Raw genomic sequence first — 114,742 nt, forward strand, 5'->3', positions numbered from 1 at the left:
GTCTTGCTGGAAGCCACCGGTGGCTATGAACGGGCCGTATTCAAAGCCTTGCGACTGGAGGGTTTGAACGTCGTCAGGGTCAACCCCAGGCGCTGTCGGGACTATGCGAGTGCCATGGGCAAAATTGCCAAGACTGACAAGATCGACGCCCAGATGCTGGCGCGGTTTGCCAGGGACTTCGAGGACTTGCCGCAGATAGAGCCTAATCAAGATCGGGATGAACTGGGAGAGCTCATCAAACTCCGTGGCAATCTTGTCCAGCATCGGGATGATGACAAGCGTCGGATGAAACAAACCACTTCAGCTACGGCCATTACCGTTTATACCGAGCATGTCGCTTACCTGAATGATCAGATTAAGGCCTTGGACAAGGCGATTGAGCGTGCCTCGAACGTGCTGGATCGCACGACAGCCATGCGGCTAAGGTCTGTGAAAGGGATTGGCGTCATCAGTTGTGGCACCTTCATGGCCTACCTACCTGAGCTGGGAAGCGTGACGGGGCGCGAAATTGCAGCCTTGGCTGGGTTAGCGCCGTACAACAAAGACAGCGGCAAGAAGAGTGGCCCCAGGAAGATCGAAGGCGGGCGTTACAGAGTCCGCAAGGCGGCCTACATGTCGATCTGGTCAATGATCCAGCATGTCCCAGAAGTTAGAACCCGCTATGAAGCCCTGATAGCCCGAGGCAAGCGCGCAAAAGTTGCCGCAGTGGCGTGCATGCGCGTGTTGCTGGTGCGCCTGAACGCAATGCTGCGTGACGGAACGGAGTGGAAAGAGCTCAAGCCTCAGGTACCCGCACCCTGATCACGAACGAGGATCGATTTTCTACAAATGCGGGCTTCGCCAGCGACACCGCTACGCGGTATCGAGCGAAGCCCTGCCCGAATGGCACGCTTGAAAATAAATTTCTAAAGACAGTTGCTCCCACAGGCACTGCACCGCCTTCGCAACCTGTGGAGTGCCCTGTGGGAGCTGGCTTGCCGGCGATAGGGCCAGTACAGGCAGTCCAAGAAGTTGCCCCAAAAAAGCAGATCAGTGCTTCAACGCCAATACCGCGAATCATCCACCACCCTGGCATGCCCCTCGAACAGCGCCGGCAACTGCTCCTTGAGGTAGTCGATCCAGGTGCGCACCTTGGCATCCAGATAATGCCGTGACGGGTAGATCGCATACAGCGCGCTCTCGCGCAGGCGATACGGCGCCAGCAAGCGGCACAACCGCCCCTGCTCGATCGCCTGGCTGGCGGTGTAGAACGGCAGCAGGCCAATGCCCATGCCCAGCTCGCTGGCCACCAGCATGGCGTCGGCGACGTTGGTGGAAAAACTGTCGTTCGGTGCGATCACGCACTGGTCCACCCCTTGCGGGAACACCCAGTCACCTTCGTACATCGGATACGCCATGCGCAGGCAACGGTGCTGGTGCAGGTCTTCCGGGCGCTCTGGCACGCCGTGGGCCAACAGGTAGCTCGGCGCCGCGCAGGGGATGCTGAAAATGTTGCCCAGCGGCACAGCGATCAGCTGCGAATCCGGTAACGCACCGTCCACGGTAATCACCACGTCATGCCCTTCGGCCAGCGGGTCGGGGTTGCGCTGGGACAGGGTCAGTTCGATCACCACCTCCGGGCACAATGCGTTGTAGCCGGCCACCAGCGGCATCAGCAACAGGCCCATCCCGTGCGGGCAATGCAAGCGCAGGCGACCGCGGGGCGTGAGGTGCGCGCCACGGGCTTCACCCACCGCCTCTTCGGTCAGCAACATGATCTGCCGCGCGCGCTCAAGAAACCGCTCGCCCGCCTCGCTCATGCGCAAACGCCGCGTGGTGCGGTGCAGCAGGCGGGTCTGCAGCTGGTTTTCCAGCTCGGCAACGATACGCGAAACCTGCGCCGCGGAAATATCCAGGGCATTGGCGGCCGCAGCGAAGCTGCCGCATTCCACCACACGGGCGAAGGTACGCATGGCATGCAGCATGTCCATGAAGGTGCTCCTTGTTCGGTCTTATTCTTGCGTTACAGGCAGGAATCTATCACGGGTTAGCCCATTTATTGTGGATGGCCAATGAATGGATCATTAGTCATACATTGAAAAAGGAGCCTGCCATGAAACGTTCGATCGCTGTCCTTGCCGTTGCCGCTACTCTCGCCTCGTTCGGTGCCCTTGCCGACACCGGCAGCAACCAGCCGGTCAGCAGCAGCAACTACGAATACGGCATGCCGCTGGACGTGGCCAAGGTCATCTCCATCACCCCGCCCAGCAACGCCGCCGACTGCCAGGTTGGTACCGCGCACATGGTTTATGTCGACCACCAGGGCCAGAAGCGCGAAATCGACTACCGGGAAATGGGCAACTGCTCGCAGCAGTGAGTCAGGCCAGTACCTCGGTGATCCAGCCGACCTGTTGCTTGAAGTCGTCGATTTTCGCCTGAGGCACCGCACCGCGGGCCCGCTCGAAGTTGGCCAGGGTCTGCTGCTTCTGCCGCAGCATGCGCCGCCACTTGACCAGAAACGCCTCGCTTTTCTCCTGCACCAGCACCGGGCCGAAGTACAGCTGTTCAGCGGTGTACCCCGCCCCGCCCGGCTCGGCGACGATGATCTCGTAGTCGAAGCGGTTCTCCCGCAGCAGTTCTTCGCTGACGATCCGGTAACCATTGCCCATCAGCCACTGGCGCAGTTCGCGCTCGGCGCCATTGGGCTGCAGCACCAGGCGCGTGACGCCAGCCAGGCGCTGCTTGCCGGCCTCGAGGATCTCGCACATGGTGTCGCCACCCATGCCGCAGATGCTGATCACCGAAATGCGATCTTCCGGCTCGACCGCTGCCAGGCCATCGGCCAGGCGCACGCAGACCCGCCCTTCCAGGCCGTTCCTGCGCACGTTGCGCTGGGCCGAGGCGAACGGCGTCTGCGCCACCTCGCCCGCTACCGCCGCGTCCAGTATGCCGCGCAGCATCAAGGCCACCGGCAGGTAGCCATGGTCCGAGCCGATGTCAGCCAGGCGCGCGCCTTGCGGTACTTGTGCAGCCACGCGCTCCAGGCGCCTGGACAATGTCTGTTCGTTCAACGTAAACCCCTGCTTTGCAATCGGCCGCGATTCTGACGGCGAACGCCACGCATTTCAAACACCGGGGCGCCCTCGACCGGGCCGGCGCGCTCGCGTAGGCTTGCCGCTTTCCTTCCGTAGCAAGGCAAAACACACCATGGCACAAGCAGACATCATCTACACCCCGGACCCGGACGCCGAGTCGATTTCTTCCGACGTTGCCGAATACAACGGCGTGCTGGTCACCACGCAGATCCCGACCCACGCCGATGGCAGCCTGGAACTGGGCGGCATCGTCGAGCAGAGCGAGTGCACCCTGCAGGCGCTGAAGGTGGCGCTGGAGAAGGCCGGCAGCGGCATGGACCGCGTGCTGCACCTGACCATCTACCTCACCGACATGGCCGACCGCGCGGCATTCAACGAGGTGTACCAGCGCTTCTTCAGCAAGCCCTGGCCGGTACGCGCCGCCGTGGGTGTGGCTGCACTGGCGTTCGAAGGCATGCGCGTGGAAGTGACCGCAATGGCTGCCAAGCGCTGATTCATCCAGTCAGGAACGGCCTGTGGGAGCGGCCTTGTGTCGCGAAAGGGCCGCAAAGCGGCCCCAGTGATCTTGCAGTGGATCCAAGCCTCTGGGGGCGCTACGCACCCCTTTCGCGACGCAAGGCCGCTCCCACAGTTGCCCGAGCCCCACAATATTCCTGCATCCTGCACCTCTCGGCACCCCGATGATGCCGCCAGCCCGTTTCGCCGCTACAATGCCCGCCTAAACCGTGACAGCCCGAACCTATAACGACATGTCCCTTCCAAAGAATCACCTGGAACTGCTCAGCCCTGCCCGTGACGTGGCCATCGCCCGCGAAGCGATCCTGCACGGCGCAGACGCCATCTACATCGGTGGCCCGAGCTTCGGCGCGCGCCATAACGCCTGCAACGAAGTCAGCGATATCGCCGAACTGGTCGAGTTCGCCCATCGCTACCATGCACGCGTGTTCACCACCATCAACACCATCCTCCACGACAACGAGCTGGAGCCCGCGCGCAAGCTGATCCACCAGCTGTACGACGCTGGTGTCGACGCACTGATCGTGCAGGACCTGGGGGTGATGGAGCTGGACATCCCGCCGATCGAGCTGCACGCCAGCACCCAGACCGACATCCGCACCCTGGAACGGGCCAGGTTCCTCGACCAGGCCGGCTTCTCCCAGCTGGTGCTGGCGCGTGAGCTGAACCTGCAGCAGATCCGCGCCATCGCCGCCGAAACCGACGCCGCCATCGAATTCTTCATCCACGGTGCGCTGTGCGTGGCCTTCTCCGGCCAGTGCAACATCTCCCATGCGCAGACCGGCCGCAGCGCCAACCGTGGCGACTGCTCGCAAGCCTGCCGCCTGCCCTACACCCTGAAGGATGACCAGGGCCGCGTGGTCGCGTTCGAGAAGCACCTGCTGTCGATGAAGGACAACAACCAGACCGCCAACCTGGCTGACCTGGTCGACGCCGGCGTGCGCTCGTTCAAGATCGAAGGCCGCTACAAGGACGTGGCCTATGTGAAGAACATCACCGCCCACTACCGCAAGGAACTCGACGCCATCCTCGAAGGCCGCCCGGAGCTGGCCCGTGCCTCCAGCGGCCGCACCCAGCACTTCTTCGTGCCCGACCCGGACAAGACCTTCCACCGCGGCAGCACCGACTACTTCGTCACCGACCGCAAGGTCGACATCGGCGCCTTCGACTCGCCAACCTTCACCGGCCTGCCGGTGGGCGTGGTGGAAAAGGTCGGCAAGCGTGACATGCAGGTGGTCACCGAGGTGCCGCTGACCAACGGCGACGGTCTCAATGTGCTGCTGAAGCGTGAGGTGGTGGGCTTCCGTGCCAACATCGCCGAACCGCGTGGCGAATTCGAGGAAGACGGCGAGAAGCGCTACCGCTACCGCGTCGAGCCCAACGAAATGCCTGAAGGCCTGCACAAGCTGCGGCCCAACCACCCGCTGTCGCGCAACCTCGACCACAACTGGCAGCAGGCCCTGCAACGCACTTCGGCCGAGCGCCGCGTCGGCGTGCAATGGCACGCGGTACTGCGCGAGCAACGCCTGGTGCTGACCGTCACCAGCGAGGAAGGCGTGGGCACGCAAGTGGCACTGGAAGGCCCGTTCGGCCCGGCCAACAAGCCGCAGCAGGCGCTGGACCAACTGCACGACCTGCTCGGCCAGCTGGGCACCACCATGTACCACGCCGACAGCATCGAGCTGGACGCCCCGCAGGCTTACTTCATCCCCAACTCGCAGCTCAAGGCCCTGCGCCGCGAAGCCATCGAGGCGCTGACGGCAGCACGGGTGCAGGCGCACCCGCGTGGCGGGCGCAAGGCCGAGACCACGCCACCGCCGGTTTACCCGGAGTCGCACCTGTCGTTCCTGGCCAACGTGTACAACCAGAAGGCCCGCGACTTCTACCACCGCCACGGCGTGCAGCTGATCGACGCGGCCTACGAGGCCCATGAAGAGCACGGCGAAGTGCCGGTGATGATCACCAAGCACTGCCTGCGCTTCTCTTTCAACCTGTGCCCCAAGCAGGCCAAGGGCGTGACCGGCGTGCGCACCAAGGTGGCGCCGATGCAGCTGATCCAGGGTGATGAAGTGCTGACCCTGAAGTTCGACTGCAAGCCGTGCGAAATGCACGTGATCGGCAAGATGAAAAGCCACATCATCGACCTGCCGACCCCGGGCAGCGCGGTGGCCCAGGTGGTTGGGCACATCAGCCCGGAAGACCTGCTGAAGACCATTCCGCGCGGGCCGCATTGATCGGTGGCCTGCAAGGGCCCTTTTGCGGCTGAAGCCGCCTGCATGGTGATACTCGAAGGGATGGTGGGACGACTTGGGAAGACCCGACAATGCTCGCCTGCAAAAAACCGTTTGCCCCCGCGCAAACCTGCGCCCGCCAAGCCCTTCTTGTACACTCCTCGCATTAGCCCCCACCTGCACATTTTTTGGTGAACGCATGATCGAGGTAACCGAGGTTTCCATTGCCGAGCTGCGCGATGCGCTCGAGTCGGGCCGCACGACGGCGGTCGAGCTGGTCCAGGCCTACCTGGCGCGCATCGACGCCTACGATGGCGCCGACACCGCCACCGCCCTGAACGCCGTTGTGGTACGCAACCCCGAGGCGCTGAATGAGGCCGCAGCCTCCGACGCCCGTCGCGCCAAAGGCCAGGTCCTGAGCCCGCTGGACGGCATCCCCTACACCGCCAAGGACAGCTACCTGGTCAAAGGCCTGACCGCTGCCTCCGGCAGCCCTGCCTTCAAGGACCTGGTGGCCCAGCGCGACGCCTTCACCATCGAACGCCTGCGCGCCGCCGGCGCCGTGTGCCTGGGCAAGACCAACATGCCGCCCATGGCCAACGGCGGCATGCAGCGCGGCGTGTATGGCCGCGCCGAAAGCCCGTACAACGCCAACTACCTGACTGCACCGTTCGCCTCGGGCTCGTCCAACGGTGCCGGCACCGCCACTGCCGCCAGTTTCAGTGCCTTCGGCCTGGCCGAAGAAACCTGGTCCAGCGGCCGTGGCCCGGCCTCCAACAATGGCCTGTGCGCCTATACCCCGTCGCGTGGGGTGATTTCGGTGCGTGGCAACTGGCCGCTCACACCGACCATGGACGTGGTGGTTCCCTATGCCCGTACCATGGCCGACCTGCTGGAAATCCTCGACGTAGTCGTAGCCGACGACGCCGACAAGCGCGGCGACCTGTGGCGCCTGCAACCCTGGGTGCCAATCCCGGCGGCTTCGACGGTGCGCCCGGCTTCGTATCTGGACCTGGCCGTGGATGCCAGCGCGCTCAAGGGCAAGCGCTTTGGCGTGCCACGCATGTACATCAATGCCGATGCCGAAGCAGGTACTTCCGAGAAGCCAGGCATCGGCGGCCCGACTGGCCAGCGCATCCACACCCGCGCCACGGTGATCGACCTGTGGCAGCAGGCCCGCCAGGCACTGGAGGCGGCTGGTGCCGAAGTACTGGAAGTGGACTTCCCGCTGGTATCCAACTGCGAAGGCGACCGCCCTGGCGCACCGACCGTGTACAACCGCGGCATCGTCAGCAAGGAATTCCTGCATGACGAGCTGTGGGAGCTGTCGGGCTGGGCCTTCGACGACTTCCTGCGCGCCAACGATGACCCCAGGCTCAACCGCCTGGCCGATGTCGACGGGCCGCAGATCTTCCCCCACGACCCGGGCACCCTGCCCAACCGTGAGGACGACCTGGCCGCTGGCATGGACGAGTACGTCAACATGGCCAAGCGTGGCCTGAAGACCTGGGACCAGATCGAGACCCTGCCCGACGGCCTGCGCGGCCTGGAGCAGACCCGCAAGATGGACCTGGAAGACTGGATGGACCAGCTGGGCCTGGACGCGGTGCTGTTCCCCACCGTGGCCGACGTGGGCCCGGCCGATGCCGACGTCAACCCGGCGTCGGCGGACATCGCCTGGAGCAACGGTATCTGGGTGGCCAACGGCAACCTGGCAATCCGTCACCTGGGCGTGCCTACCGTGACCGTGCCGATGGGCGTGATGGCCGATATCGGCATGCCGGTGGGGCTGACCTTTGCTGGCCGGGCTTACAGCGACAATGCGCTGCTCAGCTTTGGTGCAGCCTTCGAGGCGACCGGGTCGCGTCGAATGATCCCGCCGCGTACCCCGCCCCTGGGCTGAGGGTTAAAGGGGCCGCTTTGCGGCCCATTCGCGGGTAAACCCGCTCCCACAGGGACCCCACAGGTATTGAATACCGTGGGGTCCCTGTGGGAGCGGGTTTACCCGCGAATGGGCCTGGAAAAGCAAATCGCCTAATTCAACTTTATGTGTAAAAATACACAAAACGTTGATTTTGCGATCTGCCATGCCTATCACCCCAAGCGAAGAACGCCAGCTCACCCTCACCGTCCTCAAGGCCGCCATCCAGGCCCTGGGCAGCGTTGCCGCGCGCAACATGGAAATCCTCCTGCACGACCTCGACCACCCGGAACACTCCGTGGTGGCGATCGTCAACGGCCATCTTTCCGGGCGCAGCGTCGGTAGCCCGATCCTCGCCGCCCCGGAACAGGACCAGGGTTTCAAGGCACTGATGCAGGCCTCGGCCGATCAGCACGGCTGCGAGCCGGTGGTGCTGCCCGACTACCCCACCACGCTGAAGGGCCGCACACTGCGCAGCGCCACGGCCATCTTCCGTGACAGCAGCGGCCACCCCTTCGCCAGCCTCTGCGTCAACACCGACGTCACCGGCCTGGATGCAGCCATGAATTTTCTCCGACAGTTCCAACCAACAGGGGCCGCAACTGCCGTCAGTGAACCCGCCGACATGGAACTGCTGATGAGCGAGATAATCCAGGCATCCCTGCAGCGCAGCGGCCAAGGGCGGATGAACAAGCAGGCCAAGGTCGAGGCAGTGCGCGTGATGCAGGAGCGTGGCCTGTTCATCGTCAAGGGCGGCGTGGAAAAGGCCGCCAGCGCCCTGGGTGTGACCCGCTACACCGTTTACAACTATCTCGAGCAACTGCGCGGAGCCAGCCAATGACCTTGCATATCCATACCCCCCTGATCGAGTCCCGCCCGCTGTCGCTGGCCGCGGACAGCAACGTCTGGCTCAAGCTCGATGCCCTGCAGCCCTGCGGCTCGTTCAAGCTGCGCGGCGTGGGCCATGCCTGCGAGGTGCACCATGCCCGTGGCGCTCGGCATTTCGTGTCTTCCTCGGGCGGCAACGCCGGCCTGGCTGTAGCTTATGCCGGGCGCAAGCTGGGCGTGCCAGTGACCGTGGTGGTACCCGAGACCACCACCGAGCGGGCCAAGGACCTGCTGCGCCTGGAGGGCGCCGAGGTGGTGGTGCATGGCAGCTCCTGGCAGGAGGCCAACGCCCTGGCGCAGAGCTTGGTCGGCCCGGATGACGCCTTCATCCACCCATTCGATGACCCGCTGCTGTGGGCCGGGCATGCCAGCCTGGTGGATGAAGTCGCCGAGGCCGGCGTGAGGCCGGACGCCGTGGTGTTGTCGGTGGGCGGTGGCGGTTTGCTCAGTGGCGTGGTCGAGGGGCTACAGCGCAACGGCTGGGGCGATGTGCCGGTGCTGGCGGTGGAAACCGAGGGCGCGGCATCGCTGCATGCGGCCATGCGGGCGGGGCATTCGGTGGAGCTGGAACGTATTGCCTCGGTGGCGACGTCGCTGGGGGCCAAGCGTGTGGCTGACCAGGCGCTGGTGTGCGTGAAGGAGCATCCGGTGCACAGCCATCTGGTCACTGACCGCGCTGCGCTGGAAGCGTGCGAGCGATTCCTGCTGGACCATCGCGTGCTGGTGGAGCCAGCTTGTGGAGCAGCCTTGGCGTTGGCCTATGCACCGGGCGCCCTGGCGCAGTACCAGAATGTGCTGGTAGTGGTTTGTGGCGGGGCTACCGCCACGCTGAAGCAGATCCAGGCGTGGTTGCAGCAGGTTGATTGAGGTTACCTGTACCGGCCTCTTCGCGGGTAAACCCGCTCCCACAGATTGGACTGCGCAAGGTCTGAAGCAAGCGCATTCCCTGTGGGAGCGGGTTCACCCGCGAACACCGGCGGAGCCGGTGCCATCCAATAAACACTCATCGGATTCTCCTTGCGGCACCCGGTTGCTGATTACGATAGTCACATGCCGCTGTTCTACTAAGCCCGCCGCAACCGGAAAATTCCCGTCGCAACGGCGTCGACCACGACGAAATGCGTAACCCACCCTTTCGGTCTGCGGCAAGTGAAGGCACAATGCGTGTCCTTTTTTTGGCCGGCCTGGCCGGGGGCCTTTAAATGATCAAGACGCCGTACTACCTCATCGATAAAACCAAACTGCTGGGCAACATGGAGAAGATCGCCTACGTGCGCGAACACTCCGGCGCCAAGGCACTGCTCGCCCTCAAGTGCTTTGCCACCTGGTCAGTCTTCGACCTGATGCAACAGTACATGGACGGCACCACCTCTTCGTCGCTGTACGAGCTCAAGCTCGGCCGCCAGAAGTTCGCCGGCGAAACCCACGCCTACAGCGTGGCCTGGGCCGACGACGAGGTCGAGGAAATGCTCGAGAACTGCGACAAGATCATCTTCAACTCGATCGGCCAGCTGCAGCGCTTCGCCGAACAGTCCGAAGGCAAGGTCCGTGGCCTGCGCGTCAACCCGCAGGTCAGCAGCTCCGACTACCTGCTGGCAGACCCTGCCCGCCCGTTCAGCCGCCTGGGCGAATGGGACCCGGCCAAGGTCGAACAGGTGATCGAGCAGATCTCCGGCTTCATGTTCCACAACAACTGCGAGAACGGCGACTTCGGCCTGTTCGACAAGATGCTCACGCACATCGAAGAGCGCTTCGGCCACCTGCTGCACAAGGTCGAGTGGGTCAGCCTCGGTGGCGGCATCCATTTCACCGGTGAAGACTACGCGCTGGACGCCTTCTGCGCGCGCCTGAAAGCCTTCTCGGAAAAGTACGGCGTGCAGGTGTACCTGGAGCCGGGCGAAGCGGCCATCACCAACAGCGCCTCGCTGGAAGTGACCGTGCTCGACACCCTGTACAACGGCAAGCACCTGGCCGTGGTCGACAGCTCGATCGAAGCGCACATGCTCGACCTGCTGATCTACCGCCTCAACGCCAAGATGGCCCCCAACGACGGCGCGCACACCTACATGGTCTGCGGCAAGTCGTGCCTGGCCGGTGACATCTTCGGCGAATACCAATTCGATCGTCCGCTGGCCATCGGTGATCGCCTGTCGTTCGTCGACGCGGCGGGTTACACCATGGTCAAGAAAAACTGGTTCAACGGTCTGAAAATGCCATCCATCGTGGTCAAGCAACTCGACGGCAGCGTCGAAGTGGTGCGCGAGTTCGGTTTCGAAGACTACGTTTCCAGCCTGTCGTAAGACCGGCTTTCAGTAAGGAGCAAGGGATAAATTGAAGAAGAACGTTCTTATCATTGGTGCAGGAGGTGTCGCCAAGGTGGTGGCCCACAAGTGCGCGCAGCATAACGACGAACTGGGTCGTATCGCTATCGCGTCACGGAACATCTCCAAATGCCAGGCCATCATCGACAGCGTCAAGGCCAAGGGTAGCCTCAAGGTACCCGCCGACATCCAGGCCTTCTCGCTCAATGCCCTCGATGTCGAGGCTACCAAGGCGCTGATCCGCGAGACCGAATCGCAGATCGTGATCAACGTTGGTTCCGCCTTCCTCAACATGTCGGTGCTGCGTGCCTGCATCGATACCGGTGTCGCCTACCTGGACACCGCCATCCACGAAGAGCCGGGCAAGATCTGCGAGACCCCGCCGTGGTACGGCAACTACGAGTGGAAACACCTCGAAGAGTGCCAGGCAAAGAACATTACCGCCATTCTCGGCGTCGGCTTCGACCCGGGTGTGGTGAACAGCTACGCCAAGCTGGCGCAGCAACAGTATTTCGACAGCATTGACTCGATCGACATCCTCGACGTCAATGCCGGTTCGCATGGCAAATACTTCGCCACCAACTTCGACCCGGAAATCAACTTCCGTGAGTTCACCGGGCAAGTGTGGAGCTGGCAGAACAGCCAGTGGACCAGCAACACCATGTTCGAGGTCAAGCGTACGGACGACCTGCCGGTGGTGGGTTCGCAGAACCTGTACCTGACCGGCCACGATGAGGTTCACTCGATTTCGAAGAACCTCAACGTGCCGAACGTGCGTTTCTGGATGAGCTTCGGCGAGCACTACATCAACGTGTTCACCGTGCTGAAGAACCTGGGCCTGCTCTCCGAGCAACCGGTGAAAACCGCCGAAGGCCTGGAAGTGGTACCGCTGAAAGTGGTCAAGGCCGTGCTGCCGGACCCAGCCTCTCTGGCCCCGGGCTACACCGGCAAGACCTGCATCGGTGACCTGGTCAAGGGCACCAAGGATGGCCAGCCGCGCGAAGTGTTCATCTACAACGTGGCCGACCACGAAGAAGCCTACGCCGAGACCGACAGCCAGGGTATTTCCTACACCGCCGGTGTACCGCCAGTGGCTGCCGCCCTGCTGGTCGCCCGTGGCGAGTGGGATGCCAAGCGCATGGTCAACGTCGAGGAGCTGCCAGCCGAGCCGTTCCTCAAGGCACTGGACGTCATGGGCCTGCCGACCCGCGTCAAGGATGAAAAAGGCGATCGTCCTTGGGACGCTGAAGCCTAAGCAGCAAAGCAGAGGGGGCGCCATCAAGGCGCGCCCTCTGCTTTTGCAGGCCACGTGTAAGTCTAGATGCCCTGGCCAGAGGGCTTTGCCTGCTCAGCCAGCTTTTCCAGCAATACCTTGGCCAGCGCCTTGTCCGAGAACGGGTTCTGCCCGGTGATGAGTTCGCGGTCCACCACCACATTGGGTTGCCAGGCCTTGGCGTAGCCCATGTCGCCCCCTGCCATTGCCATGGCGTTGGCCGGGTAGAACAGCAGCCGCTGGTCCTTGAGCGAACCTTCGAATACCTGCTCCTCCGGGTCGGAGAAAATGGTCATCTTGTAACCCTTGTACAACCAGTCGGTGGCTGCCGGCTTTTCACCACGCGCCAGCGCCGACTGGTAGCTGGCCGGGTCCTGCTGGGCCGAGAGCAAGGCGATGGGGCCGTGGCAGATCGCGGCTGTAGGCTTGCCGGCTTGATGGAAATGCCGCAGCAAGGCGCCCACGTCCGGGTTGTTGGCCAGGTCGATCAACGGCGCATGGCCGCCGGGGATGAACAGCCCGGCATAGCGCCCTAGGTCACCTGCCAGTACTTCTTTCACCGACAGGGTATCGTCAATGCCCGGCAGGCCTTGCACGACCTTCTCGATCCGGCGCATCTCCACCGCATCGCCGGCAAAGTAGCTCGGGTCGATCGAACGCTGGTCGACACTCGGGGCATTACCCTTGGGGGTAACCAGCACCAGCTTGTAGCCAGCCTTGAGCAACTGGTCGGCAGGCACGCCGAATTCGTTCAGGTAGTAGCCGGTGGCGTAGCGCTTGCCGTCCTGCAGGGGCAGCTGGTGCTCGCTGGACAACAGCACCAGCACCTCTCCCTTGGGCGCAGCGTGGGCGCCGGTGGCAAGCAGGGTGCTGGCAACAGCCAGGGCAAGCCGGGACATCTTGGTCATGCAACAATCTCCTGATCAGGCAAATAGAGCTGTCCGCTCATGTTGGCGGGGATGCGTTCATGCTAACGGCGAGGCTATGATTCGATAATTCGAAAGCTCTCATGCCTGTGATCCAGAAAATGAATATCTCCAGCAAGGACTTCAACCTGCTGTACCTGTTTCATGTGCTGTACCAGGAACGCAACGCCACCCTCGCCGCCCAGCGCATGGCGCTGAGCCAGCCCGCGCTCAGCCACAAGCTCAACAAGCTGCGCCATCAGTTTGGCGACCCGCTGTTCGTGCGCGCGCCCAGGGGCCTGACCCCGACGCCACGCGCCCACGAACTGGCGCCTGAGGTAGAACGCCTGGTAGTGGGCCTGGAAGGTTTTTATGAGCGCTGCGAAGGGCAGGACTTCCTCGCCCGCCCTGCCCGACTGCACCTGTACAGCACCGATTATGTGGAGCAGACCCTGTTGCCCAGGCTGCTGCCGATCCTGCGTAGCCAGGCACCGAACCTGACGCTGGTCACCTGCAACACCCGCGGTCTGCTGCCTCGCGAAGAACTGGAGAAAGGCACCTGTGACCTGGCCGTTGCCGGGTTCTACACCGACCTGCCGGAAACCTTCCACCAACAGCGCCTGCTCAGTGAACACTTGGTAGTGCTGGCCTCGCGCAGCCATCCAGGCCTGGAAAACGGCCTGGACCTCGATTCCTTCCTCGCCAGCGACCACCTGCTTACCACCCTCACCGGCGACCTCGATGGCCTGGTCGACCGCGCCCTGCGCAGCCAGGGCATGCAACGGCGGGTCGTGGCTGGCCTGTCGAGTTTCCTGGCCCCCATGCGCCTGCTGCGCGGCACCGATCTGCTGCTCACCTGCCTGCGCTCGCTGGCCACCGAAGCCGTCGAACGTGACGACGACCTGCTCATGTACCCGCTGCCGCTGACATTGCCAGCGATCGAGGTGATGCAGATCTGGCACGAACGCACCCACGCCGACCCCTTGCGCCGCTGGTTTCGCCAACAGCTGTGGAATGTCGCCCAAGAGGCAGCTGCCTGCGCGAGTAACAATTTCTAAACAACGATGTGACATTTTTTTTCAGCTTTCTCGCCAAGGAGCTGTCAGATGAAGGTCACGGTTTTCGGTACCGGCTATGTCGGCCTCACCCAGGCAGTGTGCCTGGCCCAGGTGGGCCATTCGGTGTTGTGCATGGATGTCGACGCCGAGCGGGTCGCCAGCCTCAATGCAGGCCATTGCCCGATCTTCGAGCCCGGCCTTGCGCCGATGCTGGAGAAGAACCTGGCCTGCGGTCGCCTTCGCTTCACCACCGACGCCAGCGAAGCGGCCAACTACGCAAAGGTGCAGTTCATTGCCGTCGGCACCCCGCCTCAGGCCGATGGCAGCGCCGACCTGAAGCACGTCTTCGCCGTGGTCGACAGCATCCTCGAACATGCCGATGGCCCCAAGCTGATCGTCAACAAATCCACCGCGCCGGTTGGTACGGTGCACCGCATCAAGGCGCGCATCGCCCAGGCCGTGGCCGATACCAGCCGCTTGCGCGTCGTCAGCAACCCCGAGTTCCTCAAGGAAGGCTCGGCGGTCGATGACTGCATGCGCCCGGAGCGCATCATCATCGGTGGCGCGGAGCCCGCCGAAGTAGAGCTGCTGCGCGAGCTGTACCTGCCGTTCAGCCGCAACCGCGAAAAACTGATGGTGATGGACGCGCGCAGCGCCGAACTGACCAAGTACGCGGCCAACTGCATGCTGGCGACCAAGATCTCGTTCATCAACGAAATCGCCAACCTGGCCGAGCATCTGGGCGCCGACATCGAACTGGTGCGCCGCGGCATCGGCTCGGACCCGCGCATCGGCTACGACTTCATCTATGCCGGCTGCGGCTTTGGCGGCTCATGCTTCCCCAAGGACCTGCAAGCCCTGCGCCGCAGCGCCGAGGCCGAGGGCTTCGAACCACAGTTGCTGCGTGCGGTGGAATCGGTCAACGAGCAGCAAAAGAACCGGCTGTTCGGCAAGATCCAACGCCACTACCCACGCGGCCTGCGAGGCAAGGTCTTCGCCGTGTGGGGGTTGTCGTTCAAGCCCAATACCAACGACATCCGCGAGGCCTCCAGCCGAGTCCTGCTGGAAGCGCTGTGGGCCGCCGGCGCGCGGGTGCAGGCCCATGACCCGCAGGCCATGGAGGAAATCCAGCGGCACTATGGCGCCCGCGCCGACCTGCAACTGGTACCGTGCAAGGACGACGCGCTGCGCGGCGCCGATGCCCTGGTGATCGTCACCGAATGGCAGGAATACCGCGTGCTCAACCTGGACAAGGTGCCGCAACAACTGGCCGACCGGGTGGTGTTCGACGGGCGCAACCTGTTCGAACCCGAGCACATGGCCGCCGCCGGCCTGACTTACTACGGCATCGGCCGCGGCCAGGTGCAGCCAGCATGCCCATACTGATTACCGGCGTGGCCGGCTTCATCGGCGACCACATTGCACGGCGCCTGTGGGAAGCAGGCATCGAGGTGGTCGCCGCATGGTACTTTGCTACGGCGTAACGGCGCCCTCGGGAGGATTCAGTTGCAACACCTCGTTGGTGTATGCCCACTCCTTCTGCACCTGGTCCGGGTGGTCGTTAAGGCGGATGCCGTAGGACGGGATGATCTGCCTGATCTTCGCCTGCCACTGCGGCGATGCCATCTTGTCCTTGAACACCTTGCTCAGCACATCGAGCATGATCGGCGGCGCGGTCGAGGCGCCAGGCGAGGCACCCAGCAATCCTGCAATGCTGCCATCCTTGGACGTCACCACTTCAGTGCCGAGCTTGAGCACACCACCCAATGCTTCGTCCTTCTTGATGATCTGCACCCGCTGGCCCGCCTGCCACAGCCGCCAGTCCTCTTTCTTCGCCTCGGGGAAGTAGGTGCGCAACGCTTCGAAACGGTCATCGTCAGATTGCAGCACCTGGCCGATCAGGTACTGCACCAGGTCGAACTCGCGCACCCCGACTCTTACCATCGGCCAGGCATTGTGCACACTGGCGCTGGCGAACAGGTCAAGCAGCGAGCCCTGCTTGAGGAACTTGGTCGAGAAGGTGGCGAACGGCCCGAACAGGATCATGCGCTTGCCATCGAGCACACGGGTGTCCAGGTGCGGCACCGACATCGGTGGTGCGCCCGTGGCGGCGATACCGTAGGCCTTGGCCATGTGACGCTGGGCGATGGCCGGGTTGTCGGTGACCAGGAACGAACCACCGACCGGGAAACCGGCATAGTCCTTGGCCTCCTCGATACCCGACTTCTGCAGCAGTGGCAGCGCTGCACCACCTGCGCCGATGAACAGGAACCTGGCGTCGGTGGCCGCGTTGCTGCCGTCCTTGAGGTTTTTGTATTCGACATGCCAGGAGCCGTCGTCGTTGCGGGTGATCGCCTGCACTTCGGTCGACAGCTTGAGGTCGAAGTTCGGCCGGGTCTGCAGATAGCCCACGTATTGCCGGGTGATCTCGCCAAAGTTGACGTCGGTGCCGATCGGCGTCCAGGTCACGGCCAGTTTCTGGTTGGGGTCGCGGCCCTCCATCATCAACGGTACCCACTTGCGAATCTGCTCGTGGTCCTCGGAGTACTGCATGGGCTTGAACAACGGGCTGGCCTGCAGCGCCTCGTAGCGCTTCTTCAGGAAGCGAATGTTGTCGTCGCCCCAGACGAAGCTCATGTGCGGAGTAGTGTTGATGAATGAATGCGGGTTCTTCAGCACGCCCTGTTTGACCTGCCAGGCGAGGAACTGACGGGTGACCTGGAACGACTCGTTGATCTCCACCGCCTTGCTGATATCGACCTTGCCGTCCTTCTCCGGGGTGTAGTTCAGTTCGGCCAGGGCCGAGTGGCCGGTACCAGCGTTGTTCCAGCCGTTGGAGCTTTCTTCGGCGACCTTGTCCAGGCGCTCGACCATTTCCATCGACCAACCCGGCTCCAGCTCATTGAGCCAGACGGCCAGGGTTGAACTCATGATGCCGCCGCCCACCAGCATGACATCGACTCTTCTGGTTTCCGCGGCCTGGGCATCGAGCATGCCGAATGCCAAGGCCAGCCCGGTCAGCGCCAGTACCGGCTTGATGGTGATTCTCATAACCGCCCCCTTGCCTCGTTGCTATCCCTAAGTCAGCCACAAGCTTAGATGACGGATTTGGTCGGGCGTGGCTGGTGCACAATCACTTGCAATCCGTCACGTCTCAAAATACTGTATGAATATTCAGTATCACAGGTCAGCCCCATGCAACTCATCGCCAAACTCGGCATCCTTGCCGATGCTGCCAAGTACGACGCATCCTGCGCCAGCAGCGGCGCGCCCAAACGCAACTCGCGCGGGGCTGATGGGCTGGGTGCTACCAATGGCATGGGCATCTGTCACAGCTACACCCCTGATGGGCGCTGCGTATCGCTGCTCAAGGTGCTGCTGACCAACTTTTGCCTCTACGACTGCCAGTACTGCGTCAACCGCCGATCCAGCAACGTGCCACGCGCACGCTTCAGCCCCGAGGAAGTGGTCCGGCTGACCCTGGACTTCTACCGGCGCAACTGCATAAGCGGCCTGTTCCTCAGCTCCGGCATCATCCGTTCGGCGGACTACACCATGGAGCAGCTGGTCCGTGTGGCGCGGCTGTTGCGCGAAGAGCACGACTTCCGTGGCTACATCCACCTCAAGACCATCCCCGATGCCGACCCGTTGCTGATCGAGGAGGCCGGGCGCCTGGCAGACCGGCTCAGCGTCAACATCGAGCTGCCGACCGACGCCAGCCTGAAACGCCTGGCACCGGAAAAACAGGCGCACACGATTCGACAGGCCATGGGCGTGATCCACCAGGGCCAGCAAGCTGTGGCCCACGAACCCAAGGCGCCGCGCTTTACCCCGGCCGGGCAAAGCACCCAGGTGATCGTCGGGGCCGACAGCACCGACGACAGCACACTGCTGCGCAATGCCGAATCGCTGTACCAAGGCTACGGCCTCAAGCGTGTGTACTACTCCGCCTTCAGCCCCATCCCTGACAGCCCCGGCAGCGTCCCCCTGGCCGCACCACCGCTGCTGCGCGAGCACCGTCTGTACCAGGCTGACTTCCTGTTGCGTGGCTATGGCTACAAGGCCGGCGAGCTGCTGGGCCAGAGCGGCAATCTGGCGCTGGACATCGACCCCAAGCTGGCCTGGGCGCTGGCCAACCGCGACGTGTTCCCGCTGGATGTGAACCGTGCCGAGCCGGCGCTACTGGCGCGCATCCCCGGCATCGGCCTGCGCAGCGTGCAGCGCCTGGTAGCCCTGCGACGCGAACGGCGCATTCGCTACGATGACCTGATCCAGTTGCGCTGCGTGCTGGACAAGGCGCGGCCATTCATTGTCACCAGCGACTACCGCCCGCCCCAGGCCGAACTGCGCAGCGGCCTGCTGAGGGCGCGCTTGCGTGAGCCGCAGGCCCCGGTGCAGATGGGCTTGTGGGGATGATCGCGCTCGATTGCGACGGCCTGTTCGCCATCTGGCGTGACCAGGCCCGGGTGTTGTTGGGGCATGGCATCGACCCGTCGGAGGTCACCTGGGCGCAAGGGCCGGTGGCTGATTTGCTGGCCGTACCGACAGCGCTGCCGGAAGGCTCCGGTCCCTTTCGCGCCAAAGTGCCTGCGGCGCTGCTCGGCCAGCTGGAACAGGCGGCCCGCTACCGTGGCGAGCACCGCTGGAACCTGCTTTACGAGGTACTTTGGCGGGTGGCCCATGGCGACCGCACTGCAATGCTGCCGGGTGACCGATTGGGCAGTGAGCTGCATAGACGGATCAAGCAGGTCAATCGCGAAGCACACCACCTGCATGCGTTTGTACGCTTCGTGCCACTACCCGAAGTATTGGCTGAACAGCTGCAACTCGACCTGGTGGCCTATCACGAGCCGGCGCATGACATTCTGGAAAGCGCCAGTGGGCATTTCGCCGACCGCCTGGGGCGTTTGCGCTGGATGATTGCCACGGCCCACGACGGCATACGCTTCGATGGCCAGGCATTCGACTACCAGCAACAGTGCCCCGAACCCTGGCGCCAATGGGCCCGCAACGCCGAAGACCCTGGTGCCGAATTATGGCGCACCTACTATCGTCATACCTTCAACCCCGCCCGCCTCAACCCCGACGCCTTGCGCTTGCACATGCCCGGGCGGTTCTGGCGTCATTTGCCGGAGGGCATGCTGATTCCGCAGCTCGAAGGCCTGGCTCGGCAAGGCAAGCAACGGGACGGCCAAGCACTGGAGGTTGCCTCTCAGGCTGGCAAACAAATCAGCAAGCCCATACGGTAGTTGCGTATTCGCAAACCTTGATCAGTGGGAGTTTCTTCGCGGGCATGCCCGCTCCCACAGGTATTGCACAGTTCTCGAAGTGTGTAGAGATCCGGTGGGAGCGGGCGCGCCCGCGAAACAGCCAAAAGCAATCTCAAGCCGAACGATCAGCCGCCACAGCCGTCATAACCTGAGCCGCTGCCGACACGCAAAGAGGACGCGAAATGACCCAACCCGACCCGTCATACGTCAAATGGCTCGAAGACCGCGCCATGCTCAAGGCCTCCCAGCAACGCACCCACCTGTACTCGGGCCAGTCGCGCCTGTGGCAACAGCCCTACGCCGAAGCGCAGCCCCGCCGCGCCACTGAAATCGCTTCGGTCTGGCTGACCGTCTACCCCGATGCCATCATCGCCCCCGAAGGTTGTTCGGTGCTTGGCGCCTTGGGCCACGAGGCGCTGTGGAAGCGTTTGTCGGAGATCGGCATTCAGGGCCTGCACACCGGCCCGATCAAGTTGTCCGGCGGCATTCGTGGCCGTGAACTCACCCCCAGCGTGGACGGCAACTTCGACCGCATCAGTTTCGACATCGATCCGCAGTACGGCAGCGAGCAGGAGCTGATCCAGATGAGCCGCATGGCCGCCGCGCACAACGCCGTGACCATCGACGACCTGATCCCCTCGCACACGGGCAAGGGCGCCGACTTTCGCCTGGCCGAGCTGGCCTACGGTCCCTATCCGGGGCTGTACCACATGGTCGAAATCCGCGAGGAAGACTGGCCGCTGCTGCCCGAAGTGCCTGCCGGGCGCGACGCGGTCAATCTGCTGCCGGCCCAGTGCGACGAGCTCAAGGCCCGCCATTACATCGTCGGCCAGCTGCAACGGGTTATCTTCTTCGAACCAGGTGTGAAGGAAACCGACTGGAGCGCCACGCCGCCGGTGACCGGTGTAGATGGCAAGACCCGGCGCTGGGTGTACCTGCACTACTTCAAGGAAGGCCAGCCATCGCTGAACTGGCTGGACCCGACCTTCGCCGCCCAGCAGATGATCATTGGCGATGCCCTGCACGCCCTGGACTGCCTGGGTGCACGTGGCCTGCGCCTGGATGCCAACGGTTTTCTCGGTGTGGAGACCCGCGCCAGCGGCACTGCCTGGTCGGAAAGCCACCCGCTGTCGATCGTCGGCAACCAACTGATCGGCGGCATGATCCGCAAGGCCGGCGGTTTCAGCTTCCAGGAGCTGAACCTGACCCTCGACGACATCGCGCAGATGTCCAGGGGTGGTGCCGACCTGTCCTACGATTTCATTACCCGGCCGGCCTACCAGCATGCGCTGCTGACCGGCGACACCGAGTTCCTGCGCCTGATGCTCAAGGAGATGCATGCCTTCGGCATCGACCCGGCCTCGCTGATCCATGCCCTGCAGAACCATGACGAGCTGACCGTGGAGCTGGTGCATTTCTGGACCCTGCATGCCCATGACATGTACCTGTACAAAGGCCAGACCTTGCCCGGCGGCATCCTGCGCGAGCACATCCGCGAAGAGATCTACGAACGGCTGTCGGGCGAGCATGCGCCGTACAACCTGCGCTTCGTCACCAATGGCATAGCCTGCACCACGGCCAGTCTGATCGCTGCCGCACTGGGCATCCGCGACCTCGGGCAGATCGGGGTGGCAGAAATCGAGCTGATCCAGAAGGTGCACCTGCTGCTGGTCATGTACAACGCCATGCAGCCGGGGGTGGTGGCGCTGTCCGGCTGGGACCTGGTGGGCGCCCTGCCCTTGCCCGCCGAAGCGGTCGCGCAGCGGATGCTGGATGGCGATACCCGCTGGATTCACCGCGGCGGCTACGACCTGGCCGGGCTGGAGCCACAGGCCCAGACGTCTGTGCGTGGCATGCCCCGAGCCCGGGCGCTGTATGGCAGCCTGGACAGCCAGCTGGAGAACGGCGATTCGTTTGCCTGCAAGGTGAAGAAGCTGCTGGCGGTGCGCCAGGCCTATGGCATTGCCACCAGCCGCCAGGTGCTGGTGCCCGAAGTCAGCAGCCCCGGCTTGCTGGTGATGGTGCATGAGCTGCCGGCCGGGCGTGGCATCCAGATCAGTGCGCTGAACTTCGGCCAGGAAGTGATTGCCGAGGAGCTGCAACTGACCGGGTTCACGCCGGGGCCGGTGGTGGACATGATCAATGAAACGGTCGAAGGGGATTTGACCGAGGATGGGCGGCTGATGGTGAACCTGGACCCGTATGAGGCGCTGTGCCTGCGGATCGTCAACAGCAGCGGCCATGTCTGAATTGTATTTGCCCCATTGCCTTCGCCGGTGAAGCTCTGAACGGCAGCCACGCGATTCCTGTGGGAGCGGGTTCACCCGCGAACACCGGCGCAGCCGGTGCCATCCACCGCGTCGCCTGCTTCGCGGGTGAACCCGCTCCCACAGGGACCCCACCAGCTGAAGAAATGCTCCATACCTGTGGGAGCGGGCGCGCCCGCGAACACCGGCGCAGCCGGTGCCATCCACCGCATCGCCTGCTTCGCGGGTGAACCCGCTCCCACAGGGACCCCACCAGCTGAAGGAATGCGCCATACCTGTGGGAGCGGGCGCGCCCGCGAACACCGGCGCAGCCGGTGCCATCCACCGCATCGCCTGCTTCGCGGGTGAACCCGCTCCCACAGGGACCCCACCAGCTGAAGGAATGCGCCATACCTGTGGGAGCGGGCGCGCCCGCGAACACCGGCCCAGCCGGTGCCATCCACCGCATCGCCTGCTTCGCGGGTGAACCCGCTCCCACAGGGGCCCCACCAGCTGAAGGAATGCGCCATACCTGTGGGAGCGGGCGCGCCCGCGAACACCGGCCCAGCCGGTGCCATCCACCGCATCGCCTGCTTCGCGGGTGAACCCGCTCCCACAGGGACCCCACCAGCTGAAGGAATGCGCCATACCTGTGGAAGCGGGCGCGCCCGCGAACACCGGCCCAGCCGGTGCCATCCACCGCGTCGCCTGCTTCGCGGGCATGCCCGCTCCCACAGGGGCCCCACCACCTGAAGGAATGCGCCATACCTGTGGGAGCGGGTTTACCCGCGAACACCGGCGCAGCCGGTGCCATCCACCGCGTCGCCTGCTTCGCGGGTGAACCCGCTCCCACAGGGGCCCCACCACCTGAAGGAATGCGCCATACCTGTGGGAGCGGGTTTACCCGCGAACACCGGCGCAGCCGGTGCCATCCACCGCGTCGCCTGCTTCGCGGGTGAACCCGCTCCCACAGGGACCCCACCAGCTGAAGGAATGCACCATACCTGTGGGAGCGGGTTCACCCGCGAACACCGGCGCAGCCGGTGCCATCCACCGCATCGCCTGCTTCGCGGGCATGCCCGCTCCCACAGGGGCCCCACCACCTGAAGGAATGCGCCATACCTGTAGGAGCGGGTTTACCCGCGAACACCGGCGCAGCCGGTGCCATCCACCGCGTCGCCTGCTTCGCGGGTGAACCCACTCCCACAGGGTCACCTCCAGGTGACAAAGTGCGCCGTGCCTGTGGGTTTCCAGTGTCCAGACCAATGGCTGGCTTGCTTTTACCGCTCCACGGGCATAGCGTTCGGAGGTTTTCTTTTCCGTGCCCAGGAGCAACTCCATGTACACCGGCATCGTCCAGGCCGTCCGCCCTCTGCTTGATGTGACCACCTACCCGGGCCACAACCAGTTCACCATCGACCTCACCCCCGAACTGCTCGACGAGCTGAAGATCGGCGCCAGCGTCAGTGTCGAAGGCACCTGTCTGTCGGTCACCGAGATCAACGGCACCCAGGTCAGGTTCGACGCCATGACCGCCACCCTCGAGCGCACCAACCTGCGCAACTTCAAGGCCGGCCAGGGCGTCAACATCGAACGCTCGGCGAAGATGAACGCCGAAGTCGGCGGCCACCTGATGGCCGGCCACATCGCCACCACCGCCGAAATCGTCGAGCTGTCGATCAAGGAAACCGGCGCCTTCATCAAGTTCCGCATGCCAGCGGAATGGGGCAAGTACGTATTCCCGCGCGGTTTTATCGGGGTCAACGGCTGCAGCCTGACCGTAGCCGATGTCGAGAACAACGTGATCACCATCAACCTGATCCCGGAAACCCTGCGCCAGACCACCTTTGCCAGCTACAAGGCCGGCGAACTGCTCAACATCGAAGTGGACCACCAGACAATGGTGCTGGTCGATGTAGTGGAGCGCACGATCAAGAGCACCCTGGCCCGCGAAATGCCTCGCTGAGTTCCCGAGGATGCTGCCCAACACCCTCCCCGCGCGCACTGCCAAGCGGCTGCGCCTGCAGATTCTGCGTGGTCGTGTCGGCCTCGGCCTGGTCGCCGGCCTGTCCGTACTGGCCGGCATGACCGATGCCATCGGCCTGCTGGCGCTGGGCGACTTCGTGTCATTCATGAGTGGCAACACCACGCGTCTGGCCGTCGCCATCAGCGATGCGGACCTGGCCCTGGTGCTGCGCCTGAGTGCTGCAGTGCTGAGCTTCGTCATCGGCAACGCCCTGGGCGTGCTGCTGGCGCGCGCGTTCCGCCGTCGGGCCTGGCCGGTGCTGCTGGTGGTCGCCGCCCTGCTGGGCTTTGCAGCCGCATGGCCCTTGGCAGCGACCTTGCCCGCGCTGCTCGCCGCCACACTGGCCATGGGCATGATCAACGCCGTGGTCGAACAGGTGAACGGCCTGCCCATCGGCCTGACCTACGTCACCGGTGCCCTGTCACGCTTCGGTCGTGGGCTGGGGCGCTGGCTGCTGGGCGAGCGGCGCAATGGCTGGCGGGTGCAACTGGTGCCTTGGGCCGGCATGCTGCTGGGCGCCGCGCTGGGTGCCTGGCTGCAGCACCACCTGGGCCTGCAGGCGCTAGCCGGCAGCTGCTCGCTGGCCTGCGTGCTGGCCCTGGTGTCGCGGTTCATTCCACGAACATGGCAGCGTGGCTACATGCCACACTGATCACTCGATGCGCGGGTGCTGCTGCACCAGCAACTTGCGCTTGGCCTCCAGTTCGGCAATCTGCGCATCGATGTCCTCTATCCTTTGCTCGATGTTGTCGTGGTGCTCCTGCAGCAGCTCACGCGCTTCCTCGATATCCGATGCTGCCGGTGCCGCGCCGCGCAGCGGCTTGTTGGCGGTTTCCTTCATGGTCAGGCCGGTGACCAGCCCCACGGCGGCGATCACCATCAGGTAATAGGCCGGCATGTACAGGTTGCCAGTACTTTCTACCAGCCAGGCGGCGATGGTCGGGGTGAGGCCGGCGATCAGCACCGAGATGTTGAAGGCGCTGGCGAGGGCGCTGTAGCGGATATGCGTGGGGAACATTGCCGGTAGCGTCGAGGCCATCACGCCGATGAAGAAGTTCAGCAGCACGGCAATGATCAGCAGCCCGGCAAAGATCACCCCCAGTACGCCGCTGTTGATGAGCATGAATGCCGGAATGGCCAGCACAAACAGGCCGACGCTGCCGACGATGATGAACGGTCGGCGGCCGAACTTGTCGCTGAGCAGCCCGATCATCGGTTGCACGAACAGCATGCCGACCATGATCGCGATGATGATCAGCACGCCATGGTCTTCGCTGTAGTGCAGGTTGTGCGACAGGTAGCTGGGCATGTAGGTGAGCAGCATGTAGTAGGTGACGTTGGTGGCGATCACTACACCGATACAGGTCACCAGGCTGCGCCAGTGTTGGGTGGCGACCTCCTTGAAGGACACCTTGGGCCCGGACGCCAGGCCTTCGCGGTCGCCCTGCTCCAGCTTGTCGACATGCTGCTGGAAAGCCGGCGTTTCCTCCAGAGCATGGCGCAGGTACAGGCCAATGATGCCCAGCGGCAAGGCGAGGAAGAACGGCAGGCGCCAACCCCATTCGAGGAACTTGTCCTCACCCAGCACCGTAGAGATCAACACCACCACACCGGCACCCAGCACGAACCCGGCAATCGAGCCGAAGTCCAGCCAACTGCCGAGAAACCCCCGTTTTCGGTCCGGGGCATATTCGGCGACGAAGATCGACGCGCCGGTGTACTCGCCCCCCACCGAGAAGCCCTGGGCCATCTTGGCCAGCAGCAACAGGATCGGCGCCCAGATACCGATGCTGGCATAGGACGGTATCAGGCCGATGGCAAAGGTGCTGAGCGACATGATCACGATGGTCGCAGCGAGGATTTTCTGCCGCCCGAACCGGTCGCCCAAGGCACCGAAGAACAGCCCGCCCAGAGGCCTGATCAGAAACGGCACCGAGAACGTGGCCAACGCCGCGATCATCTGCACGCTTGGGTCGGCATTGGGGAAGAAAACCTTGCCCAGGGCGTAGGCGACGAAGCCGTAGACGCCGAAGTCGAACCACTCCATGGCATTGCCCAGTGCCGCCGCGGTGATTGCCTTGCGCATCTTGCCGTCGTCGACGATGGTGATGTCCTTCAGGCCGATTGGCTGGATGCTTTTCTTGCGAGGTTTCATGTCCGTATCCCTGTCGATGAATGCTCTAAGGGATGAGATACGACGGGACACTAAATAATTCAGCGCTTACGGGTTTTTTGTGTTTTTCCTCACCGGTTGCTGCACAGGCAAAGAAAAGCCGCTGCGATGGCAGCGGCTTGCATGGGCAACGGCTCGCGGTCAGATGCCTTCGCGGGCCAGGTCCATGGCGAAGTAGGTGAGGATCAGGTCGGCACCGGCACGCTTGATCGCGCCAATGCTTTCACGCACCACCCGGCCTTCATCGATGGCGCCAGCCAGGCCACCGAACTTGATCATCGCGTACTCGCCGCTCACCTGGTACGCCGCCAGCGGCAGGCGCGAGGCGGCACGGATATCGGCGATCACGTCGAGGTAGGCACCGGCCGGCTTGACCATCAGTACATCGGCGCCTTCCTGCTCGTCGAGCAGCGACTCGCGCACGGCTTCGCGGCGGTTCATCGGGTTCATCTGGTAGCTCTTGCGATCGCCCTTCAGCGCGGTACCACCGGCTTCACGGAACGGGCCATACAGCGACGAGGCGAACTTGGTGGAATAGGCCATGATCGCGGTGTCGTGGAAGCCGGCACCATCCAGCGCGCTGCGGATGGCCTGGACCTGGCCGTCCATCGCCGCCGACGGGGCAATGAAATCGGCACCTGCAGCAGCGGCGATGACCGCCTGCTTGCCCAGGTTGGCCAGGGTGGCGTCGTTGTCCACACCGTGGTCGTGCAGTACGCCGCAGTGGCCGTGGCTGGTGTATTCGCAGAAGCAGGTGTCGGACATCACCACCATTTCCGGCACGGTGTCCTTGCAGATGCGTGACATGCGCGCGACCAGGCCGTTTTCGTTCCAGGTGTCGCTGCCGACGGCGTCCAGGTTGTGCGAAACGCCAAAGGTCATCACCGACTTGATACCAGCGCGGGCATAGCGCTCGATTTCCTGGGCCAGCAGCTTCTCGGGGATGCGGTTGACGCCCGGCATGCTGGTGATCGGCACGAAGTCATCGATACCCTCTTCGACGAAGATCGGCAGGATCAGGTCTTCAAGGCGGAACTCGGTTTCCTGGAAGATCGTGCGCAGGGACTCGTTCTGGCGCAGGCGGCGTGGACGAACGGACGGGAATTGGTTGGACATGACAGCTCCAGGGAATTTGAACGGCGTATACCTTATGCCTGTCGCGCGCCAGTGAAAAGGCCGGATGACGAGATATTGTCTTGCGTCAAAGGCAATGGCTGCATTTTTCCTGTGCCGGCCTCTTCGCGGGTAAACCCGCTCCCACGGGATTCGCGCTGTACTTGTGGGAGCGGGTTTACCCGCGAAGAGGCCAGTGCAGGCAACCTATTACTGCAGCCAGGGCGGCGCAGGCTCCTCTGCCCTGGCCACACCGGCCTCAGCCTCGGCCCGCGCGGCTCGCCGGCGCGCATCATCCAGCCGGGCCGCATCGATCTCGCGCATCACCCCGGCCACGTCAGCCGCATGCTCGTCATCCTCGAACAACCCCGTCAGTGGGCTGTCCGGGCGCAGTTCGCCCGCCTCGTACAAGGCCCACATTTCCTGCGCATACCGGGTACTTTTCAGCTCCGGCGCAAAGCGCCCGAAATAATGGGCCATGTTGGCCACATCGCGCTGCAGCATGCTGAAGGCATGGTTGTTGGCCGCTGCATCCACCGCTTGCGGCAAGTCGATGATCACCGGCCCGTCCGGGCCAAGCAGCACGTTGAACTCCGACAGGTCGCCGTGCACCAGCCCGGCACACAGCATCAGCACGATCTGGCGAATGACGAAGGCATGGTACGCCCGGGCTTCCTCGGCTTCGAGGTGTACGTCGTTCAGGCGCGGGGCCGCGTCACCGTCGGCATCGGTCACCAGCTCCATCAACAGCACGCCGTCCTGAAAATCGTAGGGCCTGGGAACCCTCACGCCAGCGCCGGCCAGGCGGAACAGCGCCGCCACTTCGGCGTTCTGCCAGGCGTCTTCGGCTTCCTTGCGGCCGTACTTGCTGCCCTTGGCCATGGCCCGGGCCTGACGGCTGTTGCGAACCTTGCGGCCCTCCTGGTACTCGGCAGCCTGGCGGAAACTGCGCTTGTTGGCTTCTTTATAAACCTTGGCGCAGCGCACCTGGCTGCCACAGCGCACCACATACACGGCGGCTTCCTTGCCACTCATCAACGGCCGCAGTACTTCGTCGACCAGGCCGTCTTCGATCAGGGGTTCGATTCTTTTGGGTGTCTTCATCAGGCTGCGTTCGGGGTCCTGGCTGTGATGGCGGACATCCTCTCACAGCCTGATGCGACTTGCTCGTCTGTCTTCAGGCCGAGCGACTCAAGCGCCCTGCCCTACGCTGCCAACCACCGCCTCGCGCGCCCGGCGCCGTGTGACCAGAAGGCCCGAACACACCACCAGTACCGCCAGCACCATGGTCGATACTACTTCCAGACGGTGATCCGGGCGGAACAGCATCAGTACCAGCACGCCGCTGATGAACAGGATCACGCCCCAGGTTAGCCATGGGAACAGCCACATGCGGTAGCCCAACGTCTTGCCCTGTGCAGTCAGGCGCTGACGCAGGCGCAGCTGGGAAACGGCGATCACCAGATACACCAGCAGGGCAATGGCGCCGGAGCTTGCCATGAGGAAGCCGAACACCTTGGCCGGGACCAGGTAATTGGCAATCACCGCCAGGAAAGCTGCGCCTGTGGACAGCAGCACAGCCACCACAGGGGTGCCGCTGCGGCTGGTCACCTGGGCACAGGCCGGCGCATCACCGCGGCGGCTCAGCGAGTAGACCATGCGCGAAGCGGTATACAGCGACGAGTTGAGGCAACTGGTCACCGACGTCAGCACCACGAAGTCGATGATGGCCTTGGCATTCGGCACGCCCAGGGTGTCCAGCACCGTGACATAGGACCCTTCGGTGGCCAGGCGCGGGTCAGTCCACGGCACCAGCGCGATGACGATGAAGATCGACAGGATATAGAACAGCGTGATCCGCCAGATCACCGAGTTGGTGGCCTTGGAAATATGCTTGCCCGCTTCATCCGATTCGGCTGCGGCAATGGTCACCACTTCGGCGCCGAGGAACGAGAACATGGTAATCAGCATGGCGCTCAGCACCGCACCAAAACCGTTGGGCATGAAGCCGCCACTGTCCCACAGGCGGGACACGCCGCTGACACCGGAGCCTGGCAGCAGGCCGAAGATGGCGCATACCCCCAGCGCGATGAAGCCGACAATGGCCACCACCTTGACCAACGCCAGCCAGAACTCGAACTCACCGTAGTTCTTCACGCTGAACAGGTTGGTGGCGGTCAGCAACAGGGTAATCACCAACGACAAGACCCAGATCTCCAGCTGCGGGACCCAGGAGTTGATGATGGTGGCGGCGATATTGGCCTCGATGGGGATGATCAGTACCCAGAACCACCAATACAGCCAGCCGATGGTGTAGCCGGCCCACTTGCCGATGGCGAGGTCGGCATAGGTAGAGAACGAACCGGTGTCCGGTGAAGCAACGGCCATTTCGGCCAGCATGCGCATCACCAGCACCACCAGCGCGCCGGCCAGGATATAGGCCAGGATGGTGGCGGGCCCTGCCTCGGCAATCGCACGGCCGGAGCCGACGAACAGGCCGGCACCGATCACGCCGGCAATGGACAGCATGGTGACATGCCGGGATTTCAATCCATGACTCAAATTGTTCTTGTGGGTTTGCATGGCGCTACCTTGTTGTTTTTGTCATGCCCACGCTGGGGCCGCCGGCTTGCACGTCACCGACGCAGGCGCGAAAAAGCCCGCCCTGCCCCAGATGGTGAGTAGGGCAGTACGGGTTGAGGAAAACGAAACCGCAGGGCGTATTACGGGTAGGTCAGCCGGCAGCCCGCTGACGAGGCGCCAGGTCGGCCTTGGGGAAACTGCCGCCCTGGCGACCGACCTGCTCGCATACCTTGTCGACGATGTATGCGCCGATCGGGATGGCGGAGGTGGCGGCCGGCGACGGTGCGTTGCACACGTTGACGCTGCGAGCGGTGTTGACGAACAGGAAGTCGTCGATCAGCTTGCCGTCACGCGATACGGCCTGGGCACGCACACCGGCCGGATAAGGCGTGAGGTCGGCCTTGGTGATGCTCGGGCAGTATTTCTGGACCTGCTTGAGGTAGCCACCCTTGAACAGCGAGTTCTTCATCTCGATCAGGCCTGGGCGGAAGTTCTTCGCCAGCACCTTGAGGATGCCGGGGGTGGTCAGGGTCTGGAACAGGTCGGCCGGGCTGACATCGCGCTTGCGGTAGCCCTCGCGCTTCATTGCCAGCACGGCGTTGGGGCCAACGGTCACGGTGCCGTCGATCATGCGAGTCAGGTGCACCCCCAGGAACGGCATGGACGGGTCGGGAATCGGGTAGATCAGGTGGTTGACGATCTGGTTGTGCTGCTTGGGCAGCAGGTAGTACTCGCCACGGAACGGGCAGATGACGAACTCGGTCCGCAGGCCCAGCATGCTCACCACGCGGTCGGCCATCAGGCCCGAGCAGGTCACCAGGAAACGGCTGCGCAACTCATCGTCATGATGGTCGCCACGCGTGCGCACGACCACTTCGCTGGCCAACTCCTGCAGGCCGACCACCTCGGCGCCATAGCGGATCTCACCGCCGGCGCGCTGGAACTCGGCGCCCATGGCCGCAGTCACTTCGGCGTAATTGACGATACCGCTGGAGGGCACGAAGATGCCGCCCATGCCAACGATATTGGGCTCGCGCTCGCGCAGTTCGGCCGCCGACAGCCAGTAGCGCTCCAGGCCATTGGCCGCGGTGCGCTCCCACAGCGCCTTCATGCGCTGCATTTCCAGGTCGTTGGTAGCCACCAGCAGCTTGCCGCATTCATCGAAGCGAATACCGTGCTGGGTGCAGAAAGCCTTGGTGGCCTTGTTGCCTTCCAGGCAGAAGCGCGCCTTGAGGCTGCCGGGGGTGTAATACACGCCGGCGTGGATCACGCCGCTGTTGTGGCCGGTCTGGTGGCGGGCCGGGCCGGACTCTTTCTCCAGCAGGAGAATCTTCGCATCCGGGTAGACCTTGATCAGGTGCATGGCCGTGGACATGCCCACAATGCCACCGCCAATGATGATGAAATCGTACACAGCCTTACCTCACACGCAGGCATTGCCTGACTGGCTCACCAAGGCCCGCGCGGGCCCTGGTGGCATCGTTTTGTGCAAAGACGCGTGGGCGGGCGCCCGCCCCGCGCCCTGTCATTATTGCCCGCGCTGGTACAGCGGTTTGGGGAAGGCCACGTAACCGCGCTGGCGCATCAGCTCGCGGCGCAGGCCTTCGTGCGGCGTGAAGCGGTCGCGGCCATGCAGCCAGAACAGGTTGTTGATCAGCAGGAAGCTACCCACACCGACCGGTACCGAAAGCTTCTTCTCGCTGCCTTCCAGCGATTCGGACAAGGCGTTCAGCCAGATGCCCTCCTCGTAGTTTTCCGGCTGCACGAACTGGTCGATGTAGCGCATGGTCGGGCGGCCTTCGGCATCGGTGTCGAATACCGAGTGGAACACATCTTCGGACACCTTCTTGCTCGGCGGTGCGGTCCAGCGCATTTCGCGACGGGCCAGCGGGTGGCGGAAGAATTCGTCGCACTGCTCCCAGTCGTCCAGGTGCAGCAGCAGCGAGTTGCCGCCTTCCATGTTCTTTTCGTCGATCTTCAGCATCAGCACGTAGTCGGTGATCTGGTTGACGAAGGTGCCGTCGTTGTGCAGCTCCATGACCCGGTGCGGCTGGCGCAGGTAGCTGTCGGAGTTGTCGGTGTTGACCACCACGAAGCGGGCATAGAACTGGCCGCTCATGGCGTCGTAGTTGGAGCGGCCGATCAGGTGTGCGCAGGCGGTGGTGAACTTGACCATGTCCTCGGCCTGGCTCACGTCATCCAGGCCGACCGGGGTGATCAGCATGCCGCCGCTGGCGCGGTTGAGGATGGTATTGAGCAGCACCGGCCGCAGGGTGCCCTGGCACAGCTCGTCGAGGATCTCGCCAACCCGGAAGCGCAGGAACGACTTGTACTCCAGCGCCTGCACCGGCCACTGGGCAACAGCCTGGACGAACGCTTCGACCGTTTCGCGGGCAAAGGTGAGCTCAAGCAGGCGCGGCGACTGTTTCGAAGGGGCGATGGTGTAACCACGCGGCTCGAGCGGCAGTGGCATCACAAGTTCGTCGATCTGCGTAAAAGCGTTCATGGCAGTGTCCTGGCAGAAAAAATGAGTAGCGCCGTCCGGGCATGACCTGGATCAGTGCGGGCGAGCTAAAATTATCGCCATAAACGCAAAATGTCTACATTTTTATTTTTCAAAGACAGAATGTGTTTTTGTCCATTGTTTTTCGCCGGCGAACGCTTTCGGTATGATCGACAAAACCGTTTGAGGAACAGGACCTTGGAAGCGCTCGCCCCCCGACAAAACTCAGCATTCAGCGGGTATGAGAGGCTCAAGAAGGACATCATCCGCGGCGTGTTCAAACCCGGCGAAAAGCTGCTGATGAGCACCCTGAAGGAGCGCTACGACCTGGGCGTGGGCCCGCTGCGCGAAGCACTGTCGCAGTTGGTGGCCGAGCACCTGGTCAACGCGATCAGCCAGAAGGGCTACCGTGTGGCGCCCATGTCGCTGGACGAGATGAACGACATCTACGATGCCCGCGCCAACCTGGAGGCGATGATCATCACCCTGGCCATCGAGCGTGGCGACGACGCCTGGGAGGCGTCGGTACTGGCCCACTCGCATACCCTGGCCAAGGTGGTGGAAGTGAAGACCCGCGAACAGCGCCTGGATGTGTGGGACGAACGGCACAAGGCATTCCACACGGCCATTGCCTCGGGCTGCGGCTCCAAGCACCTGCTGCAGGCGCGCACTTACCTGTTCGACCAGGCCGAGCGCTACCGGCACCTGTGGCTGACCCAGACGGTGTTTTCCGAACAGGCCCTGGAACTCAAGCGCCAGGAGCATGCGGCCCTGGTGGAAGTGATTCTGGCCCGGGACGCCAAGCGCGCCAGCGCCATGATGCGCTCGCACCTGATGACTCCGGTGCCGATCATTGCGCAGATCATGCATGCCGAGGGTATCGGCGCACGTTGAAAGACCGCGGCGCCTGCTTCGCGGGTAAACCCGCTCCCACAGGGATGTCACCGCCCTTGGGGGTGACGCTGCACCTGTGGGAGCGGGTTTACCCGCGAAGAGGCCAGTGCAGGCAAAACACGCCAGATGAATTTTTCTTAAATCGCCGTTTGGCTATTCTTTGGCACAATCAAGTCTCCATTAGATGCCCGGGAACCAGCATGCCTCGCGTACTGACCATCGAAGACGACGCCGTCACCGGCCAGGAAATCGTCGCCGAACTTACCAGCCACGGCCTTGAGGTGGATTGGGCCGACAATGGCCGTGAAGGCCTGGCCAAGGCCATTGCCGGCGGCTACGACCTGATCACTCTGGACCGCATGCTGCCCGAGGTCGATGGCCTGACCATCGTCACCACGCTGCGCAACCTCAAGATTGCCACGCCGATCCTGATGATCAGCGCCCTCTCCGACGTCGACGAGCGGGTGCGCGGCCTGCGTGCCGGGGGTGACGACTACCTGACCAAACCGTTCGCCTCCGACGAGATGGCCGCGCGGGTCGAAGTGCTGCTGCGCCGCAACAGCGTGCCCATGACCCAGACCCGCCTGCAGGTCGCCGACCTGCAACTGGACCTGATCAGCCACGAAGCCCGCCGTGGCGAACAGACCCTCAACCTGCTGCCCACCGAATACAAGCTGCTGGAGTACCTGATGCGCCATAGCGGCCAGGTGATCACGCGGATGATGATTTTCGAGGAAGTCTGGGGCTACCACTTCGACCCGGGCACCAACCTGATCGACGTACACATCGGTCGCCTGCGCAAGAAAATCGACTCGCCCGGCCAGTCGCCGCTGATCCGTACGGTACGGGGCTCCGGCTATGCCATTGCTGAACCCGTCTAAGGGCTGGAGCTCCTCGACCAGCCGCCTGCTGGCGCTGTACAGCTTTCTGTTCGTGGCCTGGAGCAGCATCCTCATGGGGGTGCTGTACTTCGAGGTGTCCAGCTACCTGAACAAACTCACCCGCCATTCGATGCTGCAGCGCCAGCACCTGTTCGCGCACATGAGCGGCAAACAGCTGGACGACGCCCTGGTCGCCAGCCAGGCCTTCGAGGAACGCAGCTTCGACGCCTACGGCCTGTTCGACAACCAGCTCAACCCGATCGGCGGGCGCATTCGCGCCATCCCGCCAGAGCTGGGGCTGGACGGCAAGGTTCACGAACTCAAGCGCTGCCTGGACGCCGACGACCCGCACATGCCGCGTGACAGCTGCGACGCGGTGGCGATCAAGGTGCAGGATGGCCGCTGGCTGGTGCTGGTGCGCGACAACGGCTCGCTGTTCGTGGTCACCCGGATCATCCTGCATGCCCTGCTTTGGGGGATCTCGCTGACCCTGATCCCGGGCTTTGCCGGCTGGTACCTGCTGAGGCGCCGCCCACTCAAGCGCATCCGCGCGATCCAGGCCCAGGCCGAACTGATCGTCGCCGGTGACCTTACCCACCGCCTGCCGCTGTCGGCCCGGCGCGACGAGCTGGACATGCTGGCGGCCATCGTCAACGCCATGCTCGACCGCATCGAGCGGCTGATGCATGAGGTCAAGGGCGTGTGTGACAACATCGCCCACGACCTGCGCACCCCGCTCACGCGCCTGCGCGCCCAGCTGTACCGCATTCGCCAGCAAAGTGACGCTGACTCCACCCAGGCCGAGGCACTGGACCAGGCCATTAGCGAAACCGACACCCTGATGGCGCGTTTTCGCGGGTTGTTGCGCATCAGCGAACTGGAAGACCGCCAGCGGCGGGCCGGTTTCGTCCAGCTTGACCCGCACGAGTTGCTGGTCGAGCTGCACGACTTCTACCTGCCGTTGGCAGAAGATGGTGGCATCCGCCTGGAACTGCAGCAGCCGGCCGAACTGTCGGCATTGCATGGTGACCGCGAACTGCTGTTCGAGGCACTGGCCAACCTGGTGGGCAACGGCATCAAGTTCACGCCCGAGGGTGGGCTGGTGCGGATAACGGCGACGCAGGACGACAAGGGCCTGCACCTGGCCATCGAGGACAGCGGGCCGGGTATTCCGGAAGAGGAACGGGCGGCAGTGCTGAAGCGCTTCTACCGTAGCGATGAAGGCCACCGCCATGCGGGGTTCGGGCTGGGTTTGTCGATCGTTGCGGCGATCGTCGACCTGCATGGGTTCGGACTGGAGGTGGGGGAAAGCGAGCTGGGTGGGGCCAGGTTGGTGTTGCACTGCCCGCTTGTGGGCCTGGCCAAATAGAAACGGGGCCGCTTTGCGGCCCATCGCGACACAAGGCCGCTCCTACAGGGATTACGCAAGCATTGAATGCGGCGCTATTCCTGTAGGAGCGGCCTTGTGTCGCGATGGGCTGCAGCGCAGCCCCCTTTAAACCGATCAGTCGGCCAGACGCCAGGTAGTCCCACCCTTGCCGTCTTCCAGCACCACACCCATGGCGGTCAGCTGGTCGCGAATGCGGTCGGACTCGGCCCAGTTCTTGTCCGCACGCGCCTGCAGGCGAGCCAGGATCAAGCCCTCGACCTCAGCGGCATCCACCTTGCCTTCGGCACCGGCACGCAGGAAGTCATCGGCTTCCAGCTGCAGCACACCCAGCACATCACCCAGCTCGCGCAGGCGACCGGCCAGGCCGGCAGCAGCCTCGACGTCGCTTTCGCGCAGGCGGTTGATCTCGCGCACCAGGTCGAACAGCACGGCGCAGGCTTCGGGGGTACCGAAGTCGTCGTTCATGGCCACGCTGAAGCGCTCGACAAACTCTTCACCACCCTTGGCCGCTACCCGTGGCAAGCCACGCAGGGCGTGGTAGAAGCGCTCCAGCGCGCCCTTGGCATCGCGCAGGCTGTCTTCCGAGTAGTTGATCGCGCTGCGGTAGTGGCTGGCCACCAGCAGGTAGCGCACCACTTCCGGGTGATACTTCTCGAGCACGTCGCGAATGGTGAAGAAGTTGTTCAACGACTTGGACATCTTCTCGCCATTGATACGAATCATGCCGCAGTGCATCCAGGCGTTGGCGTACTGCTTGCCGGTGGCCGCCTCGCTCTGGGCAATCTCGTTCTCGTGGTGCGGGAACTCCAGGTCGCTACCGCCGCCGTGGATGTCGAAGCTTTCACCCAGGCAGCAGGTGGACATCACCGAGCACTCGATGTGCCAGCCCGGACGCCCCGGGCCCCATGGCGACTCCCAGCTCGGCTCGCCCGGCTTGACGCCCTTCCACAGCACGAAGTCCAGCGGGTCCTGCTTGGCTTCGTCGACCTCGATACGGGCACCGATGCGCAGGTCTTCGATCTTCTTGCGCGACAGCTTGCCGTAGCCGACGAACTTGCCGACGCGGTAGTACACGTCACCATTGCCCGGGGCATAGGCATAACCCTTGTCGATCAGGGTCTGGATCATCGCGTGCATGCCGGCGATATGGTCGGTGGCACGCGGCTCCTGGTCCGGCGGCAGGATGTTCAGGCGGCGCTCGTCTTCGTGCATCGCGTCGATCATGCGGGCGGTCAGGGCGTCGAAGCTTTCGCCGTTCTCGTTGGCCCGGTTGATGATCTTGTCATCGATGTCGGTGATGTTGCGCACGTAGGTCAGCTCGTAGCCGCTTTTGCGCAGCCAGCGGGTGACCAGGTCGAAGGCCACCATGCTGCGGCCATGGCCCAGGTGGCAGTAGTCGTACACGGTCATGCCGCACACGTACATGCGCACCTTGTTGCCATCCAGCGGCTTGAAGGTTTCCTTCGTTTTGCTCAGCGTGTTGTAGATGGTAAGCACGGCGGTTCCTCAGCTGCCCCAGGAGTCACGCAGGGTGACAGTGCGGTTGAACACCGGGCGGCCCGGCTGGCTGTCCTTCAGGTCGGCGCAGAAGTAGCCTTCGCGTTCGAACTGGAAACGGTCCTCGGGCTGCGCCTGGGCCAGCGACGGCTCAGCGCGGCAGCCGCTGAGCACTTGCAGCGAGCCTGGGTTGATGTTGTCCAGGAAGCTGCCGCCCTCCTCGGTCTTTTCCGGGTTCGGCGAGCGGAACAGGCGGTCGTACAGGCGCACTTCGCACTCAACGCTGCCCTCGGCCGGCACCCAGTGGATCACGCCCTTGACCTTGCGGCCTTCCGGGTTCTTGCCCAGGGTGTCCGGGTCGTACGAGCAGCGCAGCTCGACGATGTTGCCGTCGGCATCCTTGATCGCCTCGTCGGCGCGAATCACGTAGCTGCCGCGCAGGCGCACTTCACCGGCCGGTTCCAGGCGCTTGTAGCCCTTCGGCGGCTCTTCCATGAAGTCGTCGCGGTCGATGTACAGTTCACGGGAGAACGGCAGCACGCGCACACCCATGTCTTCCTTGGGGTGGCGCGGCAATTCGAGCTGCTCGACCTGGCCTTCCGGGTAGTTGGTGATGACCACTTTCAGCGGGCGCAGCACGCACATGGCGCGCGGTGCGGTGCGGTCCAGGTCGTCACGGATGCTGAACTCGAGCATCGACATGTCGACCACGCCGTCGGAACGGTTGGTGCCGATCATTTCGCAGAAGTTGCGGATCGAAGCCGGGGTGTAGCCACGGCGACGGAAGCCGGACAGGGTCGACATGCGTGGGTCGTCCCAGCCTTCGACGTGCTTTTCGTCTACCAGCTGCTTGAGCTTGCGCTTGGACGTGATGGTGTAGTTCAGGTTCAGGCGGCTGAACTCGTACTGGCGCGGGTGCGCCGGCACCGGCAGGTTGTCGAGGAACCAGTCGTACAGCGGACGATGGCCTTCGAACTCCAGGGTGCAGATCGAATGGGTGATGCCCTCGATGGCGTCCGACTGGCCGTGGGTGAAGTCGTAGTTCGGGTAGATGCACCACTTGTCACCGGTCTGGTGGTGGTGGGCATGGCGGATACGGTACAGGATCGGGTCGCGCAGGTTCATGTTCGGCGAGGCCATGTCGATCTTGGCCCGCAGCACGCGCTCGCCATCCTTGAACTCGCCGGCCTTCATGCGCGCGAACAGGTCGAGGTTCTCGTCAACGCTGCGCTCGCGGAACGGGCTGTTCTTGCCCGGCTCCTTGAGGTTGCCACGGTATTCCTTGGCCTGCTCGGGGGTAAGGTCGCAGACGTAGGCCTTGCCACGCTTGATCAGCTCGACCGCCCAGTCGTGCAACTGGTCGAAGTAGTCGGAGGCGTAGCGCACATCGCCGGCCCAGTCGAAGCCCAGCCACTTGACATCGCTCTGGATGGCGTCGATGTACTCCTGGTCTTCCTTGGCCGGGTTGGTATCGTCGAAACGCAGGTGGCAGACGCCCCCGAATTCCTTGGCCAGGCCGAAGTTGACGCAGATCGACTTGGCGTGACCGATGTGCAGGTAGCCATTGGGCTCCGGCGGGAAACGGGTGACGATGCTGCTGTGCTTGCCCGAGTCCAGGTCGGCCTGGATGATCGGCCGCAGGAAATTCGCAGGGACAGCGGGGGCGCCTTTGGCAGCGGCGTTGGGCGCGTTGTCGGCAGTGGGCTTGCTCATAGGATCCTTGAATGCACGTGTCCGGCCTGGGTAGGCCGATTGAATCAAAGGGCCTATCATAGCCGAAGCAGTCAAGCTGCTGACAGTCGGGCCCGGACAAACTGGCGTGATTTATCACGGCTTTTTGCCGCAGCCTGGCAAAATGGCCAGTGCGCGCCATGTGTCGCGATCGCCTGATCCTGCGTCAGGTGATGACCCGCGCCCTGCGCACCCTAATTCCGATTGCCTTGAAAGAGCGAGTTTCAGCATGTCCAAAGTCAAACTGAGCACCAACCACGGCGACATCGTCCTGCAACTGGACGCCGAGAAAGCGCCGCTGACTACCGAAAACTTCGTTCAGTACGTCAAGGACGGCCACTACAATGGCACCGTGTTCCACCGCGTGATCAAGGGCTTCATGATCCAGGGCGGCGGCTTCGAGCCTGGCATGAGCCAGAAGAAGACCCGCGCCAGCATCCAGAACGAAGCCGACAACGGCCTGAAGAACAAGAAGTACAGCATCGCCATGGCCCGTACCATGGAGCCGCACTCCGCCTCGGCGCAGTTCTTCATCAACTCGTCCGACAACGACTTCCTCAACCACAGCGGCAAGAACGTTCAGGGCTGGGGCTACGCGGTATTCGGCGAAGTGATCGAAGGCCGTGAAATCGTCGACGCCATCGAAAAGGTCGCCACCGGTTCCAAGGCTGGCCACCAGGACGTGCCGAAGGACGACGTGATCATCGAGAAAGCCGAGATCGTTGAGTGATCCTGCTGATCTCCGATCTGCACCTGCAAGAAGAACGCCCGGACATTACCCGGGCGTTTCTTGATCTGCTCGATGGCCGTGCCCGCCACGCCAAGGCGTTGTACATCCTTGGCGACTTTTTCGAAGCCTGGATCGGCGACGATGCCATGACGCCCTTCCAGCAGTCGGTCTGCCAGGCCATGCGTCGGCTGAGCGACAGCGGCACGGCCATCTATCTGATGCATGGCAACCGTGATTTCCTGATCGGCCAAGCCTTCTGCGACGCTGCGGGCTGCACGTTGCTGCACGACCCCAGCGTGATCGAGCTGGGTGGCGAGCAGGTGCTGCTGATGCATGGCGATACCTTGTGCACCCGCGACCTGGCCTACATGAAAATGCGCCGCTTGCTGCGCAACCCGCTGAGCCTGTGGGTGTTGCGGCACCTGCCGCTGTCGGCCCGCTACAAGCTGGCACGCAAGCTACGCAGCGAAAGCCGCTCGCAAACGCGGATGAAGTCCACCGAGATCGTCGATGTCACGCCAGAGGAAGTGCCGAAGGTAATGGCAGCGCATGGTGTACGTACCTTGGTGCATGGGCATACCCATCGGCCGGCGATACACAAGCTGGTGGTCGACGGGCAACCGGCACGGCGTATCGTGCTGGGCGACTGGGACCGCCGTGGCTGGGCCTTGCAGGTTGACGAGCAAGGCTTTCAGCTGGCGCCGTTCGAGTTTTCCTGACCGACCGAGTCGCCTTCTTCGCGGGTAAACCCGCTCCCACAGGTATCGTGCTGCTTGCAGCCCTGGTGCAGCACCTGTGGGAGCGGGTTTACCCGCGAAGAGGCCGGCACAGGCTTATACCTCAAGGCCGGCTGACCACCGCCCCCTTGTCCCGCTCACTGATCACCACTTCCCGGTACTCCGGATCAGCCTTGATCTGCGCCTCGGTAAACGGAATCACCGCCAGTTGCCCGGCTGCAAACGCCTTGGTCTGGTCACTGGCATGCATCGAAGCCGCTTCACTGGACTGGGAAAACGCCAGCAACCCACGGGCCTCTGGCCCCTGGTCGGTAAAACTGACCAGTTGCAGGTAGCTGGTACCACTGACCACCAACCGCTTGCCCTGCCCATGCGGCACACTGTAGATCGCGTTGTACACGCCCAACGCCTGCGGGCCACCCGGCACCGGCGTACCATCGCCCGCCTGTTGCACCTGCCCCCAACGCACCTCCCCTGCCATACCGCTGTCACGCACCTGCTCGAGCGACGCCAATGCGGCCTGATGCAACAGCTTGCGCACGGCCGCCTGCTCGACCGCCAACCCGCGCGGGGTATGCTGCGGATCGGCAGGGTCAAAGGCCACCCGCCAGCTTTGCGGGTGCTCGGCCAGGGCATCGTACAGGTTCTGGAAATGTATCAGCCCAATGCCACTGTCCAGGTCAGCCTTGCCATTCCAGGCCGCCAGGCTGCTGCATACGGCCCGCACATCCACGTCGGCGCCCTTGCACCACTGCAGCAGGTCAGGCAGTAGCAGGCTGGCCAGGTAGACCTCGTCATCGGTCACCATGCGCTGCAGGTCGTCAGCGCCCAAGCGGGCCGTACCCTGCAGGCGTTGCAGGGCAAAGCGGCCACGCATGCCCAGCGGCTGGTCACTGCGGCTGACCAGCGGCGAATAACCGGTCAGCGGTTGCGCCGGGTTGGCCATCCAGGCCGGGTCGTTGGAGTTCTGCACGAAATCTTCGCGTTCCAGGCTCGGCAGAAGCCGCGCAGGGAAAATCCCCGGCTGTGCGGCCTGCGCATCGACCTTCCACTGGCACGCGCTGCGGGAGCCATCCAGTACTACCAGGCGCCCTTGTGCCTGCGGGTTGCTGCACGTGCTCAGCAGTTGCTGATCCACATAAGGCACCACTGACTGGTTCAGGTACAGGGCCTTGCCAGCCTGGTCCACCGACAGTGTGTTGACCCAGGGGATGCCCTGCAGCTGTTCGATCGAGCGTTTCAACGCCACCAGGCTGTCTGCATGGTTGATCTGGTACCACTGCTGCAACACCCGGGTGTTCTCGAGGTTGGCGTCGCGCAGGCTGTAGGCAGCATGTGCATCCCAGTCCAGGCGCCCCGGCCATTGCACCACCGGGCCGAATTGCGAGCTGTAGACCTGGCGCTGCACCTGGCTCAGGCTGCCATCCTCGGCCTTTACCGCAACACTGACGGTTTGCCGGGCCAACGGCAGCGACTTGCCATCGAGCAGGTAGCGGGTCGGGTCCTTGGGGTCGAGTTGCAGGCGGTACAGGGTGAAGTGATTCGACGTATCGACGGTGTGCGTCCAGGCCAGATGCTGGTTGAAGCCGATGTTGACCACCGGCAGGCCCGGCAATGCCGCCCCCATCACATCGAGCTGGCCGGGAATGGTCAGTTGCATCTGATAGAAACGCATGCCCCCCATCCACGGGAAGTGCGGGTTGGCCAGCAACAGACCACGGCCATTGGCCGAACGCCGGGCCCCGACAGCCACCGCATTGCTACCGCGCTCCGTGGCAAAACGCTGTTGCCTGGCCAGCGCCGCGGCAAACCCTGCCGGCGCCGGCTGGCTGGCCTGCATTGGCGGTTGCGCCCCGGCCAGCGCTTCGACGAACTGCCCGACACCGCCTTCGGCGAGCAGCCGACGGGTCAGCCTGACCAGGTCCTCGCTGCTTATCGGCCGCAGCCACTCGCCGGTGCCACATTCGGCGGGCAACCCTTGGCTGCGGCGCTCGGCCAGCGCCCGGTTGAACCCGCTGGCATAACCTGCCAGCAGCGCCCGTACCGGTGCCGGCTGCGCCTGCAAGAACGCATCGACTGCCGCCGGAGTGTTGAGCCAGGTGAAGAATACGTCGCTGGCCAGATTGTCACGCTGCTCAAGGGTCTTGCCCTTGGCACCGAAGTAGCGTGAGCGCTCGCCACTCACGGTCAGCACTTCATTGGCCAGCAGGCACAAGTTGTCCTGGGCGTAGGCGTAGCCGATGCCATAACCCAGGCCGCGCTCGTCCTTGGCCACGATGTGCGGCACACCGTAAGTGGTTCGGCGAATCTGCGCACTGGCATCGGCTGCGGCGGACTGCACCGGCACTGCGCCAACGCTGAAGGCTACCAGGGCGGCGGCCAGGCCAGCGCAAGTCATGGGACGGGAAAGTGGAAACACAGGCACTCCTCGGCTTCGGGGATCATCCCGATCAGACGAATGGCCAAATGAAAATTTTACGTATTACAAGGCAATGGAACGTCTTGAACAGAACCAGATTTTTTTTGCGAGTGGGCTGCAGTTTTTCCGTTCTCATTCGTCCTAGTAAGTGAGGCACCCAAATTTCGGGTTCGTCCACGAAAAGGAGCATTCACATGTACAACCCGCAACCCTCGATCCAGGCTGGGCGCGTCCCAGGCAAAGCGCCCAGGGAACAGGACGTTTTTGCTGACGAACGCATCGGCAACGAACAGATCCGCGAGCTTTTGCGCAGTTTCGGCCTGCGTACCAGCCTGATCCGCCTCAAGGTCATCGATGCCTTGCACGCCGCCGACCGCAATGGCCGCAGCATTGGCGTGCGCGGCGTGCACGCGCAGCTGGAACAGCTGGATATCCCGCTGTCGTTCCTCAGCGTGCGCGAAGTTCTCAAGCGGCTGTGCAGCGAGGGCGTCATCCAGCTGGGCAGCGACAAATGCTACAGCCTCGACCCCCAGGCGCGCGCCGTGCTGGAACGAACGCCTTTGCGCTGAGCGCATGGCCGGCCATACCTGGCCGGCCCGCCAAAGTCAGGGTTTGACCTTGCGCCGCAGGATGCCGTTGATCACCACGACCACCACGGCGATGGCGATGGCCAGCATCTGGAAGGTCTGCTCACTGATCGTACCCTGCTTCTGCAGGTGGGACAGGCCCAGCATCAGGCCCAGTACCACCAGGATGATCAGAAGGGAGTATTTGAGGCGCTGCACGTGTGTCATCGAAGGTTCCTTGCAACATCAGGGGCAAATGGCTCGCAACGAGCCGCGGCAATGATACAACGGCCACCGGCCCCGGCGCTGCATTTCCTGCTGGGTGGGGCGGCGCCTGCCTGAAAGCATGGTGCTCCCAAGCACCCATGCCGGAGGCACCATGTACAAACCCCTTCTGTTCGCGTCGCTATTGCTGACCCCCTTTTCCCTTCATGCGCTGGACACCCGCCAGGCCTCGACCGAGCAACTGCTCGAACTGGGCCGCGAACTGGCTGCCCACGCCGGCGCCAGCCAATGGCAGCAACTGTGGCAGCGCGTGCGCCAGGCCGGTTACTTGCAGGCAAAAGGTGCGTCGGTGCATTTCACTGCCCCCCAGGCGCAACTGCCAGAGCTGGCCCGGCAAACCCTGGCCCAGGCCGACCGGGTACAAGCGCAACAGCAGACCCAGGCACTGTATCGCCGCAGCTTTGCCGACCAGGTCATCGGCCAGCGTGACGGGCAGCCGCTGCATGCCCTGTGCCTGCTGGTCGATTGGCGCACGCTGCCGCAAGGCATGCGCGACTCCCCTCAGGCCTACCTGCGCAGCGCCAGCCTGTTGAGCAGCTATCCGTGTGATTGATGGTTATCACACCCAGCGCGCAACACAAGGAGTGAGCTGATGGGAAATCACCCGCTACAGCCAGGTGTTGAAGCCATGTCCTACAACGCCGGATATCGCTGCCTGCAAAACCTGTTCACGGAAGCTACAACCCCCAACCCATATGCCGCCTAGCGACATGCCTCGGCTGTCACAGAAAATCCAGTCACACCTTCGACATAACGCCGCTGGTGATCGGGTAGCACAGCCCATCCGTCCCGAAGGAGCGCCATATGCAAATGCCAGACTTGAGCCACATCGATATCAGTCAACTGCCCCACTCGCTGCAGGCCCTGATCGACTGCATCGGCATCGACAACGCCTACCAGCTGACCTGCGCCTACGGCGGCAGGCCCAAGTACATCCCCAAGCACCGCGAGCGCACCAAGCTTGCCGACGTGCTGCCGGCCGAAGCGCTCGACGCGCTGATCAAGCGCTTTGCCGGTGTCGCCCTGGAAATCCCCAAGGCTGACCATTTCATGCGCCAGTTGCGCAACCTGCAGATCCAGAAGGAAAGCGCCAGCGGCCTGTCGCGCAGCCTGCTCGCTGACAAGTACGGCCTGAGCCTGCGCCAGATCGGCAACATCCGCCGGCAGGAACCTTGCGCGCGCTGAAGCCCCGGCATCGTCACCACCACTGACGGCCACGTTTTGAACCCAACCAGAAGAGAACCCAGCAATGTCGATAGATAACAGCCTCATCGGTTCCGTAATCAATGCCTTGCCGATGGACCGCATGATCGCAGGCCCCCTGCAGGCCATGGTCCAGGCCCAGGTCACCGCCAGCAAATCCTACGCCGACTTCCTGATGCAGGTGTGCGTCCAGGACGGCAAGGCCGTGGCTATCCAGTTCGACTACGACGAAACCATCGTCGACGAACAAGGCGAGTACAAGGGCGTGGTCAGCAAGACCATGAAAGTGCCGCTGGTGGCAGCCATCACCCACCCGAACATCTCCATCGAAGAAGGTAACGTCGAGTTCGAGCTGGTCATCAACCAGATGTCGGAAGACGTTTCCAGCAAGGACATGAGCGCCGAGGCAAGCGGCTCGCTGGGCTGGGGGCCGTTCAGGCTCAACGTGAAAGGCAGCGTCAGCCACAAGTCCACGCAAACCCGCAAGACTGACACCCGCGCCCGCTACGCCTTCAACACCACCTTGAAGCGCCAGGACCCGCCTGAAGCGATGATGCGGGTGATCGACTTCCTGACCGACGCCGCGACAAAGCCGACCGTGGTCAAAACCGCCACACTGGAAAGCCAGGACTTGATTTCCCAGGCCGATACCTTGAAGAACCCTGCCGCCGACGGCGCTTCGGCCCTCGCCGCCGCCACCTCTTGAGACGCACCTCCCTGCCCCGAACAGCCCCCCTGACCAGCTACAGGGGGGCACCACCTGGCCTGAGGAGTCGAAGCATTGGATAAATCCCCCGCCCCCATGACTTCCATCGACCTGCGCGAAATCACCCGTGGCCTGCAGGAAGCCGCCAGTGCTACCAACAGCCTGATCGCGCAGCAGTACATCAACCTGTTCGACCAGTTCTTCGAATGCGACACCGAAGCGTTGGGCGCGCCCATGAAAGCCAAAATGGTCGAAGTGGCCATGGACGGCCAGCACATCATGCGCGTACCGCTGTTCGCGCTGGTGTCGCCAAAAGGCCTGGCCCTCGAGCGCATGCAGGTCGACCTTTCGGTAAGGGTCAAAGGCACCGAAGCACAGCAGGCACTGCTGACTGCAGGCGAAACAAAGGCGGCCAGCTTCAAGGTCACCATCGGCGGCCAAAGCCGTCAGGGCGACAGCCGTGACCCTGATGAAGTGCAGATCCGCATGCAGTTCCAGGCCAGCGAACCGCCGGAAGCCCTCAACCGGTTGATCGAGGAATACACCAGCCTGATCATCCCGGTACGCGCCCCCAGCCCGCCGCCATCGCCCGATACCAATGAGTTCATCGAAGCGGCCACTGTCCGTTGACGGCCGCCCCGCGCCAGCTCAGAAGTCGCGCTTGTAGAAGATGTCCAGTGAACTGGCCAGCCCGCTGGCAGCTTCGAGGTACACCTTCTTGCTCAGCTTGTAGCGCAATGCAATGGTGTTGGCGGGCTCGAACACCCCCACCCCGTAGCGCAGGCTCAGTTTCTCGGTAAGGTTGCCGCTGGCGACCACGCTGGTGGTATTGCCCGAACCTTCGGTGTCCAGCTGGAAGTCGTCGATGCCCAGGCTCGAGGCCAGGCTGCCGGTGATGCCGGCGCTACCTGCCAGGCCCAGGCCCAAGGCCGCCTCGGCGAGCATGTTGTTGTCTTCGCCGGACGTGCCCAGCGGCCGCCCCAGTACCAGGTACGACAGCGCCTGCTCCTGGCTCATGGCCGGTTCCGAGAACACTTTGCTTGTGGGCTGCTCGGCACTGCCGCTCAGGCGGATACCGGCAATCACATCGTCGACCTTGCGGATCGCTTCAATGTCCAGGTACGGCTGGTCGATCGGGCCTGCGAACAACAACCGCGCACGGCGGATGGTCAGGCGCTGGCCGTAGGCGCGGTAGCGTCCATCGGCCAGGTTCAGCTCGCCACGGGTGTCGAGGTTGTCGCCGATGTGCACATGGCCGAGCAGGTTGGCCGTGAGACCAAAGCCGCTGAACGAAAGCTTGTCGCGGCCCACTTCGACATCGATGTCCATGGCCATCGCCATGGGCGGTTTGCCCTCTTCGGTCTGGTGGCCGACGATCACCGTGTCATCCGAGACCTTGACGGTGGACGGTGGCAGCTCGCGCACAGTGATCGCACCCTTGGGCACCTGTACCTTGCCGGTCACCGCCAGCTTGTCGTCGATCAGGCGCAAGGTCAGGTCCGGGGCGACCTCCAGCGTCGCATAGGGCTCGACCGTGACGGGCAGTTGCTGGCCCTGCAGACGCAGGTCCATGCCCAGTGCCTGGCCCCAGGTCAGGTTGCCATTGAGCTGGCCACGCCCCGCCTCGCCACTGCGCCAGCCGCCGTTGAGCTGTACCTGCTCCCCGGCAATCAACGCCTGCAATGACAGGTCCTCGAGACTGACCGGCAGCTCGGCACCACTGACTTCGCCGCCACTGAGCATCAGGTTGCCGTTGACCTGCGGCGCCAACAAGGTGCCCGACAGCCGGCCACTGCCATTGAGCTGCCCGGCCAGGCGCTCGACCATAGGCACGAACGGGCGCGCCACCGACAGGTCGAGGCCGGCCAGGCGAAAATCACCCGACAGCGGTTTGTTGTTGCCCAGTGGATCCAGGCGAGTGTTGACGTTCAGCTCGCCCAGGCGCTCGCCGCGGAACGCCAGGCGGGTATCGATGCGCCTTGGCGCCAGCGTGCTGTCCAGGCGCAGGGCCTGGTACGGGAAGTCGACCCAGCGGTCCTTGTCGCGCACGCGCAGGGTACCGCCACTGGCGTCGACGACGATGTTGCCCTTGGGGCCGCTGGCCGGCATGTCCAGATTGATGTCGGCATTGAGCAGACCCTGCCAGGCGAAGTCCTTCGGCAGCCACTGGGCCAGGCTGTCCAGCGGGAACTGCTTGAGGTGGTAGCGCAAGCGTGGCTCGGGGGCCAGACGCTGGTCGTCGCCGCACAAGCTGGCCTGGCCGGAGCGCCAGCAGTGCGCCGCAAAGTCCAGCTGGCCGCTGGCCAGCCGCTGCAGGCGCGCCGGTGCCTGCAACTGCCAGTCCTGGCCGCCGGCCTGGATCCGCCCACTGGCCAGGCGCCCGCGCCAGTCACCCTTGTTCAACTGGCCATCCAGGCCGAGGTCGAGTTTGAGCTGCGGGCCGTCCAGCGCCAAGGTCAAAGCTTGCTGGCGAATGTCGCCCTTGCCGTTGGCCTGCAAGGTGCCCAACGCCGTGTCACCCAGGTGAATGCCGCTGGCCTTCAGTTCGATCACGCCACGCTGGGCGTTGTCCAGGCGGGCGTCCAGGTCCAGCTGCTGCACGCGGTTTTCCGCCTGGGCCAGCCGCTGGCCCTGCAGGGCCAGCGTACCTTGCGGGGCCTGCAAGGTACCGGCGACGTCAAGCCGGCCCTTGACCTGGCCCTGCAACCTTGGCCACAACTGGCCCAGGCGCGGCAGGTCGAGGTCGAGCCGCCCGGCCAGGCGTTGCTGCAGGCTGCCACTGCCATTGATGCGGTTATCCCCCAGCTGGACTGCCAGGGTACCCAAGGTCCAGCTCTGCCCTGCCCCCTGGGCCTCGACCTTGAGCACTGCCGGTTGGCCGCGCAGGCGGCCTTTCAGGTCAAGCTGGGCATCGAGGCTCAAGGCGTCGCCTTTCATCTCCCCTTTGCTGCGCAGCGGACCCGCCAGGTTACCCGGCAGCTCGGCCAGCCAATAAGCTGGGTCGAGCGCCGACAACTGCAGGTCGACATCCCATGCCAAGGTGTCGGCAAAGCGCACGGCGACACTGCCGGCAGCCTTGCCTTGCCCAGCGGTCAGCGCCAACTGCGGCAGCTTCACCTGGCTCAGGTCGCCTTCGAAGGGGCTGGCCAGGCTGAACGCGCCAGCCGGGCCATCCAGGTCGCCATTGAAAGTGCCCTGGTAGTTGCCATCGCGATAATGTACCTGGGCCATGAGCCGCTTGAGGGTGACCTCAGGGGGCGTCTCCAGCGGGTACAGGCGCAGCCACGGAAAGTCCTGCCAGTCCAACTGGGCGTCGGCGACCAGGCCTTGCTGCCAGTCAGCCGTGGCTTGCATCTTGACCCGCTGGGTATCGCTGGCGCTCAGGTCCAGGGCATCAAGCCTGGCGCCTTTGCTGTCGACCAGCCCTGACAACAGCAAGGCGATCGGCGACTGCTCGGCCGGCAGGCTGGCCGACCCCGACAGTTGATAGCCCTTGAGCAGGTCGCCCCGGGCGTCGAGCTTGAGCTGGTTGAACTGCACGGTGTCGGGCAACGAGGCGGCCGGCTTGAATGCCTCGGAGCGGATCTGCAAGGTCGCCGGCAGGTGCTCGGCCAACGCCTGCAATTGCCCGTTCAGCGTGGCGTCGAGGTAACCGCTGCTGGTGCCGGCTAGTTTCAGGGTTTTCTGCAACTCGCCGGTGGCGGTCAATGCCAGCTGCCAGGGTTTGCCACCTACCGTTGGCAGTTGCAGCTGCGCCTGGAGTTCTACCGGCCAGTCAGCTTCGGGCTGCAGGTCGCCCTGCAGGCTCAATTGCAGGTCGTCACGCTTCAGCTGCAGGCTGTCGATGCGCAGCCCGGCATTGGTCCAGTGCGCCGCCAGTTGCAAGTCGCCAAGCAGATCATTGCCATCCAGGCGCAACTGGCCAACCTTGATCTCACCCAGTTCGATGGCCAGCGGCAAGCGCAAGGCCGGCAACTGCAGCGGGCCACTGTCGGCCGATTCGGCGCTGGGCGCAAAGGCCATGTCGATACGCTGCGCCTGCAACTGGTCAATGCACAAGGTAGAGCGCAGCAGGCATGCCGGCGACCAGGCCAGCAGCGGTGCCTGCAAATCTACCGAGCTGCCGGCATCGGCCCAGATAAGCCGGCTGGCTTGCCAGCTACCGGCCAGGCGGCCCTGGAAGTCAGCCACCTCAAGCCCGGGCACCTTGCCCAGCACCCAGCGGCTGCCGGCTTCGGTCCCCAGCAACAGGCCGAGTACCAGGCCCAGGCTTGCGGTTACCCCCAGCAGGCCCGCCAGAGTGTACTTGATCACGCGTTTCACAGCTCAGGCCCCATGGAAAAGTGCAGGCGAATTCCCCCTTCATCATCCAGCGCCTTGGCCAGGTCCAGGCGCAGCGGCCCGACCGGCGACACCCAGCGCACGCCAAAACCGACACCGGTCTTGAGGCTTGGCAGTTCCAGGTCGTTGAACGAGTTGCCCTGGTCGACGAAGGTTGCCAGCCGCCACTTCTCGGTCAGTGAATACTGGTACTCGACGCTGCCGGCGACCAGGTAGCGCCCGCCAATGCGGTCGCCGTCGCTGTTCTTCGGCGACAAGGTCTGGTAGTCATAGCCACGCACGCTCTGGTCGCCACCGGCGAAGAAGCGCAGCGACGGCGGGATGTTGTTCTTGAAGCCATTGGTCGCGCTGCCACCGAACTGCACCCGGCCGAGCAAGCGATGGTCATGGCCAAGCGTGGTCAGGCCCTTGAGCAGCACGTTGCCATGCAGCAGGTTGGTGTCCGAGACCAGCCCTTCCTTGGCTACCTGTACATCGAACTGCAGGCGGTAGCCGTTGTGCGGGTCGATGCGGTTGTCACTGCGCAGGAAGGAGTAACTCACCCCCGGCATCAACAGGTTGCTCAGCCCGGAGTCATCACCCAGACGGTACTCCTCGCGCTGGTACTTGAGGGAAATCACCCGCTGCCAGCCGCTTGGCAGCTTGCTGTGCCACTCGGGGCCCACCGTCAGCAGTTTGCTGAGGGTGTCGGTGCCGGCAATCTCTTCGTTCTGGTAGCCGCCGGCAAAGCGCAACTTGTCGGTCAGCGGCGGGTCGAGGGGGATGTCGTACCAAAGGCCGACGTTCTGCCGGGGTGCCGACAGTTCGGTTTCCCAGCCGTAGCTATGGCCTTGCGGATTGACCCAGTGGCGGGTCCAGTTGGCCTTGCCGCGGGGCCCGACGTCGGTCGAGAAGCCCAGGCCCAGGCCCATGGTGCGCGGTTTGCGGGTTTGCAGGCGGACATCCACGGGGATTTCTTCGCCCACGGCGGCGGTGGGCGCCGCATCCACGCGCACGCCTTCGAAGTAGCCGCTCGATTGCAGGTCATTGTTCAGCTCGGCGATCAGTTCCGAGTCGTAAGGTGTACCCGGCTTGAACGAGACCATACGCTGCAGCAGGTCGTCGTCCAGCGGTGTGTCGCCACCGAAGGTGACCGCGCCCAGGTGATAGCGCGGGCCGCTCTGGTAGACCAGTTCGATATCGGCCACACCGGCCTGGGGGTCTACCGCCAGGCGCTGGCGACTGAAGCGCCCACTGAAGAAGCCGTAGCGCGACGCCTGGTTCTGGATCAGCCGCTTGGCATCTTCGTAATGGCCGTGGTTGAGTTGTTCACCCGCGCGCAGGACCTTGCTGTCGGGCACGCGGAAAGCCTTCATCTCACTGGCGGGGCCTTCGATGCGTATGGTCACGTTGCGCAGGCGAATCGGCTCGCCAGGGTCGATGGTGATGATCAGTTGCGGGGAACGGTCAGCCTCGCTGGCGGGCTTGACCTCTGTGTCGATCTGCGCCTGGTAGTAGCCAAGTGCCTGCGCGGCTTTGCGCGCCTGCTCCTGGGCGCCGCGACTGAAGCGCAGCAGCGCTTCTTCATCGCGGTCGCCAAGGGTACCGATATAGCCTTCGACATTGGCCTTGAGCGCCTTGTTGGCCGGTTTGACCTTCACCAGCAACTCACTCTGGCCCCATGCTGCGAAACTGGCGACCCAGATAACCAGGCCCCAGGTCAATCTTCCTGAATACGTCATGCGGGGCATGCTACCAGAGCCGGGCGCTCAAGGGAGCCGTCGCGCGGTCCGCTCAGGCAAAAGCAGAATTGGAAGAGACCGGGTTGGGATGGAAGAACACCCTCTCACGGATTGGTCCTACAGCCACCTCGCCAATTTCCTCATAGCCCTGGCGCTGGTAAAAGGCCAGGTAGTGCTCGTTGCCGGTGTCCAGCACCACTCCCTGCGTACCAGGGTCGTCTGCACACCAGTCATGCACAGCTTGTAACAATTGCTCGCCGTAGTGCTTGCCCTGGAACTGCGGGTGCACGCCCAGCAGCGGCAGCACATGCACCTCGTCGGTGGGCAGGCAGGTGGCCAGGGCGGCCTGGTAGTCCATGTAGCGGCGCGTACAGCGCAGGCCGGTGCCCATTATCATGCGCAGGCGCCAGGCCCAGCTGTCGGCCACGCCCAGCCGGCGCATCGGCGGCACGATCAGGGCCATGGCGATCAGGCGGTCTTCCACCAGCAGGCCGATGGCGGGCAGTTGCAGGTAGAAATGCTGGCGTACCCACTCGCGCACCATCACCCGCAGACGCCGCTCGTAGCCTGGGCGCTGGGCCTCGAAGATATAGGCGAAGGTAGGTTCGTGACGGTAGGCGTTGTACAGAAGCGAACGCGCCTCACGGCTGTAGCCGTCATCGAGCAGGCAGACACGGGCCGGAGCGGCAGTGGTTTCGGGCATTGCGGGCAGTCCTCCTGGAATGGGCTCATGGGTGCCTTGGAAAGGACGTTAGCAGCAGGCTGCCGAAGCCGCCATGCTGGTGATGGCAAGCGATGTCGGCTAGCATCGCGCCTTTTACCGGGATCATGTTTCCATGAAGATCGTCTGTTTCAACATCAACGGCCTGCGGGCCCGCCCGCACCAGCTGGCGGCGCTGATCGAAAAGCACCAGCCGGACGTGATCGGCCTGCAGGAAACCAAGGTCAGCGACGATCAGTTCCCGCTGGCCGACGTGCAGGCGCTGGGCTACCACGTACATTACCACGGCCAGAAAGGCCACTATGGCGTGGCCCTGCTGTCCCGCCAGGCACCGCTGAGCCTGCACAAGGGTTTTGCCAGCGATGAGGAAGACGCTCAGCGCCGCTTCATCTGGGGCACCTTCGCCGATGCCGATGGCAACCCGATCACCATCATGAACGGCTATTTCCCTCAGGGTGAAAGCCGCGACCACCCCACCAAGTTCCCGGCCAAGCAGCGCTTCTACAGCGACCTGCAGGCGCTGCTGGAGGGCCAGTTCCGCAACGACCAGCCACTGCTGGTGATGGGCGACATGAATATCTCGCCGCAGGACTGCGACATCGGCATCGGCCCGGACAATGCCAAGCGCTGGCTCAAGACTGGCAAGTGCAGTTTCCTGCCGGAAGAGCGCGAGTGGATGGAACGCTTGAAGGGCTGGGGCCTGGTGGACAGTTTCCGCCACCTTTACCCGGAAGTGGCCGACCGCTTCAGCTGGTTCGACTACCGCAGCCGCGGTTTCGAGGACGAGCCCAAGCGCGGCCTGCGCATCGACCTGATCATGGCCTCCCAGCACCTGGTGCCGCGGATCAAGGATGCAGGTGTGGACTACGAACTGCGCGGGATGGAAAAGCCGTCGGACCATGCGCCGATCTGGCTGGAATTGAGCTGATCGCCGGGGGCTGCTACGCGGCCCATCGCCGGCAAGCCAGTTCTTGCACCCGTGGGCTGGCTTGCCGGCAAAGGAGCCGGCCCAGCCACTGGAGAATTTTCAGGGGCGGTGCTCGGTCTGGATATACCGCAACACAGCATCACAGATCATGGCCTTGTGACGCAGCTTGACCTGCTCATCGGACAGGTCGATCTGGAAGATCTCGCCAAAGGTGTGGCGGTTCGAAACCCGGTAGAAGCAGAACGAGCTCATCAGCATGTGCAGGTCGATGACCTCGATGCCGGTGCGGAACACACCTTCCTGCACCCCACGGCGCAAGGTATTGCCCAGAGCCTCGAGCACCAGGCTGCTCATTTCGCGAATCGCCGGCGACTGCTTGACGTACTCGCCATAGTGGATGTTTTCGGTGCAGATGATCCGCACGAAATCGACGTTGCGGTCGTGGTGATCGAAGGTGAACTCCACCAGCCGGCGGATCGCCTGCTCGGCCGGCAGCGACTCAAGGTCCAGGCTTTGTTCGGTCTTGCGGATGTCGCCGTACAGCTTGATCAGGCACTCGCAGTACAGCTGCTCCTTGCTGCCGAAGTAGTAGTAGATCATGCGCTTGGAGGTGGCGGTGCGCTCGGCGATGGCGTCGACGCGGGCACCAGCCAGCCCTTGCTGGACAAACTCGTTGATTGCGGCCTGAAGGATGTCCTCGCGGGTTTTCTCGGGGTTGTTCTTGCGCGTCTTGCGCCCCCCTTCGGTTTCAGGCTGGCCGAGGCTGACTACGGAATCACTCATACCCACTCACAGGCTGTTTATTGGAATGAGGGGGATTATCCGCGAGCGCGGCCATGCAGGGAAGCGCGCTGTTGGTCGGGTAGCCACCACCCCACGGCTGCTGCCTACCCGCAAACGCTGCCTGCCCTGGCCAAGGGCCACGCTGGTCGCAGAACAGGCACCTCGGAGTGCGAAGGCCCTGCACGCTCTCGTCATCGAATGGCCTGCCGGGAGCCTGGCAAGTGAATGTGAAATTGACCAGACGTAACAAAACAAAAGGATATAAAAATAACAAAAAAATCTAACAAAAAGAGATATAAAAATTGAATGCCAAACGCCACCTCCCTAGTCTGGGCGCATCGCTTCCCTCCCCGTTCAAGGAGCAATGCCCATGCCCGCCCGTGCTTTTTCCCCCCTGCGCCGCCTGTTGATCGGCGGCTTGCTGGCCAGTGTCGCCAGTACCCTGTTGCCCTGGTCCCAAGCCCTTGCCGACGAGGCCAGGACCCTGCGCATCGGTTACCAGAAGTTCAACAGCATCAACATCCTCAAGGGCAGCGGTGCCCTGGAGAAGGCCCTGGCGCCGCAAGGCGTGAAAGTCAGCTGGCACGAGTTCGCCGCCGGCCCGCAGTTGCTCGAAGCCTTGAGCACCGGCGCCATCGACCTCGGCCATGCCGCCGACGCACCCTCGGTGTTCGCCCAGGCCGCAGGCAAGCCGGTGGTGTACCTGGCCGCCGAGCAGCCCTACCCACGTGGCATCGGCCTGGTGGTACGTGAGCAGGACCACCTGGCCAGCGTGCAAGACCTCAAGGGCAAGCGCGTGGCCACCGGCCGCGGCTGGAACGCCCAGTACCTGCTGGCCGTTGCCCTGGAACAGGCCGGCCTCAGTTACCAGGACATCACCCCGGCCTACGTCAACAACGCCGCCGATGCCGTGGCTGCCCTGCAATCGGGCAGCGTACAGGCCGTGACCCTGTGGGACCCGTTCCTCGCCGCGGCAGAAAGCCAGCCGGGCCTGAAGAACCTGCGCGACGGCAGCGGCCTGTCCAACAACCGCACCTTCTACCTGTCCACCGCCAGCTTCGCCGACCAGCATCGCGCCTTGCTGAAGACCTTTTTCGCCGAGCTGGGCAAGGTCAGCCAATGGGCCAACGCCAAGCCTGAGGAAGTCGCCGCACTGCTGGCCCCGCAACTCGGGATCAACGCCAACGTGCTGCAAGCGGCCAGCGAGCGGCGCAACTACAATGCCGTGGCCATCACCCCAGAGATCGTTGCCGAGCAACAAAAGCTGGCCGACACCTTCCAGGGCCTGGGCCTGATTCCACGCAAGCTGCAGGTGGCCGACGCGGTCTACCCGGCTTCCGTATTGCCTTGAGCGGAGCGCGCCCACCATGCCCCGCCCGATTCGCTTCAACGCCTTCAGCATGAATGCCGCCAGCCACCAGTCCCCCGGCCTGTGGCGCCACCCGCGCAACACCAGCGTGGCCTTCAACCGCCTGGGCTACTGGACCGACCTGGCCCGCCTGCTCGAACGCGGCTTGTTCGATGCCCTGTTCATCGCCGATGTGCTGGGCATCTACGACGTCTACCAGGGCGGCCCCGAAGCCGCCCTGCGCGGTGGCGTGCAGGTGCCGGTCAACGACCCGCTGCTGCTGGTGCCGGCCATGGCCGGGGTTACCGAGCACCTGGGCTTCGGCGTCACCTTCTCGCTCACCTACGAACACCCCTACCCGTTCGCCCGGCGCATGTCGACGCTCGACCACCTGAGCAGTGGCCGGGTCGGCTGGAACATCGTCACCGGCTACCTCGACAGCGCCGCGCGTAACCTGGGCCTGGCGCGCCAGTTGGGCCACGACCAGCGCTATGACCTGGCCGAGGAATACCTGCAGGTGCTGTACAAGCTATGGGAGAAAAGCTGGGACGACGATGCGGTGCTGCTGGAGCGTGACAGCGGGCGCTATATCGAACCCGCCCGGGTGCACCCCATCAACCATGTGGGCGAGCACTTCCAGGTGCCAGGCATGCACCTGTGCCAACCTTCGCCGCAACGCACGCCGGTGCTGTTCCAGGCCGGTGCTTCGGCACGCGGCCAGCAGTTCGCGGCGCGGCACGCCGAATGCGTGTTCATCAGCGGGCCGACGCCCACGGTACTGCGCCGCTACGCCGACGGTATCCGCCAGGCCAGCGAGGTGGCCGGGCGTGGCCGGGACGAGGTGCTGATCTACGCCCAGGCGCTGTTGATCGTCGCCCCCACACGGGAGGAGGCCGAAGCGCGCTTCGCCGAATACCGCCGTTATGTCGACCTGGACGCCGCCTTGGCACTGTTGTCAGGCTGGACCGGCATCGACTTTGCCGGCCTCGACCCCGATGCGCCCATCGAATACGTCGAGAACGATGCCGGCCGCGCAGCCCTGGCCGCCTTCACCGCCGCCGACCCGAACCGCCGCTGGACCGTGCGCGAGGCTGCCGAGTTCGTCGGCCTGGGCGGCCGTGGCCCGGTGCTGGTGGGGGCTGCCAGCGAGGTGGCCGACCAGCTGGAAAGCTGGCTGGACCAGACCGGCATCGATGGCTTCAACTTGACCTACGCAGTGCAACCAGACGACCTGGCAAATGTGGTCGAGCTGCTGGTGCCGGAGTTGCAACGCCGTGGCCGCTACCCGCTGAGCTATGCCGAAGGCACCTTGCGCCACAAGCTGTTCGGCCAGGGCGACCGCTTGCCGGAAGGGCACGCTGGCCGGCAGGTTCGCATTCAGCCGGCAAATACCGGGTATTCCAACATTTAATTTGTGGATGGCACGCACTCGACCCTATTCTGTCGCCACATCCCCTGCGCCGCACCGGCCGGTGCGGTTCACGGCATGGGGAGAGAACAACAAGTCGAGATCGTCCATGTCGAACCATTCGTACTTCGCCCCCCACGGTGGGCACCCGGCTCAGACCGAGCTGCTGACTGACCGTGCCATGTTCACCGAAGCCTATGCCGTCATTCCCAAGGGCGTGATGCGTGACATCGTCACCAGCCACCTGCCGTTCTGGGACAAGATGCGCATGTGGGTCATCGCCCGCCCGCTGACCGGTTTTGCCGAAACCTTCTCCCAGTACATCGTCGAAGTGGCCCCGGAAGGCGGCAGCGAGCGCCCTGAGCTGGACCCGAACGCCGAAGCCGTGGTGTTCATCGTCGAAGGCGAACTGGACATCACCGTCGAAGGCAAGCACCACACCCTGGTACCGGGCGGCTACGCCTTCCTGGCCCCGGGCGCCGAGTGGAGCCTGCGCAACAACAGCAAGTCCAACGTCACCTTCCACTGGCTGCGCAAGCACTACCAGAAGGTCGAAGGCCTGGACGTTCCCGAGTCGTTCGTCACCCACCGTGACAACGCCACCGTCATCGAGATGCCGGGCACCGAAGGCCGCTGGGTCACCACCCGCTTCGTCGACATGGCCGACATGCGCCACGACATGCACGTGAACATCGTCACCTTCCAGCCGGGCGGCGTGATCCCGTTCGCCGAGACCCACGTGATGGAACACGGCCTGTACGTGCTGGAAGGCAAGGCGGTGTACCGCCTGAACCAGGACTGGGTCGAAGTGGAAGCCGGCGACTTCATGTGGCTGCGCGCCTTCTGCCCGCAAGCCTGCTACGCCGGTGGCCCAGGCAAGTTCAGCTACCTGCTGTACAAGGACGTGAACCGTCATGTGCACCTGACGCTCAACCCTAAGCGTTGATGCATTGGGGGCGCTCTGCGCCCCTTTCGCGACACAAGGCCGCTCCCACAAAAGTGCGGTGTACCCCGAACCCTGTGGCAGCGGCCTTGTGTCGCGAAAGGGCTGCAAGGCAGCCCCAGTAGCCGCATACTGAAAATCCTGCCCCCGTGCGGTACCAGCCATGAACCGCTGCCTGCTGCTCACCGCCCTGCTGTTCTGCACCCCCGCCCCAGCCGCCGATGACTGGAACCTGGCCTACGACCGCGAAGGCATCCGCGTTTACCTGAGCGCCGCCCCCGACTCGCCCTACCAGCAATTCCGTGGTGTCAGCACCATGAAAGCCAGCGTTCGCACGCTCACCGACCTGCAGGAGAACCTGCGGGTGGCCTGCAAGTGGCTGTACGCCTGCGCCGAGATGCGCTTGCTGGATGTGCAGGGCGAAAACACCTGGGTGTACCTGACCACCAACCTGCCGTGGCCGACGATGCCGCGGGACATCGTGCTGAAGGTCACCACCGAACGCCTGGACGACGGCACGCTGCTGCGCCACCTGAGCGCCGAGCCAGACAGGATCCCCAAGGTAGATGGGCTGATCCGTGTGCAGCAGCTCAACGGCGAGTGGCGGATGAAACCGCTGGGTGAGCGCAGGACCGAGGTGACTTACCAGCTGCAAGCCGACCCTGCCGGGGATGTGCCGGGGTGGCTGGCCAACCGGTTTGTGGTGGATGCGCCAGTGGTGACGTTGCGGACCCTGCGAGCGGTGGCCGAGCGCCAGCCTAGAGGGCATTGAAAACCTGCACCGGCCCCAACCCTGTCAGATCCCGCCACCCGCAAGCAATTGCGTCATCACCTCGGCCAGCGCCTTGACCATCACATCCGCCGTCGGCCGGTGGACGATGACGATTTCATAGCTGTCGACCTCAGGTAGCCCCTGCTCCGCACCGAGCACCCGATGCTCGCCGGTCGCCGCCCGTGGCGGCAGCAGGCTGATGCCCATGCCATCGGCGACTGCTGCCTGGATGCCGCTGAGGCTGGAGCTGGTGAAGCTGATGCGCCAACGCCGGCCCATGCCTTCGATGGCGGTAATCATGTCGTCGCGGTACAGGCCGCGGGGCGGGAAGGTCACCAGCGGGATCGGGTCCAGTTCGAAGGCGGGCGTGCGCGCGCTGTCGATCCACTGCAGGCGCTCGGGCCAGCAAGCCACACCTTCGCGGCTGTTGCGCCGCTGCTTGAGCAAGACCAGGTCGAGCTCACCGTTGTCGTAGGCCTGGCTGAGGTCGCGGCACAGGCCGCTGGTCACTTCCAGCTTCACCTGCGGGTGCAGCCGGCTGAACGCCGACAGCGCATTGGTGGTACGCCCGCCCACGAAGTCCTCGGGCACGCCAAGGCGCACGGTCATACCCACCATCGCCCCGGCCAAGGCTTCGAGCATCTGGTCGTTGAGGGCCAGCATGTGCCGGGCATAGCCGAGCAGGGTCTGCCCGGCGTCGGTCGGCAGCACGTCGCGATTGCCACGCACCAGCAGACGGTGGCCAACCATATCCTCCAGGCGGCGCACCTTCTGGCTGATGGTCGATTGGGTGGAGTGCAGGCGCGCAGCAGCCGTGGTGAAGCTGCCGCAATCGGCCACCACGACAATGGCACGCAACAGGTCGAGGTCGAACAGGGCCCTATTCGATTTCACGCTGATGGACATCTTGGTATTCAACTTTTGAATGGCAAGACTGACTTCTATCACGCCACCTGCTGCACCGCAACGCACACCGCTAGTCGCCGACTGCCACGCCTTCGCGCCGAGGGTCGGCACCACCCGACCAACCCTCGCCGCTGCGCTGGATGATCTGCATGCCACTGGTCATGATCATCGGCGTCACCTCATGCCCCCAGGCTGCCAACTGCCGGATCAGTGCCGGGCTGACCAAACCCGCCTCTACTTCGGTGCCGGCATTGCGGCTGCCGAAGTTGGGCAGGCCGGCGGCCTGCTGCGGGTCGAGCTGCCAATCCAGCAGGCCGATCAGCGCCTTGTTCACGTAGCCGATGATCTGCGAGCCGCCGGGCGAGCCCAGGCTGGCCACCAGCTCGCCGGAAGCTTGCGAGAACACCAGGGTCGGCGCCATGGCCGACAGCGGCCGCTTGCCCGGTTGCACCCGGTTGGCCACGGGCTTGCCTTGTTCCCGGGGGATGAACGAGAAGTCGGTCAGGTGGTTGTTGAGCAAGAAGCCCTTGACCATCAGGTGCGAGCCGAACGCTGCTTCCACCGAAGTGGTCATGGCCAGGGCCTGGCCGCGGTCATCCACCGCGCTGAGGTGCGAGGTGGAAATGCGCAACGGCGAGCGGTCAGGCGCCAGGGCCAGGTCGGCCCCCTGTGGCTGGCCCGGGCGGGCGCGTTTCATGCTGTACTCGCCGACCTGCGCCGCGCGGCTGGCCAGGTATGCGGAGTCGGTCAGGGCCTTGAGCGGCACCGGCACGTAATCGCTGTCGGCCAGGTACTGGGCGCGGTCGGCATAGGCCAGGCGCTCGGCCTCGGCAACCAGGTGCACGGCCAGCGGCGGCGCTTCCAGCCCGGCAACCGACGAAGTGCGCAGCGGCCGCATGGCGGCAAGGTCGCGCTGTGGCGAAGCCCGCTGCAGTGCCTCCAGGATGCCCAGGGTCTGCAGCACCGTCACCCCGCCCGACGATGGCGGTGGCATGCCACAGATGCGCCAGGCCTTGTAGGGACCACACAGCGGCTCGCGCACTTTGGCTTGGTACTGCTGCATATCCTGCAGCGACAGGTAGCCGGCATTGGCATGGCTGCGCACCTTGGCGACGATGGCTTCGGCGATCTCGCCGCTGTAGAACACCTCGGGGCCCTGCTCGGCAATCTGCTCGAAGGTTTGCGCAAGCTCGGGGTTGCGCAAGGTAGTCCCCACCGCCAGTGGCTTGCCCTGTTCATCCAGGAAGTAGCGGGCCATGGCGGGTGAGCGGGCAATGAACGGGTCGCCCGCCACCAGGGTGTGAAGGCGTTCGGAAACCGCGAAACCGTTGCGCGCCAGCGCAAGGGCCGGGGCGAACAGGTCGCGCCAGGGCAGCTTGCCGTGCTGCTCATGGGCTAGCTTCAGGGCACGCAGAACCCCTGGTACGCCCACCGAACGCCCGCCGATCTGCGCCGTCCTGAACGGCATCGGTGAACCATCGGCTTGCAGGAACAGGTTTTCCGTTACCGTCGCCGGGGCTGCCTCGCGGCCATCGAAGGCCTGCACGCGCTGGCCGTCCCAGTAGAGGATGAACGCCCCGCCGCCAATGCCGCTGGATTGCGGTTCGACCAGGGTCAGCACCATCTGCATGGCGATGGCCGCGTCGATGGCGCTGCCACCGGCACGCAGCATCGCCCGCCCCGCCTCGCTGGCCAGCGGGTTGGCGGCGGCGGCCATGTGCCGGCTGGCATGCACCGGCTGCAGGCCAGTGCGGTAGCCGGAGGCCAGTTCCGGTGGCGCGGGCAGCACCTGGTCGGCACAGGCCCAGCCACTGGCAGCTACCAGGCACAAGGCGCCCATCAGGGGGGTGGAGAATGTCATCGTTGTGCTTCCTGCCATTACCTATTCAGCAAGGCACTGTCTGTCATGCGCAAACTTAACTTCAAGCCCTGGCGTGTTTTTTCTAGGATGCGGGCAGGTCATCGAGGAGCCTGCCCCCATGCGTTCACTACTTGCTGCGATGCTGTTCGCCCTGTGCACCAGCCTTGCCGCCCACGCCGAGAGCACTGCCATGGACAACCGCCTGCACAACGCTGCCCGTCACGATGATGTGCGCACCCTGCAACAACTTCTGGCACAAGGTGCGCAGCTGGAGAGCCGTGACGATCAAGGGCGCACTGCCCTGCTGGTGGCTACCCATGGCAACCAGGTTGCGGCCGCGAAAGCGCTGATCGAAGCCGGTGCCTATGTGAATGCCAAGGACAACATCGACGACAGCCCGTACCTGTATGCCGGGGCGCGTGGCCTGAACGACATCCTGCGGCTGACCTTGAGCCACGGTGCCGACCTCAAGAGCACCAACCGGTATGGAGGCACTGCGCTGATACCCGCCGCCGAACGCGGGCATGTCGAGACCGTGCAGTTGCTGATCGATGCCGGGGTGGACGTGAACCATCTCAACCGCCTGCACTGGACTGCGCTGCTGGAGGCGGTGATCCTCGGTGACGGCGGGCCGCGGCATGTTGAGATCGTGCGCCGGCTACTGGCGGCCGGGGCGGATCGGCAGATTGCCGACAAGGACGGGGTGACCGCGCTGGAGCATGCGCGGCAGCGGGGGTATCGGGAGATGGAGGCGTTACTGGCTCGCTAGCCAATGCTGGCTTTCGAATGCTGGGGCTGCTTTGCAGCCCAATCGCGACGCAAGGCCGCTCCCACATGTAATCGCTTGCCTCACAGGCGCTGCTGTACCTGTGGGAGCGGCCTTGTGTCGCGAAAGGGCCGCAAAGCGGCCCCAGCAATTTTGCAGGAATGCGAAGACCCTGGGGGCGCTTCGCACCCCTTTCGCGACACAAGGCCGCTCCTACAGGTCAGGCCACTTCTTCGAACGGCAGCCCTACATAGTTCTCGGCAATGTTCACCAGCCCCGCCGGCGAGGTCAGGAAGTACTCGCGGTCGGCTTCCTGCATCTTCTGGTCCCAGGCGTCCTTGTGGCTGCCGAAGTCATGCAGCAGCTGGGTCATGAACCAGCTGAAGCGCTCGCCTTTCCACACTCGGCGCAGGGCCAGCGGCGAATACTGCTGCAACAGGTCGGTGCGCCCTTCGCGATACACCTTGACCAGGATCCGGTACAGGTAGTTGACATCCGATGCCGCCAGGTTCAGGCCCTTGGCGCCGGTCGGCGGGACGATATGTGCGGCGTCACCGACCAGGAACAGGTGGCCATACTGCATCGGCTCGACCACCAGGCTGCGCAGCGGCGCGATGCTCTTCTCCAGGGCCGGGCCGGTGACCAGGCGCGCAGCCACGTCTTCGGGCAAGCGTGCCTTCAGCTCCGCCCAGAAGCGCTCGTCGGGCCACGCCTCCACCTGCTCGTCCAGCGGCACCTGCAGGTAGTAGCGGCTACGGGTGTGCGAACGCTGGCTGCACAGCACGAAACCGCGTTCGTGGTGGGCGTAGATAAGTTCGTGGTTGACCGGTGGCGTGTCTGACAGCATGCCCAGCCAGCCAAACGGGTAGACCCGCTCGTACTGCTTGAGGATGCCCTCGGGGATGCTCTGCCGCGAGACACCGTGGAAGCCGTCACAACCGGCAATGTAGTCGCAGTCCACGCGGTGCATCTGGCCGTCTTTTTCGTAGGTCAGGTAGGGCTGTTCGCCCTTGAGTTCGTGCGGCTGGACATTGCTTGCCGAATAGATGATCGGCGCGCCGCTGGCTTCACGTGCTTGCATCAGGTCACGGGTGACTTCGGTCTGGCCGTATACCATCACCGTCTTGCCACCGGTCAGGGCCTTGAGGTCCAGGCGTTGGCGGCGCCCGCCGACCAGCAGTTCGACACCCTCGTGTACCAGGCCTTCACGGTCCATGCGCTCGGCCACACCGGCTTCACGCAGCAGGTCGACCGTGCCTTGCTCCAGCACCCCGGCACGGATGCGGCCAAGCACGTATTCGGGCGTCTGGCGTTCGACGATGACGGTATCGATACCGGCCTTGTGCAGCAGTTGGCCCAGCAGCAGGCCAGACGGACCTGCACCAATAATTGCGACCTGAGTTTTCATTGTTGTTGTCTCTGTGCGGACGATGCCGGCCCTGGACTGGCAGTGGGGCGGCATCTGCTGTTAGGGTTTGCCCTTGCATTTTTACTGGCAAAAACAGCCATTGAAGTGTGATATCCCATGCATAACCTGCACTTTTACAAAAAACGTTCGATTAACGGACAGGCCTGCCCGCATGAAATCCACCCTCCCCGGCGTCCCCTTGTTCAAGCTGTACGGCGAAAACCAGGCCTGGCCCGGCACCGACCTGCTGCACTGCGAGTCGATCCCGGCGCGTAGCCGTTTGCATCACTGGGAAATCAAGCCGCACCAGCACGCCGAGCTGTTCCAGTTGCTGTATGTGCAACGCGGCCGGGCCGAAGTGGAGATCGAGGGGGGGCGCAGCGCCATCAGCGAAGCGGCAATCCAGGTGGTACCGCCGATGACCGTGCACGGGTTTCGCTTCAGCGCCGATATCCAGGGGCATGTGCTGACCTTTGGCACGGCACTGGTGGCCAACCTGGAGCAGCGCCTGGGCGCGCCGCTGGCGGTACTGGCGAAGGCGGCGTGTTACCCGCTTGGCCGGGACCGGGTGCATCTGCGCAGCCTGATCGAGACCCTGCAGCAGGAGTACCAGGGCAACGCCCCGGCGCGGGCAGCCTTGCTCGAAGCACTGGTGACGGCGCTGATGGTGTGGATCAGCCGCCGCCAGCAGCTGGTACAGGCACCGCGCAACCGCGATGAACGTGACCGCCACTTGCTGGGGCAGTACCTGCGCCTGGTCGAGGCGCATTACCGTGAGCACCTGTCGGTGGAGGATTTTGCCGCGCGGTTGAATATTCCGAGTTTGCAGTTGAACCAGCTGTGCCGGGCACTGAGTGGGCAGACCGCGCTGCAGGTGGTGCACCAGCGCTTGCTGCTGGAGGCCCGGCGCAACCTGATCTATACGCGGATGAGCATCGGGCAGTTGTCGGATAGCCTGGGGTTTACCGACCCGACGTATTTTGCCCGGTGGTTCAAGCGGTTGACTGGGCAGACGCCGAATGGGTATCGCAGGTCGGGGTTGTCTGAGTAAATTTTTCGCCTGTTCTGGCCTCTTCGCGGGTGAACCCGCTCCCACAGGGACGGCGGTGCCCTCAAGGCCTGTGCAGTTCCTGTGGGAGCGGGTTTACCCGCGAAGAGGCCTGCACAGGCAACACACATCCCGCGCCCCTGCTTGACGTATACGTCAACCTGCCCTCAGGATACCCGCATACCCCACGCCGAGCCCCAGCATGAGCACCCAGACCTACAGCATTTCCGACCTGTCCCGCGAACTGGACATCACCACCCGCGCCATCCGCTTCTATGAGGAACAGGGCCTGCTGAGCCCCGAGCGCCGTGGCCTGGAGCGTATCTATTCGGCGCGTGACAAAGTCAGTTTGAAACTCATCCTGCGCGGCAAGCGCATCGGCTTTTCGCTGGCCGAATGCCGCGAGCTGATCGAGCTGTACGACCCCTCCAGCGGCAACCTCAAGCAGCTCAACAGCATGCTGGCGAAAATCGCCGAGCGCCGCGCCCAGCTGGAACAGCAGATGCTCGACATCCACCAGATGCAGCTGGAGCTGGACACCGCCCAGGAGCGCTGCGAACAAGCCCTGGCCGCCACCCTGAACAATAAAGACAACCGCTGAACGCCACAGGAAACCCGCCATGTCCTTGCCCAAACACGTCCGCCTGGTCGAAGTAGGCCCCCGCGACGGCCTGCAGAACGAAGCCCAGCCCATCAGCGTCGCCGACAAGGTGCGCCTGGTGGACGACCTCACCGAAGCGGGCCTGGCCTATATCGAAGTGGGCAGTTTCGTCTCGCCCAAGTGGGTGCCGCAAATGGCCGGCTCCGCCGAAGTGTTCGCCGGCATCCACCAGCGCCCGGGTGTCACCTATGCGGCACTTGCCCCCAACCTGCGCGGTTTCGAGGACGCCCTGGCCGCCGGCGTGAAGGAAGTGGCGGTGTTCGCCGCCGCCTCCGAAGCCTTCTCGCAACGCAACATCAATTGCTCGATCAGCGACAGCCTCAAGCGCTTCGAGCCGATCATGGAAGCCGCGCGCAACCACGGTGTGCGCGTGCGCGGCTATGTGTCGTGCGTGCTCGGCTGCCCCTATGAAGGCAAGGTCAGCGCCGAGCAGGTCGCCCCGGTGGCCCGTGCCCTGCACGACATGGGCTGCTACGAGGTATCGCTGGGTGACACCATCGGCACCGGTACCGCCGGCGAGACCCGGCGCCTGTTCGAGGTGGTCGCGGCACAGGTACCGCGCGAGCAACTGGCCGGGCACTTCCACGATACCTATGGCCAGGCCCTGGCCAACGTGTATGCCAGCCTGCTCGAAGGCATCAGCGTGTTCGACAGCTCGGTGGCCGGGCTGGGCGGCTGCCCCTATGCCAAAGGCGCTACCGGCAATATCGCCAGTGAAGACGTGGTGTACCTGCTGCAGGGGCTGGGCATTGAAACCGGCATCGACCTGGACCGACTGATCGCCGCCGGCCGCCGCATCAGCAGCGTGCTGGGCCGCGACAACGGGTCGCGGGTAGCACGGGCGCGCAGCGCGCAATAGGTCATACAGGTGTCACATTGGTGTGGGTGGAGTGTTACCGCCCCCACGTTTTGCAGCAAAAAATCGGGTAACAGGGAAACAAATCGGCAGAATTTCAGGCCGGTCGATTTCGACTGAAATCGCCAAGTGATTGATTTTAAAGGGTTTGCAAAAGTTGGCACGCACCCTGCTATATCTCTGGTACAACAACAAAAAAAATGTGACACCCAATAAAAACAACAGGTAACGGCTCTGACATAACAAGAACAACACGGCAGAGGCGTAGCAAGCAGATTTTTTTGGAGTCGACACGCTTTTCAGGGGTACGCCCCGCGGTCTGGCACAGAACAATAAAACTACCTCCAGGTAGCGGCAGCCAGTTCGGATCAGCAATGATGAAAGCAGGTCAGCGCTCAAAAAAATACGTTTGCTCTTGACCCCGCATGGGGGTCGCCCGCAACACCAGGACAGGCTGACAAAAACAAAAACAGGCCGGTCCCAATAATAAAAAAAGAGCAGGCAACAACGCTTTGAGGGGAGCTTCGGCTCCCCTCAGTGCTTCCTGCCCTCTTCCTCCTCCTGCTTTCCCTCATCCTGCCCTTCGAGCTTGTCCACCAGCAACGGCATCGTGCCCAGCACCAGCAGGGCCAGTATCGTGCTGATCAACGCCGTGGCTTCGCGGCCCATGCCGGCTGCCGTACCGATGGCGGCGGTCATCCACAACCCGGCGGCAGTGGTCAGGCCCTTCACATGGCTGGCGTCCTGGCCGTTACCCTTGAGAATGGTGCCCGCACCCAGAAAACCGATACCGGCGACAATGCCCTGGATCACCCGGCTCAGCGCTTGCTCGTCGGCCCCGGCCATGCTCGGTGCCAGCACGAACAGCGCGGCGCCCAGCGAAACCAGCATATGCGTACGCACCCCGGCGGCCTTGCCCTTGTGCTCGCGCTCGAAGCCCAGCACAGCGCCAAGCAGGGCTGCCATCAGCAGGCGTACGAGGATTTGCGTGACCTCGCGCTCGTCGGTGATATCGGCGAATTCGGCCTGGATTGCTTGCCAGATGAGGTCCATTGCTTTCTTCCCATGTGGAGCATTGTGTTGTCAGGCCCGGCCTCTTCGCGGGTAAACCCGCTCCCACAGGGTTTGCACAGGTTTCAATGCAATGCAGTACCTGTAGGAGCGGGTTTACCCGCGAAGAGGCCGAGCCTGCCATCTGCAAGGGTTGACCTCCGGGTAAATGACAAAGTGCCGCTCAGCTTCCGGATGCAGCAACCCGCCCCGCCCTGTGGTCCACCCCTGTAACCCCCAGGAGGACCACCCCATGCCCATTGAAATCGACGAAACCACCCGCCGCTGCACCCTGATCGCCGAAGACCTGCGCATCGAGGGTGATGGCCCGTCCATCGAAATCGTCACCGACGAACAGCTGCGCATGTCCGTGGCCCTGCTCGCCGGCCAGCGTGTGCCCATCACCGAAGCCGAGGCCGATGCACTGACCGTGGCGGGTGCGGTGGATAGCCGCAGGCATCTGAAGGCCAGCACGCCAGGCTCGGTAATCTGAGGCCTGGCGGGGCCCGCCGGGAAATCTGATACGGTTTTTATCGCAAAATCTGAGCCTGTGCTGATAACAGCCTCAGGGCCATAGTGCTCATGCCTGATCGAGGCCTGATGAGCACCGAGCCATGAACGATAGAATCCCTTTTACAGAGATCGCCACCGCCCCAGCCAGCCCCCAGCCACGCCGCGCCGACAATGGCATCCATACCCGCAGCTTCACCGGGCTGTACCGCAACCTGCGCATCGGCTTCGCCGGCGCCCTGTTCGTGCTGTTCTTCGGCACCGCCTGGCTGAACTGGAACGGCCGCCAGGCCGTGCTGTGGGACCTGGGCAACAGCAAATTCCACATCTTCGGCGCCACCTTCTGGCCGCAGGACTTCATCCTGCTGTCGGCGCTGCTGATCATCTGCGCCTTCGGCCTGTTCGCCATCACCGTGTATGCCGGCCGCGTGTGGTGCGGCTACAGCTGCCCGCAGAGCACCTGGACCTGGCTGTTCATGTGGTGCGAAAAGGTCACCGAGGGCGACCGCAACCAGCGCATCAAGCTGGCCGCCGCGCCCTGGAGCCTGAGCAAACTGGCCCGTCGCACGCTGAAGCACAGCCTGTGGCTGGCCATTGGCGTGCTCACCGGGCTGACCTTCGTCGGCTACTTCACCCCGATCCGCCCACTGGCCGCGGAACTGTTCACCTTGCAACTGGGCGGCGTGGCGCTGTTCTGGGTGCTGTTCTTTACCGCCGCCACCTACATCAATGCCGGCCTGCTGCGCGAAGCGGTGTGCCTGCACATGTGCCCTTATGCACGCTTCCAGAGCGTGATGTTCGACAAGGACACCCTGGCGGTCGCCTATGACCCGCGTCGCGGCGAAGCCCGTGGCCCGCGCAAGAAAGGCAGTGACCTCCGCGCCCAGGGCCTGGGCGACTGCATCGACTGCACCTTGTGCGTGCAGGTGTGCCCCACCGGCATCGATATCCGCGACGGCCTGCAAATGGCGTGCATCGGTTGTGCGGCGTGCATCGATGCCTGTGACGGGGTAATGGACAAGATGGGCTACGCCCGTGGCCTGATCGGCTACAAGTCCGAACGCAGCCTGCAAGGTGGCACCACCCATTGGCTTCGCCCGCGCCTGCTGGGCTACGCCGCCGCGCTTTGGGTGATGATCGCGGCACTGGTGGTGGCCTTGCAGCTGCGCCCGATGGTGTCGCTGGACGTGATCAAGGACCGCGGCCTGTTCCGCGAGAATGCCCAGGGCCAGATCGAGAACATCTACCTGCTCAAGGTCATCAACAAGACCGAAAGCACCCGGCACTATGAGCTGCGCCTGCTGGACGCCGACGGCTTCAGCCTGCAGGGCAAGACCTCCTTCGTGATCCCGGCCGGTGAAATGAGTGAACTGCCGGTGTCGGTGGCGATGCTCGCCGAGCGCCCGGCCAGCAGCTCGCAGACGCTGAGCTTCGAAATCAGCGAGCGCGACGACCCCGCCATCCGCAGCGTGGCCCACAGCCGCTTCGTCGCGCCGATGAACCGTTGATCCCTTACACTGATTCCACCTTGCCTGCCAGGCTTCGACAGAAGGCCAGAATGAAACGCTACGAACGCTTTGCCGACGACATCGCCGAACTGATCCGCTCCGGGGTGCTGGGCCCCGGCCAGCGCGTGCCCTCGGTGCGCTATGCCAGCCAGACCCACGGGGTCAGCCCGTCCACCGTGTTCCAGGCCTACTACCTGCTGGAGCGGCGCGGGCTGATCCGCGCCCGGCCGCGCTCGGGCTATTTCGTCAATGCCCACGCCCCGCGCCAGTTCAGCGAGCCGCAGGCATTGCAGCCGGTCAGCGAGTCCACCGATGTCGACGTCAGCGCGCTGGTGTTCTCGATCCTCGACTCGATCAAGGACCCCAACACCGTGCCGTTCGGCTCGGCCTTTCCCAGCCCCGAGCTGTTTCCGCTGCAACGCCTGTCGCGCTCGCTGGCCAGCGCCAGCCGCAGCATGGACCCGCGCATGGTGGTGACCGACCTGTCACCCGGCAACCCGCAGCTGCGCCGGCAGATTGCCCTGCGCTACATGGTTGGCGGGCTGATGCTGCCAATGGAGGAGTTGCTGATCACCAACGGCGCGCTGGAAGCCCTGAACCTGTGCCTGCAGGCCGTCACCCAGCCCGGTGACCTGGTGGCCATCGAAGCCCCCGCCTTCTATGCCTGCCTGCAGGTACTGGAGCGTCTCAAGCTAAAGGCCGTGGAAATTCCTGTGCACCCGCGCGAAGGCATGGATCTGGGCGTGCTGGCGCAAACGCTGGAGAAACACCCGGTCAAGGCCGTGTGGTGCATGACCAACTTCCAGAACCCGGTGGGCGCCAGCATGCCGGAGGCGAAAAAGCAGGCACTGGTGGAGCTGCTGGCGCGTCATCAGGTGCCATTGATCGAAGACGACGTGTACGCCGAACTGTACTACGCGCAACAGGCACCCAAACCGGCCAAGGCCTTCGACACCCAGGGGCTGGTGATGCACTGCGGCTCGTTCGCCAAGAGCCTGGCACCTGGCTACCGCATCGGCTGGGTGGCAGCCGGGCGCTTTGCACAGAAGATCGAGCGGCTCAAGCTGATGACCTCGCTGTGCGCCTCGATGCCGGCGCAGGCGGCCATCGCCGACTACCTGCAGCACGGCGGCTACGACCGCCACCTGCGCAAGCTGCGCTATGCCCTGGAAGGCCAGCAGGCCAACATGCTGGCGGCCATCGCCCGGCACTTTCCGGCGCAGACGCGGGTCAGCCAACCGTCCGGCGGCTACTTCCTGTGGCTGGAGCTGCCCGAACAGATGGACGCCCTCAAGCTGTTCCACATGGCCTTGGCCCAAGGCATCAGCATCGCCCCCGGGCCGATCTTCTCGCCCACCCGGCGCTTCGGCAACTGCATCCGCCTGAACTACGGCAGCCCCTGGCATGAGGATGCCGAACGGGCCATGGAAACCCTGGGGCGGATCATCCGCTCGTTCTGATGACTGGCGCCCCGGTGGGCGGCTATAGTTGCCCGATCCGCTCACCGGGCCCTCGCCATGCAAGCAGACTCGCTCCCGTCATTGGCACAACTGCAAGCGCGTGTCGCAGAACTGGAAGCTCGCCTGGCAGAGCGCGACGACACTGCACAGGCCCACATCCAGCTACTGGGCGAACTGCTCGACAACAGCCGGGCCAACGTGTTTGCCGCCGACAGCGAGATGCGCCTGGTCGCGATCAACCGCACGGCCCGGGAAACCTTCGAGCATTACCGGGGCTTCGTGCCGCAGATCGGCGATTACGTGCCACAAATTCTGCTCAACCACCCTGACATCATGGGCCGCCTGGCACCGGTGTGGCCACGCGTGCTGGCCGGCGAAGCCTTCATCGACACTATCTCACTCGGCCCCTCCGATGCCCCCCGCCATTACGAAATCCGCTATCACCCATTGCTCGATGCACAACAGCAAGTCCAGGGCGGGTACCTGTTCGCCTATGACATCACCGAGCGCATGGCCGAGCAGGAACGCCTGCGCCAGGCCGAAGAGGCCCTGCGCCAGTCGCAGAAAATGGAGGCGGTCGGCCAGTTGACCGGCGGCATCGCCCACGACTTCAACAACTTGCTGGGTAGCCTGCTTGGCGCGCTGGAGCTTGCAGAGCAGCGCCTGGGCGAGCAACGCCTTGCCGACACCGCCCGCATGCTCGGGCTCGGCCGCAGCAACGCAATGCGCGCCGCAGCCCTGGTGCAGCGGTTGCTGGCCTTTTCGCGCCAACAGACGCTGATGCCACAAGCGGTGGATGTGCACCGCCTGGTCGCCGACATGCATGACCTGATCCGCAGCTCGACCGGCCCGCACATTGACTTCCAGGACCGCACGCTGGCCGCGCAATGGTCGATCCGCATCGATCCGCAGCAGCTGGAGAACGCTCTGCTCAACCTGTGCATCAATGCCCGTGACGCCATGCCGCTGGGCGGCACCTTGCGCATCGGTTGTGAAAACGCCGATCTCGCAGCGGCCGAGGCCAAGCGCCTGGACCTGCCGACGGGGCACTATCTGCACATTCGTGTCGAGGACACCGGCGTGGGCATGCCCAGTGAGGTGCTGCAACACGCTTTCGAGCCCTTCTTCACCACCAAGCCGCTGGGCCAGGGCACTGGCTTGGGATTGTCCATGGCCTATGGTTTTGTTCGCCAGTCCGGGGGGCAGTTGCTGATCGACAGCGTCACCGGGCAAGGCACTTGCGTTCACCTGTACCTGCCCCGTGACCAGAGCGCTTGCGCAACCGGCCACGGCGAGCCAGCCACATCCGCCACCGCGACGTTGCAGCCGCGGATGCACCGGATCATGCTGGTGGCGGACCAACCGGCCCTGCGCCTGGTACTGGTCGAAGTGCTGACGGAACTGGGCTATCAGGTGCAGGCTTTCGAGAGTGGCCACCGGGCTCTGGAATCGTTGCAGAAAGGGCCGCCACCGGACCTGCTGATCACCGATGTCGGCCTGCCTGGGCGACTCGACGGTTACCAGCTTGCAGAGGCCTGCCAGGACCTTGTGGCGGATGCCCCGGTATTGCTGATTACCGGCTACGAGACTGCCGAAACGGTGCACTGTGCCCGGCCCGGCAGGCGCACCGAACTGCTGCACAAACCCCTCGACCTGAACACCCTCGGCGAACGGATCGAGCGCCTGTTGGGCATTGCGTCACACCCGCGTTGACTGGCTATTCGCCTGTTGCCGAACACGCTAAAGTCTGGGCTTCATCCACTGTCGGACGTCGGCATGCCCTCCCGCGACCTGCTTTCACTGCGCCAACAAGTCGAAGCCCTGCAGCAACAGAACGCGCTGCTGGAAGCCCGCCTGGCAAGCCATCAGCAACACGATCAGGACTTCTACCGCTCGCTCTTCGACACCATGGACGAAGGCTTCTGCATCATCGAGTTCTTCGACGGCCCGCACGGCCCACTGAGCGACTATGTGCATGTGCTGGCCAATGCGGCCTATGCCAAGCATGCCGGCATCCCCAACGTGGTCGGGCAGAAACTGCGCGAGATGGTGCCCGATGAGGCCGACGATTGGGTCGCCCGTTATGGCGCGGTGCTGCGCACGGGCGAGCCGCTGCATTTCGAGCAGGAACTGGTCGCCACCGGCCATGTGTTGTCGGTGACCACCTTCCGCGTAGAGCCTGCCGAAAAGCGCCAGGTGGCGGTACTGTTCAAGGACGTCACTGCACGCCGACGGGCAGAGCAGGCCCTGCAGCGCCTGAACGAGGAACTGGAACAACGGGTGAATGCGGCACTGGCAGAACAGGCCAAGGCCGAGGAAGCCCTGCGCCAGGCACAGAAGATGGAAGCGGTCGGCCAGCTCAGTGGCGGCATCGCCCACGACTTCAACAACCTGCTGGGCGGCATCCTCAGTGCCCAGGAGCTGATGCGCCAACGCCTGGAGCAATCCCGTTTCGACGCCCTGGAGCCATTGCTGAAGCTGTCCAGCGGCTCGGCGCAGCGGGCCTCTTCGCTGGTACACCGGCTGCTGGCATTTTCCCGTCAGCAGACCCTGCAGCCCTGCTCCACGCAGGTGGCCACGCTGGTGGGCGGCATGGAGGAGCTGCTGCGCCGCACCATCGGCCCCTCCATCACCCTGACCAGCCAATTCCCCTGCCAGCTATGGCCGACCTTCATCGACCCGCCGCAACTGGAAAGCGCCCTGCTCAACGTGTGCATCAATGCCCGCGATGCCATGCCTGCCGGCGGCGTGATCGATATCCTCGGTGACAACCTGCTGCTCGACGACCAGCAAGCCCGTGCACTGGAACTGCCAGCTGGCGAATACGTACGGCTGAGCATCAGCGACAACGGCAAGGGCATGTCGGCGGAGGTGGCCGAGCGCGCCGTCGACCCGTTCTTCACCACCAAGCCCATGGGCCAGGGCACTGGGCTGGGCTTGTCGATGACTTATGGTTTCGTGCGCCAGTCGGGCGGGCAGCTACGGGTGTTGTCGACACCTGGCGAAGGCACCCGCATCGAGCTGCTGCTTCCCCGCCACCACCAGCACCCCGAAGCCCCGGCACCCAGGCCACTGCACACACTGCTGGAAAAAAGCAGCGGCGCCACGCAGCGTATCCTGCTGGTCGAAGACCAGGCCGCCTTGCGCGTGGTCGTCTGCGAGGTGCTGGAAGAACTGGGTTATCGGGTCGATGCATTCGAGAACGGCCCGGCTGCCCTAGCCCATCTGCAAGCTGGCGAGCGGCCAGACCTGCTGTTGAGCGATATCGGCCTACCCGGCGGCCTGAATGGCCGCCAGTTGGCTGAACGTTGCCGCGAGCGCCACCCCGACCTCAGGGTGCTGTTCATCACTGGCTACGACGAAAGCGCGGCGCTCAGTGACGGCCAGTTGCTGCAAGGCACTGAGGTGCTGACCAAGCCGTTCGAGCTGGCAGTGCTGGCCGAACGGGTACGCACGCTGCTGGAGGATTGACCGGCGCGTTCAGCGCCCGCCGCCCAGGTCGATGAAGCTGCCGGTGGAGTACGAGGCTTTGTCCGAGAGCAGCCAGAGGATGGCCTCGGCCACTTCCTCGGGGCGCCCGCCGCGGCCCATGGGCAAGCCGGGCTCGAGCTTGCTGACCCGGTCGGGGTCGCCCGACAGCGCGTGGAACCCGGTATGGATGTAGCCTGGCCGCACACCATTTACCCGCACGCCCTCGCCTGCCACTTCCTTTGCCAGGCCAATGGTGAAGGTGTCGAGGGCGCCCTTGGAAGCGGCATAATCCACGTATTCGTTGGGCGAGCCCAGGCGGGCGGCCACCGACGACACGTTGACGATGGCCCCGCCCGGCCCGCCGTGCCGGCGTGCCATGCGCTTCAGTGCGTGCTTGGCGCAGAGCATGGGGCCGACAACGTTGGTCTTCATGACCTTGAGCAGGCGGAACTCGGACATGTCCTCGACCCGGCTTTGCTGGCCGATGGTGCCTGCGTTGTTGACCAGCGCGGTGACCGGGCCGAGTTCTTCGTCAACGCGCTGGAACAGCTGGATGACCTCATCCTCGACACTGGCATCGGCGCGCACGGTGATGGCCTTGGCGCCCAGGGCTCGGACCTGGCCGAGGATGTCCTCGGCGGCCTGGTCGTCGGCGTGGTAGTTGATGCAGATGCGGTAGCCCTGACGGGCGGCCAGCAGCGCCGTGGCGGCGCCGATGCCGCGGCTGGCACCGGTGATGACTATGACTTGCTCCATGGGTCTGCCAATCGTTTGGAAAGGGAGCATCGACAATAGGGGAAAAGGCAGCGCGTGGGAATGACCTTTCCTTCTGCTACTGCGTGGGTTTGCCTTGCCCGGGAAACAACGTCTCGAACCGCGGCGTCGCCCGCGCAACGAAACCCAGCCCCTGGTGCATGATGAAGTAGGCAGCGATTTCATTCCGCTCGGCGAAGGCATAGCCTTCCTCCGGGCCCAGCACCATCAACAGTGTGTCCAGGGCATCGGCACGCAACACCGAAGGGTCGACCACCGACACTGCCGCCAGCGCGTGCTTGACCGGCCTGCCGACACGGGGATCGAAGGTGTGCGAATAACGCTGGCCACCTTCCTCGAAATAGTTGCGGTAATCGCCGGCGGTGGCAACGCCGTAGCCATCCAGGGCGATGGCGCGCTCCACTTGCTGTTCGCCCCCACCACTCGGTACCTCAAGGGCGATGCGCCAGGGCGAGCCATCCGGTTTGCGGCCGACGCCCTTGAGTTCACCGGTGATCTCGACCAGATAGGCCTGGATACCCAGGGCCGCAAGCCTGTCGCCCACCCGATCCACTGCATAACCGGCGAGCATGCTGTCGAAATCCAGCTGCGCCGCCACATCCTTGCACAGCTTTTCTCCATCCAGGTGCAAGTGCTGCAGCCCTACCCGTGCCTGCTCCCGTGCCAGCGTGCTGGCGTCCGGCACCTGCCTACCGCGTGACTGCGGGCCGAAGCCCCAGAGGTTCATCAATGGCAAGACCGTCAGGTCGAAAGCCCCGCCACTCTCGCGGAACAGAGAAACACCGTACGCCAGCAATTGCTGCATCTCTTGCGGTACTGCCTGACAGGCGCCGGCCGGCAGGTTGTTGAAGCGGGAAACCACGGAATCGCCGCGCCAGTTGGAGAACTGCTTGTCGAGGGCCTGGAGAACAAGCTCGACTTCGGCCTTTACTTGCCGCGAATCGGGCGTCTGTGCAGTGGGTACGTACTGGATCGAATACGTACTCCCCATGGTCGGCCCGCCAAAGCGTTCAATCCTGTCGCCGCAGCCATACAGCAACGTCACCAGCATCACCAGCAGGCTTGCGCGCATCATTGGACACCTCGCAGACTCTGGCCGCCCGTACGCGGCGCAGGCTATTTCACCAGAGTTGCGAGATGGCAATTGGCCTACCGTTCATCAGCAAACCTGGTCAAAAACCGAACAAACTCCTCATCGAACACTCTGATCTGCGCGGGTGATCATTCATCCCCCTCCCTTTCCGCTTAACGTCCCGGAAGCAATAAGACAACCATGTGCATAAGCGCACAGGGGCGTTCTTTGCCCAAAAATTGGAGGACATTACATGTCTAGCCATTCGTTGCAGAGCGTCGAACGCCTGCAGAGCCGCATCCGCGCCCAGCGTCAGCCGCAACAGAAACCTTTCTGGCGCCGTCTGCTGGCCATCGCCTCATCCTCTCAGCGTAGTTGGCACGGAGGGATCGAGCTCAGGGGATACAAGGAACTATCCAACGCTACGCCGGTTGCCCCGGTCGTGGTCGGTAAAGTCCAGCTGGCGATTCCCCTCGGGCGGGGTCGGCGGTTTGTCCAGCCTTGCGTGCAGCCGGGGCAGCATGTGCGCAAGGGCGAAGTGATCGGTATTGGCGACAACACCACCGCTTGGGTGCATGCCAGTACCTCCGGCATCGTGGACCGGATCGATCACGTCTTCGCGGCCGACTCGGCCGAGCCAGTCATGGCCGTCATCCTGAACGCAGATGGCCTGGACGAGTGGCTCGAACGCCCGGCACCGGGCCTGCCGCAAACGCCAGAGGCGCTGGTCGAGCGCGCATTGCAGATGGGCATAGTCGGCCTTGGTGGTGCGGGTTTCCCCACGGCCCTCAAGCTGGCCGACGCACAGCAGCCCGACCTGCTGCTGATCAACGGTGCCGAATGCGAGCCCTTCCTTACCTGCGATGACCGCCTCATGCGCGAAAATGCCGAAGCGTTGATCGAGGCCGCCGACTATGTCGCCGCGCTGCTGGGAATAACGGCAACCCGTTTCGGCATCGAAACCAACAAACCGGAGGCGATGACCACGTTACGTGCCGCCGCACGCCAAGCGCGCACCCGGGTCGAGATTTGTCCACTTCCGGAGCGTTACCCAGCAGGTGGGCAGCCGTTGATGATCAAGAGCCTCAGTGGCCGCAACCTGGCCCCGGGGAGCCGCCCCGCCGATATCGGCGTCCTCGCCCTGAATGTCGCAACGCTCTACGCGCTGGGCCGGGCTGTCTTCCAGGACGAACCACTGACCAGCCGCGTGCTGACGCTGACAGGTGACTGCGAGCGCCCCGGCAATGTGCGGGTGCCGGTGGGTTACCCGGTCAGCGAACTGCGCGCGATTGCTGGCGCGTCCCCCACAGGGCAGTTGACCCAAGTCGGTGGCCCGATGATGGGGCAGCCGCTACCGGACGCCAACGCCTTCGTCAGCAAGACCAGCAGTTGCCTGATTTTCGGCGCCGAGCGCTACCTGCCGGCTGCTCGCCCCGCCAGCAGTTGCATTCGCTGCACGCGCTGCGTGGATGTCTGCCCGATGTCGCTGCGGCCGCTGGACCTCTACGCTGCCGCCGAGCGCCTGGACAAGACCAGCCTGCAGGAACTGCGCCTGGATGCCTGCATCGAATGCGGCAGCTGCAGCAGCATCTGCCCAAGCAATATCCCGCTGCGCGAACGCTTCCGCCAAAGCAAGACGGAGGTCCGCGCATGAGCCTGATACGCCACCCCATCCCGCAACGGCTGCGCACGGTGATGCTGCTGGTCGTCCTGTGCCTGCTGCCGGGCACCGTCCTGTATGCCTGGCAATTCGGCGTCGTGGTCTGGTTGCAGGTGTTCTGGTGCGTGCTGTTTGCCCTGGGCTTCGAAGCCGCCCTGCTGCGCCTGCGCGGGCATGACGTACGCAAGGGTTTGAGCGACCTCAGCTGGCTGGTGCTGGGCCTGATACTGGCTCGGGCATTGCCGCTGATGGTGCCGTTGTGGATGATCGCCCTGGCCAGTTTTGCTGCTCTGGCACTATGCAAGCACGCCAGTGGAGGCCTTGGTCGCAACCGTCTCAACCCTGCCATGGTTGGCCTGGGGGTCGTTGCCATCTGCTTCTATCAGCAGCTGTACCCCGCGCCATCGAACCATGCCCCCTGGACCGCAACCCTGGACGCCAAGGCGGTTCTGCTCCAACAACTACAGTTGGTGCCACGCCTGGAGCTCGATGCGTTCGCCGGCGCCACTCAACTGGCGCAGAACGAGTTCACCCATGTCACCCACAATCTGTCGGGGTTCGGCTACGTTGCCGGCGGTTTGCTGCTGGCTTCGCTGCGGGTGATCCGCATCGAGATTCCGCTGGCGATGATCGCGAGCACAGTATTGCTGTGCATGGCTGCCGGCCACAGCCTGCAGGAAGCCGTTTACAACCTCAGCCTCGGCGGCTATCTCTTCACCGCCTTCTTCATCGCCACCGATCCGGTCACCAGCCCCGATACCCGCGCCGGTCGCATCCTCTTCGGCGTGACCGTCGGCACGCTGACCGAGCTGATTCGCGAGTTCGGGCTTTACGCCGATGGCCTCTGCTTCGCCGTGCTGGCCGGCAACCTGCTGGTGCCGCAAATCGACCGGTTGGTGCTGCGCATGCAGCGGCCCTGGTACGCAGCAGCGAGTGCCTGACATGGCATTTGGCAATGAGCCTGGGCCTTGTTCTGGCCCGGCTCAGTGCCCTGCCGACGCCGGCCCCGCCTTGGCGGTAAAGGGCGGTTTGGCGAACCACACCAGCAGGATCAACCCGGCAAACACCCAGGTCATCAGGGTGAAGTAGTCCACCGTCGACATCATGTACGCCTGCCCGTTGAGTATCTGCTCCAGCTGCGCATAGCTCTGCGGGCTGGCCCCGCCCAGCTGCTCCAGGGTATGTCGCGTGGCCGGGTCGAACTGGCTGATGTGCTCGCTCAGGTAGGCATGGTGCTGGTCCGCCCGGCGAATCCAGATCCAGGTGGTCAGCGACGCCGCGAAACTGCCGCCCAAGGTACGCAGGAAGGTCGCCAGGCCCGAGCCATCGGCGATCTGCTGCGGTGGCAGGTCGGACAGCAGTATGCTCAAGGTCGGCATGAAGAACAGCGCAACGCCAATACCCATGAACAACTGCACCAGCGCCACATGCTGGAAGTCCACCTCGCTGGTGAACCCGGCACGCATGTAGCAGCTGCTGCCGATCGCCAGGAACGCCAGCCCGGCCAGCACACGCAGGTCGAAGCGGTGGGCGTACTTGCCCACGAACGGCGACATCAGCACCGGCAACAGGCCGATCGGCGCCACCGCCAGGCCGGCCCAGGTAGCGGTATAGCCCATCTGCGTCTGCAGCCACTGCGGCAGGATCAGGTTGATGCCGAAGAACCCGGCATAGCCCCCTACCAGCACGATGGTGCCCACGCGGAAGTTGCGGTGCGCGAACAGGCGCAAGTTGACCACCGGGTGACGGTCGGTCAGTTCCCAAATCACGAACACCGCCAGGAACACCAGCGAGACCAGGCTTCCGGCAATGATGAACGACGATTCGAACCAGTCCAGGTCGTTGCCTTTGTCCAGCACCACCTGCAAGGCGCCAACGCCGATGACCAGCGTCAGCAGGCCTATGTAGTCCATCGGCTGGCGGCTGGTGACCACCGGCCGGGTGCGCATCTGCTGGCGGACCACGGCGGCGGCGAACAGGCCAATGGGCACGTTGATGAAGAAGATCCAAGGCCAGCTGTAGCTGTCGGTTATCCAGCCGCCGAGAATCGGCCCGGCAATCGGCGCCACCACCGTCACCATCGCCAACAGCGCCAGGGCCATGCCGCGTTTGGCCGGCGGGTAAACGGCGATCAGCAAAGTCTGGGTCATCGGGTACAACGGCCCGGCCACCACACCCTGCAACACGCGAAAACCGACCAGCTCCGGCATCGACTGGGCAATACCGCACAAGAACGAGGCCAGCACGAACAGCAGCGTGGCCCAGATGAACAGCTTCACCTCGCCAAACCGTCGGCTGAGCCAACCGGTGAGCGGCAAGGCGATGGCGTTGCTCACCGCGAACGAGGTGATGACCCAGGTGCCCTGTTCGTAGCTCACCCCCAGGTTGCCGGAAATGGTCGGCAAGGCCACGTTGGCGATGGTGGTGTCGAGCACCTGCATGAACGTCGCCAGCGACAGGCCGATGGTGGTCAGCAGCAGGCTCGGCGGCGTGAACTGGGCAGCAGCGTTGTTGCTCATCGCTGGGCCGTCTTGCCGGTTGCGCTGTTTTCGTGGATCAGCCGGGCGATCAGGTTGTCGGCTTCGACCAGCTGGCGGTCATACACCTGGGTGATATAGCTGGCCTGCTGCGGTGGCTGTTGGGCCAAGGTCGGGCCGCTCTGGTCGTGCAGGTCGACCTCGACCACGGTGGACAGCCCGATACGCAGCGGGTGGTCCTTGAGCTGGTCGGGGCTGAGGTGGATGCGTACCGGCACGCGCTGGACGATCTTGATCCAGTTACCGGTGGCATTCTGCGCCGGCAACAGGGCGAAGGCGCTGCCGGTACCAGCGCCAAGGCTGTCGACCGTGCCGCTGTACCTGACCTCGCTGCCGTACAGGTCGGCGCTGATCTGCACCGGCTGGCCGATACGCATGTCGCGCAGCTGGGTTTCCTTGAAGTTGGCATCGATCCACACCTGGTCCAGCGGGATCACCGCCATGGTCGCGGTACCCGGTTGCAGGCGCTGGCCCAGCTGCACGGTACGCTTGGCAACGTAGCCGGTGACCGGTGCCACCAGGGTGGTGCGGGCATGGTCGAGGTAGGCCTGGCGCAGGTCGGCGGCGGCGGCCATCACCTCGGGGTGCGAGGACACCACGGTGTCGTCGACCAGTGCGCTGCTGGTGCTGAGCTGCTGGCGTGCACTGTTGACGGCGGCCTCGGCCACGCTCAGGTCGTCGCGGGCATGAGACAATTCTTCCGCAGCTATCGCGCCGCTGTCGGCCAGTACCTTGCGCCGGTTGAAGTCCTGGCGGGCCTTGCGCAGCTCGGCCTGGCGGGTTTCCAGCTGGGCCTTGAGCGCGTCGACGTTGCTGTACAACCCGCGCACCTGGCGCACGCTGCGCGCCAGCCTGGCTTCGGCGGCCTGCAAGGCCACCTGGCTGTCGGCCGGGTCGAATTGCAGCAATACCTGGCCGGCGTGGACCAGGTCGCCGTCATCGGCACCGATGCTGGTGACAGTGCCGGTGACCAGCGGGGTGATCTCTACCACGTTGCCGTTGACGTAGGCATCGTCGGTGCTTTCGTGCCAGCGCCCGACCAGGCTGTACCAGGCCCAGGCACCGACGCCGGCAAGGATCAGCAGCAACACCAGGCCAAGCAGCCAGGCCTTGCGCTTGCGCGACGGTTCGGGCGCGGCGGAGGGAGTCGGGGTGTCTGCGGGAGTGGCCATGGCAATACCTTGGATAATTCGTGACAGGGATCAACGATCGCCGAAGCGGCGGATCGTCAACGGGTCGCCGGCAGCGAGCAGGACCTTGGCCAGCAGGCCTTCCAGGGTCGCGAGCTCTTCGGGTGCCAGCACGCCGCACAGCTCGTTCATGGCCGCCGCGCCGATTTCCGGCAGGCGGTCAGCCAGGCGCTGGCCATCGGCGGTAAGCGCCAGGCGCACCTGGCGACGGTCGTCGGCGCAACGGTTGCGCACGATCAGTTCCTTCTGCTCGAGGCGGTCGAGCATGCGGGTCATCGATCCGCTGTCCAGGCCCAGGTACCGGCACAGCTCGGCCGGGGTGTCCACCTGGTACTGGGTGACGATGATCAGCACCTTGAACTGCGCGGCGGTGACGCCTTCGGATTCGAGGTGCCAGTCGAGAGTGCGGTCCTTCAGGATCGCCGCCCGGCCAAGCAGCATGCCGATGGCGCAGGTCTGGAAGTTTTCGGGGGAGAAATGGGCCATTGGAGGCTGCTCGGGTAATTGTGTAGAAATATTACTGCCTAGGCAGTGAATGTCAAAGCTTTGATTAGGTTGCTATGGAAAATTTCATGATGTTCCCCTTCTCTCGCCTGCCGAGGGAGGCTCTTGTGGGAGCGGCTTTAGCCGCGAACACCGGCGCAGCCGGTGCCATGCACCGCATTGGATTCTTCGCGGCTAAAGCCGCTCCCACAGGGTACGCGGACTGCTTGCGATTTCAGTTATCTACGCGACAACGCAGCCCAAAGGGCTGGGTCATCTCCCACAGGGAACTGTGACTGCTGTCACTGCCGCAATCGCAGGCCCAGTGCATCCACCGCCCCGCAGGCAATGGCCATGCCCACCAACTCCGCCAGGCTATCGGCCTGCAACCGCTTCATCACCCGCCCCCGGTACAGGTCCACCGTCTTCACACTGACGCCCAACCGCTCGGCAATTTCGCGGTTGCTCAACCCTTGGGCCAACGGCACGAACACGTCGCGCTCGCGTGGGGTCAGGCCGTCGATGCGCGCCTGCACCCGGGCCAGCGCCTGGTCGTCCTGGCGTGCCCGCCCGGCGCTTTCCAACGCGGCCTGCACGCTGTCGAGCAGCAACTGGTCGTTGTAGGGTTTCTCGATGAAGTCGCAGGCGCCGGCCTTGAATGCCCGCACCACGATCGGCACATCGGCATGCCCGCTGACGAAGATCACCGGCAAACCCAGGCCACGCTCGCGCATCGCCTGCTGCACCGCCAACCCGCCCAGCCCCGGCATGCGCACATCCAGCAGCACACAGGCCGGCCCATCGTCGACGCAGGCGTCGAGAAACGCCTGCCCGCCGGCGAACGGCAAGGCCTGCAAACCCACCGACTGCAACAACCACACCGTCGAGTCGCGCATACCCTGGTCGTCATCGACCACATACACTTTCGCTTGCACCGCCATCCCCCCTTATCCCCTGCTGACCGCCAGGCGGCAGCACAGTACCAGACCGCCATTGTCACCGCCTCGCGCCCACAGGCTGCCACCAAAGCCCTCGATCAGGCTGCGGCTCATGCTCAGGCCAAGGCCCAGGCCGTCGGCCTTGCTGGTGGTGAACGGCGTGAAGATTTCATCCAGGCGCTCGGGCGCCACGCCCGGGCCCTGGTCGGCCACCTCGACCAGCACGCCATCACCATCGCGCGCAGCGCCCAGCAGGATACGTGACGGCCGCTCGCCATGCTGCTCGCGGTTGGCATCGATGGCGTTGCGCAACAGGTTCAACAGCACCTGCTCCAGCAGTACCCGGTCGGCATACACCAAGGGCAGCTGCGCGCTCATGCGCAACTCGACCACCACCTGGTCACGCGCGGCTTCCCAGGCGCACAGGCGCATGGCTTCGCCGGCCACCTCGGCCACGTCCAGAGCCTGCAGGCGGCGCGGCCCCTTGCGCAGGAAGGCGCGCAGGCGGCGGATCACTTCGGCGGCATGGGTGGCCTGTTCGCTGATGCGCTGCAGGCCCTGCCCTACCCGCTCTCGGGCCTGCGGGTCGCGCTCCAGGCCCTGCAGGTAACGCTGGCTGGCGTTGGCATAGTTGACCACCGCAGCCAACGGCTGGTTGATCTCGTGGGCAATGCCCGAAGCCAGCTCGCCCAAGGTGGCCAGCCGGGCACTGTGCGCCAGGCTTTCCTGGGCCTCGATGCGCAGGGTGATGTCGCGGGACACGCTGACCACCTCCACCACCGCGCCGGTGTAGGTTTCACGGATGGCCCGGCTGGCGATTTCGAACCAGCGGTAGCCGCCTGCGGCCTGGCGCACCCGGCAGGTCATGGTGTGGTAGCCGTCCTGGTCCAGGGCGGCGGCGGCCTGGCGCAGCACCTGGCGGCGCTCGCGCGGGTGCAGCAGGGTATGCACGGCCATGCCGCGCAGCTGCTCGGGCCACAGGCCTAGCAGGCGGAATGCCGCCGGCGAGGCATCGAGGAAACGGCCGTCGGGGCTGTGCCGAGAGATCAGGTCGGTGGTGTTCTCGATGATCAGCCGGTACAGGCGCCGGGCGCGGCTGGCCTCGCGGGCGCCATGGCGCTCGTCGCTGGCGTCGCGGCCACGCGCCAGCACCTGCTGGCCCTGGTCGTCAGGGATGAAGCTCCACAGCACGATGCGTTCACCAACCTGCACCTCGACATCGGCGATCGCCCGGCGCTGGCGCAGGCAGGCGCGCACCAGGGCGGCGCAGTTGCCCGGCAGCCAGCTGGCCAGTGCCGGGCCTTCATCGACCCAGGCCTGCAGCGCCGGGTTGAGTGCCAGCGGCCTGGCGTCGCCGGCCAGCATCAGGCTGGGTTGCGGGTCCTTGGCGAGCAAGGGATAGGCAGTGTTGTCCACGGTAGGCGGCTCGTTGTTATAGTAGTTTTACTATATTGCTATAGTCGATATTCCTAATACCATAGCGACTCGCGTAAAACTGCGACAAGGGGAGCGGCCCACCGTCCGCCTCCCTGCACCCTGAACAGAGCTAACAATCAGCCACCGGGGGTCAAGCGCACAGGTTGTGCCTGCCTCCTCTACAGGATTACCGCATGTCGATCTATGCCCAGGGCCTGATGCCCGCTGCCGTCAACCATGTCGCCCTCACCCCGCTGAGTTTCATCGAACGCACCGCTGCCGTATATGGCGATTATCCGGCGGTGATCCACGGTGCCATCCGCCGTAACTGGCAGCAGACCTACCAACGCTGTCGGCGCCTGGCCAGCGCGTTGGTGGGCCGGGGCATCGGCCGTGGCGACACCGTGGCGGTGATGTTGCCCAACATTCCGGCCATGCTCGAAGCCCATTTTGGCGTGCCCATGACCGGTGCCGTGCTCAATACCCTGAACGTACGCCTGGACGCCGAGGCCATCGCCTTCATGCTGCAGCATGGCGAGGCCAAGGTGCTGATCACCGACCGCGAGTTCCACACCGTCATCGAGGCGGCCCTGGCCTTGCTCGAGCACCCGCCATTGGTGGTGGATGTGGATGACCCGGAGTACGGCGAAGGCCGTGCGGTCAGCGAACTGGATTATGAAGCGTTCCTAGCCGAAGGCGACCCGGACTTTGCCTGGGAATGGCCCGATGACGAGTGGCAGGCGATCTCGCTCAACTACACCTCCGGCACCACCGGCAACCCCAAGGGCGTGGTCTACCACCACCGTGGCGCTTACCTGAACGCCCTGGGCAACCAGATGGTCTGGGGCATGGGCCATCGCCCGGTGTACCTGTGGACCCTGCCGATGTTCCACTGCAATGGCTGGTGCTACCCATGGACCATCACCGCGCTGGCCGGCACCCATGTGTTCCTGCGCCGGGTCGACCCGCAGAAGATCCTGACCCTGATCCGCGAGCACCGGGTCAGCCACCTGTGCGGCGCGCCGATCGTGCTCAACGCCCTGGTCAACATGCCCGAGGCGGCCAAGGCGGCCATCGAGCACCCGGTGCAGGCCATGGTCGCCGGCGCCGCGCCACCCGCCAAGGTCATCGGCGCCGTGGAAGAGATGGGCATCCAGGTCACCCACACCTACGGCCTGACCGAAGTCTACGGCCCGGTGACCGTGTGTGCCTGGCATGACGAATGGGATGACCTGTCGCTGGAAGAGCGGGCACGGATCAAGTCCCGCCAGGGCGTGCGCTACCCGACCCTCGACGGCCTGATGGTCGCCGACCCGCAAACCCTCGAGCCGGTACCGCGCGACGGCAACACCCTGGGCGAGATCTTCATGCGTGGCAACACGGTGATGAAGGGCTACCTGAAGAACCCCGAGGCTACCGCCGAAGCCTTCCGTGGCGGCTGGTTCCATACCGGTGACCTGGCTGTGTGGCATACCGACGGCTATGTCGAGATCAAGGACCGGCTCAAGGACATCATCATTTCCGGTGGCGAGAACATTTCCACCATCGAGGTCGAAGACGCCCTGTACAAGCACCCGGCGGTGCTGGAGGCCGCGGTGGTGGCACGCCCGGATGAAAAGTGGGGAGAAACCCCGTGCGCCTTCGTTGCGCTCAAGCCGGGCCGCGAAGACACCCGCGAAGCCGACATCACCAGCTGGTGCCGCGAGCACCTGGCCGGGTTCAAGGTGCCGAAGACCGTGGTGTTCGGCGAACTGCCCAAGACCTCCACCGGCAAGATCCAGAAGTACGTGCTGCGCGACCGGGCCAAAGCCCTCTGAACCCGTAGCGGCCTCTTCGCGGGTAAACCCGCTCCCACAGGTACAGCAATGTGCTCAGGTTTGGCGCGATCCCTGTGGGAGCGGGTTTACCCGCGAAGAGGCCAGCCCAGATTTCCCACTTCTCAAGAGCTACCGATGACTACCTACTCCGCCCCCCTGCGCGACATGCGCTTCGTCCTGCATGACGTGTTCAACGCCCCGGCCCTGTGGGCCCGCCTGCCCGCCCTGGCCGAGCGCATCGACGCCGATACCGCCGATGCCATCCTCGAGGAAGCAGCCAAAGTCACCGGCCAGCTGATTGCCCCGCTCAGCCGCAACGGTGACGAGCAAGGCGTGCGCTTCGCCGCTGGTGAAGTCACTACACCCGACGGCTTCCGCGAGGCCTGGCACACCTACCGTGAAGGCGGTTGGGTCGGCCTCGGCGGCAATCCTGAACATGGCGGCATGGGCATGCCGAAAATGCTCGGTGTGCTGTTCGAAGAAATGCTCTACGCCGCCGACTGCAGCTTCAGCCTGTATTCGGCATTGAGCGCCGGCAGCTGCCTGGCGATCGATGCCCACGCCAGCGAAACACTCAAGGCCACCTACCTGCCGCCCCTGTACGAAGGCCGCTGGGCTGGCACCATGTGCCTCACCGAACCCCATGCCGGCACCGACCTTGGGCTGATCCGCAGCCGCGCCGAGCCCCAGGCCGATGGCAGCTATCGCATCAGCGGCAGCAAGATCTTCATCACCGGCGGCGAACAGGACCTGACCGAGAACATCGTCCACCTGGTGCTGGCCAAGCTGCCGGATGCGCCCACCGGCGCCAAGGGCATCTCGCTGTTCCTGGTGCCCAAGTACCTGGTCGAGGCCGATGGCCGCCTGGGGGCGCGCAACGCCGCCCATTGCGGCTCGATCGAACACAAGATGGGCATCAAGGCCTCGGCCACCTGTGTGATGAACTTCGATGGTGCCGTCGGCTACCTGGTCGGCGAGCCGAACAAGGGCCTGGCGGCGATGTTCACCATGATGAACTACGAGCGCCTGTCCATCGGCATCCAGGGCATCGGTTGTGCCGAGGCGTCCTACCAGAGCGCCGCCCGCTACGCCAACGAGCGCCTGCAAAGCCGCGCCGCCAGCGGCCCGCAGGCACAGGACAAGGTTGCCGACCCGATCATTCACCATGGCGATGTGCGGCGCATGTTGCTGACCATGCGCACCCTCACCGAAGGTGGCCGGGCGTTTGCCGCCTACGTCGGCCAGCAGCTGGACCTGGCACGCTACGCCGAAGACGCCGGCGAGCGCGAACATGCGCAACGCCTGGTGGCGCTGCTGACGCCGGTGGCCAAGGCGTTCTTCACCGACAACGGCCTGGAAAGCTGTGTGCTCGGCCAGCAGGTGTATGGCGGCCATGGCTACATTCGCGAATGGGGCCAGGAGCAGCGGGTGCGCGATGTGCGCATCGCGCAGATCTATGAAGGCACCAACGGCATCCAGGCCCTCGACCTGCTCGGGCGCAAGGTGCTGGCCGACGGTGGCCAGGCGCTGGCCGGCTTTGCCGCCGAGGTGCGGGCCTTCAGCGTTGATGCGCCGCTGCACCGTGAAGCCCTGCAAGCGAGCCTGGCGCGGCTGGAAGCGACCAGCGCCTGGCTGCGGGCGCGGGCCGGCGAGGATGCAAACCTGGTCAGCGCGGTGGCGGTGGAATACCTGCAGCTGTTCGGGCTGACTGCGTACGCCTACATGTGGGCGCGGATGGCGGCGGTGGCGTTGGCCAGGCGTGACGAGGATGCCGCGTTTCATGGGGCCAAGCTTGCGTGTGCGGAGTTCTTCTTCCAGCGGGTCTTGCCGCGCGGGTTGGGGCTGGAGGCCAGTATCCGGGCGGGTAGTGGCAGCCTTTATGGTTTGGAGGCGGAGCAGTTCTGATGAGCCGCTGGGGGCGCTGTGCGCCCCTTTCGCGACACAAGGCCGCTCCCACAGGCATCCCACCAACCCATCGGGCAGCGCTGCACCTGTGGGAGCGGCCTTGTGTCGCGAAAGGGCTGCGCAGCAGCCCCAACGATTTCAGCCTGAATTTACCTGCGCGAAGGGTTCTCAAACGCTGAAAAACCATCACCAATCCGACGAAAACCGGCACAACTGATAGTCATTCGCCATTACCTCGGTTCTCGGGAGCCCTCCCGCAAGGGTAGAATGCGCAAAACCCGGAGCCGCAATGAACCACGACCGCCTCAATTCCAGCCCAGACGATGCCATCACCGACGCCGCCGCGCACTGGTGCATGCGCCTGCACGCCGAAGATTGCTCGGTGGCCGAGCGCGAGGCGTTCGCCCGCTGGCTGGCGGCCGACCCGCGGCATGCCGAGGAATACCAGGCGATGCTGGAAATCTGGCAAACCGCCGACCTGCTGCCGCGCAATGCCACCGTCATCGACTTCAACCCGCCGCTGCAAAAGGCTGCGCGCCAGCGCAACTGGCGGCCGCTGGCATCCGCCGCCGCGATCGCCCTGGCAGTGCTGCCGCTGGCCGGCTGGGTGGGCTGGGAACAAGGCTGGCTGCCCAATCGCTACCAGCACTTCGAAGCCGGCGCGCACATGCAGACCGTGCAGCTGAGCGACGGCAGCACGGTGCAGCTCAACCTCAACACCGAGCTCACCTACCTCAACTACAAGGACCAGCGCCAGGTCACGCTCAAGCGTGGCGAGGCGTTCTTCAAGGTGCAGCACGACAGCAGCCACCCGTTCATCGTGCATGCCGGTCGTGGCCAGACCCGCGTCACCGGCACCCAGTTCAACGTGTGGAAGTACCAGGACCAGGTCAAGGTCACCCTGGTGGAAGGTTCGGTACTGGTATCCAGCGACGGCAGCACCGGTGGCTACCGCCTGGGCCCGGGTATGCAGGCCAGCTATCACAAGGGCGACTTCGAGCCGCAACTGGAGCAGAGCGAGGACTACGGCAACAGCCTGGCCTGGCGCGACGGCAAGCTGGTGCTCGACAACCTGAGCCTGGAACAGGCCCTGCCGATAATCAACCGCTACCTCGACGCACCGCTGCTGCTGGCCGACGCCAGCACCGGCCGCATCCGCATCAGCGGTATCTACAACACCCGTGAGGTGGGGCGCCTGGTCAACAACCTGCCCAAGGTGCTGCCGGTCTACCTGACCCGCAGCAAGGACGGCAGCACCGTGCTCAACCGCATCTCGCCACCGCCCGACAAGGGCTGACGCCCTCCCCGTCTTACAGCGTCATCGCCGCCAACCAGCCGAACGCCAGCAGTGGCAGGTTGTAGTGGATGAAGGTAGGCACCACGGTGTCCCAGATATGGTGGTGCTGGCCATCCACGTTCAACCCCGAGGTCGGGCCCAGGGTCGAGTCCGAGGCAGGCGAGCCCGCGTCGCCCAGGGCACCGGCGGTACCAACGATGCACACGGTGGCCAGCGGGTCGAAGCCCAGCTGCACGCACAGCGGCACGAAGATCGCGGCCAGGATCGGCACGGTGGAGAACGACGAGCCGATGCCCATGGTCACCAGCAGGCCCACCAGCAGCATCAGCAAGGCACCGACGCCCTTGCTGTGGTCGATCCACTGCGCCGAGGTTTCCACCAGGCTGTTCACCTCACCGGTGGCCTTCATCACGTCGGCAAAGCCTGAGGCGGCAATCATGATGAAGCCGATCATGGCCATCATCTTCATGCCTTCGGTGAACAGGTCGTCAGTGTCCTTCCAGCGCACGATGCCCGACAGCGAGAAGATCAGGAAGCCGACCATGGCGCCGATGATCATCGAGTCCAGCCACAACTGGACGATGAACGCCGAGGCAATCGCCAGCCCGGCCACCAGCAGGGTCAGCGGGTTGTACTGCACGCTCACCTGCTCCACCTGCTCGATGCGCGCCAGGTCGTAGTCACGCTTCTTGCGGTAGCTGACGAATACCGCCAGCAACAGGCCAGCCAGCATGCCAGCGGCCGGGATGGCCATGGCGTGGGTGACATTCACGCCACTCACGTCGACACCCGCGCGGGCGACGTTGGCCAGCAGGATTTCGTTGAGGAAGATGTTGCCAAAGCCCACCGGCAGGAACATGTACGGGGTGATCAGGCCAAAGGTGATCACGCAGGCGATCAGCCGGCGGTCGATGCGCAGGCGGGTCAGCACGTACAGCAGCGGTGGCACCAGCAAGGGGATGAAGGCGATGTGGATAGGCAGGATGTTCTGCGACGACACTGCCACCACCAGCATCAGGCCCACCAGCAACCATTTGACCTTGCCGCCACTGGCGTGGCCCTGGCGGTCGATCATGGCCAGGGCGCGGTCGGCCAGGGCATGGGCCAGGCCGGACTTGGCGATGGCCACGGCAAAGGCGCCCAGCAGTGCATAGGACAGGGCTACCGTGGCCCCGCCGCCGAGGCCGCCGTTGAAGGCCTTGAGCGTACCTTCGATGCCCAGGCCCCCCACCAGCCCACCGGCCAGGGCCCCGACGATCAGGGCGATGACCACGTGCACGCGGGACAGGCTGAGTATCAGCATGATGCCGACCGCGGCGATCACTGCATTCATGGTTGGCTTACCTCATTGCGACAGAAAAAAAGCGCGCACTCTGAAGCAGTGGGCAGCAGATGTCAAAAGCGCCATGTTGCGGCGGATTACCAACGCCCCGCGCGGCCTGCGGATTAAATTGAACGTTTGAATAAAGAAAAGCCCGCGCCAGCCGACACATTCGTCAGCCACACTCTTATTACAAGGGACCCACCCCATGCCTTTGCGACAACTTTCCATCCAGTGGAAGATCACCCTGCTCGCCGGTCTCTGCCTGGCCGGCATCGTCACCCTGCTCGTCGGCCTGTCGCTGTATCGCATGGACCACAGCTCGGACCTGGTCAAGGCCAGCAGCATGCAGATGCTGACCGAGTCGGCGCAGTCGCGCATCGAGTCGCAGGGCGAGGTGCAGGCGCTGAACATCCGCCGCCAGTTCATGGACGCCTACCAATACGGCGCCGGTTTCGCCCGCCAGGTGCTGTTCCTGCGCGAGCAGGCGGAAAAGCGCTTTCTCGATGCCTTCGACCTGCGCGAGGACATGACCCGCCAGGTGCGCGCCGCCCTGCAGGCCAACCCTGAGCTGCTCGGCCTGTCGCTGGTATTCGAGCCCAACGCCCTGGACAACAAGGACAGCCTGTTCGCCGGCAAGGCAGAACTGGGCAGCAACGAAACCGGGCGCTTCGCCCTGTACTGGTCGCAGCCGCGTGTCGGCCAGCTGACGGCCATGGCCCTGCCCGAACATGACATGGCCAACACCGAGATCGGCCCCAGCGGCCAGCCAGCCAATACCTGGTGGGTGTGCCCGCGCACATCCGGCAAGGTGTGCGTGGTGGAGCCCTACTTCTACGACATCGATGGCCAGCAGGTGCTGATGACCAGCATCGTCTTCCCGCTGGCAGTCGACGGCAAGGTGATCGCCACCCTGTCCATCGACATCAACCTCAACAGCCTGCAGGCCCTGAGCCAGGAGGCCAGCCGCAGCCTGTACGAAGGCCGCACCACGGTCGGCATCCTCAGCCCGGTCGGCCTGCTGGCCGGCTACAGCGCCGACGCCAGCAAGCTGGCCCAGCGCTTCGACCAGGTCGACACCGCCAAGGGTGCTGAACTGGTGCGCAAGCTGGCCGACGGCAAGATGACCATCGTGCACGACCAGCAGCGCCTGAAGGTGCTGGCCGCCTTCCAGCCGATTCCGGATGCCCAGCCTTGGGGCGTGCTGCTGGATGTGCCGGAAAACGCCCTGACCGGGCCGGCCGAAGCGCTGAAACAGGAACTGGACGCGCTGAACACCAGCGGCACCCTGCTGGAACTTGGCCTGGGCCTGGCGGCGGCGATTGCCGGCCTGCTGATGGTGTGGCTGATGGCCCGAGGCGTTACCCGGCCGATCCTCGGCGTGGCAAGCATGCTCAAGGACATTGCCAGCGGCGAAGGTGACCTGACCCGCCGCCTGACCTACCAGAAGCAGGACGAACTGGGCGAACTGGCCGGCTGGTTCAACCGCTTCCTCGACAAGCTGCAGCCGACCATTGCCGAGGTCAAACGCTCGGTGCAGGCCGCCCGTGGCACCGCCGACCAGTCTTCGGCAATTGCCACCCAGACCAGCGCCGGCATGGAGCAGCAATACCGCCAGGTCGACCAGGTGGCCACTGCCTCGCACGAAATGAGTGCCACCGCCCAGGACGTCGCCCGCAGCGCCGCCCAGGCCGCGCAGGCCGCCCGCGATGCCGACCAGGCCACCCGCGAAGGCCTGGCGGTGATCGACCGCACCACCCACAGCATCGATGCCCTGGCCGCCGACATGAGCAACGCCATGGCCGAGGTGGAGGGCCTGGCGCAGAACAGCGAGAAGATCGGTTCGGTGCTGGAGGTGATCCGCTCGATCGCCGAACAGACCAACTTGCTGGCGCTCAACGCCGCCATCGAGGCGGCCCGCGCCGGTGAAGCCGGCCGTGGCTTTGCCGTGGTCGCGGACGAGGTACGCAACCTGGCCCAGCGTACCCAGGAATCGGTGGAAGAAACGCGCCAGGTGATCGAGGCCTTGCAGAACGGCACTCGCGAGGTGGTCGGGGCCATGGACAACAGCCACCGCCAGGCCCAGAGCGGCGTGCAGCAGGTTGGCCAGGCCGTCACCGCACTGCAGCGCATCGGCCAGGCAGTGACGGTGATCACCGACATGAACCTGCAGATCGCCTCGGCCGCCGAAGAGCAGAGCGCAGTGGCCGAGGAAATCAACAGCAACGTGGCAACCATCCGTGATGTCACCGAATCGCTGTCGGGGCAGGCCAACGAGTCGGCGCGGGTAAGCCAGTCGCTGAACAGCCTGGCCAACCAGCAACAGGCGCTGATGGACCAGTTCCGCGTCTAAGTCACTTGCAGGCCGCTGCCAATCGCGTGCAGCGGCCTTCCTGCCGGGCCTGGAGCCGGTCGTCTACACTTGCGGCAACTCAGTAGCGCCACTCCAAGAGGCCCCATGAAAAAGATTCCAACGTTGCTGGCCGGCCTGCTGCTCGCCGTCGGCCTGGCCAGCACCGACAGCGCCGCCTCCGCAGAACGCACCACGCCCATCCGCTTTGGCGCCATCGGCTGGGAAAGCGGTGCCCTCACCACCGAGATCCTGCGGCTGATCGTGGAGCGTGGCTACGGCTACACCACCGACGCCCTGCCCGGCAGCACCGTCAGCATGGAAGTGGCCCTGGCGCGCAACGACCTGCAAGTAATCGCCGAGGAATGGGCCGGGCGCAGCCCAGCCTGGGTCAAGGCAGAACAGGCCGGCCAGGTGTTTGCCTTGGGCGACACGGTCAAGAACGCCGAAGAAGGCTGGTGGGTGCCGGCCTACGTGATCGAGGGCGATGCCGCGCGCAAGCTGAAACCCGTGGCGCCGCAATTGCGCAGCGTCGAGGACCTGAAACGTTACCCGCAGGTGTTCCGCGACCCCGAGTCACCCGGTAAAGGGCGCTTTCTGAATAGCCCCAGCGGCTGGACATCCGAAACCGTCAACAGCCAGAAACTCAAGGCCTACGGGCTGAATGATCTCTATACCAACTTCCGCAGTGGCTCCGGGGCTGCAATGGATGCCGAAATCGGCTCGGCCATCCGCCGTGGCCAACCGGTGCTGTTCTACTACTGGAACCCGACCCCTTTGATGGGGCGTTACAAGCTCATACGCCTGCAAGAGCCGCCGTTCGATGCCCAGGCCTGGGCCACCCTCACCGATGCCGGCAACCCCGAGCCCAAGGGCAGCAGCTCGCTGCCGGCCAAATTGTCGATTGGCGTGTCCAAGGCCTTTCGCGAGGGCTACCCGGAACTGGTGAGCATGTTCGAGCGGGTCGACCTGCCCATCGACCGACTGAACAAGGCACTGGCCGACATGAGCGAAAAGCGAACGCCGCCCCGCGACGCTGCCCTCACCTTCCTGCGCGATAACCGCGAGGTGTGGAAAGCCTGGTTGCCTGCGGACATTGCCACCAAGGTCGAGGCCAGCCTGTGAGCGGCGGCTTCCCCGAGGCCCTGCAATTCTCCTTTGCCGACAGCGTCAACCGCCTGGTCGACTGGCTGGTACTGCATTACGGCGATCACCTGCGCAGCGTCTCGGACCAGTTGCTGCAACTGCTGGTCGGCCTGGAAACCCTGCTGCGCCTGCTGCCGTGGTGGCTGCTGCTGTTGCTGATCGGCCTGCTTGCCTGGCATGCCAGCCGCAGCGTGCTGCGCAGCGCGGTACTGGTGGCGCTGCTGGCCCTGATCGGTATGCTCGGGTTGTGGGACAAACTGCTGCAGACCATGGCGTTGGTGCTGGTCAGTACCGGCCTCTGCGTGCTGGTGGGCGTGCCGCTGGGCATCCTGCTGGCTGCCCGGCCACTGGCGAAGCGCTTGCTGTTGCCGGTACTGGATGTGATGCAGACCTTGCCGGCCTTCGTTTACCTGATCCCGGTGCTGATGCTGTTCGGCCTGGGCAAGGTGCCCGCCGTGTTCGCCACACTGATCTATGCCCTGCCACCGCTGGTGCGGCTGACCGAACTGGGCCTGAGCCAGATCGACCCTTCGCTGCAGCAAGCCGCCCATGGCCTGGGGGCCAGCCGCTGGCAGCGGTTGCGGCGCATCGCCCTGCCGCTGGCGCTGCCGAGCATCATGGCCGGGCTCAACCAGTCGGTGATGATGGCCCTGTCGATGGTGGTGGTGGCTTCGATGATTGGTGCCCGCGGGCTGGGCGAGGATGTGCTGTCAGGGATCCAGACGCTGAATGTCGGCCAAGGCGTCGAGGCCGGGCTGGCGATCGTCGCCCTGGCCATGGTGATCGATCGGATCAGCCAGGCCTATGGGCGTGGTGGGCGCTGAGAAATACTGCCTCTACCAGCCTCGACTCGCTGTAGGAGCAGCCTTGTGCTGCGAAAGGGCCGGGCCTGACAATGCATCTCTGTCAGCTTGAAACCGGACCTCACCCGCATGTCCCTCAAAGCCTTGCGCACCCTGGTGACCATCGCCCGCCACGGCACCTTCGCCCGTGCCGCCGACCTGCTCAGCCTCACCCCTTCGGCGGTAAGCCTGCACATCAAGACCCTCGAAGACGAACTGCAGGTGACCTTGTTCGACCGCAGCCGCCGGCAGGTGTCGCTGACCGAAGCCGGCCAGTTGGCGGTCGCCCGCGCCGAGACCATCCTGGCTAGTTATGACGAACTGGCCGACGCCCTGGCCAGCGGCCCGAGCCTGCGCGGCCGCCTGCGCCTGGGGGCGATCCACACCGTGCTGGCGCGGCGCCTGCCCAAGGCGCTGGTGTGGATCAAGGCGCACCATCCGCAGCTGCATGTCAGCGTGGCCTCCGGCATGTCGGCGGAACTGGCGCGACGGGTGGAAGACGGCGAGCTCGATGCGGCAATCACCACCGAGCCGGTCAGCCCCTACCCGCAAAGCCTGGACTTCACGCCGTTGTTCGAAGACCGCTTCTGGGCCATCGCCAGCCCGGACCTGGCCGGGCTAAGCGTGCCGCAGTTGCTGGCCAGCCAGCCGTTCCTGCGCTTCGACAAGCGTGCCTGGGCCGGGCGGCAGATCGAGCAGGAGCTGCGCCGCCAGCATCTGCAGGTGAGCGAGCAGATGGAACTGGACAGCCAGGAAGCGCTGGCGCGCATGGCGGTGATGGGCCTGGGCGTGGCAATCATCCCCATGGCCGATGACGACCTGCAACGCTTGCCACCGGCTACCTGCCTGCCATTTGGCGAACCGCAGCTGACCCGGCGCGTGGTGTTGCTGGAGCATGAGAAGAGCCAGCGGCGGCATTTGAGCGCGGTGCTGAAGACTGCACTGGAGGCGTGAGATTGCCGGGGCCGCTGCGCGGCCCCTTCGCGACACAAGGCCGCTCCCACAACGAACGCGTTGCATTTGAAGGCAGTGGCAAACCTGTGGGAGCGGCCTTGCGTCGCGAAAGGGGCGCACAGCGCCCCCAGAGCAACCATGCATTTTTCCTCAATGGTCAGTGCAGAAAACAACGTTTTTACAGATCGATCCGCACCAGTAGTCTGTGCCCCGTACCCGACCACGGAACGTCGATCATGCTCCACTTGCTGCTGACTACCCTGCTGCCGATCATCCTGCTGATTGCCTTGGGTACTTTCCTGCGCCTGCGCGGCTTTCTCGCCGATAACTTCTGGCCCGGCGCCGAGCGCCTGAGCTATTACGTACTGCTGCCGTCGCTGTTCCTCCATGGCCTGGCCACCGCCAACCTCGAAGGCGTGCCGGTGCTGGGCATGGTTGGCGTGCTGATGCTCTCGACCCTGGCCGGGGCCGTGCTGCTGGTGCTGTACCAGGGCGCCATGAACCACGACGGTGCCGACTTCACCTCGGTGTTTCAGGGCGGTATCCGCTTCAACAACTACATCGGCGCCACCCTTGCAGCGGGTATCTACGGCAGCGCCGGCATTGCCCTGGCAGCGGTGGCCAACGCCGCGATCGTGCCACTGGTGAATCTGCTTTGTGTGCTGGTGTTCGCCCGCTTCAGCGCCCGCCATAGCTCACCGGCCACGGTGCTGCGGGCCATCTTCGCCAACCCCTTGATTGTCGGTTGCGCCGGCGGGTTGCTGCTGCGCGCCAGTGGGCTGGGCTTGCCAGCGGGTATCGAACCCACGGTCAAGGCCCTGGGCCAGGCCGCCCTGCCGCTGGGCCTGCTGTGCGTCGGCGCAGCCCTGGGTGGTGCCCGCCTGGGCCAGCAGGTGCGCCCGCTGATGGCGGCGTCGGCATTCAAGTTCCTGGTCATGCCGCTGACTACCTGGGGCTTGTGCCGCCTGCTTGGCCTGGGTGGCCAGGCAGCGGTGGTGGCGGTGCTGTTCCAGGCACTGCCGACCGCATCATCTTCCTATGTAATGGCCCGGCAAATGGGCGGTAACGCACCGCTGATGGCCACCATCATCGCCCTGCAGACCGTGTTGGCCGCCGCCACCCTGCCTTTGGTGCTGATGCTTGCGCTTGGCTAGACTGTGAACCAGCCCACAGTTCGGGAGCTTGCATCATGCGCCTTTCGTGGATGGTGATCGGCCTGGTTTCGGCCCTGCTCGCAGGCCCCTTGCACGCGGCCGACCCGGCCAAGGCTGCCGTCGCCGAGGACAAGGCCGAGGTGCTCGAGGAAAAAGTGGTGAATGACACACCACCCCCGAAAAAGGCCGAGACCCTCACACCCGGCGAAGCGCAGGCAGTGGACCCGGCCGGCCAGGCGCCGCTGGATGACAGCATCACCTGCCTGGCCCGCACCATTTACTGGGAGGCCAAGGGTGCCGACGCCGAAGACATGGCCGCCGTGGCCAACGTCGTGCTCAACCGCCTGGGCCACGATGGCTTCCCGGATACCATCTGCGGCGTGGTCAAGCAGGGGGTGGAAAGCAAGGCCTGCCAGTTCTCCTGGTGGTGTGACGGGCGCCCGGACCAGGTCGAAGAAGCGCAACGCTACGACATTGCCAAGGAGATCGCGCGCAAGGCGCTCAACCAGCAATTGAGAGACCGCACCGGGGGTGCCTTGTACTTCCATGACCGCAATGTGCACCCGGACTGGGCCAAAGCCTACCGCCGGACGGCGCAGACCAGGCATTTTCTGTTCTACAAACCGAACCAGGCGGTGGCGCGCTGATAGACGCCGGGCGCCAGCAAACCGGCAGACAGGCGTGGTTCGATAGGAATGATTACCAACTATTCGCACTTTTCAGATGAACAGTGGTCTACTCCCTCTTTTGCCGCCAGCAACGAATGTTGGCGTTCTCATTGCTTTGCACGAGCCCGGGCCAAAAGCCCCGGGCTTGTGTAGGATGAGCAGCGCGAACCCCGACGCTGCCAGTCATAGGGAGATCCACATGCGCGTCCTGTCATCCGTAGCCGCCTTGTCGCTGGGCCTGGTCGTCTCGGTCGGGGCCATGGCTGCCACCGGCGAAGAAGCGCAACTGATCGATTCGATCAATGTCTACCGCAGCAAGGCCCAGCCCTGCGGTGGCGAAGCGTCGTTGGAACTGCCGCCGCTCAACAGCGATACCCGCCTGGCGCTGTCGCCAGAGGGTACCCGCGACCTGCAGCAGGCCATGACCCGCGCCGCCTACCCGATGGTCAACGTGCAGGCCATCAGCCTGTCGGGGCCACGTGATGCGCGCGCTGCCATGCATGCCATCGAAGAGAGCTTCTGCCAGGTGGTGCTGGACCCGCAGTTCGTCGATATCGGCGTCAGCCAGGAAGGCCGCGACTGGCGCATCGTGCTTGCCCGGCCGCTGCTCAGTGGCCGCCTGGGCGACTGGCAGGCCGAGGGGCAGAAGGTGCTGCAGGAGATCAACGCCGCGCGCAAGGTGCCGCGCCAATGCGGTGGCCAGCCCTTCGCCGCCGCCCCCGCACTGAGCTGGAGCACGGTGCTGGCCGGGGTTGCTGCCAGCCACACCCGGGCCATGGCCAACCAGAACTTCTTCGACCACATCGACAAGGATGGCCGCACCCCCGGTGACCGGGCAGAGCTGGCCGGTTACCTGTACCAGCAGATCGGCGAAAACATCGCCGCCGGGCGTGACACCGCGCGCAAGGTGGTCGATGGCTGGCTGGATAGCCCGGGGCATTGCGCGACGCTGATGAACCCGGACTTCCGTGAGCTGGGCGCTGCGTATGCAGTGGACCCGAAGAGTGATGCGGGGATCTACTGGACAGGGTTGTTCGGGACGCCGCAGTAGGCCGGCTCCCACAGGACTCATTCAAATAGCAGGGACCCTGTGGGAGCGGCTTTAGCCGCGAACACCGGCGCAGCCGGTGCCATGCACCGCGGTGGCTTCTTCGCGGGTAAACCCGCTCCCACAGGGTACGTGGACCGCTTGTGAATTCAGTTCTCTACGTGACAGCGCAGCTCAAGGGCCGTGCATCCAAACCGTCGCCGCACGCACTTGCCCAGGTAACTGGCATCGCCCAGGCCCACTTCATCGGCAATCTGCGCCAGGCTGTGGCTGGAATTGAGCAGGCGCCAACGCGCCTGTTGCAGGCGCATCTCCAGCCACCAGGCCTTGGCGCTCATGCCATGGCTGGCGTGAAACTGCCGGTCCAGCTGGCGCCGGCTGATGCCCAGCTCAGCCGCCAGCTGCTCCGCGGTCAACGGCGTACCCAGGTGGTGACGCATCAATGCCTGCGCGCGCTGCACCTGCCGCCCCTGCCCGGCCCCCAGCTCCAACGAGCGCAAGGCATGGCGGCTGTCACGGGTTTCATCCACCAGCATGTCGGCCAGGCCCTTGAGCGCCCTGGCCCTCCCGCAAGCGCGTGACAACAGCGCGACGGCCAGGTCGATGGCCGCGGTGCCGCCGGCGCAGGTGATGCGGCTACCGTCGATGCAATACAGTTGCTCACTCAGTACCTGCAAATGCGGGAAGGCTGCACGGAATTCGGCTTCGTGGCGCCAGTGCACCACTACCTTGTGCCCCTGCAGCAACCCGCAGGCAGCCAACAGGAAAGCACCGTTGTCGACCGCCACCAGCTTGACGCCAGCCTTGCCAGCCTGCCTCAGCAAGGCCCGGTAGCGAGGCGCCAGCGCGGCAGTGGCCAGCGCGTTGCGCCCGCCGAACACCACCAGGTAGTCGAAACTGGCCAGCTCGAGCTGGCCAGCGACGGCCTCGACCTGCACCACCGCGCCACTGCTCGAAGGCACCGGGTCGAGGGTCAGCCCTGCCACGGTCCAGCTGCAGTAGCGCTGCTGGCTGTAGTCCTCGTCGTCGGCGCTGAAACGCAACTTGTCGAGAAAGGCGCCGAACGGCAGCAGGGCAAAATCCGGTAACGGCAAGATCAGCAAGCGGATGTCGGGCAGCATTGGCATCGCGTCCAGAAACGACCATTCAATGTCCGGATCATACCCTTGCCCGACAAGATCGGCGCCATAGACTGGCGCCCTCTCCATCAACAAGGCATTCCCCACCATGGCACTCGACACCTGGCTCATCTACCTGCTGGCGAGCATCGGCCTGTCGCTGACCCCAGGCCCCAACAGCCTGCTGGCCCTGACCCACGGTGCCCTGTATGGCGCACGCCGGACGTTGTTCACCATCATTGGCGGGGTGTTTGGCTTTAGCGCCCTGATTGCCTTGGCCATGTTCGGCCTCAGCGCATTGCTGCAGGCCTCGGCCTCGGTGCTGAGCGTGCTCAAGTGGGTGGGTGGCGCTTATCTGGTCTGGCTGGGTATCCAGCTGTGGCGCAGCCCGGGCCTGCACCTGGAACTGACCGCGCAAAGTGCGCGGCTGGGCAATGCCGGCCTGTTCCGCCAGGGCCTGCTGTCGGCCATGGCCAACCCCAAGGTGCTGCTGTTCTACGGCGCTTTCCTGCCGCAGTTCATCGACCCGCAGCGTGGGTTGCTGCTGCAGTTCGTGGTGATGGCGGCGACCTTTGCCAGTGTCGAGTTCCTGGTCGAATACCTGTTGGCACGCCTGGCGTTTCGCATCCGGCCATGGCTGGCCAAGGGCGGCAAGGGCTTCAACCGCTGCTGCGGCAGCCTGTTTGCCTTGATTGGTGTGGCGTTGCCGCTTGGGCGGTAGCGTCTGATACAGGCGTGTGCCGTTTTTTTTGTGGGAGCGGCCTTGCGTCGCGAAAGGGGTGCGAAGCGCCCCCACGATCTACGCATCACTTCAGAATTGCCGGGGCCGCTTTGCGGCCCTTTCGCGACACAAGGCCGCTCCCACAGGTGACCGCGCTACCATTCAACCCCGGCGCGCTTTGGTCAGGAAGATGATCAAGGCCACGCCCGGCAACCCCGCCCCCACCAGCGCCACACCCTGCCAGCCGAACTGGCTGAACACCGCACTGGCCACCGCCGAACCCAGCGCCCCACCCAGGAAGATGCTGGTCATGTACACCGCGTTCAGCCGCCCGCGGCTGGCCGGGTCCAGCGCGTACACTTCACGCTGGCCGATGACCATGTTCATCTGCACCGCAAAATCCAGCAGCACGCCAGTCAGGCCCAGGCCGATCACGCTGTAGCCCGGCACGGTCAGCCCCAGCAACAGTGCCGCCGGTGCCAGTAACAACGCCAACAGCGAACCGGCCCGGGCATGCCCGGCATCGGCCAGGCGGCCGGCCATGGGTGCGGCGACGGCGCCTACCGCGCCCACCAGGGCGAATACTGCGATCTGGCTCTGCGACAGGCCATGCTCGGTTGCCAGGGCCATCGGCACCGCCGTCCAGTACAGGCTGAACGCCGCGAACATCAACGCCTGGTACAGCGAGCGCTGGCGCAGCAAGGGATAACGGCGCAGCAGCGTGAGCAGCGACAGCATCAGCCCGGCATAGCTGGCCTTGTGCTCGGGCACCCGCCGCGGCAAGGTCAGGGCCAGCAGCAGGATGATCGCCAGCATCACCGCGGCAGCGCCAATGAACACCGCCCGCCAGCCGAAGTAGTCGGCCACCAGGCTGGACAACGGCCGCGCCAGCAGGATACCCAGCAGCAGGCCGCCCATGATGTTGCCGACCACCCGCCCACGCTGCTGCTCCGGCGCCAGGTGCGCCGCCAGCGGGATGAGCATCTGCACCGCCACGGAACTGAAACCGATCAGCAGTGCATAGCCGAGGAACAGCTGGCCCTGGCCGCTGCTGCTGGTGCCCGCCAGCAGCAGGCTGACGCAGGCCAGCACGGCGGTAGCCACCATCAAGCGGCGGTTTTCCAACAGGTCGGCCAGCGGTACCAGCAACAGCAGGCCCAAGGCATAGCCAAGCTGCGTGAGCGAAACGATGAGGCTGGCATGCTCGGTGGACAGCCCCAGGTCCGGGGCGATCAGGCCGACGATGGGCTGGGCATAGTAGATATTGGCGACGATCGCGCCGCAGCAGAACGCCAGCAGGGCGACCAGGGCCCGGCTGAGGCCGGTGGCGGCAGGCTGCGCGGCGGCAAGGGAGGGATTCATGCGAGTGTCCTCGGCGATGGCTGGAATATGCCGGCCACCTTACCCAGACGCACTCCTGGCGAGAATCCAGCGCTGGCGCAACAGGGCTTTGCGCACTGCGCAACACTAGGTGCTGCGCTGCAACAGGTTTTCGCAAAAGTCGATAAAGGCATTCACCCGCCGTGAACCACGATGATTGGGCAGATACAAGGCGTTGATGCTGTCATTGGCAGCGCCGGGGCTGGCCTGCCAATCGGGGAACAGCCGCTGCAGGCGCCCGGCCGCCACGTCCTCACGCACCAGCCAGTCGGCCAGCAGCGCGATGCCGCTGCCCGCCAGCGCGGTTTCGCGCAGCATGTCGGCATTGGCACTGCGCAACGGCCCGCTCACGTCCAGTTCCAGACTGTCCTGCCCACGGGCCAGGCGCCAGGGGCGGCTTTTCTGCCCGTAGCGAAAGCGCAGGCAGGCGTGCTCGAGCAGCTGCCGCGGATGCTCCAGCGCGTCACGCCCGGCCAGGTAGCCCGGGCTGGCCACCAGCCAGCGCTGGAAGCGACCCAGCTGGCGGCATACCAGCTCGTCATTGGGCGAGGGGTCGCCCAGGCGGATCGACAGGTCATAGCGCCCGTCAAGCAGGTCATCCAGGCGGTCGCTGAGGTCGATGTCCAGCTCCAGAGCCGGATGTTGCGCCAGGAACGGCCCCAGGTGCGGGGCGATGACCCGCCTGCCGAACTCCACCGGCAAGCACAGGCGCAACACGCCAACCGGTTCTTCACCCCGGTCGGCGACACTGGCATCGGCCTCGTCCAGGGCCTCGAAAATACCCCGCGCGCGCTCGTAATAACGGGCGCCGGCCTCGGTCAGGCTGACCTGGCGCGTGGAGCGGTTGAGCAAGGTGGCGCCCAACGCCGCTTCCAGGGCATCGACCAGGCGCGTCACCGACGATGTCGCCAGCCCAAGCTGGCGGGCGGCGGCAGAAAAGCCCTGGGCATCGACGGTGGCCACGAACATTTTCATCGCCAGGAGTTTGTCCATTTGTTGCCCGTCTTCCAAATCCCGGAAAGTTCTTACAAACAGCCGGGCCGGTCAAGAAGCGCGGCGCACGGCAATTGCGTCCATAGTGGAACTACCCCCTTCCAAGCGAGGTTTTCCATGATCCCGACCAACCTGCTGACTGCCCTGCCCCCTTGCGACCCCACCAGCTCCGAACGGGTCGACCAACTGCTCAGCCGCCCGGGTGTGCGTGTTGAGCGTATCGTTTCCAGCGGCCAGGCCAGCCCGCCCGGTTTCTGGTACGACCAGGCCGAAGGCGAATGGATCGTGCTGCTCAGTGGCGCCGCCGGCCTGCGCTTCGAGCACGAGAGCCACACCCGCCTGCTGGCGCCGGGCGATTGCCTGGACATCCCGCCGCATTACCGCCACCGCGTGGAATGGACCGCCCCCGGCACCGCCACCATCTGGCTCGCGGTGTTCTACAGCAGCGGCACTCCGTGGCCGGCGTGAACCCGGTAATCGAAAATCGAACGCGGGTTAACCAGCCGACATGAACACCCTGTTTACTGCAATTTTAAGCGCATGATCTAGACTTTTAGCCACACCTTGCAGAGTTCAACCCTGCGACAATCCGCCCCACAAAATTATGTACCAACTTGTTAATTAGCAAGCTAAGAGATTACACTGCGCGCATTCCACCTGCTGAGATCCCTGGCATGAAAGAAACACCGCGCGCCTCTGGCGCCACAAACATTATCCTGGTCGGCCTGGGCGTGATCATCGCCCTGCTCGGCCTCCTCCTGGCTGCGGGCGGCGTCAAGCTGGCCGGCCTGGGAGGTTCCTGGTACTTCCTGATCGGCGGCCTGGCCATGGCCATCGCCGGCGTTCTCATCGCTCGCCGCAAGCCGGCTGGCGCCTGGCTGTACGCGGCGTTCCTGGTCGGCACTGCCATCTGGGCGCTGATCGACGCAGGCCTGGTGTTCTGGCCGCTGTTCTCGCGCCTGTTCATGTTCGGCGCAATCGGCATGGTGGTGGCACTGGTCTACCCGCTGCTGGCCCGTGCCAATGGCGCCAGCGCCGGTCGCGGTGCCTATGGCGTTGCCGGGGTGATGGCCGTGCTGCTGGTGATCGCCGCCGGCAACATGTTCGTCGCCCACCCAAGCGTCGCCCCCACCGGCAAAGGCCCGGGCATGACCCCGGTCGAGGCCGGCAAGGCGCAGAAGGACTGGGCTCACTACGGCAACACCGAAGGTGGCAGCCGCTTCGCCGCGCTGGACCAGATCAACCGCGACAACGTCAACAAGCTGAAAGTGGCCTGGACCTACCGCACCGGTGACGTGGCGCTCAGCGACGGCAACGGCGCCGAAGACCAGCTGACCCCGCTGCAGGTCGGCAACAAGGTGTTCATCTGCACCCCGCACAACAACCTGATCGCCCTTGATGCCGACACCGGCAAAGAGCTGTGGAAGAACGCGATCAACGCCCAGTCCAAGGTCTGGCAGCGTTGCCGTGGCATGGCCTACTTCGACGCCACTGCCGCCATCGCCCAGCCGACCCAGCCGAACAGCTCGCCAATCACCGCGGCCAGCGTACCGGCCGGTGCCAACTGCCAGCGTCGCCTGCTGACCAACACCATCGATGGCCGCCTGATTGCCGTCGACGCCGACACCGGCGAGTTCTGCCAGGGCTTCGGCAACAACGGCCAGGTCGACCTCAAGGCCGGCCTGGGCGATGTGCCGGACTCCTACTACCAGCTGTCCTCGGCCCCACTGATGGCCGGTACCACCGTGGTGGTCGGCGGCCGCGTCGCCGACAACGTCCAGACTGACATGCCAGGCGGCGTGATCCGTGGTTTCGACGTGATCACGGGTGAAATGCGCTGGGCCTTCGACCCCGGCAACCCGGAAGATCGCCAGGCGCCCCAGGGCGACAGCACCTATGTGCGCAGCACCCCCAACAGCTGGGCCCCGATGTCCTACGACCCGGCGATGAATACCGTGTTCCTGCCGATGGGCTCGTCGTCCACCGACATCTACGGTGTCGAACGCAGCAAGCTGGACCACACCTATGGCGCTTCGGTACTGGCCCTGGACGCCACCACCGGCAACCAGAAGTGGGTGTTCCAGACCGTGCACAACGACCTGTGGGACTTCGACCTGCCGATGCAGCCGAGCCTGATCGATTTCACCAAGGACGACGGCCAGTCGGTACCTGCAGTGGTAATCGGCACCAAGGCCGGGCAGATCTACGTGCTCGACCGCGCCACCGGCAAGCCGCTGACCCAGGTCGACGAAGTACCGGTCAAGCCAAGCAACATCCCCAACGAGCCGTACTCGCCAACCCAGCCGAAGTCGGTGGGCATGCCGCAGATCGGCGCGCAGACCCTGACCGAATCGGACATGTGGGGCGCAACCCCGTACGACCAGCTGCTGTGCCGCATCGACTTCAAGAAAATGCGCTACGACGGCCTGTACACCGCGCCGGGCACCGACCTGTCGCTGAGCTTCCCGGGTTCGCTGGGTGGCATGAACTGGGGCAGCATTTCCACCGACCCGGTACATGGTTTCATCTTCGTCAACGACATGCGCCTGGGCCTGTGGATCCAGATGATCCCGTCGCAGAACAAGGGCGGTGCCGCTTCCGGTGGCGAAGCGCTGAACACCGGCATGGGTGCAGTACCGCTCAAGGGCACCCCGTATGCAGTGAACAAGAACCGCTTCCTGTCGGTGGCCGGCATTCCGTGCCAGGCGCCGCCATTCGGCACCCTGACCGCCATCGACATGAAGACCCGCCAGGTGGCGTGGCAGGTACCTGTGGGTACCGTCGAGGACACCGGCCCGCTCGGCATCCGCATGCACTTGCCGATCAAGATCGGCCTGCCGACCCTCGGCGGCACCCTGTCCACCCAGGGCGGCCTGGTGTTCATCGCCGGCACCCAGGACTTCTACCTGCGCGCCTACGACAGCAGCAACGGCAACGAAATCTGGAAGGCTCGCCTGCCAGTGGGCAGCCAGGGCGGCCCGATGACCTACGTTTCGCCGAAAACCGGCAAGCAGTACGTGGTGGTCACGGCTGGCGGCGCGCGCCAGTCGACTGACCGTGGCGACTACGTGATTTCTTACGCCTTGCCGTAACACCGCGTCGCCCCCTTCGCGGGTAAACCCGCTCCCACAGGAACTGCACAGTTTGCAAGGGCAGTGAAAATCCTGTGGGAGCGGGTTCACCCGCGAAGAGGCCTTAGAAGACAACCCGAGATTCAGCAATGCCATCCGCAATTCGCATCACCCCCACCCTGTTGCTGGCCCTCGCCAGCAGCACCGCCCTGGCCGACGGCGACCTGATGACCCGCAGCACCCTGACCGGTGACTGGGGCGGCCTGCGTCACCAGCTGGAAGAAGACGGCGTCAAGTTCACCGGCGACTACAGCGGCGAAACCGCCTACAACGCCCACGGTGGCCTGCACCGCTCGGCGCGCTACTCGCAAAACCTGAAACTGGGCGTGCAGTTCGACCTGTCGAAACTGTATGGCCTGGATAACGGCGGCAAGGTCCAGCTGACCATCAACGACCGCCGCGGCAACAGCGCCTCGGAAGACCTGGTGGGCAACCGCCTGCCGATCCAGGAAAACTTCGGCGGCCTGTACACCCGCCTGACCGAACTGAGCTACGAGCGCACCCTGTTCACCCCGGCACTCAACGTCAAGCTCGGCTACATGGCCATGGGCAACGACCTGGGCGGCCTGGACAGTGGCATCCTGTGCAGCTTCATGAACGCCGGCTTCTGCGGCCACCCGCTTAACATGTCTGGCGGCAGTGGCTGGACCAATTACCCCAATGCCCACCTGGGCGTGCGGGTGAAGTACGACCTGTCGCCGTCCTGGCAGTTGCGTGTGGCGGCGTTCAACGTCGACCCGGAAAGCAACGGCAACTCCAGCCGCGCCTGGCACCTGGGCCCCAAGCACACCACCGGCACCGTGGTACCGGTAGAGCTGGTCTACAAGCTGCAGGGCGAGCTGCCTGGCGAGTACAAACTGGGCTACTACTACGACAGCTCCGACGTGAAGCGCATCGGCAGCGACGAGGAAGTGTCCGGCCGTGGCGGCCACTATCTGCTAGTCGACCAGGCGGTGTGGAACGACCAGGGCTTGCCGGGCCGCAGCCTGCATGCCTTCGGCCAGTACTCGGCGTCGAGCAAGGCCGCCTCGCCATTCACCAAGTGGTATGGCGCCGGCGTGGTGCTGTACAAGCCGTTCGCAGGCCGCCCGAAGGATACTGTGGCCCTGGGCTATGGCCGTGCCGTACCCAACCCGCGTAGCCGCGACGTGCTGGAAGATGCCGCGTTCGATGCCGGGCAGCAGTTCCCCGATATCGACAGCGGCGAGCAGCTGGTCGAGCTGAGCTATGGCTACCAGGCCACACCGTGGCTGAACCTGCGCCCGGATGTGCAGTACATCATCGAGCCGGGCGCGTTCTCCGGGAAGGACATCGACAACGCGCTGGTGGTTGGCCTGCAGGTCAAGGCTACCTTCTGAATACCCGGGGCCGCGCTGCGGCCCATTCGCGGGTGAACCCGCTCCCACAGGTACTGCACAGCCCTTGAGACTGACGAGATCCTGTGGGAGCGGGTTCACCCGCGAAGAGGCCAGCGCAATCAACCCTGCCTGAGGTAATCCACCAGCCTCAGCAACATGGCATCACACCCCCGCAACTGCTCGACACTGACGAACTCATCCGGCTTGTGCCCCTGGTCCATGCTCCCGGGCCCACACACCACAGTCGGGATGCCCACCTGGTCGAACAGTCCACCTTCGGTACCAAACGCCACCGTACCGAACTCATCCGAACTACTGAGCAACGCCACCAGGCCAGCCGCCTCGCTATCCGCTGGCGTGGCCAGCCCCGGATACGCACTCAACGGCTGCAGGCGAATGGCGCTGGCGGCATTGACCTTGCGCATGCGCGGCAGCAGTTCGGCCTCGGCATAGGTTTGCAGCTGGTCGGCCACTGCCTGCGCCTCGAACCCCGGCAAAGCCCGTACTTCGAAATCGAATTCGCATTCCGCCGGCACGATGTTCAGCGCCCTGCCCCCTTTGATCACACCGGTCTGCACCGTGGAGAACGGTGGGTCGAAGCGCTCGTCGTGATGCTCCGGCAACGCCAGGGCATCACCAATATCACCCAGCTTGCCGATCAGCTTCGCCGCATACTCGATGGCATTCACCCCATACGGCGCGTACGCCGAGTGGCAGGCCGCACCATGCACCTGGCAACGCATCGCCAGCTTGCCCTTGTGCCCCAGCACCGGCTTGAGTTCGGTGGGTTCGCCAATCAGGCACAGCCGTGGCTTGTGCGGGCGCTGCTCCAGCGCGGCCAACATCGAGCGCACCCCCAGGCAGCCGACTTCCTCGTCGTAGGAGAACGCCAGGTGCACCGGCATGCGCAACGGCTGTGTGAGAAACGCCGGTACAGCCGCCAGTACCGAAGCGATGAAGCCCTTCATGTCGGCCGTGCCGCGGCCATACAGGCGCCCGTCGCGCTCACTCAGGGCAAACGGCTCGACTGTCCAGGCCTGGCCGTCCACCGGCACCACATCGGTATGCCCGGACAGCACCACGCCGCCAACGTCCCGGGGGCCGATGGTGGCGAACAGGTTGGCCTTGGTGCCTTCCGGGTTATGGAACAGTTCGCTTTCCACCCCCAGCTCGGCCAGGTAGTCGCGGATGAAGCTGATCAGTTCGAGGTTGGAATCCCGGCTGACCGTGGCAAAGCCGATCAGCCTGGCCAGCAGCGCGCGACTGGCAAATTCACTCATCGCCCGGCACCCCGTAGCTTGGCGCGGCAGTCGGGTTGAGGGCGCGGGTGACGTAGTCCTGCATCTGCGGCCGATATGCCTGCCACAGGCCATCGAGCACACCGATCGGGTCGGCTTCGGCCCAGTCCACACGCAGGTCCACCAGTGGCCAGGTCAGTTCGCCGGCAATCTTCAACGCCGCCGAGTGCACAGGCCCCGCCTCGCCACCTGCGGCCATCGCCGCGTGCATGGCCGCCAGCAGGCGGTCGGCCAGATGCCCGCCGGCTTGTTCAAAGGCCTGCACCATCGCCTCGATCACCTGGGTCGAGGCCAACAGGTTGCCTGCCGCCGCACATTGCTCACCGGCCACGGCGTGGTGGGTGCCCAGGGCTTCCTTGCCAGTGAACAGCGCGACCTGGCCATGGCTGTCGATCACCGTGAGCTGGCGATACTCGCTCCAGCCGTTGGCGCTCAGCACCCGGTCCAGCGCAGCGGCAGGCGGCAACTGGCCCTGTTCCAGGGCATCGAGAATCTGCGGGCCCAGCGCCGGCAAGGTGATGTTCTGGGTGGCGACCGCACCCACACCGGCACGCACCCACGGGCAGCGGGCGCCCACGGCGATGCTCGAAGAGCTGATGGCGATACCGACCTGGCCGGTTTCCTGGCAACGACCGATGATGGAAAAAGTCATGTCATGGTTCCTGTTGTGCTGTGCGATACACGGCATTCTGGGTTGAACCTTTCGGCCGGCGAAACGACCTTTTTCCGAGGGTTTGCAGAGGAAAAAACTATGACCACGAAACGTTCGGACAAAACCCTGGCACAGCTGCTGCTGGAACCGCTGCAGGCGGCAGGAATCAAGGCCTTCGCCGTTTTATCGGCAAGCCCCAGCTAAATACTATTTTCGCCATTTCCACGGCATCCCTAGTCTGGCCCCAGGCAACGGCGGTCCTCCAAACCGACCTGACAAAAACCGCCTGAACAAGGGCTCGGACATGACACTGAACAACCTCGAAATCGACACCCTCGTCGTCGGCGCCGGCCAGGCCGGCGTGGCCATGAGCGAACACCTGAGCAAGCTTGGCGTGCCGCACCTGGTGCTGGAGCGCAAGCGTATCGCCGAGGCCTGGCGCACCGGTCGCTGGGACTCGCTGGTGGCCAACGGCCCGGTCTGGCACGACCGCTTCCCGGGGCTGGAATTCAACCTCGACGCCGACGCCTTCGCCGGCAAGGACCAGGTGGCCGACTACTTCGAGCAGTACGTACGCAAGTACAACCTGCCCGTACGCACCGGCATCGAAGTGAAGAAAGTGCTGCGCAACAGCGACCGCCCCGGTTTTACCATCGAAACCAATGAAGGCGTGATTCGCGCCAACCGCGTGGTCGCCGCCACCGGCCCGTTCCAGAAGCCGGTGATCCCGGCCATCGCGCCGAAAGACAGCAACCTGCACCAGATCCACTCCGCTGCCTATTACAACCCCGAGCAGTTGCCAGAAGGCGCTGTGCTGGTGGTCGGCGCCGGCTCCTCGGGCGTACAGATCGCCGAAGAACTGATGCGTGCCGGGCGCCAGGTGTACCTCTCGGTCGGCGCCCACGATCGCCCGCCACGCGCTTACCGCAACCGCGACTTCTGCTGGTGGCTGGGCGTGCTGGGTGAGTGGGATGCGGAAATCGCCAAGCCTGGCCGCGAGCACGTGACCATTGCCGTCAGTGGCGCCCGTGGCGGCCACACCGTGGACTTTCGCGCCCTCGCCCACCAGGGCATGACCCTGGTCGGCCTGACCCAGTCGTTCGAGAACGGCGTGGCGCGCTTCCAGGACAACCTGGTCGAGAACATCAACCGCGGCGACGAAAACTACCTGGCCCTGCTGGATGCCGCCGATGCCTACATCGAACGCAACGGCCTGGACCTGCCGGAAGAGCCCGAAGCCCGCAAACGCCTGGCCGACCCGGAGTGCATGCGCAACCCGCTGCAGCAACTGGACCTGGCCAAGGCCGGCGTCACCAGCATCATCTGGGCCACCGGTTACGGTGTCGACTTCAGCTGGCTGCAGGTAGACACCTTCGACGCCAACGGCAAGCCCCAGCACCAACGCGGCGTGGCCCGCGAGCCGGGTGTGTACTTCCTTGGCCTGCCGTGGCTGTCGCGCCGTGGCTCGTCGTTCATCTGGGGCGTGTGGCACGACGCCAAGCACGTCGCCGGCCACATCGCCACGCAACGCACCTATGCCGCCTACCGCGACCGCGAGCAACGCGCAGCGGATGAGCAGCAGCAACCCAAGATCAGCAACGTCAGCACCCTCGGAGCCCACTGATGCCTACTCATACCCGCATCCGCATGTTCAACACCAAGGCCACCTACCCCAACCAGACCCTGGACAACGACCTGTGCCAGGCGGTGCGCGCCGGCAACACCATCTACGTGCGCGGCCAGGTCGGCACCGACTTCGAAGGCAACCTGGTGGGCCTGGGTGACCCTCGGGCGCAGGCCGAGCAGGCAATGAAGAACGTCAAGCAACTGCTCGAAGAAGCCGGCTCGGACCTGTCGCACATCGTCAAGACCACCACCTACATCACCGACCCGCGCTTCCGCGAGCCGGTGTACAAGGAGGTAGGCAAGTGGCTCAAGGGTGTGTTCCCGATTTCCACCGGTCTGGTGGTGGCCGGGTTGGCCCAGGCCGAGTGGCTGATGGAGATCGATGTGATCGCCGTGGTGCCAGATTCGGTCTGATCGATCGGTTCAACCTGTAGGAGCGGCCTTGTGTCGCGAAAGGGCCGCAACGCGGCCCCAGGATTGATGCGCAACACTTGAAATTGCTGGGGCTGCTTTGCAGCCCTTTCGCGACACAAGGCCGCTCCTACAGGGAACGCGCCCACTTTTGAAATGGGCTAGAAACCCACTGTCGCCGACAGCAGGTAGGTACGCGGCGTAGACAGCGTCAGCCCCGGCTCGCTGTCATCCGAAGCTCCGGCCGAGCTCCAGTAGCGGTCGTCCAGCACATTCTCGACACTGGCACGCAAGGTCACCTGAGTGGCATCCACCTTGAACGCATAACGCGCACCCACGTCGTAACGCTCCCAACCGTCGATCTGCTTGCTGTTGTTCTGGTCCAGGTACTGCGAGCTCGAGTGGATGCCCCGCGCCGTCAGGGTCAGGCCGTTCACCCCAGGCACATCCCATTCTGCGCCCAGGTTGACGTTGTACTCGGGCGTGGCCGGCGCGCGGTTGCCATCGTAGGCGCCACCGATGGTGTCGGTCAGTTCGCTGTCGATATACATCACCCCGCCCAGCACACGCACGCCTTGCACGGGCTCGCCAAACACGCTCAGTTCGATACCGCGGTTGTCGCGCTTGCCATTGGGGCCGAACACCCGCGATGTGGGGTTGGTTTCATAGGCGGGCTGGCGGATGCGGAAGGCACTGGCGGTAAAGGCGACCTGGCCCAGGTCGTACTTGGCCCCCACCTCGACCTGGCGGCTGGTGAACGGCGGGAAGATCTGGTCTTCGTTGACCGATGTCGACGGCGCAATCTTGCCCTGGCTCAGGCCCTCCATGTAGTTGGCATACAACGACAGCTGGTCGGTAACCTTGAGCAGCACGCCGCCCGAGGGCGACATCTTCTCTTCATCGTAGGCGGTATCCCCCTTGATGCCGTCGCTCCAGTCATCCACCTGCACCCGCTGCCAACGCGCGCCCAGGGTCAGCAGCAGGCGGTCGTCGAAGAAGCCCAGGGTGTCGGCCAGGGCCACGCCGGAAAAGCGGTTTTCCGTGTACACCTCGGGGTCGATGCGGGTTGGCGTGCCCGGTGTCGGCGTGGCCACCGGGTGGTAGAGGTTGCTGGGCGCCGAGGCATAGCGGGCGCCGCCGTTGGTGAAGTCCATGTAGAAGTAGGTGGCGGCCAGGTTCAGCTCGTGGCTGACCGGCCCGGTATGGAACCAGTTGCGCACGCCGGCCATGGCGGTACGCACGCTTTCATCCCGGGTGAAGTCGCGCGGCTGCACGGTGAAGTCGCCGGCATCGTTGCTGATGGACACGTTGTGGCGCAGGAAGTCATGGTTGCTCTTGCGCGCGCCGACCGCGCCATAGGCCAGCAGCGACTCGCTGATATCGTACTCGGCATGCAGCGCACCGAAGGTGTCGTTGGTGCGCGCCTTGCTCCAGGCCTGGGCGTAGTTGTGGCGTACGTCGTTGGCATCCGGCACCTTGGCATTGGCACCGACCAGCACCCGCTCCTGCGGTGCATCGGTATCGCGCTCGGTATGGCCAAGGTCCGCCGAAAGCCGCAGGCGCTCGCCACGAAAGTCCAGGCCCAACACCGCCATTTCACGTTCGACTCGCTGGTGGTCCCATTCGGTATCGCCCGCCTGTTTCACGCCATTGAAGCGCACGCCGAACTGCTGGCCTTCGCCAAAGCGCCGGCCAACGTCCACCGCACCGCCTGCCTGGCCGGCCGAGGCATAGCTGCCGGTAAACTCGGTGAGCGGCTGGTCGCCGGCTCGCTTGGGCTGCACATTGATGCCGCCGCCGACACTGCCTCGCGGCGAAATGCCGTTGATCAGTTGGCTGGGGCCTTTGATGATGTCGACCCGGTCGGCCATTTCCATGTCGATCGAGTAGGTCGGCAGGATGCCGTACAGGCCGTTGTAGGCCACATCACTGTTGAACAGGCTGAAGCCGCGAATGGTGAACTGCTCGAAGCGCCCACCCGCCGGGTTGGTGGCGCGTACCGATGGGTCGCTGGCGATCAGCTCGCCCAAGGTTCGCGCCTGCTGGTTCTTCACCAGTTCGCTGGTGTAGCTGGTGATGCTGAACGGGGTTTCCATGAAGTCGCGCGTGCCGAGCAGGCCCTGTGAACCCTGACGGGCCACCTGGCCACCGGCATAAGGTTGCGTTTCGTTGCCTGCGGCCAGGCCACCGACGATGCTGGTCGGGGCGATTTCAAGCGCACCACCCGCCTGGGGTGCCGGCATCAATGTGAAAGCGCCCTCGCCCACCGGCAGCAGCTGCAGGCCGCTGCCGCGCAACAGCTGGGTGAAGCCTTCGTCGACGCTGTAGCTGCCGGACAGGCCATTGCTCTGCCGGCCGTTGACCAGCGCCGGGTCCAGCGACAGGCTGACCCCGGCCTGATCGGCAAACTGGGTAAGTGCCGCACCAAGGTTTGCAGGCGGCACCTGATAGCTGCGCCGGGCGGGTTCTTCGGCCCAGGCCGGTGCACACAACAACAGGCTCATGGCGAACAACGGATGTGCCGCACGCGCCAGTGGGCGCAGGCGGCTGGACATGACAACAGGCATTGAACAAGGCTCCCCTTTATTTGCTCCTACCGGTAATGACCGGTGAGCGAAAAAAAGGGGACAGCCTCATGCGCGATTTTCCCGCGCGGCCAGGCTCACCCAGTAACGCGTGCGCGTGTGCACCTGCAACGGCAGACTGGCGGCGAGCAAGGCCAGCACCCGGTCGGTGTCGTCGAGGCGGAACGTACCGGTCACGCGCAGGGCCTCCAGTTCGGGCGCCCAGCGCAGCACGCCGGGGCGGTACCTGCGCAGCTCGTGCAGCAGCTCGCCCAAGGGGCGATCCTCCAGCCGCAGTACCCCTTCGCGCCAGCCCAGCAGCCATGCGTCCAGGCCGGTGACAGGGCCAACCCCGGCCACTTGCAGGCTGGCCTGCTGCCCGGCCTGCAGCAGCAGCGCCGGGCCTTGCCGCGGCTGCAGGTTGGCCGTGCCCTTGAGCACCGATACCCGGCAAGCCTGATCGACCAGGCGCAAGCACACCTCGCCAGCATCCAGCGCGACCTGGCCATAGGGCACCTGCAACGTCAGGCTCAGGTTGCCGGGCAACCTGACTGCCACTTCGCCACGCAGCAATGTCAGGCGACGCGCGCCCAGGTCGATATCCACCGCACTGTCGGTGTTCAACTGCACGAATGTGCCATCGCTCAGCAGCACCTGCCGGCGCTCCCCGACCGCGGTGCGCATGTCGGCGGCCCAGGCCTCCAGCGGCAGTTCGCGGCTTGCCAGCCAGGCCGCCGGCAACAATGCAGCCACGCCCAGGGCCTGCTTGAGCAGCGCCCGGCGGCCGCTATCCGGGCGGTCCAGGGTGGCCATGGCCAATGCGCCGGGTAGCGCGGAAAAGCGCTGGCGCAACAGCAGTGCCTTTTGCCAGGCGTGTTCGTGCAAGGTGTTGCTGGTGCGCCATTGTTCCAGGCGCTGCAGGTCACCCTCGCTGGCAGCGCCAGAGTCCACCAGTGCCAGCCAGCGCGCGGCGGCCTGCAGTGCCTCGCGGGTTTCGGGGGAATGGCTGGTCATTACAGTTCGGCCAGCAGGCAATGCTCGTAGGCCTGCGCCATGTAGCGTTTGACCGAGCGCTCGCAAACGCCCAGGCGCTTGCCGATCTCGGCATAGCCCAGGCCCTCCAGCTGGCTCCAGAGAAAGGCCTTGCGTACCGGCGCCTTGAGGCCGTCGAGCAACTCGTCGAGGGCTTGCAGGGTTTCCAGCAGTACCCAACGCTGCTCTGGCGAGGGCACATGCTGCTCGGGCAACTGCGCCAGTGCATCGAGGTAGGCTTGTTCCAGGCTGCGCCGCTGGTGGAAGTTGCTCAGC

The 114,742-nt window shown here is 64.5% G+C and carries 96 protein-coding genes and 2 pseudogenes (2 of these 98 only partly in view); 60 read left to right on the forward strand and 38 right to left on the reverse strand.

Annotated elements, in window-relative coordinates; all coding sequences use genetic code 11:
• Positions 1–801, forward strand: partial view of an IS110 family transposase gene (locus tag QN085_RS14410; RefSeq protein ID WP_013970357.1) — the 3' portion only. The gene continues 150 nt to the left of window position 1, outside the view; the window shows 801 of its 951 coding nt (coding positions 151–951); its start codon lies beyond the left edge, outside the window; it ends in the stop codon at positions 799–801.
• Positions 802–1,037: 236 nt separating this feature from the next.
• Here QN085_RS14410 and QN085_RS14415 read toward each other — a convergent pair whose 3' ends face one another.
• On the reverse strand, positions 1,038–1,970 hold the full coding sequence (locus tag QN085_RS14415) for a LysR family transcriptional regulator (RefSeq protein ID WP_013972881.1): 933 nt from the start codon (positions 1,968–1,970) through the stop codon (positions 1,038–1,040).
• 122 nt (positions 1,971–2,092) lie between these two features.
• On the opposite strand from QN085_RS14415, the gene QN085_RS14420 reads away from it, so the two are divergent.
• On the forward strand, positions 2,093–2,356 hold the full coding sequence (locus tag QN085_RS14420; RefSeq protein WP_024087237.1) for a DUF2790 domain-containing protein: 264 nt from the start codon (positions 2,093–2,095) through the stop codon (positions 2,354–2,356).
• A 1-nt stretch (position 2,357) separates the two neighbouring features.
• Here QN085_RS14420 and QN085_RS14425 read toward each other — a convergent pair whose 3' ends face one another.
• Positions 2,358–3,050 (reverse strand): tRNA (adenine(22)-N(1))-methyltransferase, encoded by a 693-nt coding sequence (locus QN085_RS14425; protein ID WP_013972883.1) that lies wholly within the window; start codon positions 3,048–3,050, stop codon positions 2,358–2,360.
• 136 nt (positions 3,051–3,186) lie between these two features.
• Between QN085_RS14425 and QN085_RS14430 the strand changes: the two genes are divergently transcribed.
• The 7 genes from QN085_RS14430 (at position 3,187) to QN085_RS14460 (ending at position 12,206) form a co-directional block, all read left to right on the forward strand.
• Complete coding sequence (locus QN085_RS14430) at positions 3,187–3,567, forward strand: RidA family protein (protein WP_015270613.1); 381 nt, start codon at positions 3,187–3,189, stop codon at positions 3,565–3,567.
• Between the two features lie 256 nt (positions 3,568–3,823).
• Positions 3,824–5,824 (forward strand): peptidase U32 family protein, encoded by a 2,001-nt coding sequence (locus QN085_RS14435; protein ID WP_023662522.1) that lies wholly within the window; start codon positions 3,824–3,826, stop codon positions 5,822–5,824.
• 196 nt (positions 5,825–6,020) lie between these two features.
• Positions 6,021–7,724 carry an amidase gene (locus QN085_RS14440; RefSeq protein ID WP_023662521.1) on the forward strand — a complete coding sequence of 568 codons (1,704 nt, stop codon included), beginning with the start codon at positions 6,021–6,023 and terminating at the stop codon, positions 7,722–7,724.
• A gap of 184 nt (positions 7,725–7,908) precedes the next feature.
• Positions 7,909–8,583, forward strand: coding sequence for a helix-turn-helix transcriptional regulator (locus QN085_RS14445; RefSeq protein ID WP_041505898.1), 675 nt, complete (start codon positions 7,909–7,911; stop codon positions 8,581–8,583).
• Entirely contained in the window at positions 8,580–9,497 is a 918-nt protein-coding gene (locus QN085_RS14450) for a pyridoxal-phosphate dependent enzyme (protein WP_041505897.1), read from the forward strand. The genes QN085_RS14445 and QN085_RS14450 overlap by 4 nt, the downstream gene beginning before the upstream one ends.
• A gap of 335 nt (positions 9,498–9,832) precedes the next feature.
• Positions 9,833–10,930 carry a carboxynorspermidine decarboxylase gene (nspC, locus tag QN085_RS14455; RefSeq protein WP_013972889.1) on the forward strand — a complete coding sequence of 366 codons (1,098 nt, stop codon included), beginning with the start codon at positions 9,833–9,835 and terminating at the stop codon, positions 10,928–10,930.
• Between the two features lie 31 nt (positions 10,931–10,961).
• The gene (locus QN085_RS14460) at positions 10,962–12,206 is read left to right on the forward strand and encodes a saccharopine dehydrogenase family protein (protein WP_003248123.1); all 1,245 of its coding nucleotides are present in this window, start codon (positions 10,962–10,964) and stop codon (positions 12,204–12,206) included.
• 62 nt (positions 12,207–12,268) lie between these two features.
• Here the strand turns inward: QN085_RS14460 and QN085_RS14465 are convergent, their stop codons facing one another.
• Complete coding sequence (locus tag QN085_RS14465; RefSeq protein ID WP_013972890.1) at positions 12,269–13,132, reverse strand: type 1 glutamine amidotransferase domain-containing protein; 864 nt, start codon at positions 13,130–13,132, stop codon at positions 12,269–12,271.
• Between the two features lie 119 nt (positions 13,133–13,251).
• Between QN085_RS14465 and QN085_RS14470 the strand changes: the two genes are divergently transcribed.
• From QN085_RS14470 to QN085_RS14480, 3 genes are read left to right on the forward strand one after another with little or no spacing between them, the layout of a single operon-like run.
• Positions 13,252–14,187 carry a LysR family transcriptional regulator gene (locus QN085_RS14470; RefSeq protein ID WP_031324224.1) on the forward strand — a complete coding sequence of 312 codons (936 nt, stop codon included), beginning with the start codon at positions 13,252–13,254 and terminating at the stop codon, positions 14,185–14,187.
• Between the two features lie 48 nt (positions 14,188–14,235).
• Positions 14,236–15,573 carry a UDP-glucose dehydrogenase family protein gene (locus QN085_RS14475; protein WP_015270620.1) on the forward strand — a complete coding sequence of 446 codons (1,338 nt, stop codon included), beginning with the start codon at positions 14,236–14,238 and terminating at the stop codon, positions 15,571–15,573.
• Positions 15,561–15,671: an NAD-dependent epimerase/dehydratase family protein gene (locus QN085_RS14480; RefSeq protein ID WP_023660583.1), complete on the forward strand. Its 111-nt coding sequence runs from the start codon at positions 15,561–15,563 to the stop codon at positions 15,669–15,671. Before QN085_RS14475 ends, QN085_RS14480 begins: the two co-directional genes overlap by 13 nt.
• On the opposite strand, the gene mqo is transcribed toward QN085_RS14480, so the two are convergent.
• The gene (gene mqo, locus QN085_RS14485; RefSeq protein WP_023660582.1) at positions 15,661–17,238 is read right to left on the reverse strand and encodes a malate dehydrogenase (quinone); all 1,578 of its coding nucleotides are present in this window, start codon (positions 17,236–17,238) and stop codon (positions 15,661–15,663) included. The genes QN085_RS14480 and mqo overlap by 11 nt on opposite strands.
• Before the next feature lie 144 nt (positions 17,239–17,382).
• On the opposite strand from mqo, the gene QN085_RS14490 reads away from it, so the two are divergent.
• From QN085_RS14490 to QN085_RS14510, 5 genes are all read left to right on the forward strand, one after another.
• The gene (locus tag QN085_RS14490) at positions 17,383–18,603 is read left to right on the forward strand and encodes a putative DNA modification/repair radical SAM protein (protein ID WP_013972894.1); all 1,221 of its coding nucleotides are present in this window, start codon (positions 17,383–17,385) and stop codon (positions 18,601–18,603) included.
• Complete coding sequence (locus QN085_RS14495) at positions 18,594–19,436, forward strand: TIGR03915 family putative DNA repair protein (RefSeq protein WP_023660581.1); 843 nt, start codon at positions 18,594–18,596, stop codon at positions 19,434–19,436. The genes QN085_RS14490 and QN085_RS14495 overlap by 10 nt, the downstream gene beginning before the upstream one ends.
• A gap of 203 nt (positions 19,437–19,639) precedes the next feature.
• The gene (gene treS, locus QN085_RS14500; RefSeq protein ID WP_041505896.1) at positions 19,640–21,706 is read left to right on the forward strand and encodes a maltose alpha-D-glucosyltransferase; all 2,067 of its coding nucleotides are present in this window, start codon (positions 19,640–19,642) and stop codon (positions 21,704–21,706) included.
• Positions 21,707–23,042: 1,336 nt separating this feature from the next.
• The gene (locus QN085_RS14505) at positions 23,043–23,669 is read left to right on the forward strand and encodes a riboflavin synthase (protein ID WP_013972897.1); all 627 of its coding nucleotides are present in this window, start codon (positions 23,043–23,045) and stop codon (positions 23,667–23,669) included.
• Positions 23,670–23,679: 10 nt separating this feature from the next.
• Positions 23,680–24,381 carry a YoaK family protein gene (locus QN085_RS14510; RefSeq protein WP_013972898.1) on the forward strand — a complete coding sequence of 234 codons (702 nt, stop codon included), beginning with the start codon at positions 23,680–23,682 and terminating at the stop codon, positions 24,379–24,381.
• Here the strand turns inward: QN085_RS14510 and proP are convergent, their stop codons facing one another.
• From proP to glaH, 6 genes are all read right to left on the reverse strand, one after another.
• The gene (proP, locus tag QN085_RS14515; RefSeq protein ID WP_041505895.1) at positions 24,382–25,884 is read right to left on the reverse strand and encodes a glycine betaine/L-proline transporter ProP; all 1,503 of its coding nucleotides are present in this window, start codon (positions 25,882–25,884) and stop codon (positions 24,382–24,384) included.
• Between the two features lie 159 nt (positions 25,885–26,043).
• Entirely contained in the window at positions 26,044–27,018 is a 975-nt protein-coding gene (hemB, locus tag QN085_RS14520) for a porphobilinogen synthase (RefSeq protein ID WP_013972900.1), read from the reverse strand.
• Between the two features lie 207 nt (positions 27,019–27,225).
• Positions 27,226–28,119 carry a PA4780 family RIO1-like protein kinase gene (locus QN085_RS14525; protein ID WP_013972901.1) on the reverse strand — a complete coding sequence of 298 codons (894 nt, stop codon included), beginning with the start codon at positions 28,117–28,119 and terminating at the stop codon, positions 27,226–27,228.
• 87 nt (positions 28,120–28,206) lie between these two features.
• Positions 28,207–29,598, reverse strand: coding sequence for a GABA permease (gene gabP, locus QN085_RS14530; RefSeq protein WP_023661037.1), 1,392 nt, complete (start codon positions 29,596–29,598; stop codon positions 28,207–28,209).
• Between the two features lie 151 nt (positions 29,599–29,749).
• Positions 29,750–31,012, reverse strand: a complete 1,263-nt coding sequence (lhgD, locus tag QN085_RS14535; protein ID WP_003260140.1) for an L-2-hydroxyglutarate dehydrogenase — start codon at positions 31,010–31,012, stop codon at positions 29,750–29,752.
• A gap of 114 nt (positions 31,013–31,126) precedes the next feature.
• A complete protein-coding gene (gene glaH / locus QN085_RS14540) occupies positions 31,127–32,104 on the reverse strand; it encodes a glutarate dioxygenase GlaH (RefSeq protein ID WP_013972903.1) in 978 nt (325 codons plus the stop codon).
• Between the two features lie 195 nt (positions 32,105–32,299).
• Here glaH and csiR point away from each other — a divergent pair, with 195 nt between their 5' ends.
• From csiR to QN085_RS14555, 3 genes are all read left to right on the forward strand, one after another.
• The gene (csiR, locus tag QN085_RS14545; RefSeq protein ID WP_015270630.1) at positions 32,300–32,995 is read left to right on the forward strand and encodes a DNA-binding transcriptional regulator CsiR; all 696 of its coding nucleotides are present in this window, start codon (positions 32,300–32,302) and stop codon (positions 32,993–32,995) included.
• A gap of 200 nt (positions 32,996–33,195) precedes the next feature.
• Complete coding sequence (locus tag QN085_RS14550) at positions 33,196–33,876, forward strand: response regulator transcription factor (protein ID WP_013972905.1); 681 nt, start codon at positions 33,196–33,198, stop codon at positions 33,874–33,876.
• A complete protein-coding gene (locus QN085_RS14555) occupies positions 33,854–35,245 on the forward strand; it encodes a sensor histidine kinase (RefSeq protein ID WP_013972906.1) in 1,392 nt (463 codons plus the stop codon). Before QN085_RS14550 ends, QN085_RS14555 begins: the two co-directional genes overlap by 23 nt.
• A 135-nt stretch (positions 35,246–35,380) precedes the next feature.
• Here QN085_RS14555 and cysS read toward each other — a convergent pair whose 3' ends face one another.
• Together cysS and QN085_RS14565 are read right to left on the reverse strand one after the other, a co-directional pair.
• The gene (gene cysS / locus QN085_RS14560) at positions 35,381–36,763 is read right to left on the reverse strand and encodes a cysteine--tRNA ligase (protein ID WP_285686944.1); all 1,383 of its coding nucleotides are present in this window, start codon (positions 36,761–36,763) and stop codon (positions 35,381–35,383) included.
• 9 nt (positions 36,764–36,772) lie between these two features.
• Positions 36,773–38,476: a glutamine--tRNA ligase/YqeY domain fusion protein gene (locus QN085_RS14565; protein ID WP_013972908.1), complete on the reverse strand. Its 1,704-nt coding sequence runs from the start codon at positions 38,474–38,476 to the stop codon at positions 36,773–36,775.
• Between the two features lie 247 nt (positions 38,477–38,723).
• Here QN085_RS14565 and QN085_RS14570 point away from each other — a divergent pair, with 247 nt between their 5' ends.
• Positions 38,724–39,224 carry a peptidylprolyl isomerase gene (locus tag QN085_RS14570; RefSeq protein WP_003259195.1) on the forward strand — a complete coding sequence of 167 codons (501 nt, stop codon included), beginning with the start codon at positions 38,724–38,726 and terminating at the stop codon, positions 39,222–39,224.
• Entirely contained in the window at positions 39,221–39,943 is a 723-nt protein-coding gene (locus QN085_RS14575) for a UDP-2,3-diacylglucosamine diphosphatase (protein WP_013972909.1), read from the forward strand. The genes QN085_RS14570 and QN085_RS14575 overlap by 4 nt, the downstream gene beginning before the upstream one ends.
• A gap of 121 nt (positions 39,944–40,064) precedes the next feature.
• Here the strand turns inward: QN085_RS14575 and pvdQ are convergent, their stop codons facing one another.
• Complete coding sequence (pvdQ, locus tag QN085_RS14580) at positions 40,065–42,380, reverse strand: bifunctional acylase PvdQ (protein WP_024087247.1); 2,316 nt, start codon at positions 42,378–42,380, stop codon at positions 40,065–40,067.
• 194 nt (positions 42,381–42,574) lie between these two features.
• Between pvdQ and QN085_RS14585 the strand changes: the two genes are divergently transcribed.
• Positions 42,575–42,949 (forward strand): fe2+ zn2+ uptake regulation protein, encoded by a 375-nt coding sequence (locus tag QN085_RS14585; RefSeq protein WP_023661040.1) that lies wholly within the window; start codon positions 42,575–42,577, stop codon positions 42,947–42,949.
• 36 nt (positions 42,950–42,985) lie between these two features.
• On the opposite strand, the gene QN085_RS14590 is transcribed toward QN085_RS14585, so the two are convergent.
• The gene (locus QN085_RS14590) at positions 42,986–43,174 is read right to left on the reverse strand and encodes a hypothetical protein (protein WP_003248064.1); all 189 of its coding nucleotides are present in this window, start codon (positions 43,172–43,174) and stop codon (positions 42,986–42,988) included.
• A gap of 151 nt (positions 43,175–43,325) precedes the next feature.
• Between QN085_RS14590 and QN085_RS14595 the strand changes: the two genes are divergently transcribed.
• The 4 genes from QN085_RS14595 to QN085_RS14610 all read left to right on the forward strand — a co-directional run bounded on the left by QN085_RS14595 (position 43,326) and on the right by QN085_RS14610 (position 45,770).
• The gene (locus tag QN085_RS14595) at positions 43,326–43,784 is read left to right on the forward strand and encodes a hypothetical protein (protein ID WP_023661041.1); all 459 of its coding nucleotides are present in this window, start codon (positions 43,326–43,328) and stop codon (positions 43,782–43,784) included.
• Positions 43,785–44,035: 251 nt separating this feature from the next.
• Positions 44,036–44,416 carry a Mor transcription activator family protein gene (locus QN085_RS14600; RefSeq protein WP_023661042.1) on the forward strand — a complete coding sequence of 127 codons (381 nt, stop codon included), beginning with the start codon at positions 44,036–44,038 and terminating at the stop codon, positions 44,414–44,416.
• A 64-nt stretch (positions 44,417–44,480) separates the two neighbouring features.
• Positions 44,481–45,140, forward strand: coding sequence for a DUF2589 domain-containing protein (locus QN085_RS14605; RefSeq protein WP_015270636.1), 660 nt, complete (start codon positions 44,481–44,483; stop codon positions 45,138–45,140).
• A gap of 75 nt (positions 45,141–45,215) precedes the next feature.
• The gene (locus tag QN085_RS14610; RefSeq protein WP_023661043.1) at positions 45,216–45,770 is read left to right on the forward strand and encodes a DUF2589 domain-containing protein; all 555 of its coding nucleotides are present in this window, start codon (positions 45,216–45,218) and stop codon (positions 45,768–45,770) included.
• Positions 45,771–45,788: 18 nt separating this feature from the next.
• On the opposite strand, the gene QN085_RS14615 is transcribed toward QN085_RS14610, so the two are convergent.
• The 3 genes from QN085_RS14615 to QN085_RS14625 are packed head-to-tail and all read right to left on the reverse strand — an operon-like array spanning position 45,789 to position 51,905.
• Positions 45,789–49,463 (reverse strand): translocation/assembly module TamB domain-containing protein, encoded by a 3,675-nt coding sequence (locus QN085_RS14615; protein WP_041505894.1) that lies wholly within the window; start codon positions 49,461–49,463, stop codon positions 45,789–45,791.
• Positions 49,460–51,202, reverse strand: a complete 1,743-nt coding sequence (locus QN085_RS14620; protein WP_024087250.1) for an autotransporter assembly complex protein TamA — start codon at positions 51,200–51,202, stop codon at positions 49,460–49,462. Before QN085_RS14620 ends, QN085_RS14615 begins: the two co-directional genes overlap by 4 nt.
• 52 nt (positions 51,203–51,254) lie before the next feature.
• Positions 51,255–51,905 carry a GNAT family N-acetyltransferase gene (locus tag QN085_RS14625; RefSeq protein ID WP_013972919.1) on the reverse strand — a complete coding sequence of 217 codons (651 nt, stop codon included), beginning with the start codon at positions 51,903–51,905 and terminating at the stop codon, positions 51,255–51,257.
• Positions 51,906–52,038: 133 nt separating this feature from the next.
• Here QN085_RS14625 and xthA point away from each other — a divergent pair, with 133 nt between their 5' ends.
• Positions 52,039–52,851: an exodeoxyribonuclease III gene (xthA, locus tag QN085_RS14630; RefSeq protein ID WP_013972920.1), complete on the forward strand. Its 813-nt coding sequence runs from the start codon at positions 52,039–52,041 to the stop codon at positions 52,849–52,851.
• Positions 52,852–52,950: 99 nt separating this feature from the next.
• Here the strand turns inward: xthA and QN085_RS14635 are convergent, their stop codons facing one another.
• The gene (locus QN085_RS14635) at positions 52,951–53,634 is read right to left on the reverse strand and encodes a TetR/AcrR family transcriptional regulator (RefSeq protein ID WP_015270640.1); all 684 of its coding nucleotides are present in this window, start codon (positions 53,632–53,634) and stop codon (positions 52,951–52,953) included.
• A gap of 370 nt (positions 53,635–54,004) precedes the next feature.
• Here QN085_RS14635 and QN085_RS14640 point away from each other — a divergent pair, with 370 nt between their 5' ends.
• From QN085_RS14640 to QN085_RS14655, 4 genes are all read left to right on the forward strand, one after another.
• Positions 54,005–54,985, forward strand: coding sequence for an aliphatic sulfonate ABC transporter substrate-binding protein (locus QN085_RS14640; protein WP_031325705.1), 981 nt, complete (start codon positions 54,005–54,007; stop codon positions 54,983–54,985).
• A 16-nt stretch (positions 54,986–55,001) separates the two neighbouring features.
• Positions 55,002–56,393: an LLM class flavin-dependent oxidoreductase gene (locus QN085_RS14645; protein WP_196184181.1), complete on the forward strand. Its 1,392-nt coding sequence runs from the start codon at positions 55,002–55,004 to the stop codon at positions 56,391–56,393.
• Between the two features lie 106 nt (positions 56,394–56,499).
• Positions 56,500–57,336, forward strand: a complete 837-nt coding sequence (locus tag QN085_RS14650; RefSeq protein WP_013972924.1) for a bifunctional allantoicase/(S)-ureidoglycine aminohydrolase — start codon at positions 56,500–56,502, stop codon at positions 57,334–57,336.
• Positions 57,337–57,496: 160 nt separating this feature from the next.
• Positions 57,497–58,105 (forward strand): START domain-containing protein, encoded by a 609-nt coding sequence (locus tag QN085_RS14655; RefSeq protein WP_023662665.1) that lies wholly within the window; start codon positions 57,497–57,499, stop codon positions 58,103–58,105.
• A gap of 24 nt (positions 58,106–58,129) precedes the next feature.
• Here QN085_RS14655 and QN085_RS14660 read toward each other — a convergent pair whose 3' ends face one another.
• Both QN085_RS14660 and ggt read right to left on the reverse strand, forming a co-directional pair.
• Positions 58,130–59,011 (reverse strand): LysR substrate-binding domain-containing protein, encoded by an 882-nt coding sequence (locus QN085_RS14660; RefSeq protein ID WP_015270644.1) that lies wholly within the window; start codon positions 59,009–59,011, stop codon positions 58,130–58,132.
• Between the two features lie 70 nt (positions 59,012–59,081).
• Positions 59,082–60,872 carry a gamma-glutamyltransferase gene (gene ggt, locus QN085_RS14665; RefSeq protein WP_041505893.1) on the reverse strand — a complete coding sequence of 597 codons (1,791 nt, stop codon included), beginning with the start codon at positions 60,870–60,872 and terminating at the stop codon, positions 59,082–59,084.
• Positions 60,873–60,990: 118 nt separating this feature from the next.
• Here ggt and QN085_RS14670 point away from each other — a divergent pair, with 118 nt between their 5' ends.
• Positions 60,991–61,641 (forward strand): ankyrin repeat domain-containing protein, encoded by a 651-nt coding sequence (locus QN085_RS14670; RefSeq protein WP_031324524.1) that lies wholly within the window; start codon positions 60,991–60,993, stop codon positions 61,639–61,641.
• A 217-nt stretch (positions 61,642–61,858) separates the two neighbouring features.
• Here QN085_RS14670 and pobA read toward each other — a convergent pair whose 3' ends face one another.
• Positions 61,859–63,046, reverse strand: a complete 1,188-nt coding sequence (gene pobA / locus QN085_RS14675) for a 4-hydroxybenzoate 3-monooxygenase (protein WP_024087256.1) — start codon at positions 63,044–63,046, stop codon at positions 61,859–61,861.
• A gap of 172 nt (positions 63,047–63,218) precedes the next feature.
• On the opposite strand from pobA, the gene QN085_RS14680 reads away from it, so the two are divergent.
• The 3 genes from QN085_RS14680 (at position 63,219) to QN085_RS14690 (ending at position 65,614) form a co-directional block, all read left to right on the forward strand.
• The gene (locus QN085_RS14680) at positions 63,219–64,097 is read left to right on the forward strand and encodes a helix-turn-helix domain-containing protein (RefSeq protein ID WP_023661265.1); all 879 of its coding nucleotides are present in this window, start codon (positions 63,219–63,221) and stop codon (positions 64,095–64,097) included.
• Between the two features lie 199 nt (positions 64,098–64,296).
• The gene (locus QN085_RS14685) at positions 64,297–64,695 is read left to right on the forward strand and encodes a MerR family transcriptional regulator (RefSeq protein ID WP_013972930.1); all 399 of its coding nucleotides are present in this window, start codon (positions 64,297–64,299) and stop codon (positions 64,693–64,695) included.
• Positions 64,696–64,714: 19 nt separating this feature from the next.
• Positions 64,715–65,614, forward strand: coding sequence for a hydroxymethylglutaryl-CoA lyase (locus QN085_RS14690; protein WP_015270649.1), 900 nt, complete (start codon positions 64,715–64,717; stop codon positions 65,612–65,614).
• A gap of 531 nt (positions 65,615–66,145) precedes the next feature.
• Here the strand turns inward: QN085_RS14690 and QN085_RS14695 are convergent.
• A complete protein-coding gene (locus tag QN085_RS14695; RefSeq protein ID WP_013972932.1) occupies positions 66,146–66,664 on the reverse strand; it encodes an MgtC/SapB family protein in 519 nt (172 codons plus the stop codon).
• Between the two features lie 250 nt (positions 66,665–66,914).
• Here QN085_RS14695 and QN085_RS14700 point away from each other — a divergent pair, with 250 nt between their 5' ends.
• From QN085_RS14700 to QN085_RS14720, 5 genes are all read left to right on the forward strand, one after another.
• The gene (locus tag QN085_RS14700; RefSeq protein WP_013972933.1) at positions 66,915–67,154 is read left to right on the forward strand and encodes a DUF3203 family protein; all 240 of its coding nucleotides are present in this window, start codon (positions 66,915–66,917) and stop codon (positions 67,152–67,154) included.
• 121 nt (positions 67,155–67,275) lie between these two features.
• A complete protein-coding gene (ccoG, locus tag QN085_RS14705) occupies positions 67,276–68,679 on the forward strand; it encodes a cytochrome c oxidase accessory protein CcoG (RefSeq protein WP_023661509.1) in 1,404 nt (467 codons plus the stop codon).
• Positions 68,680–68,729: 50 nt separating this feature from the next.
• A complete protein-coding gene (gene mapR, locus QN085_RS14710; RefSeq protein ID WP_013972935.1) occupies positions 68,730–70,139 on the forward strand; it encodes a GntR family transcriptional regulator MpaR in 1,410 nt (469 codons plus the stop codon).
• A gap of 57 nt (positions 70,140–70,196) precedes the next feature.
• On the forward strand, positions 70,197–71,852 hold the full coding sequence (locus tag QN085_RS14715; RefSeq protein ID WP_031324575.1) for a PAS domain-containing hybrid sensor histidine kinase/response regulator family protein: 1,656 nt from the start codon (positions 70,197–70,199) through the stop codon (positions 71,850–71,852).
• A 63-nt stretch (positions 71,853–71,915) separates the two neighbouring features.
• Positions 71,916–73,610 (forward strand): response regulator, encoded by a 1,695-nt coding sequence (locus tag QN085_RS14720; RefSeq protein ID WP_023661511.1) that lies wholly within the window; start codon positions 71,916–71,918, stop codon positions 73,608–73,610.
• A 9-nt stretch (positions 73,611–73,619) separates the two neighbouring features.
• Here QN085_RS14720 and QN085_RS14725 read toward each other — a convergent pair whose 3' ends face one another.
• On the reverse strand, positions 73,620–74,366 hold the full coding sequence (locus QN085_RS14725; protein WP_024087260.1) for an SDR family oxidoreductase: 747 nt from the start codon (positions 74,364–74,366) through the stop codon (positions 73,620–73,622).
• Between the two features lie 76 nt (positions 74,367–74,442).
• Entirely contained in the window at positions 74,443–75,459 is a 1,017-nt protein-coding gene (locus tag QN085_RS14730; protein ID WP_013972939.1) for an FAD:protein FMN transferase, read from the reverse strand.
• 250 nt (positions 75,460–75,709) lie between these two features.
• Between QN085_RS14730 and rsxC the strand changes: the two genes are divergently transcribed.
• The gene (gene rsxC, locus QN085_RS14735; RefSeq protein ID WP_023663086.1) at positions 75,710–77,110 is read left to right on the forward strand and encodes an electron transport complex subunit RsxC; all 1,401 of its coding nucleotides are present in this window, start codon (positions 75,710–75,712) and stop codon (positions 77,108–77,110) included.
• Positions 77,107–78,057 (forward strand): RnfABCDGE type electron transport complex subunit D, encoded by a 951-nt coding sequence (locus QN085_RS14740; protein WP_023663085.1) that lies wholly within the window; start codon positions 77,107–77,109, stop codon positions 78,055–78,057. The genes rsxC and QN085_RS14740 overlap by 4 nt, the downstream gene beginning before the upstream one ends.
• A gap of 42 nt (positions 78,058–78,099) precedes the next feature.
• Here the strand turns inward: QN085_RS14740 and QN085_RS14745 are convergent, their stop codons facing one another.
• From QN085_RS14745 to QN085_RS14765, 5 genes are all read right to left on the reverse strand, one after another.
• Positions 78,100–79,635 carry a DHA2 family efflux MFS transporter permease subunit gene (locus QN085_RS14745; protein WP_023663084.1) on the reverse strand — a complete coding sequence of 512 codons (1,536 nt, stop codon included), beginning with the start codon at positions 79,633–79,635 and terminating at the stop codon, positions 78,100–78,102.
• Positions 79,632–80,825, reverse strand: a complete 1,194-nt coding sequence (locus tag QN085_RS14750; RefSeq protein ID WP_041505890.1) for an HlyD family secretion protein — start codon at positions 80,823–80,825, stop codon at positions 79,632–79,634. Before QN085_RS14750 ends, QN085_RS14745 begins: the two co-directional genes overlap by 4 nt.
• Positions 80,826–80,855: 30 nt before the next feature.
• Positions 80,856–81,329: a MarR family winged helix-turn-helix transcriptional regulator gene (locus tag QN085_RS14755; protein WP_013972944.1), complete on the reverse strand. Its 474-nt coding sequence runs from the start codon at positions 81,327–81,329 to the stop codon at positions 80,856–80,858.
• 299 nt (positions 81,330–81,628) lie between these two features.
• On the reverse strand, positions 81,629–82,267 hold the full coding sequence (locus QN085_RS14760) for a response regulator transcription factor (protein WP_023662530.1): 639 nt from the start codon (positions 82,265–82,267) through the stop codon (positions 81,629–81,631).
• Between the two features lie 6 nt (positions 82,268–82,273).
• Entirely contained in the window at positions 82,274–83,680 is a 1,407-nt protein-coding gene (locus QN085_RS14765) for a sensor histidine kinase (RefSeq protein WP_041505889.1), read from the reverse strand.
• Positions 83,681–83,874: 194 nt separating this feature from the next.
• On the opposite strand from QN085_RS14765, the gene QN085_RS14770 reads away from it, so the two are divergent.
• From QN085_RS14770 to QN085_RS14780, 3 genes are all read left to right on the forward strand, one after another.
• On the forward strand, positions 83,875–85,497 hold the full coding sequence (locus tag QN085_RS14770; protein WP_013972947.1) for an acyl-CoA synthetase: 1,623 nt from the start codon (positions 83,875–83,877) through the stop codon (positions 85,495–85,497).
• Positions 85,498–85,632: 135 nt separating this feature from the next.
• Positions 85,633–87,402 carry an acyl-CoA dehydrogenase C-terminal domain-containing protein gene (locus QN085_RS14775; protein ID WP_038409754.1) on the forward strand — a complete coding sequence of 590 codons (1,770 nt, stop codon included), beginning with the start codon at positions 85,633–85,635 and terminating at the stop codon, positions 87,400–87,402.
• A 289-nt stretch (positions 87,403–87,691) separates the two neighbouring features.
• The gene (locus QN085_RS14780) at positions 87,692–88,699 is read left to right on the forward strand and encodes a FecR family protein (protein WP_024087268.1); all 1,008 of its coding nucleotides are present in this window, start codon (positions 87,692–87,694) and stop codon (positions 88,697–88,699) included.
• A 13-nt stretch (positions 88,700–88,712) separates the two neighbouring features.
• On the opposite strand, the gene QN085_RS14785 is transcribed toward QN085_RS14780, so the two are convergent.
• Complete coding sequence (locus tag QN085_RS14785; protein WP_013972950.1) at positions 88,713–90,032, reverse strand: Na+/H+ antiporter family protein; 1,320 nt, start codon at positions 90,030–90,032, stop codon at positions 88,713–88,715.
• A 517-nt stretch (positions 90,033–90,549) separates the two neighbouring features.
• Here QN085_RS14785 and QN085_RS26005 point away from each other — a divergent pair.
• From QN085_RS26005 to QN085_RS14820, 8 genes and pseudogenes are all read left to right on the forward strand, one after another.
• Positions 90,550–91,467, forward strand: a pseudogene (locus QN085_RS26005) (methyl-accepting chemotaxis protein); the annotation flags it as partial.
• Between the two features lie 393 nt (positions 91,468–91,860).
• A pseudogene (locus QN085_RS26010) lies at positions 91,861–92,373 on the forward strand (methyl-accepting chemotaxis protein); the annotation flags it as partial.
• A 105-nt stretch (positions 92,374–92,478) separates the two neighbouring features.
• Complete coding sequence (locus QN085_RS14795; RefSeq protein WP_023663385.1) at positions 92,479–93,495, forward strand: ABC transporter substrate-binding protein; 1,017 nt, start codon at positions 92,479–92,481, stop codon at positions 93,493–93,495.
• The gene (locus QN085_RS14800) at positions 93,492–94,340 is read left to right on the forward strand and encodes an ABC transporter permease (RefSeq protein ID WP_023663386.1); all 849 of its coding nucleotides are present in this window, start codon (positions 93,492–93,494) and stop codon (positions 94,338–94,340) included. The genes QN085_RS14795 and QN085_RS14800 overlap by 4 nt, the downstream gene beginning before the upstream one ends.
• A gap of 108 nt (positions 94,341–94,448) precedes the next feature.
• Entirely contained in the window at positions 94,449–95,312 is an 864-nt protein-coding gene (locus QN085_RS14805) for a LysR family transcriptional regulator (RefSeq protein ID WP_038409756.1), read from the forward strand.
• Positions 95,313–95,548: 236 nt separating this feature from the next.
• On the forward strand, positions 95,549–96,466 hold the full coding sequence (locus tag QN085_RS14810; protein WP_041505888.1) for an AEC family transporter: 918 nt from the start codon (positions 95,549–95,551) through the stop codon (positions 96,464–96,466).
• A 35-nt stretch (positions 96,467–96,501) separates the two neighbouring features.
• Positions 96,502–97,113, forward strand: a complete 612-nt coding sequence (locus QN085_RS14815) for a cell wall hydrolase (RefSeq protein ID WP_023663417.1) — start codon at positions 96,502–96,504, stop codon at positions 97,111–97,113.
• Positions 97,114–97,333: 220 nt separating this feature from the next.
• The gene (locus tag QN085_RS14820) at positions 97,334–98,185 is read left to right on the forward strand and encodes a CAP domain-containing protein (RefSeq protein WP_024087273.1); all 852 of its coding nucleotides are present in this window, start codon (positions 97,334–97,336) and stop codon (positions 98,183–98,185) included.
• 146 nt (positions 98,186–98,331) lie between these two features.
• Here the strand turns inward: QN085_RS14820 and QN085_RS14825 are convergent, their stop codons facing one another.
• Positions 98,332–99,303: a GlxA family transcriptional regulator gene (locus tag QN085_RS14825; RefSeq protein ID WP_024087274.1), complete on the reverse strand. Its 972-nt coding sequence runs from the start codon at positions 99,301–99,303 to the stop codon at positions 98,332–98,334.
• Positions 99,304–99,409: 106 nt separating this feature from the next.
• On the opposite strand from QN085_RS14825, the gene QN085_RS14830 reads away from it, so the two are divergent.
• Positions 99,410–100,021 carry a LysE family translocator gene (locus tag QN085_RS14830; protein WP_004376275.1) on the forward strand — a complete coding sequence of 204 codons (612 nt, stop codon included), beginning with the start codon at positions 99,410–99,412 and terminating at the stop codon, positions 100,019–100,021.
• A gap of 162 nt (positions 100,022–100,183) precedes the next feature.
• Here QN085_RS14830 and QN085_RS14835 read toward each other — a convergent pair whose 3' ends face one another.
• Together QN085_RS14835 and QN085_RS14840 are read right to left on the reverse strand one after the other, a co-directional pair.
• Entirely contained in the window at positions 100,184–101,383 is a 1,200-nt protein-coding gene (locus tag QN085_RS14835; RefSeq protein ID WP_013972960.1) for an MFS transporter, read from the reverse strand.
• Between the two features lie 105 nt (positions 101,384–101,488).
• Positions 101,489–102,394 carry a LysR family transcriptional regulator gene (locus tag QN085_RS14840; RefSeq protein ID WP_013972961.1) on the reverse strand — a complete coding sequence of 302 codons (906 nt, stop codon included), beginning with the start codon at positions 102,392–102,394 and terminating at the stop codon, positions 101,489–101,491.
• A gap of 117 nt (positions 102,395–102,511) precedes the next feature.
• Between QN085_RS14840 and QN085_RS14845 the strand changes: the two genes are divergently transcribed.
• The 3 genes from QN085_RS14845 to QN085_RS14855 all read left to right on the forward strand — a co-directional run bounded on the left by QN085_RS14845 (position 102,512) and on the right by QN085_RS14855 (position 106,883).
• Positions 102,512–102,862, forward strand: a complete 351-nt coding sequence (locus QN085_RS14845; protein ID WP_013972962.1) for a cupin domain-containing protein — start codon at positions 102,512–102,514, stop codon at positions 102,860–102,862.
• Between the two features lie 206 nt (positions 102,863–103,068).
• Positions 103,069–105,486, forward strand: a complete 2,418-nt coding sequence (locus QN085_RS14850) for a glucose/quinate/shikimate family membrane-bound PQQ-dependent dehydrogenase (protein ID WP_023661444.1) — start codon at positions 103,069–103,071, stop codon at positions 105,484–105,486.
• Positions 105,487–105,614: 128 nt separating this feature from the next.
• A complete protein-coding gene (locus QN085_RS14855; RefSeq protein WP_023661445.1) occupies positions 105,615–106,883 on the forward strand; it encodes a carbohydrate porin in 1,269 nt (422 codons plus the stop codon).
• 119 nt (positions 106,884–107,002) lie between these two features.
• On the opposite strand, the gene argE is transcribed toward QN085_RS14855, so the two are convergent.
• Positions 107,003–108,163, reverse strand: coding sequence for an acetylornithine deacetylase (gene argE / locus QN085_RS14860; protein WP_013972965.1), 1,161 nt, complete (start codon positions 108,161–108,163; stop codon positions 107,003–107,005).
• The gene (locus tag QN085_RS14865) at positions 108,156–108,833 is read right to left on the reverse strand and encodes a DUF1028 domain-containing protein (RefSeq protein ID WP_013972966.1); all 678 of its coding nucleotides are present in this window, start codon (positions 108,831–108,833) and stop codon (positions 108,156–108,158) included. The genes argE and QN085_RS14865 overlap by 8 nt, the downstream gene beginning before the upstream one ends.
• 304 nt (positions 108,834–109,137) lie before the next feature.
• Between QN085_RS14865 and QN085_RS14870 the strand changes: the two genes are divergently transcribed.
• Positions 109,138–110,457 (forward strand): flavin-containing monooxygenase, encoded by a 1,320-nt coding sequence (locus tag QN085_RS14870; RefSeq protein WP_015270678.1) that lies wholly within the window; start codon positions 109,138–109,140, stop codon positions 110,455–110,457.
• Complete coding sequence (locus tag QN085_RS14875) at positions 110,457–110,873, forward strand: RidA family protein (RefSeq protein WP_015270679.1); 417 nt, start codon at positions 110,457–110,459, stop codon at positions 110,871–110,873. The genes QN085_RS14870 and QN085_RS14875 overlap by 1 nt, the downstream gene beginning before the upstream one ends.
• 158 nt (positions 110,874–111,031) lie before the next feature.
• Here QN085_RS14875 and QN085_RS14880 read toward each other — a convergent pair whose 3' ends face one another.
• The 3 genes from QN085_RS14880 to QN085_RS14890 form a co-directional block, all read right to left on the reverse strand.
• Complete coding sequence (locus tag QN085_RS14880) at positions 111,032–113,437, reverse strand: TonB-dependent receptor (RefSeq protein ID WP_023662601.1); 2,406 nt, start codon at positions 113,435–113,437, stop codon at positions 111,032–111,034.
• A 66-nt stretch (positions 113,438–113,503) separates the two neighbouring features.
• Positions 113,504–114,448 carry a FecR domain-containing protein gene (locus QN085_RS14885; RefSeq protein WP_041505887.1) on the reverse strand — a complete coding sequence of 315 codons (945 nt, stop codon included), beginning with the start codon at positions 114,446–114,448 and terminating at the stop codon, positions 113,504–113,506.
• Positions 114,448–114,742, reverse strand: partial view of a sigma-70 family RNA polymerase sigma factor gene (locus QN085_RS14890; protein WP_013972971.1) — the 3' portion only. The gene runs 215 nt beyond the window's last position; 295 of the gene's 510 nt are visible here — the last part of the coding sequence; the start codon falls outside the window, past its right edge; it ends in the stop codon at positions 114,448–114,450. The genes QN085_RS14885 and QN085_RS14890 overlap by 1 nt, the downstream gene beginning before the upstream one ends.

The sequence above is a fragment of the Pseudomonas sp. M2(2023) genome (genome assembly GCF_030263955.1).
In the GTDB taxonomy this organism is placed as follows: Bacteria; Pseudomonadota; Gammaproteobacteria; order Pseudomonadales; family Pseudomonadaceae; genus Aquipseudomonas; species Aquipseudomonas asiatica.

What these genes read in the sequence shown, in the direction of transcription:
- QN085_RS14840 (WP_013972961.1), bottom strand. Translation starts at nt 102,394, where the DNA reads ATGGACAAACTCCTGGCGATGAAAATGTTCGTGGCCACCGTCGATGCC.
- QN085_RS14825 (WP_024087274.1), bottom strand. Translation starts at nt 99,303, where the DNA reads ATGCTGCCCGACATCCGCTTGCTGATCTTGCCGTTACCGGATTTTGCC.
- QN085_RS14855 (WP_023661445.1), top strand. Translation starts at nt 105,615, where the DNA reads ATGCCATCCGCAATTCGCATCACCCCCACCCTGTTGCTGGCCCTCGCC.
- QN085_RS14595 (WP_023661041.1), top strand. Translation starts at nt 43,326, where the DNA reads ATGTACAAACCCCTTCTGTTCGCGTCGCTATTGCTGACCCCCTTTTCC.
- QN085_RS14555 (WP_013972906.1), top strand. Translation starts at nt 33,854, where the DNA reads ATGCCATTGCTGAACCCGTCTAAGGGCTGGAGCTCCTCGACCAGCCGC.
- QN085_RS14480 (WP_023660583.1), top strand. Translation starts at nt 15,561, where the DNA reads ATGCCCATACTGATTACCGGCGTGGCCGGCTTCATCGGCGACCACATT.
- QN085_RS14435 (WP_023662522.1), top strand. Translation starts at nt 3,824, where the DNA reads ATGTCCCTTCCAAAGAATCACCTGGAACTGCTCAGCCCTGCCCGTGAC.
- QN085_RS14645 (WP_196184181.1), top strand. Translation starts at nt 55,002, where the DNA reads ATGCCCCGCCCGATTCGCTTCAACGCCTTCAGCATGAATGCCGCCAGC.
- QN085_RS14650 (WP_013972924.1), top strand. Translation starts at nt 56,500, where the DNA reads ATGTCGAACCATTCGTACTTCGCCCCCCACGGTGGGCACCCGGCTCAG.
- QN085_RS14885 (WP_041505887.1), bottom strand. Translation starts at nt 114,448, where the DNA reads ATGACCAGCCATTCCCCCGAAACCCGCGAGGCACTGCAGGCCGCCGCG.
- QN085_RS14430 (WP_015270613.1), top strand. Translation starts at nt 3,187, where the DNA reads ATGGCACAAGCAGACATCATCTACACCCCGGACCCGGACGCCGAGTCG.
- QN085_RS14815 (WP_023663417.1), top strand. Translation starts at nt 96,502, where the DNA reads ATGCGCCTTTCGTGGATGGTGATCGGCCTGGTTTCGGCCCTGCTCGCA.
- QN085_RS14730 (WP_013972939.1), bottom strand. Translation starts at nt 75,459, where the DNA reads ATGATGCGCGCAAGCCTGCTGGTGATGCTGGTGACGTTGCTGTATGGC.
- QN085_RS14490 (WP_013972894.1), top strand. Translation starts at nt 17,383, where the DNA reads ATGCAACTCATCGCCAAACTCGGCATCCTTGCCGATGCTGCCAAGTAC.
- QN085_RS14695 (WP_013972932.1), bottom strand. Translation starts at nt 66,664, where the DNA reads ATGGACCTCATCTGGCAAGCAATCCAGGCCGAATTCGCCGATATCACC.
- QN085_RS14600 (WP_023661042.1), top strand. Translation starts at nt 44,036, where the DNA reads ATGCAAATGCCAGACTTGAGCCACATCGATATCAGTCAACTGCCCCAC.
- QN085_RS14725 (WP_024087260.1), bottom strand. Translation starts at nt 74,366, where the DNA reads ATGGAGCAAGTCATAGTCATCACCGGTGCCAGCCGCGGCATCGGCGCC.
- glaH (WP_013972903.1), bottom strand. Translation starts at nt 32,104, where the DNA reads ATGAACGCTTTTACGCAGATCGACGAACTTGTGATGCCACTGCCGCTC.
- QN085_RS14565 (WP_013972908.1), bottom strand. Translation starts at nt 38,476, where the DNA reads ATGAGCAAGCCCACTGCCGACAACGCGCCCAACGCCGCTGCCAAAGGC.
- QN085_RS14620 (WP_024087250.1), bottom strand. Translation starts at nt 51,202, where the DNA reads ATGACGTATTCAGGAAGATTGACCTGGGGCCTGGTTATCTGGGTCGCC.
- ccoG (WP_023661509.1), top strand. Translation starts at nt 67,276, where the DNA reads ATGAACGATAGAATCCCTTTTACAGAGATCGCCACCGCCCCAGCCAGC.
- QN085_RS14440 (WP_023662521.1), top strand. Translation starts at nt 6,021, where the DNA reads ATGATCGAGGTAACCGAGGTTTCCATTGCCGAGCTGCGCGATGCGCTC.
- QN085_RS14845 (WP_013972962.1), top strand. Translation starts at nt 102,512, where the DNA reads ATGATCCCGACCAACCTGCTGACTGCCCTGCCCCCTTGCGACCCCACC.
- QN085_RS14740 (WP_023663085.1), top strand. Translation starts at nt 77,107, where the DNA reads ATGAGCCTGATACGCCACCCCATCCCGCAACGGCTGCGCACGGTGATG.
- QN085_RS14775 (WP_038409754.1), top strand. Translation starts at nt 85,633, where the DNA reads ATGACTACCTACTCCGCCCCCCTGCGCGACATGCGCTTCGTCCTGCAT.
- QN085_RS14755 (WP_013972944.1), bottom strand. Translation starts at nt 81,329, where the DNA reads ATGGCCCATTTCTCCCCCGAAAACTTCCAGACCTGCGCCATCGGCATG.
- QN085_RS14450 (WP_041505897.1), top strand. Translation starts at nt 8,580, where the DNA reads ATGACCTTGCATATCCATACCCCCCTGATCGAGTCCCGCCCGCTGTCG.
- QN085_RS14570 (WP_003259195.1), top strand. Translation starts at nt 38,724, where the DNA reads ATGTCCAAAGTCAAACTGAGCACCAACCACGGCGACATCGTCCTGCAA.
- QN085_RS14470 (WP_031324224.1), top strand. Translation starts at nt 13,252, where the DNA reads ATGAATATCTCCAGCAAGGACTTCAACCTGCTGTACCTGTTTCATGTG.
- QN085_RS14805 (WP_038409756.1), top strand. Translation starts at nt 94,449, where the DNA reads ATGTCCCTCAAAGCCTTGCGCACCCTGGTGACCATCGCCCGCCACGGC.
- QN085_RS14780 (WP_024087268.1), top strand. Translation starts at nt 87,692, where the DNA reads ATGAACCACGACCGCCTCAATTCCAGCCCAGACGATGCCATCACCGAC.
- QN085_RS14700 (WP_013972933.1), top strand. Translation starts at nt 66,915, where the DNA reads ATGCCCATTGAAATCGACGAAACCACCCGCCGCTGCACCCTGATCGCC.
- QN085_RS14875 (WP_015270679.1), top strand. Translation starts at nt 110,457, where the DNA reads ATGCCTACTCATACCCGCATCCGCATGTTCAACACCAAGGCCACCTAC.
- QN085_RS14590 (WP_003248064.1), bottom strand. Translation starts at nt 43,174, where the DNA reads ATGACACACGTGCAGCGCCTCAAATACTCCCTTCTGATCATCCTGGTG.
- argE (WP_013972965.1), bottom strand. Translation starts at nt 108,163, where the DNA reads ATGAGTGAATTTGCCAGTCGCGCGCTGCTGGCCAGGCTGATCGGCTTT.
- QN085_RS14795 (WP_023663385.1), top strand. Translation starts at nt 92,479, where the DNA reads ATGAAAAAGATTCCAACGTTGCTGGCCGGCCTGCTGCTCGCCGTCGGC.
- QN085_RS14510 (WP_013972898.1), top strand. Translation starts at nt 23,680, where the DNA reads ATGCTGCCCAACACCCTCCCCGCGCGCACTGCCAAGCGGCTGCGCCTG.
- QN085_RS14750 (WP_041505890.1), bottom strand. Translation starts at nt 80,825, where the DNA reads ATGGCCACTCCCGCAGACACCCCGACTCCCTCCGCCGCGCCCGAACCG.
- QN085_RS14655 (WP_023662665.1), top strand. Translation starts at nt 57,497, where the DNA reads ATGAACCGCTGCCTGCTGCTCACCGCCCTGCTGTTCTGCACCCCCGCC.
- QN085_RS14625 (WP_013972919.1), bottom strand. Translation starts at nt 51,905, where the DNA reads ATGCCCGAAACCACTGCCGCTCCGGCCCGTGTCTGCCTGCTCGATGAC.
- treS (WP_041505896.1), top strand. Translation starts at nt 19,640, where the DNA reads ATGACCCAACCCGACCCGTCATACGTCAAATGGCTCGAAGACCGCGCC.
- ggt (WP_041505893.1), bottom strand. Translation starts at nt 60,872, where the DNA reads ATGACATTCTCCACCCCCCTGATGGGCGCCTTGTGCCTGGTAGCTGCC.
- QN085_RS14415 (WP_013972881.1), bottom strand. Translation starts at nt 1,970, where the DNA reads ATGGACATGCTGCATGCCATGCGTACCTTCGCCCGTGTGGTGGAATGC.
- QN085_RS14850 (WP_023661444.1), top strand. Translation starts at nt 103,069, where the DNA reads ATGAAAGAAACACCGCGCGCCTCTGGCGCCACAAACATTATCCTGGTC.
- QN085_RS14505 (WP_013972897.1), top strand. Translation starts at nt 23,043, where the DNA reads ATGTACACCGGCATCGTCCAGGCCGTCCGCCCTCTGCTTGATGTGACC.
- nspC (WP_013972889.1), top strand. Translation starts at nt 9,833, where the DNA reads ATGATCAAGACGCCGTACTACCTCATCGATAAAACCAAACTGCTGGGC.
- QN085_RS14785 (WP_013972950.1), bottom strand. Translation starts at nt 90,032, where the DNA reads ATGAATGCAGTGATCGCCGCGGTCGGCATCATGCTGATACTCAGCCTG.
- QN085_RS14820 (WP_024087273.1), top strand. Translation starts at nt 97,334, where the DNA reads ATGCGCGTCCTGTCATCCGTAGCCGCCTTGTCGCTGGGCCTGGTCGTC.
- QN085_RS14525 (WP_013972901.1), bottom strand. Translation starts at nt 28,119, where the DNA reads ATGAAGACACCCAAAAGAATCGAACCCCTGATCGAAGACGGCCTGGTC.
- rsxC (WP_023663086.1), top strand. Translation starts at nt 75,710, where the DNA reads ATGTCTAGCCATTCGTTGCAGAGCGTCGAACGCCTGCAGAGCCGCATC.
- mapR (WP_013972935.1), top strand. Translation starts at nt 68,730, where the DNA reads ATGAAACGCTACGAACGCTTTGCCGACGACATCGCCGAACTGATCCGC.
- QN085_RS14635 (WP_015270640.1), bottom strand. Translation starts at nt 53,634, where the DNA reads ATGAGTGATTCCGTAGTCAGCCTCGGCCAGCCTGAAACCGAAGGGGGG.
- QN085_RS14830 (WP_004376275.1), top strand. Translation starts at nt 99,410, where the DNA reads ATGGCACTCGACACCTGGCTCATCTACCTGCTGGCGAGCATCGGCCTG.
- xthA (WP_013972920.1), top strand. Translation starts at nt 52,039, where the DNA reads ATGAAGATCGTCTGTTTCAACATCAACGGCCTGCGGGCCCGCCCGCAC.
- proP (WP_041505895.1), bottom strand. Translation starts at nt 25,884, where the DNA reads ATGAAACCTCGCAAGAAAAGCATCCAGCCAATCGGCCTGAAGGACATC.
- hemB (WP_013972900.1), bottom strand. Translation starts at nt 27,018, where the DNA reads ATGTCCAACCAATTCCCGTCCGTTCGTCCACGCCGCCTGCGCCAGAAC.
- gabP (WP_023661037.1), bottom strand. Translation starts at nt 29,598, where the DNA reads ATGCAAACCCACAAGAACAATTTGAGTCATGGATTGAAATCCCGGCAT.
- QN085_RS14605 (WP_015270636.1), top strand. Translation starts at nt 44,481, where the DNA reads ATGTCGATAGATAACAGCCTCATCGGTTCCGTAATCAATGCCTTGCCG.
- QN085_RS14660 (WP_015270644.1), bottom strand. Translation starts at nt 59,011, where the DNA reads ATGTCCATCAGCGTGAAATCGAATAGGGCCCTGTTCGACCTCGACCTG.
- QN085_RS14770 (WP_013972947.1), top strand. Translation starts at nt 83,875, where the DNA reads ATGTCGATCTATGCCCAGGGCCTGATGCCCGCTGCCGTCAACCATGTC.
- mqo (WP_023660582.1), bottom strand. Translation starts at nt 17,238, where the DNA reads ATGAGAATCACCATCAAGCCGGTACTGGCGCTGACCGGGCTGGCCTTG.
- QN085_RS14670 (WP_031324524.1), top strand. Translation starts at nt 60,991, where the DNA reads ATGCGTTCACTACTTGCTGCGATGCTGTTCGCCCTGTGCACCAGCCTT.
- QN085_RS14550 (WP_013972905.1), top strand. Translation starts at nt 33,196, where the DNA reads ATGCCTCGCGTACTGACCATCGAAGACGACGCCGTCACCGGCCAGGAA.
- QN085_RS14475 (WP_015270620.1), top strand. Translation starts at nt 14,236, where the DNA reads ATGAAGGTCACGGTTTTCGGTACCGGCTATGTCGGCCTCACCCAGGCA.
- QN085_RS14585 (WP_023661040.1), top strand. Translation starts at nt 42,575, where the DNA reads ATGTACAACCCGCAACCCTCGATCCAGGCTGGGCGCGTCCCAGGCAAA.
- QN085_RS14715 (WP_031324575.1), top strand. Translation starts at nt 70,197, where the DNA reads ATGCAAGCAGACTCGCTCCCGTCATTGGCACAACTGCAAGCGCGTGTC.
- QN085_RS14685 (WP_013972930.1), top strand. Translation starts at nt 64,297, where the DNA reads ATGAGCACCCAGACCTACAGCATTTCCGACCTGTCCCGCGAACTGGAC.
- QN085_RS14465 (WP_013972890.1), bottom strand. Translation starts at nt 13,132, where the DNA reads ATGACCAAGATGTCCCGGCTTGCCCTGGCTGTTGCCAGCACCCTGCTT.
- QN085_RS14880 (WP_023662601.1), bottom strand. Translation starts at nt 113,437, where the DNA reads ATGCCTGTTGTCATGTCCAGCCGCCTGCGCCCACTGGCGCGTGCGGCA.
- QN085_RS14760 (WP_023662530.1), bottom strand. Translation starts at nt 82,267, where the DNA reads ATGGCGGTGCAAGCGAAAGTGTATGTGGTCGATGACGACCAGGGTATG.
- QN085_RS14870 (WP_015270678.1), top strand. Translation starts at nt 109,138, where the DNA reads ATGACACTGAACAACCTCGAAATCGACACCCTCGTCGTCGGCGCCGGC.
- QN085_RS14835 (WP_013972960.1), bottom strand. Translation starts at nt 101,383, where the DNA reads ATGAATCCCTCCCTTGCCGCCGCGCAGCCTGCCGCCACCGGCCTCAGC.
- QN085_RS14745 (WP_023663084.1), bottom strand. Translation starts at nt 79,635, where the DNA reads ATGAGCAACAACGCTGCTGCCCAGTTCACGCCGCCGAGCCTGCTGCTG.
- QN085_RS14690 (WP_015270649.1), top strand. Translation starts at nt 64,715, where the DNA reads ATGTCCTTGCCCAAACACGTCCGCCTGGTCGAAGTAGGCCCCCGCGAC.
- QN085_RS14720 (WP_023661511.1), top strand. Translation starts at nt 71,916, where the DNA reads ATGCCCTCCCGCGACCTGCTTTCACTGCGCCAACAAGTCGAAGCCCTG.
- QN085_RS14810 (WP_041505888.1), top strand. Translation starts at nt 95,549, where the DNA reads ATGCTCCACTTGCTGCTGACTACCCTGCTGCCGATCATCCTGCTGATT.
- QN085_RS14640 (WP_031325705.1), top strand. Translation starts at nt 54,005, where the DNA reads ATGCCCGCCCGTGCTTTTTCCCCCCTGCGCCGCCTGTTGATCGGCGGC.
- QN085_RS14865 (WP_013972966.1), bottom strand. Translation starts at nt 108,833, where the DNA reads ATGACTTTTTCCATCATCGGTCGTTGCCAGGAAACCGGCCAGGTCGGT.
- QN085_RS14680 (WP_023661265.1), top strand. Translation starts at nt 63,219, where the DNA reads ATGAAATCCACCCTCCCCGGCGTCCCCTTGTTCAAGCTGTACGGCGAA.
- QN085_RS14445 (WP_041505898.1), top strand. Translation starts at nt 7,909, where the DNA reads ATGCCTATCACCCCAAGCGAAGAACGCCAGCTCACCCTCACCGTCCTC.
- QN085_RS14420 (WP_024087237.1), top strand. Translation starts at nt 2,093, where the DNA reads ATGAAACGTTCGATCGCTGTCCTTGCCGTTGCCGCTACTCTCGCCTCG.
- pobA (WP_024087256.1), bottom strand. Translation starts at nt 63,046, where the DNA reads ATGAAAACTCAGGTCGCAATTATTGGTGCAGGTCCGTCTGGCCTGCTG.